Genomic DNA, 112163 nt, shown 5'->3' with positions numbered 1-112163 from the left:
CATTGATCCACGCAAATGGCCGGATGGTCTAGCGCCGTTTATTCAGCATGTGCAGGCTGCGGGCATGACTTTTGGCATCTGGTTCGAGCCTGAAATGGTGAACCCCGCCAGTGATCTGTACCGCGCGCATCCCGACTGGGTGCTGGGCGGGTTGGATCAACCGCTGGGGCGCAACCAATTGGTGCTGGATATGAGCAAGCCCGAGGTTTGCGATTATCTGTTTGCGCGGATCGACGCTGTGCTGACGGCCTATGATATCGACTATATCAAGTGGGACCATAACCGCGTTCTGCCGTTCCCCGATCATCGCCAAGCATCCGCAAACTATGCCCTGATCGACCGCCTGCGCGCCGCGCATCCGACGGTGGAGATTGAGAGCTGCTCCTCCGGCGGTGGCCGCATCGACTGGGGTATTTTGCAGCGAACGTCCCGCGTTTGGCTGAGCGACAGCAATGATGCGCTGGAGCGGATGCGCATTCAGTATATGGCCGCGCCATGGTTGCCGCCTGAAATCACCGGCAGCCATGTTGGACCGCGCGAATGCCATACCTCGCACCGGATTTTGCCGATGGAGTTGCGGGCTTGGGTCGCGGCACAGCGCAGCTTCGGGTTCGAAATGGATTTGGCGGAATTAACGCCTGACGAAACCAAAACTCTGACCCGTGTGACAGCGTGGTGGAAGGATAATCGCGACTGGCTGCATCATGGCACATTGCACCGTATCCCCACCCGCGATCCTGAGCAATTCGCAGAGATGATCGTTAGCGCCGATCGCAGCCGCTTTGCGGTTTGGGTCGGGCAACGTGGCGCGCCGGTGGATGTTCTGCCGGACAGGTTGCGCTTGTCCGGTTTGGGCGATGCGAATTACAAGGTCCGGCGTATCTCCGCCTTTGATGGCGGGTGGCTGTCGCGTGGCGAAAACGCGCTGAAAACAACTGAAATTCAACTATCTGGCACGGCTTTGATGGCATTCGGTGTGCAAACACCTGTGCTGACGCCTGCCTCCATATTCGTCCTCGAAGGAGAAGCAGTATGACTGAGAAAAAACGCCGCAGTCAGAACTGGTACGGCAAGCTGGACAAGGATGGATTTATCCATCGGTCCTGGATGAAAAATCAGGGGTTTCCTGACCACGCCTTTGATGGTCGCCCGATCATCGGCATCTGTAATACTTGGTCTGAACTGACGCCCTGCAATAGCGGCTTGCGCGTCTTGGCTGAGGCAGTGAAGCGCGGCGTGTGGGAGGCCGGTGGCTTTCCCGTCGAGTTCCCTGTGATGTCGCTGGGCGAAACCCAGATGAAGCCGACGGCGATGCTGTTCCGGAACCTGCTGGCGATGGATGTTGAGGAATCGATCCGCGCCTATGGTATCGATGGTGTTGTCCTGTTGGGCGGTTGTGACAAGACGACGCCGGGTCAATTGATGGGTGCTGCCTCGGTCGATTTGCCGACGATTGTTGTGTCCTCGGGTCCGATGCTGAACGGCAAATGGCAGGGGCGTGATATCGGGTCCGGCACAGATGTTTGGCGGTTCTCGGAGGATGTGCGTGCTGGTGATATGACGCTATCCGACTTTATGGCCGCTGAATCGGGGATGAGCCGCTCGGCGGGCGTGTGCATGACGATGGGCACGGCGTCCACCATGGCCAGCTTGGTTGAGGCGATGGGCATGTGCCTGCCCACCAATGCGGCATTGCCTGCCGTGGATGCCCGCCGCACCGCGCTAGCCCATCTGACCGGTAAGCGCATTGTGGAGATGGTGGACGAGGATCTGACCATGTCCAAAGTCGTGACCAAGGCGAATTTCGAGAACGCTATTCTGGCCAATGCGGCTGTTGGCGGGTCCACCAATGCGGTTGTTCACCTGCTGGCCATGGCGGGCCGGATGGAGATTGACCTGAGCCTTGAGGATTTCGAGATCGGTGGCGAAATCCCGTTGCTGGTCAACTGCATGCCGTCGGGTAAATACCTGATGGAGGATTTCTGCTACGCGGGCGGCATGCCTGTAGTACTCAAGGAACTGGGCGCCCATATCCGCCCTGCAAATACCGTGCTGGGCAAGGATATTTCGGCCTTCAGCGAAGGTGCCGAATGTTTCAACCGCGATGTGATCTACGCCTATGACACGCCACTGAAACCGGCGGCGGGTCTGCGGGTGCTGCGCGGGAACCTCGCGCCGGACGGGGCGATTATCAAGCCGTCCGCCGCCTCGGACCACCTGTTGGCGCATGAGGGCGTCGCCCATGTTTTCGAGACGATCGAGGATATGAAGGCCACCATCGACGATCCTGATCTGCCCGTAGATGCAAACACAATGCTGGTGCTAAAGGGCGCAGGGCCAAAGGGGTATCCCGGCATGCCCGAGGTTGGAAACATGCCGATCCCTGGTAAGCTGGTTAAGGAAGGCGTGCGCGACATGGTCCGCATTTCTGACGGCCGGATGAGCGGCACCGCCTTCGGCACCGTTGTTCTGCATGTCAGCCCTGAAAGCACGGCGGGTGGCAATCTGGCCTTGGTCCAAACCGGTGATCGCATTCGCTTAGATGCAAAAGCAGGCGCGCTGGAACTGTTGGTAGATGATGCCATTCTGGCCGAGCGTCGCGCCGCACGGGTAGAGCCCGCGCCGCATTACACGCGCGGCTATGCCAAGCTCTATATCGACCATGTATTGCAGGCGCATCAGGGCGCCGATCTCGATTTTCTAGTGGGGCGTGATACCCGCCTCGTCACGCGGGAGAGCCACTAATGACCCAATTTGCGACGTTCCACGATCTGGCCGGTAAATCTGTTTTCATCACGGGCGGTGGTGCCGGCATCGGTGCCAGCCTGACGGATGGATTTATGGCGGCTGGTGCCTCGGTCAGCTTTGTCCAACGCTCGGACGCGACCGGTTTTTGTGATGAGATGGAGGCAAAGCACGGCACGCGCCCCCATTTCATGAAATGCGATATCACCGATGTGGACCTGCTAAAGGCGTGCATGGATGAGGGCGCCGCGAAATTCGGCCCCATCACCGTGCTGGTCAACAATGCGGCCAACGATACCCGTCACGATACGCTGGGCTATTCGGTCGAGGATTGGGACTGGAACCACGCGGTAAACCTGCGGCCCCATTTCTTTACCGCGCAACATGCGGTGCCTGGAATGCGCGCGGCGGGGGGCGGTGCGATCATCAACTTCTCGTCCGCCTCCTATGGCATGGGGAATGCGGGCTATCCCGCCTATGTCGCGTCCAAGGCGGCGATCCTTGGCCTGACCCGCGCCCATGCGCGTGAATTCGGGCCGGATAAAATCCGCGTTAATGCGCTGGTTCCCGGTTGGGTTCTGACCGAACGGCAGATGGAGTTATGGGCGACCGAGGACGGCCTGCGCGAACATCTGGCGGGCCAATGCCTGAAGGAACATCTGGTGCCACAGGATATCGTTGATGCGACGCTGTTCCTCGCGTCCAATGCCAGCCGTATGATGACGGCACAGGCAATGGTCGTTGATGGGGGCGTGGTGTTCACAGGATGATCCGGGCCGATTGGATAGCAGCCGATTGGGGCACGTCTAACCTGCGGGTCTGGGCGATGCAGGGCCGTGAAATTCTGGCCGAGGCATCCTCGGATGCGGGTATGAACACGCTGGCCCGTGATGAGTTCGAGGGCGCGCTGCTGGCGTTGATCTCTGACTGGATCGACGGGCCGACAGATGTGATCGCCTGCGGTATGGTCGGGTCACGACAGGGTTGGACCGAGGCGAAATATCAGCCCGTTCCGTGCAAACCGGCGGGCCACATGGTGGCTGCGCCAACGCAGGACTCGCGCCTGAACGTGCGAATTTTGTCGGGCGTATCACAGGCGACGCCAGCCGATGTCATGCGGGGCGAGGAAACGCAAATTGCCGGTTTCCTTGTGCAAAATCCCGATTTCGACGGGGTTCTGTGCATGCCCGGCACGCATACCAAATGGGCGCGGATCAGCGCGGGTGAGTTGTGCCACTTCGCAACCGCCATGACGGGTGAGATGTTCCAATTGCTGTCGGAACGCTCTGTCTTGCGACATTCCATGGGGGACGGCTGGGATGATGCGGCCTTCCTTGCCGGACTGGATGAAACGCTGTCGCGTCCTGAACGGATTGCGACATCGCTGTTCAGCCTGCGCGCATCCGGCCTGCTGAATGGTGAGGACGGTGCCGCCGCACGCGCCCGCCTCTCCGGTCTGTTGCTGGGGGCCGAACTGGCCGCGATGAAGCCCTATTGGCTGGGGCAGGAGGTCGCGCTGATCGGCGCGACGAAGTTGAACGAAATCTATCAGTCGGCACTGGCAACGGTCGGGTTGACCGTACGTGCATTTGACGGAACAGAGATGGTCCTTGCCGGATTGGCAGGGGCACGGGAGGCATTATGAGACATCTGATCGCTATTCTGCGTGGCGTAGAACCACATGAGGCCGCGGCCATGGCCGAGGTCTTGGTCGATGCGGGGATCACACGGATCGAGGTGCCGTTGAACTCACCCGATCCGCTGACCTCCATCCGCAATATGATTGCGGCCGTTGGCGATCGCGCGGAACTGGGTGCCGGAACCGTTCTGACGACCAAGGACGTGGCGGCGGTCAAGGAAACCGGTGCCACCTTTGTCGTGTCGCCCAATTGCGATGTGCAGGTGATCCGCTGCACGAAAACACTGGGCATGGCGTCCTATCCGGGTGTGTTCACGCCCAGCGAGTGCTTCGATGCCCTGAAAACCGGCGCTGATGCGTTGAAGCTGTTTCCGGCAGGCATGGCGGGCACGGACGGGCTAAAGGCGATGCGGGCGATCCTGCCTGCGGGCACCTTGGTATATGCTGTTGGCGGTGCTGATGCCTCGAATTTCGCGGAGTGGGCTGCGGCCAGCGCTGATGGATTTGGCCTCGGTTCCTCTCTGTTCAAACCGGGGATGGGCGTCGCAGATGTGGCAGAGCGGGCCGCGATAACCGTTGCCGCCTATGACGAGGTCTATAATGGCTGAACTGTTCGACCCACGGCTGTGCCAGTTGGGCGAGGGGCCGCTATGGCATCCGGCGCGGGATGAGCTGTTCTGGTTCGATATTCTGAGCAACCGGCTTTACACCCCATCGCGTGAATGGAGCTTTGATCGTGCCCATTCCGCGGCGGGCTGGATTGATGCGGATACCATGCTGATTGCGTCCGATACGGCGCTGTGGAGTTTTGACATTGAGAGCGGCACCCGCACGCATGTTGCGCCACTGGAGGCGGAAAACCCGCTGACGCGCTCCAATGACGGTCGTGCGGATATGCAGGGCGGATTCTGGATCGGCACAATGGGATGGAACGCAGAGCAGGGCGCAGGCGCGATCTATCGCTACTATCGCGGTGAGCTGCGCCAATTATTTGGCGGCATCACCATCAGTAACTCGATCTGCTTTTCGCCGGATGGAACCCGCGCCTATTTCGCGGATACCGCCGCTGATACGATCTGGACCTGTGCGCTAGACGCGCAGGGCTGGCCCATTGGTGAACGGCAGGTTTTCGTTGGCGATGTGCCGGGCTGTGATGGCGCGATTTGCGATGGTGATGGCTATATCTGGTCGGCCCGTTGGGGCATCGGGCAGGTGGTACGCCATGCGCCTCATGGCGGTGTCGATCATATCGAGCATGTGCCCGCCCCGCAGGTGACATGCCCCGCATTGACGCCCGATGGCGTTTTATATGCGACGACGGCCTATGACGGGCTTGATCTTGCTGCGCTTGAGGCTGCTCCGTTATCAGGGGCTGTATTCCGTATTTGTGAGGGCGTGCCAGCGCGCGTCGAACCGAGGGTAATTTTGTGAAACCAGAGCTTGGCGTTTGCTACTATCCCGAACATTGGCCCGAGGCGCAGTGGGCGGACGACGCGGCCCAAATGGTCGAAACCGGCCTGTCATGGGTGCGCATCGGTGAATTCGCATGGTCGCGGATCGAACCGAATGAGGGCGATTTGCGGTGGGATTGGCTGGATCGCGCCGTTGAAACACTGGGCGCGGCGGGGCTGAAGGTCGTGATGGGAACCCCCACGGCGACCCCTCCACGGTGGGTTTGTGAAAAGCATCCGGACATGTTTGCCTTGGACGAGCAGGGGCATGTGCGTGGCTTTGGTTCGCGCCGTCACTATTGCTTTAGCCACGATGGTTATCGGGCTGAGGCTGTACGCATTACCCGTCTGATGGGCGAACGATACGGCGCTGATCCTCGTGTCGCTGCATGGCAGATCGACAATGAATATGGCTGCCACGATACTGTGGTCAGCTATTCCGATGCGGCCCGCACTGCGTTTCGCAATTGGCTGTCCGAGAAATACGGCCAGATTGATGCGCTCAACACGGCATGGGGGAATATCTTTTGGTCTATGGAATACCGCCATTATGGTGAGGTGTTCCTGCCCAATCTGACCGTGACGGAACCGAATCCCAGCCATGTTCTGGATTTCATGCGGTTCAGCTCGGATCAGGTGGTGGCCTTTAACCGCGCGCAGGCCGATGTGCTGCGCGAACTGACCGATACGCCGCTGATCCATAACTATATGGGCCGCACCGTGGAATTCGATCATTTCGCGGTAGGTGAGGATCTGGATATTGCCAGTTGGGACAGCTACCCGCTGGGCTTTCTGGAGGATCGCTCGGACCGTGGTGAGGATTGGAAACGTCGCTTCGCCCGCGCTGGCGATCCCGATTTTCAGGCCTTTCACCATGATATTTACCGCGCCGTGGGTAAGGGGCGTTGGTGGATTATGGAGCAGCAGCCCGGTCCGGTGAACTGGGCGCCGCATAATCCCGACCCCGCCGCCGGAATGCCACGGCTATGGGCGTGGGAGGCGTTTGCCCATGGGGCCGAGGCGGTTTTGTATTTCCGTTGGCGTCAGGCCCCCATGGCGCAGGAACAACTGCATGCGGGCCTGTTGCGGCCTGACAGCGTTGCCGCGCCCGCCTTGGCCGAGGCAGCGCAGGTCGCATCCGAAATGGCAGGGATGGAGATTGAAACGGGCACTGCCCCGATCGGTCTGGTCTTTGATTACGAGAGCGCATGGGCGTGGAAGGCACAGCCGCAGGGCGCGGAATTCGACTATTTCCGCCTTGTATTCGATTTCTACCGTGGCTTGCGCCGCTTGGGGTTGAGCGTGGATATCGTGCCGCGCGATTGCACCGACCTTAGCCCGTGGAAAATGGTCGTGGTCCCCGGATTGCTGCATTGGGGTGGGCTGAGCGATGCCTTGGCCACCTATGAGGGCGTTGTGGTTGCGGGGCCGCGTACAGGCTCGAAAACCGCTGATATGCAAATCCCGCTGCCCATGGGGCCAAACATGAACGGTGTTGAGGCCACAGTTGCGCGGGTCGAAAGCCTGCGCGGGGATATGTCCGTTCCGCTGGCCGAGGGCGGTGCCTATCAGTTCTGGCGCGAGGTGTTGGAGGGCGACACGCTGGAACTGTCCGAGGATGGCATCCCCGCGCGCGTCGGATCAGCGCAGCGGCAATATCTGGGCGGTTGGCCGGATGATGACGCGATGCACCGCATTCTGGGGCAGGCGGCTGAAAAAGCTGGTCTGGAGGTTCTGGACCTACCCGAAGGGCTGCGCATTCGCGACGCTGGTCAGTGGCGCTTTGCCATCAACTATGCCGATCATGACTGGAAGCTGGGCAAGCACATCACGGGCGCACCAACGGGCCGGATTGCGCCCCATGATGTCAGTTGGTGGCTGCGCTAGGGTCTATTCCTCGTCCAAGGCATATTTTTCGCGCAGCATTTCCAGCGCCTTAACCATGCCGTACTGGGTTTCGAGTTGCAGTCGCTCCTCGTCCCGCCGCCGGAACTCATCGATCAGGTCATCGCAAACTTCTGCATGACCCAATTCGTTGAGCCCGCGGCGGGCGAGGACCAGTGCGCTTTCAAATGTTTCGCGGATCACGAATTCAGCACCGGCCGCCCGCATCAGGTTTTCGGAAAACCGGTCATAGGTGTTGGCGAAGATACGCAGGTCAGGAAAGCGTTCGCGCAGTTTCTCAACCGTTTCCACCGCGCCGCTGCGATCATTGATGCAGAGAAACAGCATATCCGCATCCGCCGCGCCCGCACTTTCCAGAATGTCCAAGCGGCGTGCATCGCCGAAATAGATGCGCGTGCCAAAGGTTTCCGCGATGCGAATACGCCGTGGCGAATTGTCGATGATGGTCACTTCGATCCCGCGCATACGCAGCAGCCGCGCCACGATCTGTCCGACGCGGCCAAAACCGGCGATGATCACGCGGCTTTCCTCGGACGCCTCTGGCCCGTCCATGCCGTCGGTATCCTCCTCCGCCTCGCTGCGCGCGATGCGCCAATCGGCCAGCGCCAATGCAGCGGGGGTGACAACCATGGACAGGGTAACGATGGCGGACAGGATCGCGGGGATCGTGCCGCTCATGATGCCGGCAGCGGTGGCCAGCGATACCATGACAAAGGCAAACTCACCGCCCTGACCGATGGTGGCCGAAATGCGCAGCGCGTCGTCATGGGGCGATTTGAACAGGCGGGCGAGCGCGTAGAGGATGATACCCTTCGCGGCGAACAGGCCAAAGGCGCCGCCGATCACGATCCACCAATTGGCGATAATCAGCGACCAGTCCAGCGTCATGCCAAAGCCCATGAAGAACAGGCCCAGCAGCAACCCGCGAAACGGCTCGATATCGGTTTCTAACTGGTGTCGAAACTCGCTCTCAGCCAGCAAAACCCCAGCGATAAACGCGCCAAGCGCCATGGACAGCCCCGCAACATCCATCAGTAGCGCCGCACCGATCACCAAAAACAGCGCGGCGGAGAGGAATAGCTCATTTGAACCCGTCGCCGCGATAACGCGGAAAAACGGATGGATCAGATAGCGGATGGCAACATATAGCGCGACCACTGCGCCAATAGCGATGCCGCCCTGCGTCCACATGTTCCCCTCCATCGTCGTGGCAGGGCCAAGGAAGGCAACCAGCGTGAACAGCGGAACAATGGCGAGATCCTGCGCCAAGAGGATGGAAAACGTGCGGTCACCATAGGGGGCGGTCAGGTCCTGCTTCTCTCGCAAAATCTGCACGCCAAACGCGGTTGAGCTCAACGCAAGCGCGCCACCAGCGACAATCGCAACCGATGTGGGTAGTCCCACCAGAATGCAGAAACCGGCAATCGCCGCGCCGCTGATCACGATTTGCAGCGTTCCAAGCCCGAAAATATCGGATCGCAACCGCCATAACCGCGCGGGTTTTAGCTCGAGCCCGATAATGAACAGCAGCAGGACAACGCCAAATTCAGCGAAATGCAAAATGCCATCAACGTCACGGAACAGGCCCAACCCATAGGGGCCGATCACCGCGCCAGCCGCCAGATAGCCAAGCACAGAGCCGAGTCCCAGCCGCTTGAACAGCGGAACGGCCAGCAAGGCAGAACCTAGAAAAATTGCAGCAGACATCAGTAGCGGGTCAGAAGCAGCCTCCGTGGCCATAGGACCCTCCTGCTGATGGGGTATTGCGCCCCGTCATCGCCGGACGCGCTAGATATTAGCCTGCGCGCACCAGCCCAAGTGCACTGACAATATGGGGTGGAATGTCCGAAAACGAAATTCCTGCGTCGCGAATTGTTTGCAGAATTTCGGATCGGTTCATGCCAGCCAAGTGAAATACGGATACACCAGTCGCGTCTGAAATTTCGTTCAATACGCCCATATTGTTTCCTGAAAGGACGGTCACTGCGGCTCTGATCACTAGCTGGATGATGCTCAACGCTGATTCCTCCTCGAATGTACTATTACAATCTGTGCACTCTAATAGGCGAGTGCAACCCTGTGAGCAACACAGTGCCGTTAAACTAGGTCTTTTGGGACAGAAAAATGCGAGAAGCGGCACGATTTGAACGCTAGTTTCGACCATTTATCCACGTCCGCACTCAACACCGCGACAGCCGCCGTGGGGAAGTGTGAGAAGGCGCGCGCGCAGGTCGTGCTGATGTGCCCATCGGATAGTTTCCGGGTCAGTGCGCTGACGCCCGGCTGGTGGCCAACCAGGGCCACCGTATCTGCTGCATCATCGGTCGCGTGCAGGATGCTGAGCATCGTATCGGGGTCGGCCATGTACAGCGCCTTGTGTACTTTACCTTTTACGTCGCCGATCAGGGGCTGCATACGATCCCAGGTTTCAACGGTTCGCACGGCAGGCGATACCCATGCTGCCTGCGGAACGGCGGAAATCTCCACCAGTTGCGCGGCCATCAGGCTGGCTGAAAGGCGTCCACGTTGGTTGAGTGGACGGGCGATATCTTCCTGATCCGGGTCGGACCACGAGGATTTTGCATGGCGGATCAGTACGATTCTTTTCATGGGATAATAGCGCGTGAAATCACTGTCATAATCAAGGCTGCTGACCCAGAAATGCCGCCATATGATGGGCGCCATATGCAGGGGGTAACGCGAACTCGCGGCCAACAGGACATGCATGCCGGACCAGGCAACCGGTGCGACAGGCAATGCCATCCGGTGACGCGATATGGCGGCGACAGGCGACCACATCATATGGGCCATCACCTAATGCGCCAACGGGGCAGGCCGACTGACAGGGCTTTGTGCAGGTGGGGCAGGGTGTTTCAGCACTATCCGGCAGTTGGTGGTGCCCCCGTTGCCGCAGCGCACCGCGAAACGAGATCCACATCCCCATTTGCGCATCAATCAGCGGGCCAACGGGCGATTGCCAGATTGTGCCGGAGTCCGTCGCCCAGCGTAAAAACGGATGCCATGGTGGCCCGCCAAAGGGTAAAATAGCCTCGGCATCACATGCGGTAGCGATCTGGGGCAGAACCCGCGCAGACCAGCGGTCAACGCGATCGGGCTTACCGTCCTGCGCCTCGGGCTGTGTGGATAGGTGATCCCAAAAGCGGCGCGTATCAGGGGCGATCAACCAGATGGTGTCGCCCCCGTCATGCAGGCCTGCCGCGACCAACAGCGCGTGTTGGTCGAGCAATTTTGCTAGCGATCCAGCCATCAGGCCTTGATCAGCGTTCCTGCGCCATGCTCGGTAAACAATTCGAGCAGGCAGGCATGGGGCGCACGTCCATCGAGGATAACCACCGCGCCCACGCCACGCTCCATCGCATGTAGCGCGGTTTCGGTTTTGGGGATCATGCCACCGGCAATAACACCCTGATCGGTCAGGCGGCGTACATCGTCAGGGGTCAGCCGGGTGACGACATCGCCCTCCGCGTCCTTTACGCCCGCAACATCGGTCAGCAATAGCAGGCGATCCGCCTTCATTGCACCGGCCAGCGCACCGGCGGCGGTATCGCCGTTGATGTTAAATGTCTCACCATTCCGGCCCGTACCAATCGGGGCCACGACGGGGATGAAATCGCTGTCGGTAAAGACCTTCAGGACCTCTGGATTGACCTCAACCGGTTCCCCGACAAAGCCCAGATCGAGCACCTTCTCGATATTGCTCTCAGGATCCTTGCGCGTTTTGGTCGCCTTTTCACAGACGATCAGGTTCGCATCCTTACCGCTCAGGCCAACCGCACGACCGCCCTGATCGTTGATGGCCTGCACGATCTGTTTGTTGATCCGACCGGCCAGCACCATCTCAACCACCTCAACGGTGGCCTTGTCGGTGACGCGCTTGCCGTCGATGAACTCGGACTTGATCGAGAGACGCTCCAGCATCTGGTTGATCTGCGGGCCGCCGCCATGGACGACGACGGGATGCACGTTGCACTGCTTCATTAATACGATATCGCGGGCAAAGCGTTCCATCGCCGCATCGTCGGACATCGCGTGGCCGCCGAATTTCACGACAACGGTGGCGCCATCATAGCGTTGCAGATAGGGAAGCGCTTCGCTGAGGGTCCGTGCAGTGGCCAGCCAATCGCGTTTCATCGCAGTCGATTTTTCCATGAAATCCATCCCTATATCTCTATTTTAGATCCGCGATGATCGCGCGCAAAGTTTCCACGCCGTCACCCTTGTCCGAGGAGGTCAGGATAATCTCAGGATAGGCGGTTGGATGTTTGGCCAGCACAGTGCGGGTGCGTTCCAGCGATGCTTCCAGTTCCGCCGGACGCGGTTTGTCGATTTTGGTCAGAACCGTGTGGAACGGCACGGCGGCACGATCGAGCACGGACATAATCTCATCATCGACCTCCTTTGCACCATGGCGGCTGTCGATCAGCAGGAAAACCCGTCGCAGGGTTTGACGGCCCGCCAGATAATCCTTGAGTAGGGCCTGCCATTTGGCCACCACGGCAACAGGCGCCTTGGCAAAGCCGTAGCCCGGCAAATCGACCATGTAATGTGTTTCCGCCAGAGCGAAAAAGTTGATCTCCTGCGTGCGGCCTGGGGTGTTGGATGTACGTGCCAGTGCTTTGCGCCCTGTCAGTGCGTTGATAAGGCTGGATTTACCCACATTCGAGCGACCCGCCATGCAAAATTCCATCCGGTCCGCAGGGGGCAGGCCATCCATGGCCACCACGCCCTTTACGAAATCGCACGGCCCCAGAAACAGGGATCGCCCCGTCGCCAGTTGTGCTGCGTCGGGTGTTTCGGCCAGTGGAAAACGGATGGTCATGCCTAATCGCCTTTTAGATGTGTCGCGGCCACAGGGCTGTGTCCGGACGTTGATAGCCCGAATACTTCATGCAGCAGGCAGGAGCGAGATCAAATTGCGTTGCGCAGCGCGGTGATGTCTGCCGCGCGGATCAGGTTCACGTTGCGCGTGATCTTTTCCACCGGCCAATCCCACCACGCAATGTCTAGCAGCGCCGCAATCGTGTCGGCGTCGAAGCGTTGACGAACCTCAACCGCAGGATTGCCCGCAACGATGGAATAGGGTGGCACATCGCGTGTGACTATTGCGCCGGTTGCGATGATCGCGCCTGCGCCAACGGTAACACCCGGCATGATGGTCGCCGCCCGTCCGATCCAGACATCCGGTCCGATCACCGTGTCACCGCGCGAGGCCGCAGTCCACGTCGCCGGATCGAACCCCTCCTCCCATCCGTTGCCAAAGATGTTGAACGGGAATGTTGAAAAACCGCCGGTCGCATGCGCGCCGCCATTCATGATGAATCTCGTATTCGTCGCAATCGCACAGAACGGCCCTATGCGCAGCGTGTCGCCAATAAAATCGAAGTGATACAGGACGTTACGTTCGAAAAACGCTTCGGCCTCATCCGGATCATCGTAATAGGTGTAATCCCCGATCTCGACATTGCTGCGCCCTGCGGCCAGTGGCTTCAGGAAAACCATGCGTGGGGCAATGTTCAGCGGGTGCAGTGTATCAGGGTTCGGGCCGGTCATGGATGAATACCTCGTCGCCTACGCAAATCTCACCACCTGTGGTGCAGACCGAATATACACCGAAGTCACGATGACCCCAATTGCTATCCAGAACCCGCAGCAGATCCTGATCCTCAGCACCGGTTTGCGGGTTGGAATGGGTGGCGCGGCAGCGGGTGTTCCGCTCACGAACTTCTAGAACCGCATTGCCGATTTTCACGTATTTCCCGATCCAGTCCCACTCATCCCAAGCCTGCAATCCGTCCAACCATATGTTCCCACGGAACCTGCGCTGGTCCAAATCGGCCCCCGCCGCAGCACCAAGTTCTGTGCGGGACGCATCGGACAGGATGGAGATTGAGGGGAACGCCGCGTCGGTCATGCCGTGTTCGGTGGCCGTTACCAAACGCTCAGGTGTGGGGCGATTCGCGGGGTATATTGGCGTGATCCAGTCGATCAGCGCGTTGCCCTCTGCGGGCAGCTCGACCTGTAAATCGGGGCGGTCGGGGTGGTGAAAATTATGGGTATTGCCGTTGCGGGTCGCCGTGACCGCCATCAGCGATCCAGCTTTTGCTCCTCGGATGAAGTTGCGGCAGGGCGCCCATTCGCCCTGTGTTGTTGCACCCTCTTGCGCAATGGCGAAGGCGCGATCTCCGGGCAGGCACTCACCTGCCCGAAGCATTATTGATTGCAGCGGCTCCGCCCCAACACCTTTAACCGGATGGCGCCAGAGTGCGGAGACGCGGATCATTCCGGTGTCTTCTTCTTACGCAGACCGGAGGTCATGTTGCCCAGCAGGTCAATCTTTACGCCTTGGCTACGCATGATCAGATATTGCTGCGTGAACGTGATCGTGTTGTTGGCAACCCAGTAGATGACCAGACCAGCCGCGAACCGGCCCAGCATGAACATGAACACGAATGGCAACCACGCAAAGATCATCGCCTGCGTCTTATCAGCGGGCGCCGGATTCAGTTTTTGCTGAAGCCACATGGTGATCCCCATCAGGATCGGCCACACGCCGATGGACAGGATCGCGAGGAAGCTGGTCGCGTCAGGTGCATCGAATGGCAGTAGGCCAAACAGGTTCATCCACGATGTAGGATCGGGCGCGCTGAGATCCTGAATCCAGCCAAAGAACGGAGCCTGACGCATCTCAATCGCGACGAACAGCACCTTGTACAGCGAGAAGAAGATCGGGATCTGTAGCAGGATCGGCAGGCAGCCGGCAGCGGGGTTAACCTTTTCCTTTTTGTACAGGGCCATCATTTCCTGCTGCAATTTGGTGCGATCCTCGCCCGCCTTTTCCTTGATCTTCTCCATTTCTGGCTGAAGCATCTTCATTTTGGACATGGAGACGTAGGATTTATAGGCCAGCGGGAACAGCAGTGCCTTGATGAACAGCGTCAGCAGGATAATCGCGACGCCGAAATTGCCGAGGAACCCGTTAAAGATCGTCAGCAGCCAATGGATCGGCTTGGTCAAGAAGAAGAACCAACCCCAGTCGATCGAGTCGACGAAGCGGTCCACGCCCAGCTGCTCCTCATATTGGGTCAGCAGATCGCGTTCCTTGGCACCGGCGAAGAGCTGCGTCGTGCTGCTTTCCGTTGCGCCGGGGGCCACCTCAACCACAGGCATACGCACCTGCGTCGAATAGGATTCAGTACGGGCGGAATAGCGAACGACGGATGTGAATGGACCCGGATCAGGGATCAGCGTGGTCATCCAGTATTTATCGGTAAAGCCGATCCAGCCGGCCTCCTGCACATCAATCAGTTCAACATTCGCGTTTTCACGGGAATCGAACGTGTTGTCGGGCATGTCGTCATAGTCGATCTCAGCGATTTCGCCGTCGCTTTCACGAACCACGCCCTCATGCAGGATGTAGAAACCGATGGTTTCAGGCTCACCCACGCGGTCGATGATGCCATATGGATACATGCGAACGGCCGCATCAGCGGTGTTTTCGACCGATTGCGTGACGGAGAACATGTAGTCCTCGTCCACGGTGAATGTCTTGCGGAAGATCAGGCCAGCGTCGTTATCCCATGACAGGGTGACGGGCGTGGTCGGTGTCAGCGTGTCGCCGCTTTCAACCTGCCAGATAGTGGTGGCACCGGGAACCTGCTCCGCTGGCAAACCGCCTGCGGGGCCCCAGCCGTGCTGAACATAGTAACCGGCGGGACCGGCCGCAGGGTTCAGCAGGGTAACCGTGTCGCTGTCTGGGTCGAGCGTTTCGCGGTAATCCGTCAGGTGCAGATCGTCTAGGCGACCGCCAACCAAGGACAGCGTGCCGCTGAGGCTGGGGGTCAGAATGTCGACCCGATCCGCTTGCGTAAGGGCGGCATCGCGCGTTTCGATCCGCGCTACCTCGACTGCTGGAACGCCAACCGATCCGCTCGGGACCTCGGACGTGATATCGCCCAGTAGCTCCTGCTGTACTGCCTGTTGTTCGGCAGTTAACGGCGTTTGCTCGCTTGGCGGAAGGAAGAACGTCCAGCCAAGCATCACGGCGAGGCTGAGCCCCATTGCCAGGATCAGATTTCTGTTATCGTCTTGCATGCAAGCAACCCCTGCGCGGCAGATATGGACGGGATGCTGGCGTTCAACAGGTCACATGGCTAAAGGTCAAGGGCTTTCCCCCCTTTTGCGACATCGTGCACGCCCGGTTTAGGCCGTTTGGCGCGTGCGATTCCTGCTTTGTTTCAGCACATGTTGTTGGGATAACCACTGCAAGCTGTCGTCAAATGGCATCGGGCGCGCGATGTTATAGCCCTGCAATGCGTCGCACCCTAGCTCGATAATCGCGGCGCGTTCACTGGCGGTTTCAACCCCCTCCGCAATTGTCCCCACGCCAAGCGCGGAGGCCATTCGGACCATTGCATCGGCCATGGCGGCCAGATCCTTTCGGGTGTCGATGCCGGTGATGAAGCTTCTGTCGATCTTGATCCTGCTGACGCAAAAACGCCGGATATTGGCGATTGAGGCGTGTCCAGTGCCGAAATCATCCAGTTCAATCGCAATACCCGCCGCGGCGAGATTGCGGATTGTGCGCACGGCCAACGCCTCATCGCTGTCCACGTCCACCGTTTCGACGACCTCCAGCGCCAGACAATCGGGCGATAGGTCGCGCCGATCCAGCGCCCATTTGATCCGATCGGCCAGCAATGCATCGGCTAATTGCGCGGAGGAATAGTTTACGGCCACATGCGGCACATCAAAGCCCGCCGCCGCCCATCCCTGCCATGCGTCCAGCGCCTGATCCAATACCTGTGCGCCAATTTGATCTGCAAATCCCATTTCCTCAGCAATGCGCAGAAAAGCACCTGGGGCGAGCAAGCCACGCGTCGGGTGTTGCCACCGGATCAGGGCTTCAAACCCAGCGACCGCCGCTGTTCGTGCGCAAATTTGCGGTTGGAAATAAACAACCAGCTGGCCCGTGCCTAACGCTGTGCGCAATTCGCGGCCAAGGGCGTCACGCTGGCTGACCTCCTCCTGCATTGCGGGGGTGAACAGGCGCATCGGCCCGTCCTCCCCCGTTTCGGCAGCGTGCAGGGCAATGTCCGCGCGAACATTTAGGGAGGCCGCATCCGTCATGCCATTTGGCGACCAGACAGCGCCGATCATGCAATCCACCTGTCGTGATCCGGTGGGAAGCTGGATTTCCTCACGGACGATTTGACGGATTTCCTGTGCGCGGACCTCTAGCTGATCGGCGGATGCCACATCGTCTGTCAAAATCAGAAACTCATCACCACCAATACGGGCGACGAATTCTCGTTCCGACGTGAGGGAGGATAGCCGCTGAGCGGTTTGGATCAGTACTTGATCACCGATCTCATGTCCTAGCTCCTCATTAATCGCACGAAACTGGTACAGATCCAGATGCAACAATCCAACGCTGGCCTTTCGTCGGCGTGACAGGTGGCGATCCATCAGATCGGCGGCATGTTTGCGGTTAGGCAATCCGGTTAACCTGTCGTGAATCGTGTTGTGTTGCAGGGCATCCTCAAGCGCGCGAGTGTGTTTTGTGCCGTCCTGCACCGTTCTGGACAGGGGCCTTAGGACAAACCGCCAAAGCAAAATCGCGGCGAGCAATACAGATCCCGCAAACAAGGCTAGGATCAGCTTCACCCGGTTTCGCGTGGTGTGCGCATCGTCGATCAGGTCACCCTGCCAATTATGCATCGAATCGGGCAGGTTTACCTCGGCAATGATGCGGGCCTGATCCGCAATATCCATCGTGGGCAGGCCGGTTGGCGGGTCCCTGAGCAGTGCAGCCAAGGCCAGCAATTTGGCAAATTGATAGCCGACATTTTCCGATATCGCCTCGGGCACAACGGTGGAGAGCTGCTGATGGCGTTCCGACAGGACCACGGTTGCGCTGTCATGTTGTGCGATCAGATCGTCACGTGCCGCAGCGCCATTAGGCGTTAGCGCCAGTCGATTGGCCAGCTGGCTATACCCGCGCAGGTCTGAAAGGTGATGTTCTATCAGGATGTTCTGCGTGATGGACTGATCGATCTGGTCCAGTTGGCTAAGGGTTGAGGCCAGCTTTAGCGCCGTTAGTCCCAGAATCACCACAAATGCGACAAGGCTATATGCAATGGCCCGATCTGATGCGTGGGTGGGTAGCCACCTGTTTTTACTAGAACTATGCAACGCACACCCTCCACCTGATCTGGTGATTTTGGGGCAGGTTCGTTGCCATCAGATTAATGCGCAGGCGCAAATGCAAAAGGGCCGGAATTTGCATTCCGGCCCCGTGTCGTCATTTGCGGTCGCTTATTCGTCTTCGTCGTCATCCGTGCTGGCAGGCAGGTTGAACAGGCTGTCTGCGTCGGGCAGGGCCTCTTCACGCTCGGGCGTGTCAGATGCGGTGTCGGAGAAGGTGAATGTTTCCAGCCCCTCCATCGCCGATGGGACGCGGGATTCGGCAGACAGGCTTTGATCTGTGCTCATCAGGCGCAGCTTCTCGTCATCGGTCAGCGCCATGCCGTCCTTGGCCTTTTTCGCCACGGCCTTGGCCACGGCTGCGTCCAGCTCAATCTGCTTACACATGCCCAATGCAACCGGATCAACGGTCACGATATTCGCGATGTTCCAATGCGTCCGCTCACGGATCGACTGGATGGTTGGCTTTGTGGTGCCGACCAGTTTGGATACCTGACCGTCGCTCAGCTCGGGGTGGAATTTAACCAGCCATGCAATTGCGGAGGGGCGATCCTGCCGTTTGGACAGGGGGGTGTAGCGTGGACCCTTGCGCTTTTCCTCACCATCGGCGGCTGCGTTATATTTCAACTGCAACTTTGCGCGCGGATTTTGTTCGCAGCGTGTGATCTCGTCTTGCGTCAGCTGGTTGTTCACAAGGGGGTCGAATCCCTTGATCCCGCCGGCAACTTCGCCGTCAGCGATGCCCTGAACCTCAAGATCGTGCAGGCCGGTGAAGTCCGCAACTTGCTTGAATGTCAATGTGGTGTTGTCCACCAGCCAGACGGCGGTGGCTTTCTGCATGATAGGAAGCGCCATGTCGTGCCTTTCAGAAAACTGCAATCCTCTCCCGTGCCGAGAAATCGGTTGGCCGGGGCCGCAGTCCGTTTCCGTTTGGGGAATTACCGCAGTATATAGGCCCTGAACGTAAAAGGATAAAGAGGTTTCGTCATGCGCTGGTTTCTGGCCCTTCTGATGTTGGCACTGCCTGCGCGCGCAGACGGTGATGCAGGCGTCTTTGATTACTATGTGTTAAGCCTGAGCTGGTCGCCATCATGGTGTGCCGCAACCGGCGATGCACAGGGATCCGAGCAATGCGACCGCTCGCTGGGCTTTGTGCTGCATGGCCTGTGGCCACAATATGAAAGCGGCTGGCCTGAATATTGCGGCACCTCGCATCGCGATCCATCGCGCCGACAAACCGGTCAGATGGCAGATATTATGGGAACGGGCGGTGCCGCGTGGCATCAGTGGCAGAAGCACGGGCGATGTAGTGGCCTGTCCGCGACGGATTTCTTTGCCCTATCGCGTGAGGGATATGAGCGCGTTGAACGCCCTGCGATCCTGCGCCGCGTGCAGGAAACATTGCGTCTGGACCCCTCGGTGATCGAGGCCGCGTTTCTGGAGGTCAACGAGGATATGGAGGCTGACGGCGTAACTGTGACCTGTCGTGACAGTCGTATTCAGGAGGTTCGCATCTGCCTGACGCGCGACCTCGAACCACGTCGCTGTGGGCGCGACGTGATCCGGGATTGCTCATACACGGCCAGCTTGCCGCCCGTGCGTTAAGGAACCAGAACGATCTTCCCAACATGGGTCGAGGTTTCCAGATGCGCATGCGCCTGTGCGGCCTGCGACAATGGGAACGTCGAATCCATGACGGGGGCGATGGTTCCGGCATTGAGCAATGGCCAGACCTCACGCTCCACCGCGCGGGCGGTTTCGGCCTTTACCAGATTGCTGCGGGGACGCAGTGTTGATCCGGTCAGCATCAGACGTTTGACCATAACTTGCGCGAAGTTCACCTCCGCCATCGGTCCCCCTAGGAAGGCGATCATGGCAAGGCGGCCATCCAGTGCCAAAGCCTTGATATCACGCGGAATGTAATCGCCACCTACCATATCGAGGATCAGGTCCAGGCCGCGCCCATCGGTGAAGGTCTTGGACTCTTCAACAAAATCGGCGGTGCGATAGTTGATGGCCAGATCGGCGCCCAGCTCGCGGCAGCGCTCGCATTTCTCGTCGGAACCGGCGGTGGCCATGACGCGCGCGCCGCGTGCCTTGGCCAACTGAATCGCGGTTGTTCCGATGCCGGAGGTGCCGCCATGCACGAGGAACGTTTCCCCCGCGCGCAATCCGCCACGGTCAAACACGTTGATCCAAACGGTGAAGAAGGTTTCGCACAGCGCGGCGGCCTGCTCCCACGAATATCCCGTGGGAATCGGCAGGGCATGATCGGCCTGAGTCGTTACATATTCCGCATAGCCACCACCGGGCAGCAGGGCGGTCACGGCATCGCCAACCGACCAGCGGCTAACACCAGCACCGATTGCTGCGATTTCGCCTGCGGCCTCCAGCCCCGGTAGATCGGATGCGCCGGCAGGGGGCTTATACGCGCCGGTGCGTTGCAGGGCGTCGGGGCGGTTAACGCCTGCTGCCTTAACACGGATCAAAATCTCACCCGCGGCAGGGACTGGAATAGGACGGCGTGTTTCGACCAGCACCTCTGGTCCGCCTGGTTTGGTTACTTCAACGCAACGCATATCGGTCATACTAAAATCCTCCGATGATATAATTGGCAGGAGGGGCCTAGGCCGCGCCCGCCCATGCCCAATACAGTGCCCGCGCCCGCGCGGCCACCGGTCCGGGCTGCATTGTGCGATCCTCGAATTGACGAACGGCTGTGACCTTGGACGCATTGCCGGTCAGGAAAATCTCATCAGCTTGCGCGAAATCGTCAACCTTCAGCGAGGTTTCCTCAACCTGCATCCCGTCATCGGACAGCAACTTGATGATCCGCTGGCGCGTGATGCCGTTCAGGAATGTGCCATTGGGTACGGGGGTGCGGACCACGCCATCCTTGACCAGAAACACGTTGGCAGTCGCCGTTTCGGCCACATGATCCCAATCATCCAGGGATAATGCGTTGTTAAAGCCGCGCTTGCGCGCCTCGGTCAGCATGCGCCCGTTATTGGGATACAGGCAGGCGGCCTTTGCCTCGGTCAACGCAGTGTCAGGGCGTGGGCGGCGGAAGGGAGAGACCGTCAGCGCGATCGATCCCATAGGGGGCAGGGGCATCGCCTCGATACATAGGGCAAAGGCGCAGGGCGCGGTTTCCGGCGCGATCATCGCGGCGTCGCCTTCGACGCTCCACATCATTGGGCGGATATACAGCTCAGCATCTGCCGGATATTGCGCGATACCTTCCTGCGCCAGGGCCAGAACCTGTGCAGCATCCATTGGCGGGGTCATTCCCATCGCCACAGCCGACCGGATAATCCGCTCACAATGCAGGTCCAGATCTGGGCTAACGCCGCTAAAAGTACGCGCGCCATCAAAGACCAGCGTGCCCAGCCATGTTGCATGATCGGCCGCACCCATAATGAGCGTATTGCCCTCAAGCCACTCACCCTCGTACCATGTGCGAATATCGCTACCGATTGCCATGCGACGTTTCCCTGTTTGTGTCAGTTTTATTGACCTTAGGCAGCGCGCCGTATCGTTGCAATCCATCGACGCGCGATATAATTGACCGGAAAGAGACACTGGGGGTCGCGCCGAAATGAGCTGGATATCCAACTTCACACGTCCGATGATCAATTCGCTATTTTCCCGCCGCGAGGTGCCGGAAAACCTTTGGTCGAAATGCGATAATTGCGGAACGATGCTGTTCCACCGCGAATTGTCGGACGCGCTATATACCTGCCCGACCTGTGATCATCACATGTTCATCACCCCGCGTGAGCGGCTGAAGTCCCTGTTTGATCTGGGTATTTTCACAACGGTATCGGTTCCCGATCCCATCGTTGATCCGCTGCATTTCAAGGATCAGAAGCCCTATCCCAAGCGGCTGGCAGATGCGCGCAAAACCACATCCGAGCATGAGGCAATGTTGGTTGCCGAGGGCAATATCGGTGAGGTTAAGGCCGTGGTCGCGGTGCAGGACTTTTCCTTCATGGCGGGCTCCATGGGCATGTATGTCGGCAACGCAATCATCGCCGCTGCACAGCGCGCGGTTGAGCTGCGCGCCCCGCTGATTCTGTTCTCCGCCGCAGGTGGCGCGCGGATGCAGGAGGGTATCCTCAGCCTAATGCAAATGCCCCGCACGACAGTGGCTGTGGATATGGTGAAGGAAGCGGGACTGCCCTATATCGTCGTCCTGACCCACCCCACCACGGGTGGCGTGACGGCCAGCTATGCGATGCTGGGCGATGTGCATATCGCGGAGCCAAACGCACTGATCTGTTTCGCGGGCCCACGGGTGATCGAGCAGACCATTCGCGAAAAGCTGCCTGAGGGCTTCCAGCGTTCGGAATACCTGCTGGATCACGGCATGCTGGACCGCGTTGTTCACCGCACGCAAATGCGCGATGAGCTGGCAACCCTGCTGCGCCTGCTGTTGAACGAGCGTCCGCGCAGCCATGGCGATCTGCCTTCGCCCGAGGGTGAAGCCAGCGTTCCGGCCGAGGCAACCGGCACGGCATGAGCGGCACCAGCACCGATCTGGTTTTGCAGCGGCTAATGTCGCTGCATCCAAAGATTATCGATCTTACTCTGGACCGCATGTGGCGATTGCTGGATGCGCTGGGTAATCCGCAACGCGATCTGCCGCCGGTGATCCACATTGCGGGCACAAACGGCAAGGGCTCAACCCAGGCGATGATTCGCGCAGGGTTGCAGGCTGACGGCCATCGCGTTTGCGCCTATACCTCACCCCATCTGGCCCGTTTCCACGAACGTATCCGCCTGCCTGACGGTCTGATAACCGAGCAAGCGTTGAGCGACGTGCTGGAGGAATGCGAGCGCGCCAATGGCGGCGTTCCCGTCACCTATTTCGAGATCACAACCTGCGCCGCTCTGCTGGCCTTTGCGCGCTCGGACGCGGATTACACGATTCTGGAGGTCGGCCTAGGCGGGCGGCTGGACGCGACCAATGTGGTTGATACACCCCGCCTGACGGTGATCACGCCGGTTTCTATCGATCATCAGCAATATCTGGGCGACACTTTGCCCGAAATCGCGGGTGAGAAGGCAGGCATCCTGAAGCGTGGCGTCACAGGTATCATCGCGCGTCAGGCGGATGAGGCACGCGACGTGATCGAGGCGAGGGCCGAATCGCTATCTGCCCCGCTGTCCATCGGCGGGCAGGACTGGGACGCCTATGAGGATCACGGCCGCATGGCCTATTTTGACGAGCACGGCCTGCTGGACCTGCCGCTGCCCGCACTGATCGGTGCGCACCAGGTGCAAAATGGCGGTACTGCATTGGCTGCATTGCGTGCATTAGGCGTGTCCGATGCAGGGTGCGAGGCCGCGATCACGCAGGCAGTCTGGCCCGCGCGCGTACAGCGTTTGCGCACCGGGCCACTGGTCGAAGCGGCCGGTGATCGTGACCTGTGGCTGGATGGCGGGCATAACAGCGCTGCTGGTATCGCACTGGCCGAGGCGATTGGGCGGCTGCCCGCGCGGCCACTGCATTTGATTTGCGGCATGCTGAATACCAAGGATGTCAGCGGATTCCTACGCCCGCTCGCGGCACAGGCGGATCACCTGCATGCGGTTTCTATCCCGGGTGAGGCCGCGACGCTAACCGCCGAACAAACCGCACAGGCGGCGCAATCTGTCGGGTTGGCGGCGACACAGGCCGAAACCGTTGCTGCGGCATTGCAGGCGGTTCCAGCGGATGCGCGGGTGCTGATTTGTGGGTCGCTCTACCTTGCCGGTGCGGTTCTGCGCGAAAATGGCTGATTAGCCGGATGGCGCGTCCAGCGGGTCCAGATTGGTGCGGCCGCCATCGACAGCCAAAATCTGACCGGTGATAAAGCTCGCCTTGTCCGAGGCGAGGAACAGCACCGCCTCTGCGGCTTCCTCTGCATCACCGATCCGACCCAGCGGGGTTACGGCGGTCAGTTCCTGCCGAAGCTCCTCACGCTCCTTCAGGGCTTCCTTCAGGTGGCCAGTCATAACGCCGCCCAATGCGATTGCGTTCACGCGCACGCCCTGCGGGGCTAGCGCCACGGCGAGGCTGCGCGTCATTTGATCCAGTGCGGCACAACTGACCGAATAGGCCAACAACTCGGGCAGGGTGCGTTGCGCTGAAATCGAGGTCACATTGACGATGGAGCCGATATTGCGATCCGAGGAACCCTCGGCCTGTGCAATCATCTTTTTCGCAACTAGTTGGCTCAACCGCAGGCTGTTTTTGACGTTTTGCTGCATCAGCGTGTCGAACACATCGCCCTGCGGGTCCAGCGGGTCAGAGGAGATAACCTGCCGCGCCGCGTTGACCAGCACATCCACCCGATCAAAGCTGTCGATGGTTGTGGCCATCAGGTTTGCAATGCTGAGCTTCTCACGCAAATCGCAGGTAAAACTGCGGACCTGTTCGCCATCCTTGCAAAGTGATTTTGCCTCATGAGCGAGGCGGTCATCATCGATGTCCGCCATCATGACTTGTGCGCCCTTATCACGGAACTTGCGCGCGATGGCGAGCCCGACGCCGCTTGCCGCACCTGTGACGATTACCGATTTTCCAGCCAGCGAACTCATATCTGCTCCATGATCTGCGGACCGCGCGTATACGGTCGGTGACGGCATATAGGGTAATTGCGGCGAACTTGCGAGGGTGTGCCTATCTGCTAGAACTGATTTGACCTTAGGAAACGGAGGCTACCTTGGCGACGCTGGATGACTATAACGCGAATTTGCCCCGTATGCAGGCAAACCATCAGCCTCTAACCCCGCTGACCCTACTGGATCGCGCCGCGCGCGTGTTTCCAGATCATCCTGCAATTATTCACGGCGAACAGAAAATTTCCTATAGCGCGCTCTATGAACGGTCGCGCCGACTTGCTTCTGCCTTGGCGTCTATGGGTGTGCAGCGAGGGCAGACAGTATCCGCGCTGCTGTTGAATACCCCCCCGATGATCGAGGCGCATTACGGCGTGCCAATGACCGGCGCGGTGCTGAATGCCCTGAACACGCGGTTGGATGCAGCGGGCACGGCGTTTATCCTGCAACATTGCGAGGCAAAGGTCCTGCTGGTCGATGCGGAGCTGCTGGAATTGGCGCGCGCGGCCTGCGCGTTGATCGCCACCCCACCTGCGCTGATTGTCTATCACGACCCCACCATCTCCACCCAACCCTGTGAATATGAGGAGCTGCTGGCCGCTGGTGATCCGCATTATGCGTGGCTAACCCCGCAGGATGAATGGGATGCGATCAGCCTGAACTATACCTCCGGCACGACGGGCGACCCGAAGGGCGTGGTCTATCACCACCGTGGTGCGATGTTGTTGGCGACGGGGAATGTTGTGCATGCGGGCATGGCTAAACATCCGGTCTATCTGTGGACCTTGCCGATGTTCCACTGCAACGGCTGGTGCTTCCCATGGTCGTTGAGCGCGGTTGCAGGCACCCATGTTTGTCTGCGGCAGGTGCGGGCAAAGGCGATGTTCGATGCTATCGCAGATCACGGCGTGACCCATATGTGCGGCGCGCCGGTGGTGATGAGCACGTTGCTGGACGCTGATCCACAGGACCGGCGTGATATGCCTGCGCGCGTAGCGTTTTTTACCGCAGCGGCCCCACCGCCCGAGAATGTCTTGGCCGCGATGGGGCAGGCCGGTTTCGACGTGACGCATCTATACGGTCTGACCGAGGTATACGGCCCCGCCGTTATCAACGAATGGAACCGCGACTGGGACGCGCTGGAAACAGGCGAGCAGGCACGGTTAAAGGCACGACAGGGCGTGCGCTATGCCGCGCTTGAGGAGTTGGACGTGCTGGACGCGAACGACATGCCCGTTCCCGCCGATGGGCAAACCATGGGTGAGGTTGTGATGCGCGGCAATGTCGTGATGAAGGGGTATTTCCGTAACCCAAAGGCGACAGCGGACGCATTTCGTGGCGGTTGGTTCCGCTCCGGCGATCTGGGGGTAAAGCATCCCGACGGCTATATTCAGCTCAAGGACCGGTCCAAGGATATCATCATTTCTGGGGGCGAAAATATCTCGTCGATCGAGGTGGAGGAGGCCCTATATCGCCATCCCGCCGTTGCAACCTGTGCGGTGGTGGCCCGTCCCGATTCCAAATGGGGCGAAACCCCTTGTGCCTTTATCGAGTTGCGCCCAAATGCACAGGTAAGTGCAGACGAAATCATCGCCCATTGCCGTGCCGAATTGGCGCATTTCAAGGCGCCGCGCCATGTCATCTTTACGCAATTGCCCAAAACATCGACCGGTAAAGTGCAGAAATTCGAGCTGCGAAAACAGGCGGAACAGCTTTAGCGCGGCGCGCGCCAGCCTGCGGCCTCAGCCTCGGCGATGGAGCAGAACCAACGCTCGCTCGAATTGATCGAGGTGCGATCGTAGTGGCGGCTGCCCGGGACGTGATAGATGCGACCGCTGGCGCTGATATTGCCCTTAATATCGCAATCCGCGTCATGGGGGGGGGAGATGATTTGCGCGGCTCGCCACTCCCAGCCCGCCTGAACCGGGTTCGCCCACATACCGCGATTGTCGCGTTCGGCATGCGCGGCTAGGGCCGTGTAGTCAGGCTGATAGCGAGGTTCATCCATCGCATAGCCCGCCACAACCATCGCACCACCCAAATCAGTAACGCGCGCGGTGGAGCATGTTCCGGCAATGCGATCATAGGTCTGCCCGCCATTCAACAAACAGGTCACAACGTCATTGCCGATTAGATTGGCCAAGGTCGTGGTGGCAATAACACCGCATGCCTCGTCACCGCACATCTGGTGCCGCTCCGGCGCATCCATACCTGCCAGCCGGACCTTATCATCAGCGAAGTGGATCGTGTCGCCATCAACCACAGTGGGATAGCCGCTGACGGTGTCAGCAGCGACGGGCAGGGCGAATAGCAATGCTGCGGCGATCAGTTTGAACATGTGTTAATACATGTTAACAACCGCCGCAGGAAAGCAAGGTTTAGTTGTTAATAAAGGTTAACGCTTTCTGATCGGCCTCTCAGCCTCAAATAGTTTGAACGCGCCAGGGCCCGGAATTTCCTGCCATTTCTTGAAGGATTCGCTCAACTGCGCCTCGTAGGGTAACTGACGGTTGGCCACGAACAACGCCCGCCCGTTTGGCTTCAACAGTTTTGCTGCCGTCTGGATAAACGCTTGGCCCAAGGCGGGTTCGGCTGCGCGGCCATGGTGGAATGGCGGGTTGCTGATAACCCAGTCATGGGCTGCCGGCCCCTCCAACCGCGTCACGTCTTCCCAATGGAAGCTGGCACGATCATCGGTCACATTGCGCCGTGCCGCATCCAGAGCGTTTGCATCCGCCTCGTATAGCGAGAGGGTCGTCACGTCCGGCGCTGCGGCGAGCAATTGTGCGCTCAGCCAGCCCCAGCCCGCGCCCAGATCGGCAACGGCGCCGGAAATGCGAGGCGCGAAATGCTCCGCCAACCGGATCGACCCTGCATCTGGCGAATCCGCGCTGAACATACCGGGGGCGGTTAACCAACCGCCGTCTTTCGCGCTCAACTGTGCCTTGTCGAACCATGGCTGGGTCAGCGGGATAGCATCTTCGGCAACCTCAATCGGGAACAGCTTGCCATGTGACTTGGACAAAACCTCACCCACGGGCAGGATTTTGCGCACCTGACGCACCAGCGAATCGACGCCCGCCGTTTTCTGACCGGTGACGATCAGCGGCGCGCCCGCAGGGATCATCCGGCAAGCCCGAGCGATTCGGCCAAGATTTTCATCACGCGAACGGCCAAGTCCGACAATCATTGCATCCATTGTTGCGGGCAGGGTGGCTACAACATTCAGGCGCATATCCTGCATACGATCGAAATCGACGCGGTTTTGCTGTTCAAATGTGATGATATCTGCGAAATCATGCCATCCGGCATCCGGTTCCGCGCCGATGCAGCCAACTTGCAGACCGGACAGGTCAATACCGCTGAGGTCCAGCCGTTGTGGGTCGCTCATTCAATCAATCTCACTCTTTTTCCATGGTGCACTGCAGCGGATGCTGATTGCGCTGTGCGTAATCCATCACCTGCGTGACTTTTGTCTCTGCGATTTCGCGAGAGAACACGCCAACCACGGCCACGCCCTTTTTATGGACGGTCAGCATGATTTCGATTGATTCCGCATGTGTCACACCAAAGAAGCGTTGCAGGACATGCACCACGAATTCCATTGGAGTGTAATCGTCGTTGAGCAAAAGAACCTTATATAACGGGGGCTTCTGCGTTTTTGGACGAGTCTTGGTTGCGAGGCCGATCTCGCCCTCGCGGTCAGAATCGTCATCAATCATATTGAGGGGTTTGCGTGTCATTCCGCCCATATGTCCCTTGCCGACCTAATTCGCAATATATCCCGTCTATAAAACGAGAAAAGGGGGCGTGTGCCCCCTTTTCGTAACAGTCGCAATTTAGTCGAAATTAAGCAGTCATCGACTTCATAGCAGTCTGGGCCGCGGTCATACGCTCACCCATAGGTGCGGTTACGTCCTTAGCGGAGGAAACCATCATCTCGTTCATCTTTGTCGCCTGCTTCATCCAGCCGTCAAATACGGTCTGTGCGAATGCGGACTGCTTTTCAAACAGTTCGGTAACTGTCTTGGAGGACGCCATGTCCTTGGCGGCGGCAACGCCTTCTTCGAAGGACTTCTTGGTGAAGGTGGACACTTCGGTGCCGAAACCTTCAGCTGCCTTGGCAGCGATCTCACCGGACTTTACCATCGCGTCGAGGTTTTCCTGACCGAAGGAAGAAGCTTCCTCGAAGCCTTTGGTCATTTTCTCAACCGTCTCGGTGACGGATTTCTGTGCGTCAGCAGCGAATGCTTCCATTTGGGCGGTAGCGTCTTTTGCAGTGGTCTTGGTAGCCATGATGAAACTCCATTGAACTCTAGTGAACGAACCTATCGTCCTTGTTGATTAGAAATAGGGGCTATGTTGCACTGCGTCAAGGGGGTTATGTTGCGCTGCACAAAAAATAAAAAGTGCCACAAAATCTTGACATTACGGCAGCTCTGCGTGCGACTCAGCACGCATTTGCGGCGTATAAGAGATTTTGGGTTAATCGTTGCAATTCAATTCGATGTGCTGCTAACTGAATGTAAACCATAATGCGGGCAGATGAACTGGCCCATTACCGAGGCAGGCTTTCGTCGGAGTGACCGATGTCTATACGTTTTTTGAGTACCATGCTGGTTGCAGCATTTTGTTTTGTAACCAGTGCCGCACAGGCGGCACCATATGCGGCCATTGTTCTGGACGCTCGTGATGGGTCTGTGCTGCATTCGCGCAGCGCTGATACCCCCTTGCACCCGGCATCTTTGACCAAAATGATGACGCTATATCTGGCGTTTGAGGCGGTGGAGAGCGGCCAGCTGGGCATCGACCAGCAGATCCGGATCTCTCGCAATGCAGCCAGTGAACCACCTTCGCGCTTGGGGCTTAGCGCGGGACAGCGCATTTCGGTGCGCTATCTGATCCGTGCTGCGGCTGTACGCTCCGCCAACGATGCCGCGACCGCCTTGGGTGAGGCGATTGCCGGGTCCGAGCAAGCCTTCGCGCAGTTGATGACGGATACGGCACGTTCGCTGGGCATGACCAACACAACCTTCCGCAATGCGAACGGCCTGACTGCGACGGGGCACCTGTCCACCGCGCGGGACATGAGCATGCTGGCACGGCACCTGTTCTTCGATTATCCGCAATATTACAATATCTTCGGACGTACTTCGACCAGCGCCGGTGTTGCTACGGTGCAAAATACCAACCGGCGTCTGCTGAACGGTTACAGCGGCGCTGACGGGATCAAGACGGGCTATACCCGCGCGGCTGGCTATAACTTGGCCGCCTCGGCAGAACGTGGTGGTGAGCGGATCATCGCAGTCATCTTTGGCGGTAGCAGCTCCAATTGGCGCTATAACCGCATGGTTGAGCTGCTGGATATGGGATTTGAGCGGGCACCGTCCCGCGTTGCCACCATCCGCCCCCAGCGTGAGGAGGCCGGTGCCGTCCTCGCCTCGATTCGCCCCATGCCACGTGGTGTTAGTGAGCCGACACAACTGGTTGCTGCGGCCAGCCTGGTGGGGAATGCACTGGTATCCTCCGCCGCTGCCGCCGTTCGGGATGAGCCGACAGCATCGACCGTGCCGCTTACCATTACGGCATCCGGTTCTGGCGCGCCAATGTCAGCGCCACGCCCATTGGCCCGTCCGGGCGGGGAATGGGCCGTTCAGCTTGGTGCCTATCGTGATCCGGAATTTGCCGAATCGGTGCTGACCGATGCTCTGCTCGGCGTGACCGAACCACTGGTCGGCGCGCATCGCAGTGTGGGTTCAACTGTGGTGAATGGTGTGCCGCTATACGCTGCGACCTTTATCGGGCTGAGTGAGCAGCAGGCCAGCGCGACATGCAGCAGCCTGCACGCACAGGATCGGATCTGCCGTTTGGTTGAACCGAACGGCTGATCCGAAGCTCTAGAACTTGCCAACTTTAGAACTTGATAGATACATCTGGCAGGTTCAACGACTTCACAACCTCTCGAACCTCCTGCCGTGCAGCGAGGTTCGAGATGTTCAGGCTGATATCGCCCGTGTCCTTCAGGTCCAGCAAAGTCAGCCCTGACAGGAACATCTCGCGGAAAACCACACGCTCACCGAACCCCGGTATGACGCGAAAGCCGATCCGCTTGCTCAGCTCGGTCAGCGCACTGCCTACACGACGCTTGTTGCGGGCGTTGAGCGTGGCGATGCGATTGCGCAGGACAACCCAGTCCACAGGCTTCAGCCCCGCTGTGGCGCGCAGCTGTCGCGCTTTCCAAACCATTTCGGCGTAAACGCTGGGGCCTAGAACCTTGCCTGTTTCAGGGTTCAGTCGCGCCAACAGGTCGAAATCGATCAGGCTGTCATTCATGGGTGTGATCAGCGTGTCCGCCGCCGCATGCGCCATCTGCGCGTAGCGGGTATGCGATCCGGGGCAGTCGATCAGGATGTAGGAGCAGGTCTCATCCAACCGGTTCAGCGCGACCGAAAAACGCGCCTCCTCCTCCGCCTGTGCTGCGGCCACACTATCGAATGTGGAATATTCCAGCACGTGGCGCACGGGCATCGGCAGCTTGGTGCCGGTCCGGTTTATAAAGGCCTCACGGTTTTCCAGATAGCGAAAGAAGCTCTTCTGCCGCAAGTCCAGATCGATCACGCCAACCTGATGACCGCATCGCGCCAACGCAGCGAAGAGATGCATGGAGGTTGTCGATTTCCCCGACCCTCCCTTTTCGTTGCCAAGCACGATGATATGCGCCACTTGCGGCCTCCTATATGCAAAAAGGCGCGCCCCACACGGGAACGCGCCTTTCTTTGATACACAACGCCCTTACGGGCGAAAAGCTCGGAAAGCCTATTAGAAGCCGAGGCCGTCGTACTTCGCCTTGAACTTCGACACGCGGCCGCCAGTATCCATCAGGCGCGAGGTGCCGCCGGTCCATGCCGGGTGCACGGAGGGGTCGATGTCGAGGTTCAGCTGTGCGCCCTCTTTCTGGTAGGTGGAGCGCATCTGTACAACGGTGCCGTCAGTCATCTTCACATCGATGATATGGTAGGCTGGGTGGATATCTTTTTTCATGGTTCGGTCCTTTGGTACGACTGATCGAAGCGGACAGGCCAATCTTCGTCGCCGTGAGGGTCAATTGAAATCGTCAGCTACCCTGTATCGGGCATACGTGCAAGCCCAGAGCGATGAATCACCCTTGTTGGCGCGAACGGCGCAGCTCCCTCAGATACTGGTTCGAGGTTTCAGGCCCGCTGAGGTTTCGCTGCACAAATTCGCGGATCTCGGCCTGTTCATCCAGCAGTGCGCCATAGGACAGCGCAGCACCGGCCGCTGTGGTGGCAAAATGCAGGCTGATATAGATCGTGACCGCAGCAGGCGCGACATAGATGGCCAGATCGGTTTGCCCAACCTGAAAAATCGCCATCATCAAAATGGCGAGGATGACCACCACCACACCGTTCAGCGCCTGCGCGATGTAGTACAGCACGGTCAGCCGCCAGAAGTTATAGCCGACACCAAAGACGATATCGTGGCGCGGCTTTTTTTCCGCAGCATTCGCAGCAGTGCCGGCCATTGCGGTGCCCATCGCGCCGAATCCTGCCGCCGCAATAAACGAGAACAACCACCCTGCGGCGGTTGCGATTGCGCTGAACTCGGCGATGATTTCGTCTAGCTCACCGACCGTTCCGTTACCGATGAACTGCACTGCGATGGTTTTCGCGCTGCCGGTAATTTCAACCGATAACAGCGCGGTCACGATGAACATGGCCAGCATCTGCACGATGTTGATGGGCAACAGGTTTACATAGGCCAGCCGCATCTGTGCCTTGGTCAGGTGATCAATCGTGGGGGGCGTTGTGCGATCGACAGCAACCAATGCGGCGCGCAGCGCAGCCATGCGGACAATCGCGATGCATGGTGTCGTCAAAAGGGCGATAAAGACCAGCTTCCACAGCGGTTCCGAGGTGTTCTGGATCAACCCGAAATAGACCAGCGCCGTTAGAATCGCGACCGGTAGGGTCCGCAGGAAAACAGTGGGCATCAAGGCCACGCTGTTAAAGAGAAGAGTATACATCGCGCCGCCTGATCTGAAGTGATGCCCAGAATAGGCGCAGATCGCAGCAGGTTCAAACGAAACAGGCGTCCCCGAATGGGGACGCCTGTCGTAAATCAGCAGTGGCGCGGGGCTTATGCCTTTGGTGCGCGGTAGTTTGTCTTCTCGGTGATGCGAGCCGACTTACCACGACGATCGCGCAAGTAGTACAGCTTTGCGCGCCGAACACGGCCACGACGAACAACAGTTACGCTGTCGATGTTTGGCGAGTGGAGCGGGAATACACGCTCAACACCCTCACCGAAGGAGATCTTGCGAACGGTGAAGGATGCGCCGATCCCTGTGCCGTTATTGCGCGCAATCACAACGCCTTCGTAGTTCTGTACGCGCGAGCGGGTGCCCTCGGTCACTTTGTAGCCAACGCGAACGGTATCACCGGGTGCGAAGTCAGGAATGTCTTTGGCAAGCTGAGCAATCTGCTCGGCTTCAAGGGTCTGAAGCAGGTTCATCTCATCGTCCTTTTGATCGCCTTTTCGGCGAATGTTTGCGCGCATGATAGCTCTGGTCGCTGCTCGGGCTTCGGAGGATTTCCGGCCCGCCAGAGGTCGATACGACTTTCCTTATCTATGAACCCGTCACGTGGTGGCAGGCAGGCACCTACCCGAACGAACTCAAAAGCCGAGGATTCCCCAGCAGGCCCCGCCCATAGCCCACAGCGGGGGGAAGTTCAACCGCCCTTACGCGTGCGGGCCAGATGCGCGGCCCACAGATCGGGGCGGCGATCCTGTGTCAGGGCCTCGGATTGGGCCTGACGCCATTCTGCGATCCTACCGTGATGGCCTGAAATCAGGACCTCAGGCACGGTGCGGCCCTCCCAATCATTGGGGCGGGTGAATTGTGGATGCTCCAGCAAGCCGGAGGAAAAGCTCTCCTCCTCAATGGATTCGGCATTTCCCAGCACCTTGGGCAGCAGGCGCACTGTGGCGTCAATCATGGCCTGTGCGGCCAGTTCGCCACCGGTCAGGATGAAGTCACCCAGCGAAACCTCGATAATCTGACGTGCCTCGATGATCCGCTCGTCCACACCCTCAAACCGCCCGCACAGCAGGGTCACGCCGGGGCCCGCGGCAAGGCTGCGCGCCATTTCCTGATCAAATCGCCGCCCGCGTGGGCTAAGGTAAATCAGCGGCCCGACAACCGGACGCGATGCAATTGCCGCGTCCAGCACATCCGCGCGCAGCACCATGCCGGCGCCACCACCTGTGGGGGTGTCATCAACGGCGCGGTGCTTGCCCAAGCCGAATTGACGAATATCCGTCGTGTCCAGCTGCCACAGCTTATCCTTGAGCGCACGTCCCGTCAGCGATTGCCCCAGAATGCCCGGAAACATGTCGGGATACAGCGTCAGAACACGCGCGGTCCAGATATCGACCAGCTCGCGTTCCTCCATCAGATCACGGGGAACGGCACTGGCCGAAATGGATTTACGCCCGATCGACCGCATCATAGCGCGCCTGCAAGATTGCTCATGCGTCATCCTCGGTCAGATCGACGATTACACGGCCCGCAGTCAGATCGACGGTGGGCACCGCGTGGCGGGTAAAGGGGACCAGCGTTTCGCCCTTTGGCCCCATAATATCCAGAATATCGCCCGCGCCATGGTCATGCACAGCGCGCACACGGCCCAGCTCAACCCCGCCAGTGTCCAGCACTAGCAGGCCGATCAGGTCAGCATGATAGAATTCATCATCAGGCAGGTCAGGCATCTGCGCGCGTTCGGCAAATAGGCGCGTGCCCTTCATCGCGTCGGCTTCTTCCTTGGTCGCGATACCGGTCAAATGCGCGGCCAGCCCGTTTGCAACAGGGCGCGTGATGGTCACGTCAAAGCGGCGCTTGCCGTCCTCGGTAAACAGGGGGGCATAGTCCGCAATCGCGGTCGGGTCCGAGGTGAAGCTCTTTAGCCGCACCTCACCACGCACGCCGAATGCGCCAGAAATTGCGCCAACACAGATCAGATCGCTCATCGTAACAGAACCTCCGGTTTGGGTGCTTCGGTTTCCCAGCCCGCGCGGATCAGCTCGGGCGTTTCGGTTTCAATTTCGGGCCAGCCCATACACAGATACCCGACCAAGGCCCAGTCCTCTGGCACGTCAAGGTCGGCGCAAAGCTGTTCGGGATCAAGGATCGAAACCCAGCCCAGACCCAGCCCACGCGCACGTGCGCCCAGCCATAGGTACATAATCGCGCCAACAACGGAATAGGCCCGCATTTGCGGCATGGTGCCTGCGCCTAGGCCGGACCCCTTGACCGTGGCGTCATCGCAAAACACAGCCAGATGAACGGGAGCGTCCTGCATGCCGGATAGTTTCAGGCCCGCGTAACGTTCCGCCTGCTCACCGGAATATCCGCTAAGTGCTTGGGCGTTGGCGGCTTCGAAATTTGCAATTGCAGCAGCGCGCGCGGCGTCGCTGTGCACATTCACCAATCGCCATGGCGCGCTGAGGCCGACCGACGGCGCGTGGCGCAGCAGGTCCAGACACTCGGTCACTAATGCATCGGGAATGGGGGTTTTCTGAAAGCGGCGAACATCGCGGCGCCATCGGAATAATTCAGTCAATTCTGCCGTAAAATCAGGTGTGAAGGAACGCATTATGGCCCCCGAACAGGCTAACGGCAAAAAACCGGCCCCCCGTATCGGGGGACCGGAATGCGGGGATCACTCCTCCGCTGCGGGCTCTTCAGCAGGAGCAGCTGCGGCTGCCGCTGCGGCTTCCTCAGCTGCTGCAACCTTGGCTGCTTTCTCTTCAGCGCGATCCTGCGCCTTCTTGCCTGGCTCACCCTTTTTCAGGTTTGCGCGCTCTTTTTTCGCAATAACGCCAGCAGCTTCGAGGAAGCGGGACACACGGTCCGTAGGCTTGGCGCCTGTGCCCAGCCAGTATGCAACGCGCTCTGCGTCCATCTTGACGCGCTCTTCGTTGTCCTTGGCCAACAGCGGGTTATATGTGCCCAGCTTTTCGATGTAGCGGCCATCGCGTGCCATGCGGCTATCCGCAGCAACGATACGGTAGAAGGGGCGCTTTTTGGAACCGCCGCGTGCGAGACGAATGGTAACGGCCATGGTGTATCTCCTTGATCTGGTCGTGTTAGGTGTCTGATGTTTCAGACGTTTTCTTGAAACTGTTCGTGGTGACGGATGACTTCCTGAATAACGAAATTCAGGAATTTCCGCGTGAAATCCGGGTCGAGGCCGGCGTCATGTGACAGCCTCTCAAGCCGGGTAATCTGCTCCCCTTCCCGTGTGGGATCGGAGGGCGGAAGATCGTGTTCAGCCTTCAGCTTTCCAACGGCCTGTGTCCGCTTGAACCGTTCGGCCAGCGTGTAGACGAGGATCGCATCGAGGTTGTCGATGGAGGCGCGATGTTCGGCCAGCACGTCGCGGGCGCGGGTGATTTCATCGGTCATTCGGGCGCTCCTACAGTCGAAAAAGGGGTGGCTGCGTTATGGCTGCTCTGTGGCTGCTTTGCGGCTGGCAAAATTGCGGCTCCGTGCATCAGGGAAAGGCATGGCATGCCTGTCGCCTGTGCCGCCATGGAGGATGGGGCCGCGCGATTGCCGAAATGATATGCCGGTTCAGTGCTCACTTCTTCTTGCCGAATCCGCTGAGGCCGGGGGGCAGTGCCGCACCGCCAAGTCCGGGCATGCCGCCGGGGGCCGCGCCGGAGCCGAGGCCCGCAGGTGGGGTCATACCGGGGGGCATTCCTGCGCCGCCCTTGCCCATCAGCGCGCTGAGCCCGCCGCGCATCAGGCCCTTTTTGCCCATCTTACCCATCTTCTTCATCATGTCCGCCATTTGGCGGTGCATTTTGATTAGCTTGTTCAGGTCGGACACGTCCATGCCTGCACCCTTGGCGATCCGCTTTTTGCGGCTGGCCTGTAGCAGGGCAGGGTTGCGGCGTTCCTGTTTGGTCATCGAATCGATCAGGGCGATTTGGCGTTTGAGGACCTTATCGTCCAGTCCCGCCTCATCCATCTGCTTGGTCAGTTTGCCCATGCCCGGCATCATGCCCATGACACCCTGCATGCCGCCCATTTTTTGCATTTGCTCAAGCTGCTGCTTCAGGTCGTTCATATTGAACTGACCCTTTTGGAAGCGTTTCATCATGCGCTCGGCCTGCTCGGCCTCGATCTGTTCCTGCGCCTTTTCGACGAGGGAGACAATATCGCCCATGCCAAGGATCCGGCCCGCGATACGTTCGGGGTGGAATTCCTCGATGGCGTCCATCTTCTCGCCCAGACCGACGAATTTGATGGGCTTGCCGGTGACAGCGCGCATCGATAGGGCCGCACCACCGCGACCGTCACCGTCCATGCGGGTCAGGACCACGCCGGAAATGCCGACACGGGTGTTGAAATTCTCAGCCGTGTAGACGGCATCCTGTCCGGTCAGGCCATCGACCACCAGCAGGGTTTCGTGTGGTTTCGCCTCGTCCCGAACGGCGGCAACCTCGTCCATCAACTCGTCATCAATGGACAGACGGCCCGCCGTATCGAGCATGTAGACATCATAGCCACCCAGCGTTGCCTGCTGTTTGGCGCGCTTGGCGATCTGAACGGGGGTCTGGCCTGCGACGATCGGCAGGGTGTCCACGCCGATTTGCATGCCCAGAACGGCCAACTGCTCCATCGCGGCAGGGCGGCGTGTGTCGAGCGAGGCCATCAGGACGCGCTTTTTGTTACGATCCGTCAGGCGCTTGGCCAATTTCGCGGTGGTCGTGGTTTTACCCGAGCCCTGTAGGCCGACCATCAGAATCGGCGCGGGAGGGGAGGAGACCTTTAGCTCACCAGCATTCGCATCGTCGCCTGCCAGTGTCTGGATCAGTGCGTCGTGCACGATCTTGATAACTTGCTGGCCGGGGCTGACCGATTTGGTGACGGCCTGACCGGTCGCCTTTTCCTGCACGGATTTGACGAAGTCGCGTGCCACGGGCAGCGAGACATCGGCCTCCAGCAATGCGACGCGCACCTCGCGCAGGGCGGTTGCGACGTCTTCCTCGGTCAGCGCACCCTGACGGGTCAGCTTTTCAAGGACACCTGAGAGGCGGTCGGAAAGATTCTCAAACATGGCGTCGCTCCTGCATTAGGTCCGCAAAACGGCGAAAGCACCGGTGGGCGCAACGCGCTGACCGGTGGCGATCCCCGGCGCACGGGCCGCGGACCGGAAGACTTTGCTTCCGGGGATTTGTGGCTAATTACTCCGACATGGGCGCTGGGTCAAGCGTAGCCCCATATGCAAACGGCCCGCCGGTTAGGGCGGGCCGTGAAATCAGTACGAAACGTGGCGTTAGTGCACCAACACCGCGTAGTTTATATATTCCTGAACGCTGGGATCTGCGGGATCGGCGGCGCCCAGATATTCCACGGGGATATAGGCCAGCTCGATATCCGAGTTCCAGCAATCCATCTGATCGCTGGGATCGGTGCCGACTGTATCTGCGCAGGTTTGCACATCCACCGGACCGGTGAAGAACAGATCGACCACGGCCTCAAGCTCCGCCACATAGGCGCCGGAATAGGCGTCGCTGGTGCCGGAATAGGAGGTTGGCGTCGTCAGGGCCTGACAGTTCACCAAGGCTACATGCTGGCGGCGACGCTCCAGCGGTTGCTCGGCCGATGGGGTGTTCGAGGTGAACTGGAAATGTTCAGGCAGGCTGCGAATATCCTCACCATCATCGCCCGGGCCGTTCGATGCGGCATAGTCCAGCAGCTCGCTCGTGTGACGCTCAATCATCGTGTAGCCGTCATATAGCGTATGCGAGCCAACGATATCCCACTCAAACGAGGTGCTGGGATTATCGAGATCGAAGCCATAGGCGCTCATATACGGTGAGTGATAGGTCGAGAAATACTCGACAAAGCTGGGAACGCGGCCCTGTAGGATGTCGTACCAAGGGGTGCCGACACCGGCATAGGCCACGGTGTTATCAACCTCATCCGTGATGAGATACAGGTCCAGCTCAACCTCGCTGGTCCATGTGATAACTGCGGTGTCGTTTACCTGAACCTGATATTCACGCTCACTATTGGCGGGCAGCTCGAAGATCACGCTCTTATTATCCGTTTCAAAGCCCAAGCGGCCCGTCAGGTCGTGATCGGTATAATTGCTGATGCGCCAGCCAGTGATCGAGGAATCCGAGCCTAGCGGCCCGAGGCTGACAATATCTGTATCAGGGGCTGGTGCCTCGGTTGTTTCCGCTTCGCCCTCGGCTTCACCCTCTGCCTCAGCGATTTCGGCCTCGGATGCGACATATACTGCCTCGGTTATGGGGCCCATGCGCCAGCCGGTGGCCGTGTTTTCGGAACTGGATTCGGTAAAGGGCAGCGCCATGTACGGGTATGGCGAGCAGTTTTCAGGGTCGCTTTGCATACAATCCGCGTAAATCATCGGACCCCATGCACCGCCATAGCCGTCACCCTTCATATGGTTGCGGCGGGCGGCGGTGTTAGTGATGTTATCGGGATAGGCAGCCAGAACCGCGACCCATTCGGCGCGATTGGCGGCGGCGTTATCATAGGATTCTTGTGCGCGTGCGGCATAGCTGGCAAAGTACGGGCCGCGTGCCTCAAGCGCTGCAACTTGTGCTGCCAAGCGCGCCATATCCTCATCTGCCTCGGCGATATGACCGTTTTCGATATATTCGATATATTCCGCGCGGGTCAGGTGGCCGTGATTGGCAACATAATCCGGTGCAAAGGCACGGTCAGTGGTTACGGCCTGTGTCAGCACGCGGTCCATCGGGGCGTCCCAGATGTCGAACAGGGTGTTCAGCGCGGTTGTGATCGTATCAGGCTCAGCCGGTTTGATCAGAACCTCACCACCGATACACTGCATCTGGCTGTCGATTGTGGCCAGCAGGCAGGTATCGCGCAGACGTTCCAGATCCTCATCATTCGACGGGTAGGACCACGGGTCGGTGGAGGTTGAGATGTTCGGGTTGCCATCATAGGCCGCTGCCTGAAACGCGGTCAGGCCGACATCATCGCAAACACCAGCAATATCAGCGCCGATTTCGTGACGCGGATTTTTGAACAGGCCAACGCGGATCGCACCGTCATTGGTGCTGAGCGCGCGCGGCACGTCGAGGCCCGGCTGAAGGTCGGTGGTCAGGAACATGCGTGTTCCCTCGTTCCCTTCCATAATCTCGGCGAAGGAGCGCGAGGCGGAATCGTTTTCAAACGGGTTGCACATGACCATCGTGCTCAGCTCTCCACAATAGGAGATCTGCATCCGTGCCACCGCATAGGCGGACAGGTTGATCGAGGTGGTTTTTTCGGTGCCGTCCGCGTTCGTCGTGTCATTGTTCAGACCGACCGAGAGAAGCGCGAGGCGGATGCTGCGGGCCTCGGCTTCGACATAGACATGGGTTGCATAGGCTGCTGTGTCGGTGGTCAGCGTGCTCATGGCATCTGCGGAGAATGTGCCCGTGTCGTCAGCCGGATTGCCGACCAGAAAGGTTAACGGCGTCGCAATCGCGAATTCGCTGTCTTCCTCGGTAAAGGTGGAGGATTGCGCAATGGCAACCGCGGCGGCTGTCGCACGTTCCAGCGCATCCGCGCCACCATCCAGTTCGCCAGCGGCGGCCAATGCTGCCTTGTCTACAAAGCTTTGCATCTGGGAATGTGCGGAATAGGCGCGACCGAAATCGATGACCAATCCGGCGGATGTCAGCAACATCACCGAAAAAATTACGACCTGAATGGCCACAACAGCATCGTCATCACGCCGGAATCGGCTGAAAAACGGGCGCATCCGCGCCACGGTATTAACGATCATCTATATCTCCCCACGCCCCAATCCCTGGATTTCGCCGGATTGCGGAGCCCCCACTTCACCATCCAACGAAAGGCTGGACCAAACAACAGGACCAGCAAGAACCCGCTTATAATGCCAAAGCAATAACTTTCGCGCAATCACAAGGCTGGCATCCCGCGCGTTTTAGCGCCAAATACACGCTGAGTAACGCGCAACTGCGCGGATCAGTCTAATAGTTTTGGGGCAGTTGTAGCGATATGAACACCTTTGAGGCGAGTAAAATAGCTGCTTTGTACCGCTTTGCGCGAATCGAGGCGCCGGATTCGTTGCGAACAACACTGGAACATCAGCTGCGTGAGCTGGGCGTTCACGGTATTTTGTTGGTCGCGGCTGAAGGGATCAACGGCACATTGGCCGGTCCCGCGCAGGCCATCGATGATATGGTCGCCCTGTTGCGCACCATTCCGGGGTGCGAGGATCTGGAGCCGAAATATAGCTATGCCGACAAACAGCCCTTTCGCCGCCTGCGGGTTCGGCTAAAGCAGGAGATCGTGACCCTTGGCGCCGGAGAGGTTGATCCAAACGCCGCCGTTGGCCGTTATGTGGCGCCTGATGATTGGAACGACCTGATCGCGGACCCTGACGTTGTGCTGATCGACACCCGCAATGATTACGAGGTTGCCGTGGGCACGTTCGAGGGCGCAATCGACCCTGCGACCCGCAGCTTTGGCGAATTCCCTGAATGGTGGGCCCAGAACGCGGAAAAGTTCGAGGGCAAGAAGATCGCCATGTTCTGCACCGGCGGCATTCGCTGCGAGAAGTCCACAAGCTGGCTGATCGGGCAGGGGGTGGAGCAGGTTTATCACCTACAGGGCGGCATCCTGAAATACCTTGAGGAAGTGCCCGAGGAAAACAGCACATGGAACGGCGAGTGCTTTGTGTTTGATGAGCGTGTTTCCGTTGGTCATGGCTTGGAGCGGGGGCCATATGTGCTGTGCGCCGGATGTCGCCGCCCCGTCGCGCCCGAGGATATGGACCGCCCCGGCTATGAGCATGGCGTGAGCTGTCATCAGTGCATTGATGAGCGGACCGATGGCGACCGTGCCCGTTTCCGTGAACGCCAACGTCAAATCGATCTGGCCGCCGCGCGGGGTGAGGCGCATCTGGCAGGGCAAAAGCCGCAGGACTAGGCGGTTATTGCGGGGCCTGTAAAACCACGGGACGTGGCGATCCGTTGGTCATCAGAAAGCCGAAATCGGCCAGCCCCTGTTGGTCCGTACCGGATTGCCCCCAGTAAATTGTGGCGCGGTGGTTGCGGACCTCATGCATCACGGCGTCATAGGTCAGCGTCATGGGAAAGGGATCGCCGTTCATAGGCGTTGTAAAGGTGGCGATCAGCAGCGTGTATTGACCCACATGCGCGTTTTCGCCTGCCTGCAATGTTGCGCTGATCAGGGTCAGCGTCGCATCGTGCAGGGTGAGGTGATCTGCGAAATAGGCAGCGATCGCCTCGGTTTGCTGTGCTGATAAATCCTGCGGAACCGTGATATCCCCAAGTGGCGCAAGGGACGGTGCCGCGATCAGCAGGTCCTCCAGCGCCAGCTCAACGGATAGGTGCAATTGCTGCTGTGCCTGCCACATGCTGATCAGGCTGCCGGGCAGGGCGTGGGCCGTCGCGCCGCCGGTGCTGGCGATGAAAAGCATCAGGGCGGGTATGATAACCCGCCCCCATAGTTTACGCATCATTCAGTATTGCCGCCGTAATCATCCGTTTGATCGCGCCAGACGGAGTGGGGGTGATTGCCCACCTCGCCCGTGGATTTGTTCGATTGCAGCGAAAACTCGATCCACAGCGACGGGCCGTGGATGCGGACATAATCATCCTCGGTGTTTACCTCGGTCGTGCCGGTATAACCCAATGTGGTGTCGGACAGTTCGGCGGTGTATTTGGCCATATAGGTGGCGGCATCCGCATCGTTCAGGTCACCAACATAGGTTTCAATGGCAGCCAGTAACAGGGCTTGTTGATCTTCGCTTAGCTCGGAAACGCTCAACCCCTCCTGCGTGTCGGGGATTGCATCATCGGCCTGCGGGCCTGCGATGATGTCGCGATAGGTTCCCTCCAACAGAGCCGCGCTTTGCTGATCGTCGGAAAGCGAGCGGAGCAGCGCGGTGAAGGCCTCACGCTCCTGCATCAGGGGCATATTCTCACGCCCGTTCATCAGGAATCTGGGGAAGGGTTCAATGCCGCGGAACGAAGGGGTCGCACCGGACAGAACGCCGTCTGAATAGGTGTTGGTGAACGCGAAATGGTGCCCGCCATAGTAAATCTGCCATGTGCCGGTTTCCGCAGGCGTGCCCAGAAAGGCGAACTTGGTATTATACGAGGCATATCCGACGCCGTAATCGGTGCTGATGGAGCCGATATAATCGTCGGCATTCAGCGTTTGCTCCATCTCGTCATAGCCCTCATTCGCAGTCAGGCTGGCGACCTCCATCAAGATGGCTTTGACGATGCCGCGTTGTTCGACGCTAAGCTCACCCAGAAATACGCCGGGGCGGGCGGGAAAGGCACCTGCGGGCAGGTTGCTCCAGTTCTGGGCCTCGGCCACGGAATAATCCAACTGGATATATTCCAGAATTTCATCCGAAGCGCCGGATTTCAGCAGGTTGGCAAGGCATAGCAGGCGGGTAAAGCCCGCATCCGTGCCGCATTCACCGACAGAGGCGGGGATCTGCACCGACCCCATCAGGATGCTGGTATCGCCAAGGCGCTCCGTCGTGCCCGTCGTATCCTCTGGCGGGGGGCCGCCCGGCCCGCCGGGGGCGGGTTGCGCCACTGCGGCTAAGCTAAGGCTGAGATATGACGCAATGGTCATGCCCACAACAGTTGCCATCGTTCGATTCGGTCGTGCCATATGCATGTTTCCCCAGCATTTTTCGTTGGCTGAGCTTAAACAAGCAGCACAATGGACGCAACGTCACGTTTCCGTTGGCCGTGGTGGTGGGGTGGCCGGTCGAAACCGGCCGCCCCCCCTCAAACCTGTTCGATGCGCAGGGCAACCGGCGGCGCGAGGCTGACATCGCTGGCCGCGATTTTCGCAAGGGCCGCATCCAGATTCACCCGCAGGCAATCATGGGTCACGATCAGAACGGGGACATTGCTGCCATCATGATCGTTCTGGCGCATCCGGTCGATGGAGATACCCTGATCGGCCAGCGTTTGCGCAATCGTGGCCAAGGTGCCCGGCGCATCGGTCAGCGTGAACCGCAGGTAATGGCTGGCCGCACCGGCGCTGGCGGCACGGTTTGCGGCGACCAGTGTGTTCGCAGGCTGGCCAAATGCCGGAATACGCAGGCCACGCGCGATATCCATTACATCGCCCATGATCGCGGAGGCGGTTGGTCCCTCACCGGCGCCGGGGCCAGTATAGACGGTTTGGCCGACGAAATCGCCCTCAACCACCACCATGTTCGTTACGCCGTCCAATTGGCCGATGGTGGAACGTGCAGGAACCAGAACCGGCTGCATGCGCTGCTCCAGCCCCTCATCCGTCATGCGGGCGACGCCCAGCAGCTTTACTTTGTACCCCAGTTCGCGGGCCTGTGTGATGTCGGTCAGGGAGATATGCTCGATCCCCTCAATCGTGACGCCGGCGAAATCAACCCGTGTGCCAAAGGCGGTCGCGGCCAGCAGGGCCAGTTTATGCGCCGCGTCGATGCCGCCCACGTCAAAGGCAGGGTCCGCCTCGGCATAGCCAAGGTTCTGCGCGGCGGCGAGGACATCCTCGTAATCCGCGCCTGTCTCCTCCATCTGGGTCAGGATGTAGTTACAGGTGCCGTTCATCACGCCCATGACGCGCTGGATGCCGTTACCGGCCAGCCCCTCGGTCAGGGCCTTCATGATAGGGATGCCACCGGCGACTGCTGCCTCATACCGCAGGGCAACGCCGTGTTCCTCAGCCAACAGGGCCAATGGCTGGCCGTGCAGGGCCATCATCGCCTTGTTCGCGGTGACGACGTGTTTGCCGGAGGAAAGTGCTGCCTCGGTCAATGCTTTGGCCGGGCCGTCCTCACCGCCCATAACCTCAACCACCAGATCGACATCTGTGCGGCGGGCCAGCGCGACGGGGTCGTCCTCCCATGCGTAGGCATCCAGGTTTACACCACGATCCTTACCCTTTGACCGTGCGGAAACGGCGACGATCTGAACCTCGCGTCCGGCGCGGGCCAGCATTTTGTCGCCATGGGTTTGTACCATGCGCACAACTCCGGTGCCGACTGTGCCGAGTCCGGCAATGGCGATTCGAAGAGGGTGGGTCATGGTGTCGTCCTTCATACGGGATATGTCGCGCATGTGTAGGCGAGGGGTCAGTGCCGTGCAACGGGGCTTAACACTCAGCATGAGCTATCGTGATGATCCGTGCCGTGGTTGCGACGATTAGGCCATGTTGCAAGCGTGGTAATCGCGGGCAGAATTGCTAGGCTCGCGCCGAAGGCCAACGCGTGAGGGTGAAATGCTGACGATCACTGATTTGCACAAATCCTTTGAAACGGCGGATGCGCCCATGCCGGTTCTGCGCGGCGTGGATATGGAAATCGCAACCGGCGAATGTGTGGCGCTGACGGGTGAGTCAGGCTCCGGCAAATCCACGTTGCTGCATCTGGTGGCGGCGCTGGATACGTTCGATCGTGGATCGATCACGCTGGACGGGCAGGAATTTTCCGGCATGGGCGATACGGCTCGCGCGAATTTGCGGCGCACGCGGATTGGCGTGATTTTTCAGCAATTCAACCTGATTCCCAGTTTGAGCGTGGGCGACAACCTCAGCTTTCATGCGCGACTATCTGATCGCTATGACGCGGCGTGGCAGGCGGAATTGACGGAACGTTTGGGGTTGAGCGAGCTGGTCCATCGCTGGCCCGAGCAACTGTCCGGCGGGCAGCAGCAGCGTGTTGCCGTTGGGCGGGCGATTGCGGCGCGCCCAGCCCTGGTGCTGGCGGATGAGCCGACGGGCAATCTGGATGAGGCAACAGGCAGCGCGGTAATGGACTTGTTGCTGGATCTGGTGGCCGAAACGCAGGCGACCCTGCTGATGGTCACGCATTCCGGTGCGCTGGCGGCCCGACTCAACCGGCGGATACATTTGCGGCACGGGCGCGTGGCAGAGGTTGCAGCGGCATGACCGGCCTGATCCTGCGCACGTTGCTGTCGCATTGGCGCAGCCGTCCGTTTCAGATCGTGACCCTGCTGTTGGGCCTGATCGTGGCGACCGCGCTATGGTCAGGTGTGCAGGCCATCAATGCTGAGGCACGGGCGAGCTATGCGCAGGCGGCGGCGACCCTGGGCACGGACCGGTTTGACAGCCTGCGCCCGCGTGGGGCGCAGCGGTTTGATCAGCGCGCCTATGTTGCGTTGCGCCGTGCGGGGTGGCTGGTTTCCCCGATTGTCGAGGGGGATTTGCGGCTGGACGGGGCGCGGTTTCGTGTGTTGGGGATTGATCCTGTCACCGCCCCTGCGGACTTGCCTGCGCGGCCTGATTTGCAGGGGGATGCGCTGACCGGATTTCTGGGGCAGGCGGGTCTGATCCTGACCGGCGCGCAGACGGCGGGGCGCTTGCCTGCGGATGCGGATCTGCCGCCGGTGCGTGTGATGGACGGCATCGCGCCCCGTACCTTGGTCATGGATATCGGCACGGCGCAGCGTTTGCTTGGTATGTCTGGGCAACTATCGCGCCTGATCGTGCTGCCCGAGGCGCAGGACGGCATTCCCCCGCTAGCTGTGGCGGGGATCGAGTGGAACCGCATCGCGCCGCGTGGGGCGGATGGGGGTATTGCCGCGCTAACCGATAGTTTTCACCTGAACCTGACGGCGTTCGGCTTTCTGGCCTTCGCTGTGGGGCTGTTCATTGTGTATTCATCCATCGGGTTGGCGTTCGAGCAGCGCAAGCCGATGTTGCGTACCCTGCGTGCGTTGGGTGTGCCGTTGCGATTGCTGATGTTGGTCATGGTGGTGGAGCTGACGGCGCTGGCCCTGCTGGCGGGGATCGCCGGTGTTGCGTTGGGCTATCTGATCGCGGCCAGTTTGCTGCCGGATGTGGCTGCAACATTGCAGGGGCTATACGGCGCGCAGGTATCCGGCACGTTGTCGCTGCGACCCGCTTGGTGGTTAACCGGATTGGCCATCGCGATGGGAGGTGCGGGTTTGGCGGCGGCGGATACATTATGGCGCACCGCACGGATGCCGCTGCTATCTGCCGCGTTGCCCGAGGCATGGCACGGCGCACAGCGGCGCGCGCAGCGGGTGCAGGGGATTGCGGCGCTGGGCTGTTTTGCCTTGGCCGCTGTGCTGTCCCAAACGGCCAGCAGTTTGACGGCGGGTTTCGTGCTGATGGGCGCGCTGCTGATCGGTGCGGCGCTGTCCCTGCCGGTGATGCTGTCGGTGATATTGGGCCTAGGCGCACGGCGGGCACGCGGTCCGCTGGCGCAATGGGGCTGGGCGGATGCGCGGCAGCAGATGTCGCGGCTGTCGCTGGCGCTAATGGCGCTGCTGCTGGCGCTGTCCGCAAATATCGGAGTGGGCACGATGGTGATGAGCTTTCGCGATACCTTCACCGGATGGCTGGATCAACGGCTGGTGGCCGAGGTGTATGTCACCGCCTCGGATGCCGCGCAGGGGCAGGAAATCCAGCGCTGGGCGCAGGGGCGGGTGGATGCGGTTCTGCCGATCTGGTCCACGGAAACACGTCTGGGGGATATGCCCGCCTCGATCTATGGCGTGGCGCAGCATGCGACCTATTCCGATCATTGGCCCCTGATCGAGGAGCTGCCCGATGCGTGGCAATCGCTGGCCAGCGGTCAGGCGGCGATGATTAACGAGCAGATGGCGGGGCGGCGCGACCTTTCGCCGGGGGACCGGATTACTGTGCCGCTGCCGGATGGTGGCGAATGGCCGATGATTGTTGCTGCGATCTATTCCGATTACGGCAATCCCACGGATCAGGTGATGGTGGATGTGGACCTGCTATCCGAACGCTTTCCTGATATTGAGCGTCTACGCTTTGCCCTGCGCACAGATCAAACGGCTGAAATTATCGCGGAGGCGCGAGACAGGTTCGCCCTGCCGTCCGATCAGATCACCGATCAAGCCGCGATCAAGGCACTGTCGCTGGCCATATTTGAACGCACATTCACCGTCACAGGAGCGCTGAACGTGTTGACGCTGGCCGTGGCGGCGCTGGCATTGCTGACGGCGATGCTGACCCTGCAATTAATGCGGTTGCCCTGGCTGGCGCCGCTATGGGCGATGGGGCTGACGCGGGCGGCCTTGGCCCGCGCGGAACTGCTCAAGGTGATGGCGCTGGCGCTGCTGACGGCAATTCTGGCGATTCCGGTAGGGCTGGGCGTGGCGTGGGTGCTGACCAATGTAATCAACGTCACTGCCTTTGGCTGGCGCTTGCCGATGAATGTGTATCCGGCGGATTGGCTGCGTCTGATCGGGTTGTCCCTGTTGACGGCGGCGATTGCGGCGGGGCTGCCGGTGTTGCGGTTGGCGCGCACGGCTCCGCGTACCCTGCTGGGTGTTTTCGCGAGCGAGAGGTAGGCCATGCGGTTTCTATGGATATTGATGCTGCTGCCCGGCCTAGCATTTGCGCAAGGGTTCGCGGGACTGGGCAATGCGCCACAGGACGGATTCGCCACGCCGGAACGGGGTGTGTCGCTGAGCTTTCCCGCCGATCACGGATCGCATCCCGATTACCGGATTGAGTGGTGGTATCTGACCGCCAACATGACCGGTCCCGATGGCACACAATATGGCGCGCAGTGGACTTTGTTCCGATCTGCGCTGGATGTGGGGGAACGGCCCGATTGGGACAGCCCGCAAATCTGGATGGCTCATGCCGCGTTGACCAGTGCCGACCAGCATTTCGTGGCAGAGAAATTCGCCCGTGGTGGTATCGGGCAGGCGGGCGTTGTCGCGCAGCCGTTCGAGGCATGGATCGATGATTGGCAGATGTCCGGCCCGACGCTGAACAACGTGACGGTTCAGGCCAGCGGGCAGGGGTTTTCCTATGCTCTGGACCTGCGGGCGGATGCGCCGTTCACCTTGCAAGGCGATGCGGGATATAGCGTGAAATCAGCGGCGGGGCAGGCATCCTATTATTACTCGCAACCCTTCTATGACCTATCCGGCGTGATCGAGGTCGAGGGCGTGCAGGTTCCCGTCACAGGGCAGGCTTGGCTGGATCGGGAGTGGTCCTCCCAGCCCTTGGCCGAGACGCAGACCGGATGGGACTGGTTTTCGTTGCAACTGGATGGGGGCGAGCGTGTCATGGCATTCCGCCTGCGCGATGAGGCGGGGCAGCCGTTTCACTCCGGCACCTGGATCGCGGCGGATGGCACGGTTCAGCCGCTGGCCAATGATGCGCTGTTGCTGACACCGCTGGCCATAGGGCAAAGCGTGGGGCCGGAACTGCCTGTGGAATGGCGGGTTCAGGTGCCATCGCGCGGGCTGGATGTTACCACTACGGCGCTAAACGTGGATTCGTGGATGGGTACGCTGTTCCCCTATTGGGAGGGGCCAATCCGGATCGAGGGCTCGCATAGTGGTGTCGGCTATCTGGAGATGACCGGCTACGACTGAGCCTTCAATGCGGTGATTAGCGGCGACAGGCAATCCAGCGGCACGATCAGCAAAACGGCCTCGCCCACCATCTCAACCTCTACCGGTCCTGTTGCCTCGTTCGAGGTGCCGATCCGTGCGGCGGGGGCCATTTCCAGACCGTCAACCGACCAGCGCAAACCACGGCTGTGCACGCCCGTCGTCTGTCCCATTGGAAACAGCGACACCCGCGTGCCTGCGCCAATGTCCAGCGCGATACGGCCCTGAAGGCGGCAGCACAGATCGCCACCCCCCGCCAGAACCACCGTGGCAGGTGATTGCGCCACGGTTGAGAATGCGGCCAGCCCATGATCCAGACGTGCGCCGTTAAACCCCACGGCAAACAGGATCGGCGCATCGACGCGCGACACGCATTTATCGAAATCGGTGCTGTCCTGTTCCGCGATATGATGCACGGGAATGTCGCCCCAGCTATCGGGCGCGTGCAGCGAATCCAGATCGCCGATGATCGCATCAGGGCGCAGGTCGTGTTGCGCCAGTTGATCCGCGCCACCATCTGCCGCCACGATATGCGAATAATGTCCGTGTAGCGCGGCCAGCGTTTCGCCCTCCAGCGGGGCGCCGCCGACCAATAGGACAGGGCGGGGCGAGGTCAGAACGGGTTTCATGGCGGGTCCTGTTCACAAGAGGGATCTGCGGCAGGACTTGCCCTGCCGGATACACACAGCAATAGTCATGGCGACAAAACTCGGGCGCTTCAATGACACAGACACCTCGCATCTCTCTTAGCTTTGGCGCATTCGCCTGTGAATTGGAGGGGGTCGCCGATCCGCTGCCGCTGCTACAGCGCCTCGTCACGTTTTGTGAGGAGGTCGAGCAGCGCAATCCGGACTTCGGCAAAACCGTGGTTCCCTTGGCCGAGGTGCAGGCCGCGCTGTCCACCACCGGCCCTGTGCAGGCGGAGGTAAAATTGGGCCGTCTGGTCCTGACCCAGCCCGTTACCGAGGTGCAGGCCGACAAGGGTATTAGCAGCGTTGAGGAAATTGAGAATCAGGCGGTTGATCTGCCCGATGATGCGCTGTCATCCGCGCTGGACCGTGCGATGCAACAGACCGCGCAGCGCGATACGGGGGCGGCGCGCCCTATCCTCAGCCTCAGCGAATATGCCCGCGCGCGCAGGCCGCGCCGGATACAGGATGCGCTGGAAATCACCGCCGCCTATGCCCATCACATGTTGAATCTGGAACATTTCGACGGCGTGACGGTGCTGTCCGATGTCGATCAGGTCGATATTGGCAGGGCCTGCACGATGGATGAGAAGATCGAAGCCTTTGGTGAGATGTTGGAGCGGGGCACGTTCAAAACCGCGCCCGCTGAAAACATGTTCATCTTGGCCCGCGCTGTCTCACTGCGCTACCGCTAGGCGTTACCAGTCGCGGATCACCACGGCTGAGATCGCGTTTTTCGGGCTGCCCTCGATCAAGCGGTCCGAATAGGTCAGGTAGACCATGGTTGCGCGTGCCTCGTCATAGAACCGCACGACCTGTACCCGTTTGAACAGCAGCGATGTGCGCTGGCCAAAGACCTCCTCGCCTTCCTCCAACGTATCAGGGTCAAAGCTGATCGGCCCCACCTGACGGCAGGCGATGGAGGCGTCCGAGGTATCCTCGGCCAGACCCAGCGATCCGGAAATACCGCCGGTGCGCGCGCGTGAGACGAAGCAGGAAATGCCCTCAACCTCGGGATCATCAAAGGCCTCAACCACAATGCGGTGATTCGCGCCCAGCAATCGCCATGCCGTTGTGACCTCACCAATTTCTTCGGCGCGTAGGGGCAGGGCGGCCAGCATTAGGCATAGCGCGAGGCGGTACATCACGGAATCTCCTTTGGGTTCGGCCTAAAATAAGCGCGCTGTGGCGTATATCCAAGAGGGGAGGGCGCCTAGACGAATTGTTCGCGGATCAGGCGTTCCTCTAACCCATGGCCCGGATCGAATAGCAACCGGTGGGTCACGCTGGGCTCGGACCGGATGACAACACGCACCACGTCGCGGACCTCCTGCGAATCTGCGGTGGCGGCAATGGCGCGCTTTTCCGGTTCCAGCACGTCAAAGATGACCTCGGTTTTTGCGGGCAGCAGCGCACCGCGCCAGCGACGTGGGCGATAGGCGGATATCGGGGTCAGTGCCAGAATATCCGCTCCAATCGGCAGGATCGGGCCGTGGGCGGAATAGTTATAGGCGGTGGACCCGGCGGGCGTGGAAATCAGTGCACCGTCGCCGATCATTTCGGCCATACGTTCACGCCCATCGACACTGATGCTCAGCTTTGCGGCCTGTGGTCCCATACGCAACAGGGAAACCTCGTTAATGGCCAGCGCGCTATGGGTTTCGCCCTGCTTATCCGTGGCAATCATCCGCAGGGGGTGGATCGTGGCCATTTCGGCGGCGGCAATCCGGTCGAGCAGGTCATCCTCGCAATAGGCATTCATCAGGAACCCGACAGTGCCGCGATTCATTCCGTAAACCGGCGCGTCCAGCCCCTCCGTCGCGTGCAGGGTAGACAGCATGAACCCGTCCCCGCCCAAGGCGACGATCACATCCGCCTCATGCGCGCTGGTAGAGCCGTAGATATGTTCCAACTGCTCAACCGCCCGCCGCGCAATCGCGGTAGGCGAGGAAACAAAGCAGATGCGGGGGGACGGATCAGCACGCATTCTGGGCGCTCCTCAACGGCAATGGGGCGTGCAGCATGACCGCGCAGGCAGGCGCGATCAACCCGTTAGACGGCTGTGATTACGATACACGGGCGGCATCGTCGATGCGCAGCTTCACCTTGCGCCGTCCGCCCCATTCGTCGATCTCCAGCTTTCCAGCCACGTGGAACGCGCCGCCGCCATGTTCGCTGAGAGCGGGGCCAAGGTCGCTGTCAAAGGCGCGGAAGGCGATACCGTCGATCCGCCCGCCGCCCTGACCGGTTAATGTGACGCGCAGGTGGTTTTCACCGGCCCGCTTAGCAAAGGCGATGCGCTGCGCCGATAGGGCAAAGCGGGGCGCGGGGGCACCGGCGCCAAAGGGGCCGGTTGCCTCGATACTTTCGATCAATTCGGGGGTCGCACTGCCCGCCGCGATCAGCCCCTCGATCCGCAGATCGGCAGGGCCAGCGGTGCCCGCACCCTGTCGCGCCAGCAGGGCGGACAGGCGTTCCATCGCGCTGTCCAATGCGGTTTCCGCGACGGTCAGGCCGGCCGCCATTGCGTGGCCGCCGCCCTTTAGCAAATGCCCCTCATGCGTGGCCATTGCGACAGCGCCGCCCAGATCAACGCCGGATACGGAGCGGGCAGACCCCTTGCCGATGCCACCCTCCAGCCCGATGACCACGGCGGGGCGGTTGAATGCTTCCTTTAGGCGGGCGGCGACGATGCCAACAACGCCGGGGTGCCAGCCCTCTCCTGCGGCCCAGACCAGCGGGCCGTCAGTGCCGCGTGCCTCGGCCTGTTCGGTCGCCTGGACCAGTACCTGCGCCTCGATCTCTCGCCTATCGCGGTTCAGGCCGTCCAGACGTTCGGCAAGGGCAGCAGCCTCGTTCGGGTCATGCGTCGCCAGCAGGCGCGCGCCCAGATCGGCCGCTCCGATCCGGCCACCGGCATTGACCCGTGGCCCCAGCAGGAAGCCCAGATGATAGGCGCTGGGCCGTGTGTTCAACCCCGCCACATCGCCCAGTGCCACTAGGCCGGGTCGCGCCCGGCGTGCCATCACGGCCAGACCCTGCCGGACGAGGGCGCGGTTAAACCCGACCAGCGGTGCCACATCGGCCACTGTGGCCAGCGCGACCAGATCGAGCATTGCCATCAGGTCAGGCACAGCCCCATCGGCGCGCATCGCACGGTTCGCACCGGCCAGCATCAGGAAGACCACACCGGCGGCGCAGAGATAGGTGCAGGCGACATCCTCGTCCTGCCGGTTGGGGTTCACGACCGCATCGGCGGGGGGCAGGGTTTCGCCACCCTGATGGTGGTCCAGCACCACGACATCCACGCCGCGCTCCTTGGCCGCGGCGATGGGTTCATGGCTGAGCGTGCCGCAATCGACGCAGATAATCAGCTCATGCGCCTCGGCCAGTTGCCGCATTGCGGGGACGTTGGGGCCATAGCCCTCATCAATCCGGTCGGGGATATACAGCGTGGCGTTCAACCCCATCGTGCGCAGCCAGTCGATCAGCAAGGCGGCAGAGGATCCCCCATCGACATCATAATCAGCAAAGATCGCAATCGGTGATTTGCGCCGCACATGGTCGCAAAATATCGAAACGGCGCGGTCCATATCCTTGAGCGAGGAGGGGTCCGGCATCAGATCGCGCAAAGTCGGGGCGAGAAATGCCGGAACATCCTGTGCGCTGATGCCGCGTCGGGCAAGGACTCGCGATACAGGGTCCGAGACGGAGCAGACCTGTGCCAGATGCGCCGCCTCTCGTGCCTCATCCGCGGACATCCCGACCCAGCGACGACCGGTTAGGGAATGTTCGACATCAAGAAAGGCAGGGGCAGTTTCATGCGGCATGGATACACATCATCTTGGGGCTGTGGGATGCGCGCACACTAGCCTGCATCCTGCGCGACGCAATGCGAAACCGGTCATGGGCAGGGACAGGCAAGCCCCCACGTCACGCGATCGTTGCATTTCTGTCGTATCGGGACAGGCCGTTCCATTCCCGTAAAGGTCGCCCCATGCCGAGCAGCAATACAACTGCGCGCCTGTCATTCCTGCTGCTGCTGTTTTGCGGAACGGTTTGCAGTGCGATGATCGTGCCGTTCATGGGCTATTTTCTGGTGCAGGGGCTTGGCTATCAACCATGGATCATCAGCGTCTATTCGGTCATGGCCGTTTGCCTGACCTTGCTGGCAAACCGGCAATTCGCGCAGCGGATCGATAATGGTGCGCGGGCATTCCCCCTCGTCGGGATTGCGGCGGCGGGGTTTATGATGGCAACGATTGCGCTGTCCCTGTTCCCGACGCTGTGGACCGTGCTGAGCGTGGGTGTCATCGGTTTCGGCATTAGCTCCAGCGCGATTTCCACGATGTTCAGCCTGGGCGGGGGGATGGCCGAGCAGCACGGGATCGCGCGTAGCCGGTTCAACGCCTATATGCGGGCGACAACCTCTACCGGTTGGATGATCGGTCCGGCGGCGACCTTCCTGATTGCGGATCAGATCGGCCTGCGCGCCGTGTTTGTCGTGGCTTTGTCGGTCGCACTGCTATGGGTGGCGCTGTGGTGGTGGACCTTGCCCCGTGATGTCACGGCGCAGGCAAAACCGGCTAAGGGCAGTGTGGCGGGGGCATCACGCGATCTATGGTTGGCGGCGTCATTCGTGTTCTGTCTGTCGCTGGCGCATTCGCTGACATTCTCATCCCTGCCGCTGTTTTACGTGCAGGAGGTTGGCCTGCCCGGATATGCGCCCGGCGTGGCATTCAGCATCAAAACCTTTGTCGAGGTGATCGCTATCTTTGCAACGCCGATGATTATCGCGCGGTTCGGGATGCGGCGTGCGCTGCTGGCTACGACGTTGCTGGCGGTGGTGACGATCCAGGTGCTCGCTTCGGTCGAGACATTCGCCCAGATGTTTGTCGGCGCGGCGATGGAGGGGCTGTATTACGGTTTCTATGCCAGTCTAGGGATCAGCTATGTGCAATCCTTTGCGCAGGATCGCCCCGCACAGGCGACGGCGATCTATTGGAACACCCTGATGGTCAGCGGATTGCTGGCGGGGCCTGCCGTTGGCTTTATCGCGCAGAGCTATGATTTTCAGATGGTCGTGCGTGTGGCATCCGGCGTGGCATTATTTGCGGCGATTGTTTTGCTGATCAGTCGGAAAAAGGTGCCGCAGGTCGAATAATTTTGGATCGGTGCTGTGCTGGCCTGAATCCGAGTCGGGTGCTTTGCAGGGCGCCGTCAGATTCTGCGCCGGAATAAGGCATTTCGCAGCGAAAAATCACGCAAAACCATTAGAATTCAGTGTTTTTAGCGATGGAAAATAATGGCGCGCCGAGGAGGATTCGAACCCCCGACCCCCAGATTCGTAGTCTGGTGCTCTATCCAGCTGAGCTATCGGCGCGTTGTGTGGGCTACCTATCGCCGCCCATTCGGGTTTGCAAGCGGGAAATATCAGTATCTGTCACAACTCTTAAATCTCTTGCCGGTAGGACGATGCGAAACGTGGTGCCGGCGGTGGTTGTTTCATGCAATTCCAGCCGCCCGCCATGGCCGCGAACCAGCTCGGCCGAGATGGCAAGGCCCAGGCCGCTGCCGCCGCGCCGCTGTCCGCCCTGAAACGGCTTGAACAGATGCTCAATCGCCTTGGTCGGCAATCCGGGGCCGGTATCGGTGATGGTGATGCAGGTTTCGCCGGTGCTGGCCTGACAGCCGATGGTGATCTTGCTGTTATCGGGCTGCGCCTCCATCGCCTGTCGGGCGTTGCGCACCAAATTCAGCAGGATGCGGTACAGCTGCTCCGGATCAGCCTCGATCCGCGTTTTCTGAATGACGGCATTTGTATATTCGACGAAGCAATCCTCACGCTCCAGCAATTCGGCATCGAACACGTCGCTGACCAGCGAATGCAGGTCCACAATGCGGGGCTCGGGGCTTGCTTCCTCCGCCTTGCCAAAACTGAGCGTGCTTTCACAAAGGTTCACGGCACGGTCCAGCGAGTTTATCAGCTTGGGCGCGGTGCGGCGTACGGTCGGGTCAGCGGAACCCTCCAACCGGTCCGCCATCAGGGTCGCGGTGGTCAGCATATTGCGCAGATCGTGGCTGATCTTGGCCACGGCCTCACCCAAGGCGGCAAGGCGGTCCTTTTCCTTGATCGCGGCCATCAGGTGGGTTTGCATTTCGGACATGGCCTGCTCGGCGCTGCGGAACTCTCGCAATGTGGATTCGGGGCGGATGACACGTTCGGGGTTTTGGAAATCATCGCGGAATGCAGCCATATTCGCGACAACCCGCGTGATTGGTCCACCGATGAAGCGTTTGACTGTAATCAGCAGCAATGACGCCGTGATGATCGAGATCAGCAGCGACAGGCCCAAAATGCGGATGCCATAGCGGATCAGCGCCTCACGCATCGGGGTTTCGGGCAGGGTAATCTCGATCGCGGTGCCGCCGCCCTGTACGGGCAAGCCGATGGTTCGAATCATCCTGTCACCGCCAGTAACCAACAGATCCAGCGCGTCACGGATCAGCATGATCGGCCCTGCATCGCGCAGGTCATAGGTTTCCGAAATCATGCTTTGCATCGGGGCGGACAGGACCAGTTCGCGCATGAAATCCCTGCGCAGCACAATGTTAGTCACACCGGCATTGGCCAGCAGCTCCTGCTCCAGCTCTGGATGGATCATGTCATTGGGTGTTGCGAGGATTGACAGCGAGGCGATCTGCGCACGCTCCAGCCGTTCCTGTAGGTAATCCACGCGAAAGCGCGCCACGGTGGGCACAAAGATCAGGATCTCTGCGACCATGACGAAGATCACGGTCAGCGCGAGGACTCGTCCTGCCAGTGAGTTGAACATTGTTCGGGTTCCGGTCCGGTTTCTGTACGGCAGTATATACCGTGCAGCCCGTTTGCGTAAGTCTGCTGCTAGAGTGCGACGAAACGCATCAGATGCGTGTCCTCATCCCCCATAATCTGTCCGATCATGGTCAGCCGTTTTGCGGCATGGGCGATGTCATATTCCCATGTCATCGCGATACCGCCATGCAGCTGGATTGCCTCCTGCGCGACCAGCTTTCCCGTAACAGCCGCGGTGTATTTTGCCGCTGCGGCATATTTCGCGCCCTTTGCCGTGCCCAGATGATGCCCCGCATTGATGACGGAGGATCGCGTCTGCTCGATTTCCGTCACCATATCGACGGCGCGATGTTGCAGGGCCTGAAATTTGGACAGGGGCACGCCGAATTGCCGACGGGTTTTCAGGTATTCGACGGTGGCGTCCTTGCACCGCTCCATCAGGCCCAATGCTTCGGCCGACAGGGCCAGCAGCGTTGTGTCCAGCAGATCGGCCACCGGCATGTCCAGCCGCGTTGCAGCCGCGTTGTCGAAGCGGATATCCGCGCCGCGTCCGCCATCCATCAGGGGATAGGGGGTTAGCTGCGCATCTGTCGCGGCGACCGCGAACAGTGCAGAGGTGCCGTCCTGCATTGCGGACACGACGAAGATATCGGCCGCCTCAGCATTGGCGACGGCCACCTTGGTCCCCGTCAGTTTGCCATCTGTCACGGTGGCGTTCAGGCGGGCGGGGTCCACGGACACGCCAGCCTCGGAATGCGCGAAAATGGAAACCAGCGTGCCGACAATAACCTCATCCCGCTGATCTTGTGTTAGGGCCGCAGCGGCCAGTGCACCGATAAAGGGTTCGACGACCAATGCGCGGCCCAGACGTTCGAAGATCAGTGCGATGTCCGCGCCTGCGCCGCCAAATCCGCCTTGATCCTCGGTAAATAGCGCGCCGATCAGGCCCAGCTCGGCCATTTGCGTCCACATTTCGCGGGACCAACCGGCATCACTGCCCGCGATTTTCATCCGGGTGGGGTGATAGTAGCGTTCCGCCAAAAACCGGTCGAGCGTGTCGCCCAGCATGCGGCGATCATCTGTTGGTGAGAAATCCATGTCGGCCCCTCAGAATCCGAGCATCGCCTTTGAGACGATGTTCTTTTGAATTTCGTTCGAGCCGCCAAAGATCGACAGCTTGCGATTGTTGAAATAATCCTTGGCCGCCCATGCCGCGCCCTCTGGCCCGATCCGGGGGCCGTTATAGCCTTCATCCAAGGCTTCGGGGATAAAGGGCTGCGCCTGCGGACCCATCGCGGCCATGAACAGGGCGTTGATTTCCTGACGGATTTCCGTGCCCTTGATTTTCAGCAGCGAGCTTTCGGCCCCCGGTGCCGCACCCCCCGCTGCGGCGGCCAGCACGCGCATATTGGTGGTTTTCATGTTTTCCAGCGCGATTTCCACACGGGCAACGCGCGCGGCGAATAGAGGATCATCGGCCTTTTCCGTTTTGGCGATAACCGATTTCAGCTCGGCCAGAGCGGAGGTGGAGAAGCCGACGCCCGCAATGCCCGTCCGCTCATATGTCAGCAGGTATTTCGCGATGGTCCAGCCGGAATTTTCCACGCCGACCAGATTGGCGGCAGGCACGCGCACATCGGTGAACCAGACCTCGTTTACCTCATGATCGCCATCCAGCAGGTAAATCGGGCGCACCTCGATCCCCGGTGTTTTCATGTCGATCAGTAGGAAGGAAATGCCCTCCTGCGGTTTGCCTTCCTTGGCTGTGCGCACAAGGCAGAAGATCCAATCTGCGTGCTGACCCAGTGTTGTCCACGTTTTCTGGCCGTTGACGATGTAGTCATCGCCATCTTTGACCGCTGTGGTTTTCAGGCTGGCCAGATCGGACCCCGCACCTGGTTCCGAATAGCCCTGACACCACCAATCGGTGCCATCCAGAATACGCGGCAAGTAGTGCGATTTCTGCTGCTCTGACCCGAATTTCAGCAGCACAGGCCCCAGCATACTGACGCCGAAGGGCACGATGCGCGGGGCGTGGGCCATTGCGCATTCATCCTCGAAGATGAATTTTTCAACAGCGCCCCAACCGGGGCCGCCATGTTCCACAGGCCAGTGATTTGCCAGCCAGCCGCGCGAATGCAGGGCGGCGTGCCATTCCTCCATGTCCTGCTTGGTCAGATGCTTGGACGTGCGCACCTTGTCCGCCAAGCGTGAGGGCAGGTTTTGCGCCAGCCACTCGCGGATTTCGGCGCGAAAGGCGTCTTGCTCAGGTGTGAAGTCGAGGTTCATGCGCTCTCTCCAAATTTGTAATGGGACAACATCAGTGGATTTCCAGCAGGCCAGCGGCCCCTTGGCCCCCGCCGATGCACATCGTCACGACGGCCCATTTGGCACCGGTGCGCTGCCCCTCGCGGATGATGTGGCCAACCTGACGGGCGCCGGTCATGCCGAACGGATGGCCAATCGCGATAGAGCCGCCATTCACGTTCAGCTTGGCGTCCTCGATTTCCAAGCGGTCCTGAATATACAGCACCTGCGAGGCAAAGGCCTCGTTCAGTTCCCACAGGTCGATATCGCTGATCTTTAGTCCCGCCCGTTCCAGCAGGCGCGGCACGGCAAAAACAGGGCCGATGCCCATTTCGTCCGGCTCACACCCCGCCACGGCAAACCCGCGGAAGGTGGCCAGAGCGGCTTTCCCCTCGGCCCGTGCTGCATCGGCGGACATCAGCATCACGCCCGCTGCACCATCGGCCAATTGCGAGGCATTACCCGCCGTGATGAATTTGCCCGCGCCGCGCACAGGCTCCAGCGAGGACAACCCCTGCAACGTGGTTTGCGGGCGGTTGCAGGTGTCGTGGTCCACGGTGACGGTATGCTCGCTGATCTCCTTGGTCGCGCGGTCCTGCACGGCCATGACGGTTTCAATCGCCATGATCTCCTCGGCGTATTTCCCTGCCTCGACCGCTGCGGCATAGCGTTCCTGCGAGCGTAATCCGTAGGCGTCCTGACGTTCGCGGCTGATGCCATAGCGTTCGGCGACGATGTCGGCGGTGTCGATCATGGGTAGGAAGATTTCGGGCTTATGTTTCAGCAGCCACGGATCTTGCTCCATCGGGCCGACCTTACCGGAGATTTGGCTGACGCATTCCACCCCGCCCGCAACGATTGCCTCTGCGCCCTCGTTCACGATGGAGTTCGCGGCCATGGCAACCGTTTGCAGGCCGGAGGAGCAGAACCGGTTCACCGTCGCCCCCGCCACGCTGACCGGCAATCCGGCACGAATCGCGATCTGGCGGGCGATGTTGCCGCCGGTGGTGCCCGATGGATAGGCGCAACCGATCAGGCAATCCTCGACCATGGCGGGGTCAATGCCCGCGCGGCGCACTGTTTCGGCGATGACATCCCCGCCCAGTTTTGCCCCATGGGTGCGGTTAAACTCACCCCGATGGGCCTTGGTCAGGCCGGAACGGGCGGATGAAACGATGACGGCTTCGCGCATGGCGGGGCTCCCCTATGGTATCTTTTTTCCCAGCGTAGCGTGCTTCTGGCGGCGCGCCTGTCTGACGTCGCGTCGCGATACACCTTGAACTGAACGCATCCCTGTTCCCATATTGAGGGGGTGAGGTTGCCGCTGATCGGGACCGCCACGGATTGTCGCTTTGTAACGAGGACATCGCCATGACACGACACACGCTGACGTCGCATCCCTTTCTGCTGGGGTTTGAGGAGCTCGACCGACTGGTTGAGCGGACTGCCAAATCCGGTGAGGGGTATCCGCCCTATAATATCGAACAGGTGGGTGAACGCGCCTATCGTATAACCTTGGCCGTTGCCGGTTTCGCCGAGGACGATCTGTCCATCACCGTCGAGGATCGCCAGCTAATGGTCCGTGGCCGTCAGGCAGAGCCGGAGCAGGAGCGCGTTTTCCTGCATCGTGGGATCGCCGCTCGCCAGTTCAGCCGCTCGTTCGTGTTGGCCGAGGGTGTGGAAATCACCGGCGCTGCACTGGAGCACGGCCTTTTGAATATTCTTCTGGAACGTAAATCCCCGGATCGGGTCATCCAGACCATTGAAATTACACGGACATAGGAAGGGAATAGCCATGAGCACGAATGAAATTCAAACCCCCGATGGCGTGCAGGATCGCACGGTTTATGTTCGTCAGGTCGCAACCGCTGATCTGCCGCAGGAGGTCCGCGATCAGACCAAGAGCGAGATGATCTACGCGATCCATGACGGCAACGGCGCCCGTATTGCGCTGGTTGCGGATCGCCAAACGGCCTTTATCGTTGCACGTCAGAATGAGATGGCGCCGGTCAGCGTTCACTGATCCACGCATGGTGGTGACTGGCAAGTATCGGGCGATCAGCATAGGCTGACGCCCGATCCAACCAGAGGTTCCGATGTCACGACCACCGATCTCCGTTTTCCTGATTACCCTGAATGAGGAAGCCCGTCTGGCCCGCACGCTGGACGCTGTGCAGGGTTGGGCCGATCAGATTGTGGTTGTTGATTCCGGCAGCACCGACGCCACCGTTGCCATTGCGCAGGCCGCAGGTGCGCAGGTTTTCCAGAATAAATTCACCGGATACGGTCCCCAAAAACGCTTTGCCGAGGGTCAGTGCATCCATGACTGGCTGCTGAATATCGATGCGGATGAGGTGGTGCAGCCTGATCTGCGTGACCAAATCGACGTGGCGCTAACCGATGCGCCACCATCGCTGTTTCGCACGCGCATCCTGAACGTGTATCCCGGTGATGATCGCCCGCGCCCCTTTGCCGATGATTACAATGTGGTGCGGCTGTATCACCGCGCCGCAGGGCGGTATCGCGACCATCCGCTATTTGATCGGGTGGAGCCGGACGGAAATCCGCCGGTGCAGCAACTGGCCGCGCCGATCTATCATTATCCGTTCGTGGATTGGAGCAGCCTGCTGGCCAAGCTGGATCGCCTCGCCACGTTGCAGGCGCGTGAGGCAAAGCCAAAGCCGCGCTGGCAATTGCTGATCCGTTTGGTGACGGAGGCACCGGTGCAGTTTCTAAAATTCTGGCTGGCCCGTCGTCATGTTTTCGGCGGGTGGAAGGGCTTTGCCTTTGCCGGCATCGCAGCATTCGGCCGGTGGCTGCGCATCGTAAAGATGCTGTCAAAAACCACCGACCGATAGCGTTTAGTCGTTTTCGGCCAGGAAACGCTCTGCTTCCAATGCTGCCATGCAACCCATTCCGGCAGATGTAACCGCCTGACGGTAGATGTGATCGGTCAGATCGCCCGCAGCAAACACACCGGGGATGGATGTCGCCGTGGAATCAGGTGCGGTTTTGACATAGCCGCCCATATGCGTTTCCAGCGTGTCCACGACCAGCTCGGATGCAGGGGCGTGACCGATGGCGACAAAGACGCCCGCGCAGTCGATCTCGTGGGTTTCTCCGGTGCGCGTATCCTTGACCCGCACGCCGGTAACGCCCAGCGGCATGGTGTCGCCCAGAACCTCGTCCAGTTCGTGAAACCACAGGGGCACGATCTTTTCGTTCTTCATCAAACGATCGACGAGGATCTTTTCCGCGCGCAACTCATCCCGACGGTGGATCAATGTGACCTTGGACGCGAAGTTGGTCAGGAACAGGGCCTCCTCAACCGCGGTGTTGCCGCCGCCGATGACCACGATTTCCTTGCCACGATAGAAAAATCCGTCACAGGTCGCACAGGCCGATACGCCAAAGCCCTTGAATTTATCCTCGGATGGCAGACCAATCCATTTCGCCTGTGCACCCGTGGCCAGCACCAGCGCATCGGCGGTGTAGGTGGTGCCGCTATCGGCAAATGCCTTGAACGGGCGCTCGGACAGATCCAGCGAGGTGATGTAGTCGGAGATAATCTCCGTTCCCATCGCGCGGGCATGGGCCTCCATATTGACCATCAGGTCGGGGCCCTGAATTTCGGTGTTGCCGGGCCAGTTCTCGACCTCGGTCGTGGTGGTCAACTGACCGCCGGGCTGGATGCCCTGAATCAGCAGCGGTTCTAGCATCGCGCGCGCGCCGTAGACGCCGGCGGTATAGCCTGCGGGGCCGGAGCCGATGATCAGCAGGCGGGTGTGGCGGGTCTCGGACATGGTGTGGCTCCTTCGGACTGGTGCCCCGATATAGCCATGCGCAGCGCGGTGTTAAAGGCCGAGGCGTTCCAGAACCACGGGCGCGATGCGGTCCGCCTCATGCAGGGGGGTATATTCCCAATGATCCGGCCCATTACTGGCCGGTCGCGTGATGCCCCGCGCCTGCAATGTTGCGTGAAACCGCGTGAATTTTTCGGCCACACGCCCCGTGCCACTGACATAAAGCGGTATGCCGGTCGCCGCTGCTTCGCTCAACATATTGACGCTGTCGCGGGTGACCATGATCGCCTGGGCCAGATGCAGCCAGCCGGGATAGGGATTGGGCGCCGCACCGTCCCAAATCACCATCCGGGGAAAGCTGGCGCGCAACATATCAATCGCCGCATCAGGCGTGCGGCGCGACGGTGTGGCGAACAGGTGATAGCCTGCCCCGGCGAATGGAGTGATGTCCGCGATCAGTTCCTGCACATTGAAATCCGCGCTTTTAGACGGCCCGCCAATCAGGATGGTCAGCGCGGGGGCGGGCAGCGGGGTAAATCCCTGCGCCGCCTCGGCAATGCGTTGTTGCGACATGGTGTTCATCGACCCCAGCGCGGTCAGCACGTTGTCGCCACGCAGGCCGTCATGTTCGGGCGTGATGACCAAATCAAACCAGCGCAACGGCACCGCAGGATTCAGGATGGCAATCGCCTTGGCCCCTGCGCGCCGGGCCTGCGCCGCAATCAGGTTGCCACGTCGCCCTGCACCGATCACAATGTCAGCATCCGGTGCTGTGCCAAGCCCGCGGCCCGTTAAACGCAGCGACAGTGTTTGCCAAAATGGGTTGACGTCTACGTCATGAATGCGCATATCCGCCGCTTGCAGTCGCGCAATGGCCTGTGCCAACCCTTCGGCCTGTACCCGATTTCCGGGGCGCCCATCGGTGACGACCGCAAGATTAAGACTTTTGCGTGACAATTGTTGCGTGTTCCTGAAATATTATTGCGTTTCTATTGCCTGTTGGATAACGTGCAGCGCAGCTAGCGTGGCGTGCCGCGCAATTAACTTAAAGGCCCCCATGCCCAGCATCAAGCTTGACCCGATCGACCGTAAGATCCTTGCCGAATTACAGGCCGATGGACGCATGACCAATGTGGAGCTGTCGCGCCGGGTTGGCATTTCCGCGCCACCCTGCCTGCGCCGCGTACGCGCGTTGGAGGAAACCGGCTATATCAACGACTACCATGCCCGCGTGAATGCACGTGAGCTGGGGTTCGAGGTACAGGTTTTTGCCATGGTGTCCCTGCGCTCACAGGCGGAAAAGGACCTCAGCGCGTTCGAGGCCGAGTGCCGCTCATGGCCGCTGGTCCGCGAGTGCCACATGCTGAACGGTGAGATCGATTTCATCCTGAAATGCGTGGCGCCGGACCTGTCCAGCTTCCAGACCTTCCTGACGGAGGAACTGACCTCGGCCGAAAACGTGGCCAGCGTCAAAACCTCCCTTGTGATCCGCAACGCAAAGAACGAGCCGGGTGTGCCGTTTGATGTGCTTGAGGCACGTGTCGCGGATGGCGCGCTGTAATCACTGCGCGCGACGGCTGCGGATGATCTCGCGCAATTGCGTCTGCTGCGTCAGTTTTTCCGCGCTGTAAAAGGCCACGCCCCGTGCATCCCGATCACTGATACCACCGGTTAGCGTGGGCTGTGACAGGATCGCCACCCGGAACAGCGCAATGCTGGTGCCACCCTGATCGCGCACATCCCAATCCATCACCAATGTCGGCGCGCCGTCCTGCGTGCCCCGCGTGGTGCGTCCTGTCATATTCAGGATCAGTTCATGGCCGGTCATTTGCGACATCTGAAATGCTGGGCCCAGCAGGGTCGCAGTTTCAGCGGCTATACTGTCGGCGGTTGCCGGATCGCCGCCAAAATCAACGCGAATATTCATCACCACATCCGTTGCCAACAGGGCAGGGCGCGGCGCAAAACTTGCCCCTGTCGGCGCGCAAGCAGCAAGCACCAGCACCATCAGTAACGCGCGGATCACTTTACGAACATTTCCAGCGGCAGGCGCGACAGTGGCTGCGCCCCCTCCGCCGTGGTTAGCGAGGTCCGCCCCAGCGTCATCGCCGTGCCGGTTTCGCTGTCCATCAGGATCATATGCAGGAAAAACACCATGCCCGGCGCGATGACCGTTTCCGCACCGGCGTGGAACATCTGCGGGTCCATCCAACTGGGCGCATAACGCGCACCCAGCGAATAGCCGCAGGCGTTCAGGCGGTGCGCGCCCAGTCCCACACGGTCCAACACGTCGGCATGGGCAGCGAAAACATCGCGCATCTGCGCGCCGGTGACCATTGCCGCCTCGCAGGCCAGCAGGGCCTCACGCGCGGCGCTGTGCAGTTCGGCATGGCGCGGGCGTGGATCACCGACCACAACCGTTTGCATGGCGGCAACGTGGTACTGGCTGGATACTCCGGCCCATTCCAACGTCAACTGATCGCGCGCATCCAGCGTTCTGCGGCCCGAGGCATAGCGGCACAGCAGCGCCCGTTCCCCCGAGCCGATAATGAACGAGTTGCCCGCATAATCGCCGCCCCCTGCAAAAACCGCACCCTGCATCGCGGCGAGGATGTCGCCCTCATCCGCACCCGGTTTTATCAGGGGTAGGGCCGCTTCGAACGCATCATCGCATAGGGTGGCGGCGCGGCGAACGCAGGTAATCTCCGCCTCGGATTTGATCAGGCGCAGGGCGGGAACCATATCGGAGGCTTCGACCAAATCAGGCAAGCGGGCAAAAACGCGCATACCACTGGCCGCGGTCAGGCCATGGGTTTCCGTCTCAACCCCGATGGAGCCGGTCAGGCCCAGCTCCGCCACCCAATCAGCCAGCATCGTGGCCGGATCGTCCTTACCATCGGTCCAGATGCGAATATCCGTAATGTCCGAGGTCAATTGCGCCTGTCGCAAATCAGCCGAGCGGGTCAGCAGATGCGTTTGGCCGTTTGCATAGATCAAGCATTGGAAGAAGCAGAACCCGAACGTGTCATAGCCGGTCAACCATAGCTGGCTGTCAGGTGCGAACAGTAGAACCGCGTCCAGCCCGCGCGCCTGCATTGCCGCATCCAGACGGGCGCGGCGTGCGCTATATTCCGAAGCTTCAAAGATCATAGCTTTATGCACCCAATCTGACGCCCGTAATCTGCCTCACCTAAATGGGTGGTGCGCCGATACGAGAAAAATCTATCCGGTTCCGCATAGGTGCAATGGCCCGTCCATTCCGCCTGAACCCCCGCCATGCGCAATTGCGCAACGGCATAGGCGGGCAGGTCGAATTGTACTTTGTCCGAGGCACGACCAGCGGCAAAGAAACGGTCATTTCCCGTATCGTGACCCAACACGGCGTCCATGAAATCCAGACCAACCTCGTAATTGCGCTGGCTGATTGTGGGGCCGACTGTGGCGTGGATGCCCTCGCGGGTGGCGCCCAGGGCCAGCATCGCCTCGATCGTGGCTTGCAGTACACCGCCGACGGCGCCCTTCCATCCGGCATGGGCGGCACCGATAACGCCTGCCTGCGCATCCGCGAACAAAACCGGGGCGCAATCTGCGGTCAGAATGCCAAGGATCAGGCCCGGCTGGCACGTGACCATTCCGTCTGCCTTTGGCCGTTCAGTCGGGATGGTATCCAGCGTGACAACATCGGCGCTGTGGATCTGATGCAGCGATATCAGGCTATCTGGTGTGCCGCCCATTGCGGCGGCAACGCGGGTGCGGTTGATGCGGACTGCCTCTGCCTGATCGCTGGAGCCGGGGCCGCAATTCAATCCCGCAAAAATACCCGAGGACGCGCCCCCACGGCGCGTGAAAAAGCCGTGGCGAAGGTCGGACAACCCGTCAGAGGCGAGGATTTCCAGCGTCATCAGATTTTACGTCCCTTTCAGGGTGAAGTTTCGAAATGCGGGCAGGGGCTGCGAACCTGCGCTGATCCCCAGTACCTTAAAGAGCGTTCCCATTTCCTGCGGATGCGTCAACCTTCGATGCGCGGCAACGACGGATGGATCGCGGGCGGAGAGTTGTTGCGCGCGCGCGGTAATGCCCAGCAATTCCAGAAACGCGCCCTGATCCTCGATCCCGTGGCGCAAACCGGCGGCCCGTGCCAGATGGCCGAAATTCACATGCGCGGTCAGGTCAGCATCGCCCGGAATGGTCAACGGATCGACTGTTGTCTGCGCGCTCAACGCCTGCAACGTATCGCCGGTGCCGTCATAGGAGCCGTAATCGATGATCAGCGCGGCCCCGCCATGGCGCAACCTGTTGGCAACTTCACCCATGATCGGAGCGGCGGCGGGGCACCATTCCACCAGTGTATCGGGGGCGACATCCGCGAATAGATCATCCAGCACAGGCTGCGCCGTGGCGGGTTTCAGCCCGAAACTCAGCTCACCCTCAACCAAGCCGACGCACCGCTCGGCCCAGCCGCGACCCTGCCGGACAAATTGGCGGATCGGTAGAGCGTCAAAAAACTCGTTGGCGATGAACAACATCGGTCCGTCGGGCAGGTCGGCAACGCTGTCATGCCATGTGACCGGATGCGTCCCTAATGCCTCACGCTGTCGTGCGCGCAGCACCGGTGATGTCTCAACCAAATGCACGGATGCAGCATCGTGAAACCCCGGAACCCGCGCTGTGCTGCGCAGGATATCGGCCATCAGGGTGCCGCGCCCCGGTCCCGCTTCAACCAGAGACACAGGGCCAGCGCCCTGATCCAGCCAGATTTGCGCCAGTGCCAGACCGAACATCTCACCAAACATCTGACTGATTTCCGGCGCGGTCGTGAAATCACCCGCCGCACCGAACGGGTCGCGGGTGATGTAATAACCGTGCTGCGGATGTTGCAGGCACAGGGTCATATATTCCGCCACGCTTAGCGGTCCGGACAGAGCGATTTGCCGCTTTAGAATATCGCCAAGCGCGCTCATTTTGCGCGACGCGACCACAGCAGGAACCCGATGCCGATGGCGATCATGGGCAAGGACAGGATTTGCCCCATGCTCAATCCGGCCCATGCGCTGTCGCCAAAGCGGATGACTTGGCCAAAGGGATTGCCCTCACTGACATACTGAACATCGCCCTGCCGGAAAAACTCAACAAATGTGCGCGCCAATCCGTAGCCGATAAAAAACATGCCGGTCACAACACCGGGGCGGCGCAAAATACGCAGGACCCATACGGCGAATAGTAGAACGGCGAACAGGACCAGCCCCTCTAGCGCGGCCTCATATAGCTGCGAGGGGTGGCGGATACAGGCATCGCTAGGCCCGATAGGCCAGAACTCAGGGCAGATTTGCGCCCGCGATCCGGGGAAGGAAACGCCCCACGGCACCGTCGTCGGGCGGCCCCACAGCTCGGCATTCACGAAATTCGCAATCCGCCCCAGCAGCAGCCCGATTGGCGCCACCACGGCGATCAGATCGGCAAGGTTCAGTAGTGGAATACCGTTGCGCCACGCATAGACGATGATCGCAACCACAACGCCCAGGAAACCACCGTGAAAGCTCATCCCGCCATCCCAGACGCGGATGATCTCAGCCGGATTGCTCAGGAAATATGCGGGTTGATAGAAAATCACATAGCCCAGCCGCCCGCCAACAATGATGCCCAGAATGGCCCAGGTGACAAAATCTTCTAGGTGTTTCGGGGTGATCGGTGACACCTTGCCCCACAGGGCATCACGGCGCACGATCCGTCCGGCCAGCCACCATCCGCCGATGATGCCAACAATATAGGCCAGCGCATACCAGCGCAGTGCTAAGGTAAAACCGAGAACGGTAAACTGAAACGCGATGGGATCGATGTCGGGAAAGGGCATAGCCTACCTCGTTTTGGGTGCACCACCCTATCCCCATGACAGGGCTGCGAAGTCAAGTCACGCTTGCCACAGGGCCGATGCCCTCCCATATCAGATACAACCCGCCAGAGGAGGCCGAATCCATGCAGACCAGAAACCGCATCCTAGACGATATGAGCCAGCTGATGACCAACGCGATGGGCGTTGCACAGGGCGCCCGCACCGAGGCCGAGAACACGATGAAGGGCCTGATGGACCGCTGGCTGGCTGATCGCGACTTTGTAACGCGTGAGGAATTCGACGCCGTGCGCGCCATGGCGCAAAAGGCACGCGAGGAAAACGCGACCCTGTCCGCGCGCCTTGACGCGCTAGAGGCGAAAGTCGGCGAGTAATCGCGATATGCATCAGGCGGTTCGACTGCCCGATGCACATTACACAAATTGATGCCCGCACGTAATCGCGCGGGCATCGGATAAATGCCTAGGTGCGCACGTCAGGCGCATCGCGGCCTGTGGTTTCGCGGATGGATGCAATCGCCTCCGCCGCTGCGATAACATCGGACAGTGCATCCTGCGGATCGCGATCAAAGCGGCTGGGATCCTCCTCAACCTGCTCCAGATACACGCGCAGGGTCGCACCCACGGTGCCAGTGCCCGATAGGCGCATCACGATGCGTGCGCCCTGTGTCAGGATAATCCGAATGCCCTGATGTTCCGATACGGACCCATCAACAGGATCGGTATAGGCGAAATCATCCGCCTCAATCACGCTGAGCGGGCCATAGGCCGTGCCGGGCAGGGTGGACAAACGCTCGCGCAGGTCCGTAATCATGCGTTCCGCCGCACCGGCATTGACACCCTCGTAATCGTGGCGGGAATAGTAGTTCCGGCCATAGGTCGCCCAATGCTCATTCAGCATGTCCGACACGCTTTGCTTGCGGACGGCCAGAATGTTCAGCCAGAGCAGAACCGCCCACAAGCCGTCCTTTTCGCGCACATGGTCCGATCCGGTCCCGGCACTTTCCTCACCACACAGGGTGGCCTGTCCGTCATCCAGCAGGTTGCCAAAGAATTTCCAGCCGGTTGGCGTTTCAAAGGCGGGGATGCCCAGCTTTTCCGCCACACGGTCCGCCGCGCGGCTGGTCGGCATGGAGCGTGCAATCCCCATCAGCCCGTCGGTATATCCCGGGGCCAGATGAGCATTTGCGGCCAGCACGGCAAGGCTATCCGAGGGGGTCACGTAAATCCCGCGCCCGACGATCATATTGCGATCCCCGTCCCCGTCCGATGCCGCGCCGAAATCGGGCGCATCCGGTCCCATCATCAGGGTCATCAGACCGGAGGCCCAAACAGGGTTCGGGTCAGGGTGCCCGCCACCAAAATCGGGCGAGGGCACGCCGTTGACCACGGTTCCCGGGGCCGCCCCTAACTGTTCCTCCAGAATGGCATGGGCATAGGGGCCGGTCACGGCATGCATGGCGTCAAAGCGCATGGTAAAGCCGGATGCGAACAGCGCTCTGATCGCGTTGAAATCGAACAGGAATGACATCAGCGCGGCGTAATCGGTCACGGGGTGCACGATCTCGACCACCATGTCGCCCAGCGTCGCCTCGCCCAAGGCGTTCAGATCAACGTCCTGTTTCTCGATGATGTTATAGCGGGACAGGGTCTTGGTGCGGTTAAAGATTGCCTCGGTCACGGATTCCGGTGCGGGGCCGCCATTGGCGGTGTTATACTTGATCCCGAAATCCTCATCTATTCCGCCCGGATTGTGTGATGCGGACAGGATCAACCCGCCATCAGCCTCGCGCACGCGGATCAGGTTCGACGCGGCGGGGGTGGATAGCAGCCCGCCCATGCCCACGATGCAGCGCGCCGCGCCATTGGCCGCAGCCATGCGCAGGATCACCTGAATGGCCTGCGCGTTAAAGTAACGCCCGTCCCCGCCGATGACGAATGTTTTGCCGCGCGCACCGCCAATGGCGTCAAAGGTCGCTTGTATGAAGTTCTCAACGTAATGCGGTGTCATAAAGACCTTGGTCTTTTTACGCAGGCCGGACGTGCCGGGCTTTTGCCCACCAATTGGCCGCGTTGGGTGTGTTACTACATACATCGCACTCTCCCGCTATTGAGGGGCAACTTTGCTGGAAATGGTGTGCAATCACAAGATCATCCAATCATCTTATTTCACAGATCGCCGCATCGGCCGGCGGAGTCATGGAACTGTCACGGCCCTTGGATACGCGTGACGTAAATGCGGTTAAGTAGCGATGAGTGGCGTGGGAGACGTGATATGCGGATGGGTCTGACGGGACTTGGCCGGATCGGTAAGCTGGTTCTGCGACGCATGGTGGATATGGGCCATGGCGGTGATCTGGTCTGGGTGAATGATCTGGTAGGCGATGCGGCGGCACATGCCCATATGCTGGAATTTGACAGCGTTCAGCGCCGCTGGGGCGTTCCGGTCAGCGGGCAGGACGATACGCTGACCCTGGATGGCCACGACGTGCGGATGCTGAACATCGCAAACCCTGCCGACCTGCCGCTGGGCGATGTTGATCTGGTGATCGATTGCACCGGAAAACACAAAACCGCGGTCAAGCTGCAAGCGTACCGCGATGCCGGAGTACGCATTCTGGTCTCCGCTCCGGTCAAGGATGGTGATGCGCTGAACCTCGTCTACGGTGTGAACCACGATCTGTACGATCCCGCGCAGCACGATCTGGTCACAGCGGCCAGTTGCACGACCAACTGTCTGGCGCCGGTGGTCAAGGTGATGTTGCAGGAGTTCGGCATCCGTCATGGGTCCATCACCACGATCCATGATGTGACCAATACGCAGGTAGTGATTGATAAACCGATGAAGGATTTGCGCCGCGCGCGGTCCTCGCTGACCAACCTGATCCCCACAACGACCGGTTCCGCCACGGCGATCACGCTGATCTATCCGCAACTGACGGGAAAGCTGAACGGCCACGCGGTGCGGGTGCCGATGCTCAATGCCTCACTAACCGATTGCGTGTTCGAGCTGGAACGCGAAACCACCGCCGAGGAACTCAACGAGGCTTTTGCCCGTGCTGCATCCGGCGAACTGGATGGCATTCTAGGGGTAGAACATCGTCCGCTGGTTTCCAGCGATTATCAGGGTGATGCGCGATCCGCGATCATCGACGCGCCCTCGACCATGGTGGTCAACGGCACGCAGGCCAAGATGTTTGCGTGGTACGACAATGAGTGGGCCTATTCCTGCCGCGTCGTCGATATTGCCCGCATGATTGCCGCTGGATAGGGGCCAAACTGATGAGAGCCTATATCGCCGTCACCGCCGCCTATTGGGCCTTTATGCTGACCGATGGTGCGCTGCGTATGTTGGTGCTGCTGCATTTCCACACGCTGGGGTTCAGCCCGTTCCAATTGGCATGGTTGTTCGTGGTGTACGAGGCGATGGGCGTTGTTACCAACCTGTCCGCGGGGTGGATCGCGGCACGGTTCGGGCTTGCCTCGACGCTATATGCCGGTCTGGCGGTGCAGGTCGCCGCGCTGATCGGGTTGGCGCAACTGGACCCGACATGGAGGATCGGCGCCTCGGTCATCTTTGTCGCCGCCGTTCAGGGTGCGTCCGGCGTGGCCAAGGATTTGTCCAAGATGTCCGCCAAAAGCGCGGTTCGTCTGCTGGCCCCCGATACAGGCAACACGCTGTTCCGCTGGGTTGCCCTGCTGACCGGATCGAAAAACGCGGTAAAGGGCGCGGGCTTTGCGCTGGGCGCGATTTTGCTGGCGACGCTGGGCTTTACCCCGTCACTATGGGTGATGGCGGCGGGCCTGACGATGATCCTGATCGCGGTTGCGCTGTTTCTGCCACCCGGATTGCCACGCGGGCTAAAGGGCGTGAAATTCGCGCAGGTCTGGTCACGCGATCCGGCGATCAACGCGCTCAGCCTTGCACGGCTATTCCTGTTTGGCGCACGCGATACGTGGTTCGTTGTCGGCATTCCGGTGTTTTTCTACGCCGTGCTGTCCGATGGGACCGAGGCAGGGAACCGTAATACTTTCTTCCTGATCGGCAGCTTCATGGCCGCGTGGATTGTGCTCTATGGCATCGTTCAAGCGACCGCACCGCGCCTGTTGCGTGCCCAAGGGCAGGAGCTGTCGCATATCGTGATGCTGACGCGGCGCTGGGTCTGGGTGCTCAGCGCGGTGATCGGGGCGCTGGCGGGGATCGCCCTGATCGCGCCTGCCGGCTTGGCTGTTATCATTGCGATTGGCTTGCTGATCTTTGGCGCGGTGTTTGCGCTGAACTCCGCATTGCACTCCTACCTGATCCTTGCCTTGGGACAGGCGGAGCGTGTGACCATGGATGTCGGGTTTTACTACATGGCCAATGCAGCGGGGCGTCTGATCGGGACGATCCTGTCGGGGGTCAGCTATCAATATGGCGGCTTGCCCCTATGCCTGGGCACAGCGGCGCTGATGGCGGTGGCCAGTGCGTTGTCATTGCGAGGGCTGAAAACCGGCTGACCTTGCCCTTCGCCTCACGTCCCTTTAATCCTGAGCGCGCAAGTCGGGATTGAGGGCAGCGTGGGCGAAAACGGCATAATCAGATTTGGCTGGGTTATCGCGCTGTTGTGCATCCTGCCGATGTGCGCGGCGGGCATTGCGGCGCTGTTGGGTGATCTGGAAACATGGGGGCTGCTGGCGCAGACGGTGCTGCCCCGCTATATCGGCACAACGCTGATCCTCGTGGCCTGTGTCGCGGTGGGAACTGCGGTGCTGGGCACGGGCTCGGCATGGCTGGTGACGCTGTATAACTTTCCCGGAAAACGGTTGGTTGAGGTGGCGCTGGCGCTGCCGCTGGCCTTTCCGGCCTATGTGCTGGCCTATGCCTATACGACGCTGCTGGATTTCCCCGGACCCGTGCAAACAGGGCTGAGAGAGATTTTCGACTGGGGCCGCCGCGATTACTGGTTCCCCGAGGTGCGATCCACCGGCGGTGCCGCCGCGATGTTGATCCTGTGCCTGTATCCCTATGTTTACCTGCTGGCGCGATCCGCCTTTCGCCAGCAATCGGCCAGTGCCTATCTGGCGGCGCGTACCTTGGGGCAGAGCCCGTGGCAGGCCTTTCGCCGCGTCTGCCTGCCGATTGCGCGGCCCGCCATTGCCGGTGGCGTCGCCCTAACCGTGATGGAAACGATCGCCGATTACGGCACCGTCAGCTATTTCGGCGTACAGACCTTCTCGACGGGCATCTACCAAGCGTGGTTTTCCATGGGCGACCGTGCCGCCGCCGCGCAACTAGCGCTGTGCCTGCTGGGCTTTGCGCTGCTGCTGGCCACGTTGGAGCGTATCCAGCGGGGCCGCGCACGGGCGCATATGCGCGGGCTGGCCGGGCAATTATCGGGGATGGAGGCAACGCAACTGCGCGGCGTGCGTGCGGCCATTGCCTTCGGCGCCTGCGCGATCCCGATTCTGGTCGGATTCATCATTCCGGTTATCATGCTGGGCCTGATGGCGTTAAAGGCGGATCAAAGCCTGTTTGAGCCACGCTATCGCGCCTTTATGGCCAATTCGCTGACATTGGCGGGGATTGCGGCGGTGGTCACGGTCTGTGCGGCAATGCTGATGGCCTTTGCCGCGCGCCTGCGGGGCGGGCGCTGGTCCACCACGATGCTGCTGCTCGCCGGTCTGGGCTATGCCGTGCCGGGTGGGGTGATCGCAGTCGGCCTGCTGGTTCCCTTTGCCAAGTTGGACAACGCCATTGATGCTGTGATGGAGGCGCAGTTCGGTATCGATACCGGTCTGCTGTTCACCGGTTCCATCTGGCTGCTGGTGATTGCCTATATGTCCCGCTTTATGGCGGCGGCCCTGTCGGCGGTGGATTCGGGTATGGGCACGGTTGCGCCGAATGTGGACGCTGTGGCGCGGACCTTGGGCCGCACACCGGGTCGGGTGCTGCTGGGCGTACACTTCCCGATTTTGCGCGGCACGGTGATGACCGCCCTGCTGATCGTGTTCGTTGACGTGATGAAGGAACTGCCCGCCACCCTGATCATGCGCCCGTTCAACTACGACACGCTGGCCGTGCAGGCGCATCGTCTCGCCGCGGATGAGCGTTTGACGCAGGCGGCGGTGCCCAGCCTTGTCATTGTGGCATTCGGGCTGCTGCCGGTGATCCTCGTGTGCCGTTCTATCGGGCATCGGCAAACCGCCCGGCCCCGATTGCGCCCAGATGCGGCCGTCGCGGCCAAGTGACCCGCGTTCGGACCGCATGGACCGCCAGCTATCCCGACCCGATCCGCGTTGCAGCGGACGATCCCGTCACTCTGACGGGGCGCGAAGATTTCTGGCACGGGTATCGCTGGTTATGGGCCATTGCGCCGGATGGGCGGCAGGGCTGGGTGCCCGATGATCTTATTGTTGAGGGCCGCGCCACCCGCAACTATTCAGCGGCGGAACTGACCTGCACCATGGGCGAGGCCCTGATCCGGATCGAAACCCGCCACGGCTGGGCGCTATGCCAGAACGCGGCGGGGCAGGTTGGTTGGGTGCCGCTGCAAAACCTCAGTAATGTGGCGGACGTTGATCCGCGATAGGCAGGCCGCTCATCTGATCTGCCTCCTGTTCGGCGGCGCGGCTCATCAACATGGCGACGCGGCGCTCCAACAGCTCAATCCGGTTCGCTTGGTCGGTGACGACCTCGTTCAGCTCCTCAACCACGCGGACCGCATCGGCGAGGGCCTCCTGCACCTGGATCAGATCGCTCATACCGGATTCGGCACGTCATGCCCCCCGATAAAGGCTTCGATATTGTCCAAGGCCATATCCCCCATCGCCTCACGCACCTTCAACGTGGCGGAGCCTAAATGCGGCAGCAAAACCACGTTATCCAGCGCGCGCAACGCGGCAGGAACCACGGGTTCCTCCTCGTACACATCCAGACCAGCGCCGAAAATCGCACCCGCCTGCAATGCATCGATCAGGGCCGCCTCATCCAGCACATCACCACGGGCGGTGTTGATCAGGATGCCCGTCGGCTTCATCGCGGCAATGGCTGTGGCGTCAAACAAGTGTTTGGTTTCCGCCCCACCTGGCGCATGGATCGCCACAATATCGGCTGCACTGGCGACATCGGCCACGGTGGCCAATTGCGTCGCGGGAAAGTCCAGCTCCTTGGCCGAGCGGTTGTAGAACACGATTTCCATGCCGAAACCGTAATGCGCCTTACGCGCCATGGCCTGACCGATCCGGCCCATACCGATAATGCCCAGCGTGCGTCCGGTGACGTTCTGGCCCAGCATTTGCGTTGGCGTCCAACCGGCCCAAGCATCAGCACGAACCATCCGCTCGCCCTCCGCCGCGCGGCGCAGGGCCATCAGCATCAGCGTCATGGCCAAATCGGCGGTGGCATCGGTCAACACGCCGGGCGTGTTGGTGACGGTGATGCCCGCCCCCTTGGCCGCATCCGCGTCGATATGGTTATAGCCCACGCCGAAATTCGCGATGATCTTGCATCGCAAATCACCCGCGAACATATCGGCACTAAACCGGTCGCCCAGCGTGCATAGAATCGCGTCATAATCGTGCAGCAGCGCGGCGCGGGCACCATCGCCGAGCACCTCGTCACTATCATGCAATTCAGCACCCAGCGCCCGTGCGCGCGCCATGATGCTGTCCGGCAAACGCCGGGTCACAAAAATCTTCATCAGTGCATCCGCCCGCCTAGGGGAACAGGCCCATCCGGCCCGATCAGGCGAATCTCGCCGGTTTCATCTGGCAGGCCCAGCACCAGCACCTCTGACATGAACGGCCCGATTTGGCGTGGGGGGAAGTTCACAACCGCCATGACCTGCTTGCCGATCAGCGTGGTGGGATCGTAATGCGCGGTGATCTGGGCCGAGCTTTTACGCTCCCCGATTTCACCGCCAAAATCGATCCACAGCTTGATCGCAGGCTTGCGTGCCTCAGGAAAGATTTCCGCGCGGAGGATTTCCCCCACGCGGACATCGACTTTTTGAAAGTCGTCGAAGCTTATCGTATCGCTCACTTTGGCTTTGCCATCTCTTCTAGTTCGGAAATTGAGTCGCGCATGCGGGCGGAAACGATTTCCCACGCACGGGCATTTGCCTTTTGTGCCTCACCGGCCAATTCCGTGCTGAGGTCCATTGCCTTTTGCACGCCAGCGGTCATGACCTCCTGCGCCTTGGCAGGATCGCGCGCGGCATCTGCGTTGGCTTTTGCCTCGCTCATCATGGTTTTCATCAGCTCGACCTGCTTTGCGAACAGGTCCTTATAGGCGGCGGATGCGGCGGAGTTTGCTGCCTGAAACGCCTCCATATTGCGGCTTTGCATATCGTTCAGCGCGGCAGGATCGAAACCCGGCATTTTGGGCATCATGTCCGCAAAGGGCATCTGCTGCATCATCTTCATCATCGCTTCGGGGTCGAAAGGGTTGAAGCTCTTGTCCATCGTCATTCTCCCAGTTCGCGCGAGCGGTCTGCCGCGGCTTTGACGGCCCGGCGCATTAGCGGCGCCAAACCAGTTGCGTCATTCATCAAAACATCCAATGCGGCGGCTGTCGTGCCCCCCTTGGACGTGACATTCACCCGCAGGGCATCGGGCATTTCGGTCGCTTCCTCAGCCAACGCGCCAGCGCCGCCCACGGTTGCCTTGGCCAATTGCATGGCCAAATCCGCTGGCAGCCCCTCGGCCACACCTGCGGCGGCCAGTGCCTCGATCATATGGAACACATAGGCAGGGCCGGAGCCGGAAACGGCAGTCACCGCATCCATCTGATCCTCACCTTGCAGGCGAACCGTTTGACCGACAGCCTGAAGCAGCTCATCCGCCAGATCCAGCGCATCCGCTCCCGCCGCGCCATTGCCGACAATCGCGGTGATACCACGACCAACCGCGGCCGGAGTATTCGGCATCGCCCGCACGATCGCTGCCTTGCGGCCCAGAACACTCTCGAAATAACCAATGGAGGTGCCCGCCGCGATCGACAGGAAAATCGTGCCACCGCGTGCGATATCGCTGATCTGGGGCAGGGCGTCCTGCATCATCTGGGGTTTGACCGCCAGAATGCAGATCGCCGGATTGTCCGGCAACGCCGCGTTTAGCTGCAATCCCTGTTCGGCCAGCGATTCGAGCCGCGCAGACGGGTAGGGATCAATGATGGAAACGGATGAGGGCGCAACGCCGCGCGCCAGCCATCCCTCCAGCATAGCGGAACCCATCTTGCCGCATCCCAGCAAAACAAGGCCGCGTTGATTGATGATGTCCAAGGACATGGAACCTCCGCAAACGTCTTCGATCAGGCGCGACCATACGCCTGCGACATAGCGATGCCTAGGGCCTGTTGCGCACAGGCGCCATCTTCGAGGCATAGTTGGAAGGCGGGGTAGTATTGTTCACATGCCCCGACAGCTGTGGCGATCATGTCATTGATTTGCGTACCACTGGCCGATGCGCCACCAGCCAGGTTCAGGCCATAGCGGAACACGATCAGCCCCTGTTCAGACCACGTCGTGAAATTCCCCAACCAAATGCGATCATTCGCGCCGTCGATCAGCTCCAGAACCTGCTCTCTGCGCGTCGCGTCCACATCTAGATCAAAGGTGCAAACCAGTCGCAGCGTTTCGTCATGGGCAGACCATGCCAGCGACAGGGAATAGGTGTGCCAAGCCCCCTCGATCTCCATCGCAATCTGGTTGTCCGTGATCCGATCGAATTCCCACGCCTTATGCGCGGCAAGTGTTTCGACGATATCAATCGGGTCTGCGTCCTCGGAGGTGAGATAGTGTTCCAGCGTATCCATGCCGCGCTCCTATTGGTGCGCCCCGGCAGGTATGCCCGCTAGGGCTGGTCATCTATGCGAGATAGGCCGCTGCAATGCGCCGCTCTCACAAGATATCGTGCTGCCTGTTTGCTCGTTAGTAAAGGGTGAAGTGGTGACGGGTATATTACAGTCGCCCGTTACAGGGATTGTTTCCGATTATTCAGTGGCTTCAACCTTGCGCCATATGCAGGTGCCACGGCATCGCGGTTTATCGCGGAAATAGTCACGCAGACCAACGCGATCTTGCTCAGGCAGGGTGCTCCAATCCATCCACTCGCAACGATAGCCCAGAACATCGGCCATGGCCTCCATGCCCGACGTGCTGGGAATCCCCTTGATGGTCACGGCCTGCCCCGGCAAATCGGCGGTCGCGTTCAGGACATTATCCGTACGTTCGCGGATCAACCGGATCGAAGGGCTCTTGCTGGTGATGAATTCGCTGTCGATGATAATCAGGCGCGGGTTCAGGCGGGCAACGCGGACCAGAAACCCGTAATGGTCCATCACATGATATAGAATCCCCAGCATCGACACGATGTCGAATGTCTCACCCCGCGTGCCACGTTGCTCCAGATCGCTATAGATATCGTCGTGGATCAGCGTCACACGATCCTTTGCGTCTGTTTGAGGGTATTGGGCAAATTGCGAGGCCAGATCCAGCACGCGCGCACCGGTTATATCCTGAACAAAGGGCGCCACGACAAAGCGATGCCGCTGATTCAGCCGTCCAGTGGTGTAATTGTTGTAGTTTCCGATGCCATTCAGAAAATCAAAGAACGCCATGCCCACCGCCCGCTGGTTTATTCGCCAGTTTTCGCACGATGCGGGTGTCGGCACGTCACATGTGTCAGCATCGCACCGACTGCACAGTGGGTATAGCCTGCATTTGGCGCATACCGAACGGTATCCCCGGAGGGGTGTATTTCTGCGTGTCGATGGGGAAGTAAATGGTACGCCCTACGGGACTCGAACCCGTGTTTTCGCCGTGAAAGGGCGACGTCCTAGACCACTAGACGAAGGGCGCATCTGGTAGCGAGTAGTCTGTCTCGCCGCGCTGTGTGGGGTTATTAGGAGAATCGTTCGGGGGCCGCAAGAGGTAAAAACCCGCTTTTTGCACTCAGAGCGAAATTTGTTTGTTTTGCGCCATACGCGCGCCGTGCGCTGTATCGGAAACGGCGTTTCTTCACATCTATGGCCAAGCTGCGTGATCATTGCGGGTTAAGGCTTCCACCGCGACGCGCCTCGGCATAGGACAATGGCGAGAATTGCTTCGCTCCTGTACGCGCCTGTGTCGCATCAGGGCGCGGCAGCCGCCGACGAAGCCGCATACTGCGCGCAGTGATATCGAGGAGATGACCATGACCAATTCTGTACGTGATGAGGGTTTTTTCACCCAAAGCCTTGCTGAGCGCGACCCCGAGCTGTTCGGCTCCATGACGGATGAGCTGACACGTCAGCGCGACGAGATCGAATTGATCGCGTCCGAAAACATCGTCAGCCGCGCCGTAATGCAGGCGCAGGGATCCGTCCTGACCAATAAATACGCCGAGGGCTATCCGGGCCGCCGCTATTACGGCGGGTGTCAGCACGTTGATGTCGCCGAAAACCTGGCCATCGACCGCGCAAAGCAGCTTTTCGTCTGTGACTTTGTAAACGTTCAGCCAAATTCCGGCTCGCAGGCAAACCAGGGCGTGTTCACGGCGCTGTTGAAGCCCGGCGACACCATTCTGGGCATGAGCCTGGACGCAGGCGGCCACCTGACCCACGGCGCGAAGCCGAACCAGTCGGGCAAGTGGTTCAACGCTGTGCATTACGGTGTGCGCCGTCAGGACAGCCTGCTGGATTATGACGAGGTTCAGCGCCTCGCGACTGAGCATCAGCCAAAGATGATCATCGCAGGCGGTTCAGCGATTCCGCGTCAGGTCGATTTTGCCAAGATGCGCGAAATTGCTGATTCTGTCGGTGCGCTTCTGCTGGTCGATATGGCGCACTTCGCCGGTCTGGTTGCAGCGGGCCACCACCCGTCGCCGTTCCCCCACGCCCATGTTGCCACCACAACCACGCATAAAACCCTGCGCGGCCCACGTGGCGGCATGATCCTGACCAATGACGAGGCTATCGCGAAGAAAGTAAACTCCGCGATCTTCCCCGGCATTCAGGGCGGCCCCCTGATGCACGTGATCGCTGCCAAGGCTGTGGCCTTTGGTGAGGCGCTGCGCCCCGAATTCAAATCCTATCAGGCTCAGGTCATCCGCAACGCGCAGAAACTGGCCGAATCGCTGATGAAGGGCGGCTTGGACATCGTGACCGGTGGCACCGACACGCACCTGATGCTGGTCGATCTGCGTCCCAAGGGCGTAAAGGGCAACGCGACCGAGGAGGCACTGGGCCGCGCGCACATCACCTGCAACAAAAACGGCATCCCGTTCGATCCGGAAAAGCCGATGGTCACCTCCGGCATCCGTCTGGGCACACCCGCAGGCACAACCCGCGGCTTTGGTGAGGCGGAATTCGAGGAAATCGGCAACCTGATCGTCGAAGTCGTAGACGGCCTCGCCGCAAACGGCCCCGATGGCAACGCCGAGGTCGAAGCCTCCGTCCGCGCCAAGGTCAAGGCAATGTGCGACCGCTTCCCGATCTACCCCGAGATGTGATCAACGACGCAGGTGCCGATTTCGGTCGGCACCTGCACCCCTAGATACTACCGCGAAGCCTCAGGCCGACGGGCTCAGTCAAGCGCCTCACGAATGTAGTTCTTGTTGAATTCTGCATACCCATCCTCACTGACCATTAAATGCGGCTTGGCCAGCACATGCAGCTCCGGCAGCTTATGAAACGGCACCGATGGATAGGTGTGATGCTCTGTATGAAAGGGCATGTTCCACGCAATGGCCCGCACCAACCTGTTGGTGAAGGTGGTTCGCGTGTTTTCAAACATATTTGCAACGGTCGGACAGCGCCCATGTTCCGCCAGCAAATACAGACGCAGAAACGGCTGACCCAGTAATATCGGCAATAGCCAGATGTAGATCAGCACCGTTGAGTCCAGCCAAATACTCAGCCCCAACAACAGGGTATATCCGGCCAGATATAGCCGCGCCTCAGTCTTGATTTTGCCGCGCCGCGCCGTCGGGATATAGTCAGCGTGCTGCGCGCCTACCGCGTTACCGATCAGCGTTTTAAAATGACTGATCCAAACCGGAATGCCTGAGACATGCCGGATATATTCCCCCCGGCTTTGCGGTTTCGGGGCCTCCATCTCAGGATCCTTGTCCGGTATCTGCGTGAACCGGTGGTGCGCAAAGTGAAAGTAGCGGAACCAGTTTGACGGCAAAAACAGAACGAATCCGCAGATATGCCCCACCACATCATTGATCCAGCCGCTTGCAAAGGGCGTCTTGTGGCTCGTCTCATGCAGCAGCGTGAACAGAAAAACCAGCAGGACGCCCTGCACAACCATGATCGCCTGCCATAGCGGGACTTTGAACAGGATCAGGTTCAGGCACAGCGCGATCGCGCCCCAATGCCCTACCAAGTGCCGCAAGCCCTTGGCATCACTGCGCGTCGTCAGATCATCGCGCTGGGCTGCACTCAAAGAGGTTAGAAATGCTTTGTGATCCATGGCTGTGCCTCCATCAGAGATGGATAAACTAAAGTCGGCAGCGCCCAATGGGAAGCGTTCGGTGCATTAACACGAAGAGGTGCACTGCCGCGTTTACAGCGGCAGCGTAAAAAATTCAGCGCTTCTTGCGCAGACTTCGGGATGGGTCTGCGGCAGGGGGCGCGCGGCGGGCGCGTTGCACGGCCTGCGGTTCTGCCTTGATGCCCAGTTGATCGCGCATGATCTTGCCGCGAATCTCCTCGACCTCACCGTCCTTTAGCTCGCTCAACTGGAACGGGCCGTAGCTGACGCGGATCAGGCGGTTCACGTCTAGTCCAACCTCGTTCAAAGCACGGCGAATCTCGCGATTCTTGCCCTCCTTCAAACCGATGGTCAGCCAGCAATTCGCGCCCTGCACACGGTCAATGGTGACGGTCATCGGGCGGAATTTCTCACCGTCGATGACGATGCCACGCTCCAGCGGCTTTAGCGTTGCCTCGGTCGGATTTCCCTTGGCCCGCACGCGGTATTTGCGCGTCCAGCCCGTGGAGGGCAGCTCCAACCGGCGCTTCAGCTCACCATCATTGGTCAGCAGCAGTAGGCCCTCGGAGTTCAGATCCAGCCGCCCGACGCTCATCACGCGGGGCAATTCAGGGGGCAGGCGGTCGAATACGGTGGGGCGGCCCTTTTCGTCACGCTCGGATGTGACCAGCCCGACAGGCTTGTAATAGCGCCACATGCGCGGTGCCTCTGCCGCGGCCAAGGGGATACCGTCCACCTCGATCTTGTCGGCGGCGGTCACGTTCAGCGCGGGGCTGTCGATTGTCTTGCCGTTTACGCGCACGCGACCCTCGCCGATCAGGCGCTCGGCCTCTCTGCGGGAGGCGCGTCCGGCGCGCGCCATGCGTTTGGCGATCCGCTCGCCGTCTGGTGTGGTGTTCGTCATAAGCACCGCATACGCGGGGCGGGCGATCCGTGCAATCATACATTGCGGTGCACGTCGCAACGTAGCTGCCTTCGGCGAGGATATTTCGGGAATGCGATGCGCGCGGTTGCGCCCTGTCACGGGGGCGGGCAAACAGGGATATGACCCGTTTTACCTCCTATATGCATGCCGCGATGAAGCAGGCAGAGGACGCCGCCGCATTGGGCGAGGTGCCCGTTGGCGCGGTTATTGTCATGGGGGGCGAGATTATTGCGGCGGCCGGCAATCGCACCCGTACGTTAAATGATCCCACGGCCCATGCGGAAATGCTGGCCATTCGGGCGGCCTGTCAGGTTTTGGGGCAGGAGCGTCTGACCGGTGCCGACCTGCATGTAACGCTGGAACCATGCCCGATGTGCGCGGGCGCAATTGCCGCTGCGCGCATTGGCCGATTGTATTACGCCGCATCTGATCCGAAATCCGGCGGGGTCGAACAGGGGCCCTGTGTTCTGTCGCATCCGCAGTGCCATCACCGGCCCGAAATCTATCCGGGCATCGGGGAAAGGGCCGCCAGCGCGCTGTTGACGCGGTTTTTCGCGACACGTCGTTGAGCACGCTCCCTTGACTTCGCACGATAGGCAAGGTGTATCGGCTCGGACCGTCCGCATCCAGTGGACGCCCATCCGGGAGAGATATTATGCACGCCTATCGTAGCCACACTTGCGCCGACCTTCGTTCCGATAATGTGGGCGACGATATCCGGCTGTCCGGTTGGGTCCACCGCGTCCGTGACCATGGCGGCGTGTTGTTTATCGACCTGCGCGACCATTACGGCATGACACAGGTTCTGGCCGACAGCGACAGCCCCGTTTTTGCCGAGCTTGAGAAGGTCCGCTCCGAGTGGGTGATCCGCATCGACGGCACGGTCAAGGCCCGCTCGGCCGATCTGGTAAACCCCAACATCCCGACAGGTGAGGTTGAGGTCTATGTGCGCGGGCTGGAGGTTCTGGGCAAATCCGACGAACTGCCCCTGCCAGTGTTCGGCGATCAGGACTACCCCGAGGAAACGCGCCTGAAATACCGCTTCCTCGATTTGCGCCGCCAGTCGCTGCACGACAACATTATCCTGCGCTCGGACGTGGTGAAGTCCATTCGTAAGCGGATGTGGGATATCGACTTCAACGAATTTCAGACGCCGATCATCACCGCGTCCAGCCCCGAGGGCGCGCGCGACTTCCTCGTGCCATCGCGCCTGCACCCGGGCAAATTCTACGCGCTGCCGCAGGCCCCACAGCAGTTCAAGCAGCTGATCATGGTTGGCGGCTTCGACAAATACTTCCAGATCGCCCCATGTTTCCGTGACGAGGATCCTCGCGCCGACCGCTCGCCCACCGACTTCTACCAGTTGGACGTGGAGATGAGCTTCGTTGAGCAGGAGGACGTGTTCAACACTGTCCAGCCCGTGATCCAGGGTATCTTCGAGGAATTCGGCGGCGGTCGTAAGGTTGACACCGAATGGGTCAAAATCCCCTACGCCGAGGCGCTGGAGAAATACGGTTCGGACAAACCTGACCTGCGCAACCCGATCATCATGCAGGACGTGTCCGAGCATTTCGCCGGTTCCGGCTTCGCGATCTTCGCCAAACTGCTGGAGCAGGAGGGCACGCAGGTTCGCGCCATTCCGGCCCCGACCGGTGGCAGCCGCAAGTTCTGTGACCGCATGAATAAATTCGCGCAGGAACAGGGTCTGCCCGGCATGGGCTACATCTTCTGGCGCGATCAGGGCGAAGGCATGGAGGCCGCAGGCCCTCTCGCCAAAAACATCGGGCCTGAGCGGACAGAGGCGATCCGCCAGCAGCTCGGTCTTGAGGTTGGCGACGCCGCATTCTTCCTTGGCGGTAAGCCTGAGGCGTTTGAGGGCGTCGCAGGCCGCGCGCGCAACGTCATCGGCACGGAACTGAACATCAGCGAGACGGACACCTTCCGCTTCGCATGGATCGTTGATTTCCCGATGTACGAGAAAACCGAGGACGGCAAGATCGACTTCTCGCACAACCCGTTCTCGATGCCGCAGGGCGGGATGGAGGCGCTGAACGGCGATCCTCTCAAGGCGCTGGGCTACCAGTACGATCTGGCCTGTAACGGCTACGAACTGATCTCAGGCGCGATCCGGAACCACAAGCCCGAGATCATGTACAAGGCGTTCGAGATCGCCGGCTACCCGAACTCCGAGGTGGACAAGCGTTTCGGCGGCATGGTCAACGCCTTCAAATACGGCGCTCCACCCCACGGCGGTTGTGCGGCAGGTATCGACCGTATCGTGATGCTATTGGCGGACGAGGCGAACATCCGCGAGGTCATCATGTTCCCGATGAACCAGCGCGCAGAGGACCTGATGCTGGGCGGACCATCCGACCCAACGAACGAGCAGTTGCGCGAATTGCATCTGCGCGTGGTCAAGGAAGACTAAGCATACCGTTTCGGGGGCGCATCATTCCGTGCCCCCGAAACCCACCTATCGGCAGTTGCTTTCGGGCAGATTCGCCAACCACCCCGTCACATCACCAAAGCTGGGCGCACCCCGCCGCAGATAGCCATAGCGTGAAAACGCGCTGATGATGTCGATATGGCTCACCCCGTCATATAGCCGCGCATCCACCTGATTGCCTGCTGCCTCCAATGCCGCGCTCATCAACTCGGTATCCTCGGCGTGGACGGTGGTATCGGCAAACCCGTGCAGCAACAGCGATGGCGGCTTTGGCCCCTCGGCGAAGTTATAGGGCTGGCTTTGATCGCGGGTTTCCTCGGGAAAGGTTTCCATGTGCTTGGGGTCGGTCAGGGGCAAAAACTCATAGGGTCCGGCCAAGCCGATAAACCCCGCAAAATCGCAATTGCTGCGCCCTAGCGTCTGCATATAGCGCGGATCATAGGCCAGCAGCGATGCAATGTGCGCGCCCGCCGAATGACCCATCACGACAACAGGGCGGTCCCCGTCCAGAAAATGATCCGCCGCCAGCGCCGCATCCTCAACAAAACCGGGGAACACCGTTTCGGGGCTTAGGCGGTAATTCATAACCGCAACAGGATACCCCGCATCCCCCAGCGCCGTGCCGAGGAAGCGGTAGATATCCTTGGACCCCTCACGCCACGACCCGCCATGAACGTATAGGATCAGGGGCACATCAGGTGCCGCGGCCACCGGTTCGTACAGGTCGTAACTGTGACGTTCCAGCGGGCCGTAGCTCAGGTTCTTCGTCTCGCGCACATTATCCGAACCCGAAACCGCGTTCAGCAGATCGGCGGGCGAACATCCTGCGGTGATAAGGGCAAAGACGAAGCTTAGGGTGCGGCGCATGGAACTCTCCCGTGTTTCCAATGACGATAGGTGCGTCACGCGAAACGTCCAGTGCGCGCGGTTAGGTTCAGGCGGTACGCGCCAGTTTGCGAACCATCTTCTCCAGCCCGTTTTGCATCTTTGGGCCCATCAGTTTCAGGCCCTGCATCAGCATCTTGCCCTTCATCGACGCGCCCGCAAAGTCGAGCGAGACCTCCAGATCCGTTTCGCATTCCACCTCGGTCATGGCGAAGGAAACGGTGATCAGCAGACCCTGCGCCGATGCCTCGTAAACAACATTTCCGTCGGCATCGCAGGTGGTGCGCACCAGATCGGCGGCAACTTCGGAGCCGTTCATATCGGCGGTCAGCGTCCATGCATCGGGTCCGGCAGGGGCCACGTTGATGCTGTCATTCAGCGCGGCAAAGCTGGCCGGATCGCTGACCCGTTCGAAAACTGCGGATTTGGGCTGCTCGATGCGGGTGCTGGTGGTCAGATGCATGTCTTACGTCCTGTCTTGTAGCCACATGTCGATCAAGTGGCGGGCAATAGCGCCCGGTCGTGCGGGGCGGATTTCGGGATCATGACCGCTCATCGCGCTCATACAGCGCTCACGGCTGATCCACATCGCGTCCTCCAACTCGACCGGATCAATTGTGATCTCGGTGTCCAGTGCCTCCCCCGCGCAACCAATCATCAGCGAGGCAGGGAACGGCCATGGCTGCGACGCCAGATAGCGCACAGGACCGACGGTGACTGCTGTTTCTTCCATAACCTCACGTCGCACGGCGGCCTCGATGGTTTCGCCGGGCTCCATAAACCCGGCCAGCAGCGAATACATGCCCTGTGGCCAACCGGGCGAACGGCCAACCAGCACGTCATTGCCGTGGGTGATCAGCATGATGACAACGGGGTCCGTGCGCGGAAAATGCGGTGTCCCGCAGGATGGGCACTTGCGGCTCCACCCCCCCTTGATCGGTTCCGAGGGCTGGCCGCAGCGCGCACAAAACCGGTGGCTGCGATGCCATTCCAGAATGCCCCGCGCCATTGCTGCATTGCCCGCATCCGCATGGCTCAACACACCCATATTGGCGCGCATATCGGCAAAGGACGTGCCGCTGGGCAAACAGGCCGCCCCATTGCGCGACGGGTCCAGAAAACCGGCCATGGCATTGCTCTCATCCGCGGGCTCGGCCCATGCGGACAGATCAATTGCGAAGCGAGGCTCACTGGTTTTGGTCAGGCCCAGAAAGATCGGCTTTTCCACACCATGCGACAGGGCAGGGTGGTCGCTGGGCAGCCAGATCAAATCCGGCTCAGGCCCGTCGCTCATCAGGGGTTTGCCGCGCCAAACGGCCATGACGCCGACCTTGGGGTGGGACCACGCGGCGGACAGGCCGATCGCGTCCTCACGAATATGCGCCGCACGGTCCAGATCCGCGCCCCCGAATGTTACCTGCTCGTCCATCGTGCCCAGCCCTGCAAATACGTTGTTCAGCGCAGGTAGCATGCCGACCCCGCCGGGGCAAAGGCAACGCCCGCGAATAATATTATACGGGTAATATTGATTCCTGGTTTTATCGGGGTAAAAGGAGCGCAGGAGAGCACCATGACCCAAACCACCACATTCACCGCCTTTCGCGACGGGCGCATCGTTGCCTCAGGCGCATTGCCCGACGTGGCCGTTGCTGTGTCGGAAATGCAGGCACCCGCGCTGATCTTCTGCGACGTGACGGGGCAGGTTGTTGATCTGGACTTGCGCGGAACGCAGGACGAAATCCGCACCCGCCACGCCGCCGCACCACGCGCACCGGGCCGTCCGAAATTGGGCGTCACGGCCAAGGAGGTCACGCTGCTGCCCCGCCACTGGGACTGGCTGGCGCAGCAAAAGGGCGGCGCCTCGGCCACCTTGCGCCGCTTGGTTGAGGAGGCCCGCCGCGCCGATACCGACCCGCAACCGGCGCGCATCGACGCAGCCTATCGCGTTATGTCGCACCTCGCCGGTGATCTGCCCCGTTTCGAGGAGGCCAGCCGCGCCCTCTACGCCCATGATCGCCCGACCATGATTGCCGCCATGCAGGACTGGCCCCCCGCCATTGCCGACCATGTCGAATGGATGCTGGACCTGCGCCCGAACTAGCCCACGCCTCAGCCAGATTGCCAAGCAACACCCCCTACGCCAAGCTCCGTCACGGAGGCACCCATGAACACAGCACTGATCGTCGGCGGCGGCATTAACGGCCTGTGCACAGCGCGGGCCCTAACCCTGCGCGGTTGGCAAGTCACGGTGGTGGAACGTGAACCGCTGCCCAATCCGCTATCCGCCAGTTGGGACCACCATCGCCTGATCCGCAGCCACTATGCGGGGCAGCCCCATTACGCGGGCCGTATGGCGCAGGCCTATGCCGCATGGGACCGCCTGTTCACCGATATCGATGCCCGTCCCTATGTGGCGCGGGGCGTCTTTGCGCTCAGCCGTAACGCAGGCGACTGGACCGATATCGCGCGGGCCGAACTAGCCTCGGCAAACATGCAGCACCAGATCATCCCGCCCGAGGATTTGCCCAAGACCCTGCCAATGGTTGAATCGGAGGGCGTGCGCTACGCCCTCGTCACGCAGGATGGCGGGGCATTGCTGTCGGACCGCATTGTTGAGGGCTTGCTGCGCTGGCTAACCGCACGCGGCGTAACCCTGATCCCCGATTGCCCAGTAACGCAGGTGGATGCCGATACCGCCATGATCCAAACGGCGCGCGGTTCAATGCAGGCCGACCGGCTGATCGTTGCGGCGGGGGTGGGCCTGCCCGCGCTGAACCCGTGGTTTGCGCAAAACACCCATGCCCGCCGCGCCACCGTGGTTTATGCCGACCCGCCAGCGGCCTATTGCGCCGCATGGCAGAACGCCCCCGCATGGGTGGATATGGGCGGGCAGGACGACCTGTGGGGCATTCCACCCGTTGCGGGCCTGCCGCTAAAGCTCGGCTACGGGCTGCACACCCAACCGGGCGATCCCGAAACACAGCGGGACGTGACGCCGGATGATACGGCAACGATCCTCAACGCTTATCGCGGGCGATTGCGCGATCTGGACCAATACACACCCATCAAAACTGTGGCGAATTTCTACCTGATGGCGCCGAGCCAGGATTTCGTGCTGCGCGGGCAGGGTCGCACCCTGTGGCTTAGCGCTGATTCGGGGCATGGGTTCAAGTTCGGGGCGCTGACGGGCGAGGATGCAGCCGATGCGATAACAGGGGATTGGCGCATCGTGGCCACGCGGCTCAGCGGAAATCCGCCATAGCGCGCCGCGCCCCTTTCAACCGCCCCCGCGACGGTTTAGATATCGGGCAACACGAAAGGTCCGCCTATGTCATTCTTCGGTAAGCTCAAAAATCGCTTGCTAAAGTCCTCCTCGAAACTTGAGGAAGGGCTGGACGCTATCGTTGAGGAGGCCCCCGCACCCGAGCCCCTGCCAGCGCCCACACCGGACCCACAGCCCGCACCGACGCTGACCACGGCGCCTGCACCCAAACCGGGCTTTATCGCCCGCGCGCTGGGCCGCACGGATGCGCCGCGCCGTATCCTTGACGATGCGATGCTCGAAAGCCTTGAGGAGCTGCTGATCCAGTCCGATATGGGCGTGGAAACCTCGATCAACGTCACTGCCGCCTTGGCCGAGGGGCGTTTCGGCAAACGTCTTTCCACGGCGGAAATCAAGGACGCGCTGGCGCAGGAAATCTCGAAAATAATCGAGCCTGTGGCCCGCCCCATGCCGCTCTACCCGAAAAAACCGCAGGTCGTGCTGGTGGTCGGGGTGAACGGCTCGGGCAAAACCACAACCATCGGCAAATTGGCCAGCCAGTTCCGTGATGCTGGCAAATCCGTGGTGATCGCGGCGGGCGATACATTCCGCGCCGCCGCTGTTGAGCAGTTGCAGGTCTGGGGTGATCGCGCCGGCGTTCCTGTGATGACGGCGGCGCAGGGCTCCGACCCCGCATCGCTGGCCTATGACGCGATGGTCAAGGCGGAGGCAGATGGCGCAGACCTGCTGATGATCGACACGGCGGGTCGCCTGCAAAACCGTGCCGATCTGATGGAGGAACTGGCCAAGATCGTCCGCGTGATCCGTAAGAAAGACCCGGACGCACCGCACAATACGCTGCTGGTTCTGGATGCCTCCACTGGCCAAAACGCGGTGGGGCAGGTTGAAACCTTCCGAAAGATTGCCGACGTATCCGGCCTTGTCATGACCAAGCTGGACGGCACGGCCAAGGGCGGTGTCCTCGTCGCACTGGCCGACCGTTTCGGCCTGCCGATCCATGCGATTGGAGTGGGCGAAAGCATCGAGGACCTGCAACCCTTCGATCCCGACGAATTCGCCCGAGCCCTAACCGGCGCTGATGCGGATTGATCACTGCGACGCGGTTCGCCCCCACAAATTCCGGGGGCGAATACCCGACCGAGTTTACTGCGCAGCCAAAGAGCAGCCGCTTTCCAGCCATATAGCAGCCTGCCAATTTCAAAGGGCTGAACCCCGATGACCGACTGGATCACCAGCATCGAGGGCACCGCCGCAGGGCACCAGCTCGCGATGATCCTCGCGCTAACCTCGGCGCTGGCCCACGCGATGTTCGGCGCGCTGCAAAAGGGCCGCCATGATCCATGGATGACCCGCGGCGCGATCGATATCTGCTATGGAATCATGGCCTTACCCGTCGCGCTATTCGTGTTTCCACTGCCTACACCACGTCTATGGCTGATCCTGCTGGGCGTTTTTGTCATCCACGCAGCCTATAAATGGTTAATGGCGATGGCCTATACGCGTGGCGCCTATACCGTCGTCTATCCCGTGGTGCGCGGCACCGCGCCCGTGGTCACGGTTCTGGCGGCAGGTGCGGTGTTTCATGAGCATTTCACGCCCTTTCAATGGGCGGGTACGGCATTGGTATCATTTGCAATTTTGGGGTTGGCTGCGGTGAACCTGCGTGCCGAAACGGTTGCCCGCAGCGCCCTGATCACGGCGCTAATCCTCGCCGCACTTACCGGTGTTCTGACCTCACTCTACACGATCTACGATGCGTATGGCATTCGCTTTGCCGAAAATGCGTTTACCTTTCTTGCATGGTTTTTCGTTATAGATGGTCTGGGCCTGTTCCCGTGGGTGGCACTAGCACGCTGGAAACGCATGGAAAACCGGCCCGATCCGGCGCCGCTGATGCTGCGCGGCCTTGCCGGTGGTCTGTTGGGATTTATAAGCTTTGGTGCGGTTATGTTGGCCACGCGCCTTGATAAAGTGGGAGAGGCCGCAGTTTTGCGCGAAACATCAACTGTCTTTGCCGCCGCAATCGGCTGGCTATTCCTGCGGGAACATGTAGGACCAACACGCGCCATCCTGATGGCCCTCATCGCCGCCGGTGCGGTCCTCGTCGAATTTGGAGGCTGACATGGCCGAAGCGAAAAAACTCAATCCTATCCTGAAGTTGGTGCTGGAGGTCGGACCGGTCGGGGCCTATTTCTTTGCTTACCAACGCTTCTCGGATCAGGGCGTAACCTATGGCGGAGTGGAATATTCCGGCGTTGTGGCCGCCACGGCGATCTTTGTGCCACTGATCCTGATCTCGCTGGTCATCAGCTGGGCGCTAACCCGCACATTGCCGCGCATGGCGGTGTTTACGGCAATTATCGTAGTCGTTTTTGGCGGGCTGACGATCTGGCTGAATGATGATGTCTTTACCAAAATGCGCCCGACGGTGGTGTATAGCCTGTTCGCCTTTATCCTGGGATTCGGCGTTTGGGTGCAGGGGCGTAGTTATTTACGCTACCTGATGGGTGAGGTAATGCCGTTGAGCGATGAGGGTTGGATGATCTTCACGCGCAACTGGGCGATATTCTTTGCCGCGATGGCGCTGTTTAACGAATTTACATGGCGCGTATTGGGTGAGGAAGCGTGGATTTGGCTGGATACATTCGGCCAGATGATTCTGACCTTTATCTTCATCGCAACCCAATTTCCCCTGTTGCAGCGGCACAGTACTGAGGATGACGAATAACCGCCCGCCCGTACTATTTTAGCAGGGCTGATATGCGTAAATAGAGGGGAGACAGCCGTCATACAGGCTGTAGCCTGCGCAAATGATCTTTTTGCGTGGCATCTTCCTCAAAATCGCATCTGTGGCCACCTTCGTGTGTATGGCCGCAATCGTGAAATCTGTGTCGGATACCATTCCGGCAGGCCAAACCGTGTTTTTTCGGTCCATCTTTGCCGTTCCGGTGATCTTGGCGTGGATCGCATTGCAGGGCGTCGGGTTGCGCGCGGGCATCGCCACGGCGAACCCGATGTCGCATTTGTGGCGCGGTATTGTTGGCACCACGGCGATGGCGTTGACCTTTGCCGGTTTGGGCCTGTTGCCGCTGCCTGAGGTGACCGCGATTGGATATGCCGCACCGCTATTTGCCGTTATCCTGGCCGCGATGTTTCTGGGGGAGCAGGTCCGCCTCGTCCGTTTAACGGCGGTCGGCATGGGCTTGGTCGGCGTTGGGATCGTCCTGTCGCCACGGCTGACGACGCTAAGCTCGGACGGGTTGACTGATACCGAAACCCTAGGCGCGGTGATCGTCCTCGTCTCGGCTGTTTTTGTGGCCATGGCCCATGTTTTCATCCGCAAGCTGGTCGCGACGGAGAAGACCTCCTCGATCACGTTCTGGTTCTCGATTACGGCCAGTGTCCTTGCCTTGGCGACCATTCCCTTCGGTTGGGTGATGCCCGATCCGGCCACGTTTGGCATGTTGGTCGCGGCGGGGTTGATCGGTGGCGTCGGGCAAATCCTGCTGACCTCGGCTTATCGCTATGCGCCGACAGCGGTGATTGCGCCGTTTGACTATGCCTCGATGATTTTCGCACTTATCTTGGGCTATGGCCTGTTTGGAGAGGTGCCCACAGGACGCACGCTGATCGGTGCCGCTATCGTTGTGGCCGCCGGTTTGCTGATCATCTGGCGCGAGCAAGCACTGGGGCTGGAGCGTAAGGGCCAGCGAAAGTCGTCAACACCGCAGGGATAGCACACTTGCCCGCGCGCGCCGCGCCCGCTACCCCTGCCGCCGCAGGAGGACGCTATGCTGATCTACAAGATTTTCCGACAGAACGAATGGGCCGATCTGGTCGCACAGGGCCAAACCGCCGGTGCGCCAATTGATTTGATCGACGGATATATCCACTTTTCCACCGCGGAAACGCTGCGGGAAACGGCGGCGAAACACTTTGCCGGTGCGCAGGGATTGATCCTCGCTATCGTCGAATCGGATAACCTGACCGCTGACCTGAAATGGGAGGTCAGCCGCGGCGGTGCATTATTCCCGCATCTTTACCGTGACCTGAAACTGGACGAGGTCGTCAGCCATAGCGAGCTGGAATTGCGCGATGGCGCCCATGTTTTTGCCGAGGGTATCGCATGATTGACCGCCTCGCCCTTGGCCTGTTGCGCCGGATAGATCCGGAGCAAGCACACCATGTCGCGATCAATGCGTTGCGCTTGGGGTTGGTGCCGAAACCGGGTCCGGTCACGTCGCCGCGCTTGGCCACCAGTATTGCGGGTCTCGATCTGCCAAATCCGCTGGGCATCGCCGCCGGTTTTGACAAGAATGCCGAGGCCGTGGACCCCTTGCTGGTCAGCGGTCTGGGCTTTGTTGAGGTTGGCGCGGCAACGCCCCGCCCGCAGCCCGGCAATCCACGCCCCCGCCTGTTTCGTTTGACCGAGGATAAGGCCGTCATCAACCGGTTCGGGTTCAATAATGACGGGATGGAGGCGATTGCGACCCGTCTAGCGGCCCGCCGCCGCCCCGGAGTGGTTGGCCTGAACCTTGGCGCGAACAAGGACAGCACCGATCGCGCCGATGATTTCGCGCGTGTGCTGGCCCATGCTGGTCCCTTTATTGATTTTGCGACGGTGAATGTGTCCTCGCCCAATACGGAGAAACTGCGCGATTTGCAGGGGGCGGAGGCCCTGTCCAGCCTGCTGGCAGGCGTCATGCAGGCGCGCAAGGGGTTGGAGCGTCCGATCCCCGTGCTGCTGAAAATCGCACCTGATATGGACGAAACCGCGCTGGCGGAGCTGTGCGATGTTGCCTTGCAGTCCAAGGTGGACGCGATTATCGCCACCAACACCACCCTGCGGCGCGAGGGGTTGAGCAGCCCCCATGCGGGCGAAGCCGGTGGTCTGTCTGGCGCGCCTCTGCGTGATCTGGCACAGCAAGTCTTGGCCGATGTGTACCGCCTGACCAATGGCGCGATCCCCTTGGTCGGCGTTGGCGGGATTTCATCCGGTGCCGATGCCTATGCGCGGATTCGGGCCGGTGCATCGGCACTGCAAATTTATAGCGCGCTGGTCTATGGCGGTATGGCGCTGGTCGGTACGATCCTGCGCGATCTGGAGGGGCTGCTGGCCCGCGACGGATTCGCCAATGTGGCCGATGCGGTGGGTGTGGATGCGACGTGACGCACCTGTGACATCCGTGCGCTTGCGCGTGTGCAAGCGCGCCGATACATCGGGGCTATGAGCATTTGGGAATTCGCCAACCCCGCGCGGTTTACGCGCATCGTGTCCCGCTTCCTGCCTTGGATTTCCGGGGCGGCGGCGTTGTGTCTTAGCATTGGTTTGATCTGGGGCTTTTTCTATACGCCCGATGATTTTCGGCAGGGGTCCACGGTCAAGATTATCTACATCCATGTTCCGGCTGCATTTATTGCGATCAATGCGTGGTTCATGATGTTTGTCACCTCGCTGATCTGGCTGATCCGGCGGCACCATGTCAGCGCACTGGCAGCGCGGGCGGCTGCACCAATCGGGGCCGTGATGACCTTGGTCGCGCTGCTGACCGGCGCGATCTGGGGGCAGCCGATGTGGGGGACGTGGTGGGAATGGGACCCGCGGCTGACCTCGTTCCTGATCCTGTTCGTGTTCTATCTGGGCTATATCGCCCTGTGGCAGGCGGTGGATGAGCCGGATACGGCGGCGGATTTAACCTCAATCCTGTGCCTCGTCGGATCGGTTTTCGCGCTGCTATCCCGCTATGCCGTGCTGATCTGGAATCAGGGTCTGCATCAGGGGGCCTCGCTGAGCATGGATGCCGAGGAAAACGTGGCAGATGTGTTTTATCAACCGCTGCTGTTTTCCATTGCCGGATTTGTGCTGCTGTTTGTGGCGCTGGTTCTGCTGCGCACCCGCACAGAAATCCGCGCCCGTCGGTTGCGCGCGCTGATGTTGCGGCAGGTAGCGTGATGCTGGGACAGTACGCTCATTTCGTTTTAGCGGCTTACGGCGTGACGATCCTGTTGGTGGGTGGTCTGGTCGGACTATCGATCTGGCGCTCGGCCAAGGTGCGCGCCGCGTTGCAGAAGGTGGAACGCCAGAATGGCAAAACGTAAACTCTCACCCATCCTGATTGTGCCGGTCATTGCGGCCTCTATCCTCGGCACGTTTTTATGGGCGATGCTGCGGGACAATCCGGACGAGCTGCAATCGCAGTTCATCGCGCAGCCCGCGCCACCGCTGAGCGTGGAGCCGTTTGGCGGCCCGCTGCCCGAACTGGGTGGTGAGGTGATGCTGGTGAATTTCTGGGCCAGCTGGTGCGGCCCGTGCCGTGTAGAACACCCTGTCCTGATGCAGTTGGCGGAGGAGGGGATTCCCATCGTCGGCGTGAACTACAAGGATGATCCGGAGGATGCCCGCGCCTTTCTGGCCGAGCTGGGCGACCCCTATACGGCGGTTGGTGCGGATGAAACTGGCCGCACGGGCATCGATTGGGGCCTGTACGGCGTGCCTGAAACCTTTGTGATTGATAGCGAGGGGCGCGTTGTTTTGCGCTTTCCCGGCCCTGTGACCCCCGGTGCGTTGGAGGCGCGTGTGCGCCCTGCGATCGAGGCTGCCCGTTAATCTCGGGGCGCACCCAAATCCGGTTCCAGCCAGCTAAGCTGCCGCCGCATGGCGGTGCGGGCGATTTTTAGCGTCATCGCCTTGCGCCGCGCGGCGGCCATCTTGTCCAATGGCGCATCGCGCACGATGGCGGCGTCGAATCTGTCGGCCAGAATCAGGCCGGTTTCATCGGGCAGAACCTCCACCGGAAAATCATTCGGCACGGCCCAAAAGAAACGGTCGCACCATTCCAGATAGTTTTGCCATTTCGTGTCGGACCTGAAATCCGCGAGCGAGCTTTTGCACTCGATAATCCAGACCTCGCCCTTATCGGTCAGGGCGACCAGATCGACACGCAGGCCCCGTGCGGGCACATATTCGGTTAGGGCGGTCATGTTCAGCGTGGACAGGTGGCGCCACACGCCGCGTGCAATCTCGAATCCGGGGGCCATTTGTTCTGTCATGGCGCTATTGGAACGTAGCGGGAACGGCGCGTCAATACTCGACTCCATTCCCCTTGCATCCGGCGCATATCATCCTAGTTTATGCGGTGGCGGGTGCTGTTCCTCTCGACAGGGCTCTACATTCACGAGGCCTTACTTTTTCTTGAGGGAACTGGCTCTGCGACCGGTCCTGGCCTATCGCACCTGGTGCCCACCTGGTTTTCCAGGTCCCGAGAATAAGTTGCCCACCGGTTGCTACGGGCCCGCCACCTCATTTCCTCTGGTCTGCACTGTTTCGCACGGATAGCGTTCGGGCATGAATGCTGAGATCAAATCCGAATTGCGCAAACGTGCCTTTGCCGCACGTAAGGTCGCCCACGCGGCGGGGCAGGGCGATGCCACCGCACATCTGCTGGCCGAGGTTTTGCGCCAACCCGCCGGTATTGTCGCCGCCTATATGGCGATCAGGACCGAGATAGACCCCATGCCCGCCATGCACACGCTGTCGCAACAGGGGCACCGGATTTGCGTGCCGGTGATCGTGGCCGAGGGACAGCCGCTGGAATTTCACGAATGGACCCCCGATAGCGTTATGATTGCGGGGCCGTTCGGGGCGAAAATCCCTGAAAATGCCGAGGTATTGCAGCCTGATACCGTGATCGTACCATTGGTGGCATTTGATCTGGCGGGCAATAGGCTGGGCTATGGCGGTGGGTTCTATGACCGGACCTTGCAGCGGCTGCGGGCGGTCAAACCTGTGCGCGCAATCGGCTATGCCTATGCGGCGCAGCAATTGCCGTTAACGCCCGAACCAACGGACGAGGTGCTGGATATGATCGTGACGGAACGTGGCTCTCTTGCACCGCAGCAAATCACGGGATAAGCCCCGAGCATGCGTATACTCTTTCTAGGCGATGTCATGGGCCGTTCAGGCCGTCGCGCGATTACCGAGGGCCTCGCCGACCTTCGCGCGCGCCTGCGTACCGATTTTGTCGTTGTGAACGGCGAAAACTCATCGGGGGGGATGGGCCTGACCGGTGCCCATGCGAATGTGCTGTTCGAGGCGGGCGCCGATTGCGTCACGCTGGGCGATCATGCCTTTGATCAAAAGGACATGCTGACCCATATCGGCAATGATGACCGGATTATCCGCCCGCTGAATTTTGCCAAGGACGCACCTGGCCGTGGCGCACGTGTGTTCGAGGTCAGCCGTGGCCGTACCATCCTTGTGGTGCAGGCGCTGGGTCAGGTCTTCATGAAGCGTCCCTTTGCCGACCCGTTTTCCGCGGTAGAGGCAGAGCTGAAGCGTGTGCCGCTGGGCGCGCGGGTGAACGCCACGCTGGTTGATTTCCACGCCGAGGCGACGAGCGAGAAGATGGCAATGGGTCATTGGTGCGACGGACGCGCCAGCATGGTTGTTGGCACCCATACCCATGTGCCAACCGGCGACGCGCAAATCCTGACTAAGGGCACGGCGTTTATGTCCGATGCAGGCATGTGCGGCGATTATGACAGCGTGATCGGCATGGAAAAGGCGGAGCCGATGCGCCGCTTTATCACCGGTATGCAGAAAACTCGCTTTACCCCCGCTGAGGGGCCCGCAACCCTGTCCGGCTTTTTCGTGGAAACGGATGACCGCACGGGTAAGGCGAAAAGCTGTCACGCGATCCGCGTTGGTGGCCGATTGGCGCAAAGCTGCCCTGAATGAACCGTCGCGCAGCGCTAGGGGCCTTGCTGGCCATTGGCGTTACATGGGGCATGACTGTTCCCGCAGCGAAGGTCGCCGTCTCCACCGGATATCAGCCATTTGGCTTGATTTTCTGGCAATTGTTGATTGCGACGCTGCTGCTCGGTGCGCTGATGCTGCGTCGAGGAATGTGGCCACCGCTGCACGGCTGGCCGATCTTTGTTATGGTTGCGGTGTTGGGAACGATATTCCCAAACAGCTTTTCCTATCGCGCGGCGGCGGAATTGCCTGCGGGCGTCATGTCGATTGTGATCGCGGTTGTTCCGATGTTTGCTCTGCCCGTGGCGCTGGCGCTAGGGTTGGAGCGGTTGCGGTTGATCCGGCTGGTGGGCCTTGCACTGGGCGCAGTTGCTATTGCGATGATCGCGGGGCCTGAAACCAGCCTGCCTGATCCCGGCGCCGCACCGTGGCTGCTGGTCGCGCTGATTGCACCGCTATGCTACGCGTTCGAGGGGAACCTGCTGGCCAAATTCGGCACACGCGGTTTGGACCCGCTATCGGTGTTGTTCGGCGCATCCGTGGTTGGTTTGATCTTTGCCACGCCGCTGATGCTGGCCACAGATCAATGGATCAATCCGGTTACCGTCTGGCATGCGCCGGAATACGCCATTTTGGCCAGCGGGATACTGCATGTTGCGGCCTATTCCGGCTATATCTGGCTGGTAGGTTGGGCCGGACCGGTTTTCGCGGCGCAAGTTGCGTATCTGGTGACGGGCAGCGGCGTTGTCTGGTCGATGCTGCTATTGGGAGAACGGTATTCCCCATGGGTGTGGGCCGCGCTGCTACTTATGCTTGTGGGCGTCGCACTGGTACAACCCCGTGGGGGCGCGCGCGACTAGGCGCGGCCCGAACACATCCCCTATATACGCCGATCACCACTTGCGGTGGTGCGTGGCGCTGCGCCATTGTGCTTCGAATGTGCTGATAGGGCGGAAACCATGATTGAAGTGATGTCATTCGAAATTGCCGGGGCCGTGGCCGGATTGGCAATTGTGCTTGGCATGTTCGCGCTGTTTCTGATGGAACGGTGGCCGGTTGAGGTTGTGGCCATGGTCGCGGCCAGCACGATGGTTGTGACAGGGCTGGTCGGGCAGGAGGCGGTGCTCGACTCGATCTCGAACCCGGCACCATGGACGATTGCGGCGATGTTCATCCTCAGCGGGGCGATGGTGCGCACGGGGGCACTGGCCGCGTTGACGGCACAGATCGCATCGCAGGCGGATAAACGGCCGGTGATGGTTATCGCCGGATTGGGCCTGCTGACCGTGGCTGCGTCGGCCTTTATGAACAATACGCCGGTTGTGGTGATGCTGATCCCCGTTGTGGTCGGGCTGGCACAACAATTGGGCGTCACCCCGTCCAAGCTGCTGATCCCGTTGAGTTATGCGGCCATTCTGGGCGGTATTCTGACGCTGATCGGCACCTCGACCAACCTGCTGGTTGACGGTGTGGCCCGAGAGGCAGGATTGGCCCCCTTTACCCTGTTTGAGATTACACCGCTGGGTCTGGTTCTGGTCGTGGTTGGGGCGGTTTACATGCGGATTTTTGGCCCGATCCTGCTGCCAGAACGGCAATCTATGGCCGGTTTTTTGACGGAACGCAAAACGCAGAAGTTCTTTACCGAGGTGGCTGTTCCCATCGGCTCCCGCCTGGTTGGGCGCAAAGTGATGGAGATCGAGCTGTTCCGCCGCGACGGCATGCGGGTCATCGACGTGCTGCGGGGGGATGCGTCGCTGCGGCGGAACTTCCCCGATGTGGAGCTGCTGGACGGTGATCGCGTGGTTTTGCGCACCGCGGTGAATGAGCTGTTGGGCCTGAAGGAAAGCCCCGATGTGGTAATGGTGGACAGTGCCGATGGCCGTGCCATGGTCACGGTTGAGGCGCTGATTTCACCCGGATGCCGTCTGGTCGGGCGCACGCTGGGCGGGCTACGCCTGCGGCGGCGATACGGTGTTTATCCATTGGCGATCCACCGGCGGAACCAGAATCTGGGCCGCCAAATGGACGACGTGATCGTGCGCGTTGGCGACACCCTGCTGATGGAGGGCGATCCCGAGGATATTCAGCGTCTGGCGCGCGATGTTGATCTGGTGAATTTGGCTGAGCCTGTGGACCGCCCCTATCGGCGCACCCATTCCCCCATCGTGCTGGCCGTTTTGGCAGGCGTGGTGATCCTGTCCGCGTTTGGCATGGCACCGATCCATATCCTCGGGCTGTTGGGGGTCGCGATTGTGCTGGCCACCCGCTCGATTGATAGTGATGAGGCGATGGGCTTTGTCGATGGTCGATTGCTGGCGCTGATCTTCTCCATGCTGATCATCGGAAAGGGTTTGCAGGATGCGGGCTCCGTCGATCTGATCGCCAATGCGGTGGCCCCGTATCTGGGTATGTTGCCGCCGCCGCTGATGGTTTGGGCGATTATCCTGATGACATCCCTGTTGACCGAGCTGGTCAGCAACAACGCCGTAGCTGTGGTCGTAACGCCGGTTGCTATCGGCTTGGCGCAGGTGCTGGGGGTTGATCCACGGCCGCTGGTTGTGGGGGTGATGGTTGCGGCCTCGGCCAGCTTTGCCACGCCAATCGGCTATCAAACCAACACCTTGGTTTATGGTCCGGGCGGCTATCAATTCACCGATTTCCTGCGGATCGGTACGCCGCTGAACCTGCTGATCGGGGCAGTATCCGCGGTAATTATTCCGGTGCTGTGGCCACTGTGACGGGATGCGGCACCTGAAAAACGCGCGCTAGCTTGAACAGAGGCGCGTGCCTGACCTATAAGGCGCGCAGCATTTCATCACTTGTAAGACGGAGGCCCATCATGGCCGGCCATTCCAAATGGGCAAATATCCAGCATCGCAAGGGTCGTCAGGACGCTGTGCGCTCCAAGATGTTCTCCAAATTCTCCAAGGAGATCACAGTCGCGGCCAAAATGGGCGACCCCGATCCTGAGAAGAACCCGCGCCTGCGCCTCGCGGTCAAAGAGGCAAAATCGCAGTCCATGCCCAAGGATAACATCGACCGCGCCATTAAAAAGGCCATCGGTGGCGACGCTGAAAACTACGACGAGATCCGCTACGAGGGTTACGGCCCCAATGGCGTGGCGATCATTGTTGAGGCGATGACCGACAATAAAAACCGCACCGCGTCCAATGTTCGTTCCACCTTCTCCAAGAACGGCGGAAACTTGGGCGAGACCGGCTCGGTCGGGTTCATGTTCGATCGTAAGGGCGAAATCGTCTACACCTCGGCCGTTGGCGATGCCGATACCGTGATGATGGCCGCGATTGAGGCAGGCGCCGAGGACGTGGAAAGCTCGGATGAGGGTCACACCATCTACACCGACGGCACGGACCTGAACGCGGTTTCCACCGCGCTGGAGGCCGAGCTGGGCGAGAGTGAGAGCACCAAGCTGATCTGGAAGCCACAGACAACAACCGAGCTGGGCCTGGAGGACGCGCAAAAACTGATGCGTCTGATCGAGGCGCTGGAGGATGATGACGACGTTCAGACCGTCACCGCCAACTTCGATATCTCTGACGAGATTATGGAACAGCTCTAAGCTATTCTTGGCCCTGCGCCGCCGTGTGCAGGGCCAGCAGCTCACTGACGGGAATGCCGTTAATCGTCATCCCCTCCATATCCGCATCGATGATGCTGGCATGGCGCAGGCTAACGCCGGAAATGCGCAGCCCCTCCAGATTGGCATTGCTGATCTGCGCGCCCGACAGGTTTACATCGTGAAACCGCATCGCGGCCATATTCGCATTCTGAACCACGCAATCGGACATGTTGACGTCGTTCCACGATGCCTCGACCAAATTACAGTCGGTGAAACTGGCGCGGCACATCACGGCGTAAAACCGCGCGCCCTCCAGGTTTACACCGTCAAAATTGGTGTTCTTCATGCTGGCGCGGGGCAGGTGAACCCCGTCCATTTGCTGACCGTCAAAGGGGCTGGGCATTGCGCTCTCCTCGCGTTACGCGATTTGCCGCGTTAGGTGGCGGAACCGCAGGGACATCAGGGTGACGCTGACGACGCTGGCCAGAACGATACCTTGGTAAATGCCGCTGACGCCAGCCTCCATGCGGATGCCGAACCAGTATCCGGCGGGCACCATGACCATCCAATAGCTGACCAAGTGCATCGCTGTGGGCACCCATGTGTCGCCACGACCACGGCAAGCATGGCTCATCACCGACTGGTTGCAGTCAAAGATCAGGGCCAGCGTCATCCACACCATGACCGGCGCCGCAGCTGCCAGCAAAACAGGATCGGTAGTGAATACACGCAGGGCCTGCACCGGAAACAGCACGTAGACGATGGCGAACATGCCTGAGACGACCGTTACCAGCCCCATACCTGTCCATCCGGCCAGTGCCATGCCGCGCATGTCGCCACGCCCCCATGCATTGCCCACGCGCACCTGAGTCGCCGTGGCAACGCCAAGCGCCATCATGAATGTCACAGCAAGGTATTGGAAAACCACCGCCTGTACGGCCAGCGCGATTGTGCCCAGCCACCCGACGAACAGGGTCATCATGACGAAGGCACCCGCCTCGAACGTATAGGACAGGCCCGCGCCATAGCCGATGCGCCGCTGCTCGGACGCGGAGGGGGCCTCAACCGCCACTTCTCCGATTCCATAGCGGGTGCGTTCCTTTAGGCGGTACCGGGTGTAGTACCACAGCATGAATGCCAGCAGGGCGGAGTTGATGACCGTGGCCAGCGCGGCGCCCTCCGCCCCCATCTCGGGGAAGGGACCGATGCCGAAAACCAGCACCACGTTCAGGCCCAGATTGCTGATATTGGCCACTGCAACCGCAAACATGCCCACCATCGGGTGGTGCAGCGATTCCAGGAACGAGGCCGTGGCGAGGTATATCGCGACAAAGGGCAGGGCCAGCGCCACCACCCGCGTCACCGATCCGGCACTTGCCGCACGCTCGGGCGATTGACCGAGTAGGGCAAAGAGCTGCGGCGCGAATTGCAGCAGGGCCGCCATCAGGCACCCGAGCAGCGCGCCATAAATCACGCCCCGCGACCAGATGGTCCCGACAACGCGGTCCAGCCCCGCACCTGTGCTGCGCGCCGTCAAAACACCGATGCCCATGGTCAAGCCGGCCATGGTCGCCAGCAAGCTGTCGTAAATCGATAAGCCCAGCGTGTAATCCGCCAGCTCCTCGGTTCCCGCACGGCCCAGAACCAGCACATCCACAGTGGACAGCCCGACAAGGCCCATACGCGCCATGACCACCGGCCAAGCAAGGGTCAGAGTGCGCCGGATGTGATCGGCAATCGTGTGATTTGGTAATGTCGTATCGGTCATGCGCCCCGCCTACACCGCCCCGCAGAATGGGCCAAGCGTCGCATTGTACCCTGACGCGGTTTGCCGTTGCAAAACAGAGGCGGGGGCGGAACAGTTGCGCCTATGACAAAGGATAAGCCAGACCTGCTGAACCGCACAGAAGACGTCGATATCGTCGAACGTTTTCTGAAATCGCAAGTGAACGGGCAGGACGGCTGCGTTCTGAACGTCGACGCCGGATGGGGTCTGGGCAAGACGTTCTTTATGAACATGCTCAACGATCGGCTGGGCGACCACGCCGTCTATGTGAATGCATGGGAAACGGATCATGCCGACGATGCGCTGCTGCCTGTATTGGCTGCTGTGACCCAAGGGCTTGCCGCGCTGAACCCTGATCGACCATCGGGACGGCTTAAAAAGGTGGGTAAGTCGGTTGCCTTGAGCCTCGCCATGGGCGGCATTCGTGGCGGTGCTGGCATTCTTACAGCGGGGGCCTCAGAGGGTCTTTTGCGAATGGGCAGCGCGGCTGCGGAGCGTTTGATGTCAGATCAAGCGGACGCCCTGTTCTCACGCTTTGAAGACGCCGAGAAAAGCATCAAAGCCTTCAAAGATGAGGTTAAGGAGGCAGTCAAAGACCTAGAGGAAAAACCTTTCACTATCCTAATCGACGAGCTAGACCGCTGTCGCCCGACCTATGCGATTGAGATGTTGGAGCGCATCAAGCACCTTTTCGACATCCCCAACGTCGCCTTTGTCGTGGCAACCGATACCGAGCAACTGCAACATGCGATCAAGGCTGTTTACGGCGAAGGCTTCGATGCAAAGGCATACCTGCGCCGGTTCTTTGGTCGGACCTATCGGTTCGATACACCGAGCATAGCTCAGTTTGTTGCGGAGGGGCTGCGTACGCGGAATATAACGGATGCATCTTTTGCTGAGGAATTGGTAATTCCTCCCTCAGCTTTGATCACACAATACTTTGAATCGACGCAAAGCGAGATGTCTTTGCGTGACATGGGGCAAATACTGGACACCCTCGAAACATGTACCCACTTTTGGCAAAGTGAGAAACTTCTCAATTTAATTGTTCTGCTGCCGCTAATCGCAATCAATCAGGCGGGATTATGGGAAGTGTTCGATCGTCTCGAGCAAAGAGGAGAGATTGGCGGGCGTAGCGATGATATGATTACGTCAGCGGCCGATCTGAGTAGCAGTATCCGTGATATTGTGATTCCAGATGGAAGCAGCAGCGTTGGATGGGGCGTACTATTTAAGGAAATCTGCCAGCAGGCATACGGCCACGGGCCCAGCTCGACTGATATGCGAAATCCCACTGTCTCAAACGCCAGCCAACTGGTTAGTAACGCCACTGAAGAACAGTCCAGTGGCATTACGCATTGCACCTTTCGGGATTACCCAAAGCTGGTGCGTCGTGTTGGTTCTAACGCAGGCCCTCAGGCCTCCCCCGAACCCTCCACCTGAGTCTTGAAGTCCTCGAAAAACTTGTCTGCCATCTTCTTCGCAAAGCCGTCCACGATGCGCGATCCTAGCTGGGCCAATTTGCCGCCGATCTTGGCGTCTACGGTGTAGGACAGTTCGGTGCCGTCCTCGACCTCGGCCAAGGTTACGGCCGCGTCGCCCTTGGCGAAACCGGCGGCGCCACCTTTGCCCTCACCCACGATGCGATAGCTGGTGGGGGCGTTCACGTCCTGCAATGTTACCGCGCCCTTGAACGTCGCCTTTACCGGCCCGACCTTTTGCACGACGGTTGCCTCGAACCCATCCTCGGGTGATCCGCTCAGCTCCTGGCAGCCGGGGATGCAGGCCTTTAGAACTTCCGGATCGTTCAATGCTGCCCAAACGGTTGCGCGATCAGCGGCGATAATGCGTGTGCCGGTAAGTTCCATGACGTTTCTCCCTTGAATGCTTTTCCTATCAATTGAATGTCCGCGCCGTGCAGTCAATCCAATGCGTAGGGCAGCGCGCCCCGTTTATCGGGATCAATTCGCACCGCGCGCTCCAATGGCGGCACTGCGCGTTGGTGGCAAGCGGTGCGTGCACAGATGCGACAGGACACGCCGATCGGCTCGAATTGGGGCGTGCCCTCAACCATGCCATCGGCGTAAACCAGTTCCGGCGCGTGGCTAATTTCACAGCCCAGCCCGATGGCCTGCCGCCGCACGGGGGCGTTGAAATGCCCACCCCGCTTGGACACATCCCGCGACAGGCTGAAATAGCGCATGCCGTCCGGCGTTTCGGCCAGTTGGCGCAGGAACTCGTTCGGTTGCTCAAAGGCGCGATGCACGTTCCACAGGGGACAGGCACCGCCGAACCGCGCGAATTGCAGGCGGGTGGCGGAATGGCGCTTGGTGATTGTGCCCGATGGATCAACGCGCACGAAAAAGAACGGGACCCCCCGCGCGCCGGGGCGTTGCAGGGTTGAGAGGCGATGCGCCACCTGTTCCACCGATGCGCCAAATCGGGTGGCGAGCAGCTCCAGATCATGGCGCAAATCGCGCGCACCCTCGGCAAAGCGGGAATAGGGCATCTGTGCCGCACCCGCGAAATAGTTTGCCAAGCCGACCCGCGCAATGCCTCGCGCCTCGTCCGAGGTAAATCGGGCAAGGTCCAGTGTCGCGTCGATCAGCTCCCCATGTGCGATCAGGCCGATTTGGTGTAGCGCCTGAAAGGTCTGGGTTTGGGCATTGGCCGTGGCGGACAGGGTCAGCGTGGTGCCGTCAAAGTGCCGGATCGGGCCGTTGCTGTGCAGGGCCAGACGCATGCCGCCCCCCTGTAGCCATGCTGACAGATCGGCCATCACGTCTGGTCCCGTCAGGTGACGGGTTGCGAACCCCTCCGCCGCGCGGTCAATCGCGTCGATATAGTTGTCGCAATAGTGAAAGAAATCGCGGACCTCCTCCCACGGTTGGGGGACCAATCCGGTATGGGCCAGCTTTTCGTCCAGAGTCGCCAACCGCTCGGTCGTTTCCTTGTGCTGGCGGTGCAGCGTCAGGAAGGCACGGGCAAGGGCAGGGGCGTTGCTGGCGACAAGGGACAGGTCCGCCTGCGGCACGTCCTCTAGCCCCGGATCGGCCAGCGCCTCACGCATGTCGGTGGCGATGCGGTCTGCCTCGCCTGCCTCCAGCGTGGTGATGTCGTATGCAAATTCACGGGCCAGCGCCAAGAGGACGGAGGACGCAACCGGCCTGTGATTGTTCTCCATCTGGTTGAGATAGCTGAGCGATACACCCAGCCGCGCCGCGAATGCCTTTTGAGTCAGGTCGTGGCCGCGACGCAGTTCGCGCAGCTTTACCCCAGCATATAATTTGGTTCGCGCCATGTATCCGCCCCGCTTTGCAAACCTGATGATGGTCTTTGCAAAGCGGAGCGGCAAGGGGTTAGCTCTTGGCGTCGGTGACGAAGTCGGTCAGCAGCTTATCATCGCGTGCGGCTTCCAGCTGTCTGATCCGGTCCGCCTGAATGCGGTCATCAATGCGGTATTTCACCAGATTAACCAGACTGAGCGTCAGCAGGAACACACCCATGCCCCAGAACCCCTTGGTGGACAGATCAACGGGGGCCATCCAGATGGACAGGGCCAACATGCCGTAAGCCGTGGCGACGCCCAGCATGTTAAACAGTGTGTAGATCGAGTTGCTGTTTTCGTTTTTCATAATCTTATCCTTTGGCCTGTGTTGGGGCAGCTTGTGTTAGAGTCGCGTTCCGGTTGGCCCTTAGCCTTGCCAGCACATCATCGGCGCGAATGCGGGTGGGTGCGCCATATCCGGCCGCGCCCAGGCGCGTGGTGACGTCGGAACCATTCAGCCCCGCATCGATTTCCTGAACGATCTGGTCATGCTCGAACGGATCATCGGCGCCCATGACGCGGGCGATCAACTCCTCCGCCTCGGCCATATGGGGCGTTGCGGCGCTGGCGCCCAGTGATGCCTGTGCGCGGCGTTCACGATCAACGGCCCGTGCGCCGATTGCGCCTTGCCTCAGATCAATGATCCGGCGGTTTGTCCGGTCCAGATTGTGCTGCAATCGCGCGCATTTTGCCTGTAACCGGTCCAGCGTGTCACGGCGTACCTGCCGCTCGTTCTCCAGATCCGCGAGGGAGGTCGCCGCGTCCTGTGCCAGATATTCACGCCCATCGCGCAGTGCCATTTCGGCGCGGGTGGTCAGGTCGGTGATGCGGGCATCCAATGTTTCTAGCGCGCGTGCCTCGACCCGCTCACGCTGTATCAGGGTGGCCAGTGTGCCCTTGGCCGCGCGAAATGCGGTTTGTGCATCGCGGATTTTCTGCTCGATCAGCTCAACGGCATAACGGTCGGTGGCGGCATCATGCATGCGGGCCTGATTGCCGCGCCACAGGGTCTCTATCAGTTTTAACATCATATCTCCCTTCACGAAGTGCTTGTGAACATCGTTCATGAAGTTGATATGGGGATTTCGTGAACGTCGTTCAACTCATTTGTGAACGTTGTTCAGGCTGACGTGACGTCAGATGCTGCGTGGATGATAAAGCTGATCATCTCCTCCAACCCCTCACGGGGGACGGCGGAGATGCGGTTTTCGACACCCAGCAGGACAATCCCGTGGATCGAGGAAAACAGCCCCCGCGTCATCATGTCGATCCGCTGCTCGCTGGCATCGGGGGACAGATCGCGCAGCGGGGTGGAGATAAGCTCGAACAATTGCCCGACCGCCGCGACGTACCAAGAGGGCACACCGGAATCGACGCTCATCTCGATATCGAACAGGGCTTTCCACCGGCGGGGATTGGCAATCGCGAAGGACAGATAGGTTCGCGCCATGGCAATCAGCCGCTCGGGCGGGGTCCCATCCTGAACGGCGGCAACGGCGGCGGAAATCTCGACGCCCATGGCGGAAAATGTCCGGCCATTCACGGCTAATATCAGCGTGTGCAGGTCGGGAAATACGGTGTAGATCGCGCCGACCGAGCATCCCACCTGCGTGGCCAGCGTGCGCGCCTTGATCGCGCTGAGTCCGGCATCGGTGATTTGCACCTGTGCGGCGTCGATCAGCCGTTCGCGCAGGGCGGCGTGGCGTTCTTGGGTCGAGGTCATTGTGCGTGTATGGGGATCATGCCGGTTCTCCTTGTGCGTGTGATAGCGAGGATGGGCGCGGTTGCCAATCAGCTTTGCAACTTCGCAATTCGCAGATTTGATTGGTGCGCATATTTGCAAAGCCACCTGTTTTTTGTTCCCCCCGCGATGCAGTGCCGTTACCGTATCTATGAACCACACATTCGGAGGACGCCGTGAGGGACATTCTCGATCAGCTCGAACAACGCCGCGCTCAGGCCCGCCTTGGCGGTGGACAGGCCCGCATTGACCGTCAGCATAAAAACGGAAAGCTCACCGCGCGTGAGCGTCTGGACGTGCTGCTCGATCCGGATAGCTTCGAGGAATACGACATGTTCGTCGCGCACCGTGCGGTCGATTTCGGGATGGAGAAACAGAAATATCCCGGGGATGGCGTCATTACCGGCTGGGGCACGATCAATGGGCGTCAGGTCTATGTGTTCTCGCAGGATTTCACGGTTTTGGGTGGGTCGCTCTCCGAAACCCATGCACAGAAAATCTGTAAGATCATGGACATGGCGATGCAAAACGGCGCCCCAGTGATCGGCCTGAACGATTCCGGCGGCGCGCGTATTCAGGAGGGAGTCGCCTCCCTCGCCGGCTATGCCGAGGTGTTCCAGCGCAATATTGAGGCATCGGGCGTGATCCCGCAAATCTCCGTCATTATGGGGCCATGTGCAGGTGGCGCGGTCTATTCGCCGGCCATGACGGACTTCATCTTTATGGTCCGCGATTCGTCCTACATGTTCGTCACCGGCCCTGACGTTGTGAAAACCGTGACGAATGAAACGGTCACGGCAGAGGAGCTGGGCGGTGCATCCACGCATACGGCCAAATCGTCCGTCGCGGATGCAGCTTACGAAAACGATGTTGAGACCTTGGCCGAGGTCCGCCGCCTGGTCGATCTGCTGCCGCTGTCCAACCGTGAAAAGCCACCTGTGCGCCCGTCCTTTGACGACGCGAACCGCATTGATGACAGCCTTGATACGCTGATCCCCGACAATGCGAACACGCCCTACGACATGAAGGAACTGATCACCAAGCTGGCGGATGAGGGCGATTTCTTCGAGATTCAGGAGGCCTATGCCAAGAATATCCTGACCGGCTTTATCCGGCTTGAGGGACGGACCGTTGGCGTTGTCGCAAACCAGCCGCTGGTGCTGGCCGGTTGTCTGGACATCGCCGCCAGTCGCAAGGCCGCACGCTTCGTCCGCTTCTGCGATTGCTTCGGAATCCCGCTGCTGACGCTGGTGGATGTTCCGGGATTCCTGCCCGGCACGTCGCAGGAATGGAACGGCGTGATCAAGCACGGCGCGAAACTGCTGTTCGCTTACGGCGAGGCAACAGTGCCCAAGGTGACAGTCATCACGCGCAAGGCTTACGGCGGCGCCTACGATGTTATGGCCTCCAAGCATATCAAGGCGGATGTGAATTACGCATGGCCAACGGCAGAAATCGCCGTGATGGGGGCCAAGGGCGCGGTGGAGATTATCTATCGCAACGAACTGGGCGATCCCGATAAGATCGCGGAGCGCACGGCGGATTACGAGGAAGCCTTCGCGAACCCGTTCAAGGCGGCCGAGAAGGGCTTCATCGACGAGGTCATCCTACCCCACTCCACCCGCCGCCGCGTCAGCCGCGCCTTCGCCTCGCTGCGCAATAAAAAGCAGGCGCTGCCGTGGAAAAAGCACGACAACATTCCACTCTGATAGAAACCGACGTTTCAGAAGGAGAGCAGGATATGACCAAGGATCACGGGAACTCCATCAAGGACGATGAGAAATACGAGGCGCTGCGCGATGAGGGCTATTCCAAGTCCAAATCCGCGGCCATCGCCAATGCGGGTGATAGTGCTTCGGCAAAGGGCGGCTCTAATCCTGCCTATGAGGAGTGGACCAAACAGGAGCTGTACAGCCGAGCGCAGGAGCTCGATATCGAGGGCCGCTCGGACATGAGCAAGGATGAGTTGATTGAGGCCCTGCGCAAGTGAGCCGATCCAGCTGGCATATGAACCGAACCGACACCGTTCTAACGCTGTCGCGGCAGTTGCCTGCGCGATTTGATGTGGACGCAACGGCCAGCTTTCCGGCGTTGCGCCGTGGCCGACTCGCGCATCTGATCCGGCAGGATTTGTGGCGGGCGTTGCAATCGCTGCGGGGGTACTCGCCGGTGGTTGAGGTCACGAATACGCCGGACGGTGTGGTGGTGCGGGCCGGCGGTCGTGTTGCCGGACCCGTAACGCAGGCCACGCAGGCGCGGATTGCTGCTGTGCTGGCCGATCCTGATAACCGTGCGCGCTGGATTGCCAATGCGCGCCTGCCTGTGACGGCCCGCTAAGGGCATTCGTGCCATTTGGCGTCTTGAATAAGTAAGGGGATGTAAGATGAAAACACTGGTCGCTTTTCTAATGCTGATGGCCCCTGTCGCCGTATCTGCACAAACTATTCCGCTCAGCGGTGGGCGCATGACGCAGGTTGTCGGCTTCACGATTGAGCGGGATGGCATGACCGGTATCAACACGCTGCAATTGGCCCTTACCCCTGATTTCAATCCGGAGCCACACGGCCCCGTCCCGCCAACTGATGTCGCGCGGGATCACCGGTCGATTTGTCAGCGGGTCGCCCCGATGAATGCGGGCCTGATGGCGGAACATAACGCCACGCGCTTTGCCGTACGGTGGGATTGGACGCCTGAGCAACAGGATCAGGACTTCACCGTGTCCCGATTCCACACCAATGCATTTACCGTGACCGCGCAGGGCGATTGTGAGCTGGCCGTCGGGGTTGGTGTGCAACATCCAACGCTGCTTTCCGGCACTGCCCCGCGCCTGATCGGGTCCGAGACGATAACGGATCGCCGCCTGTCCGGTTTGGGGCTGGAGATGCTCTACGACCTTGGCCAACCCATGACCGAGGAGGACCGTCCCGCCCGTTCCCGTGCAGCGATCGAACTGTGCTTGACGGTGGTTGAGGACGAGATGCGCCGCCGTGAGGATAATTATCACGAGCTGGATTACGACTTCCTCGCCGTCGGATTTGTCGAGGAGCTAGCCCCCGGTGACATTCTACGCGACAGCTATGTTTTTGCGCTGGATGACGGGCATTGCGTGACCGATCTGCCTAAATCCGTCATCGCCGATATTCGGGCCGCGGCGCAATGAGGGCGCTAACCCGATATGATTTGCGCGGAATTCCGCCGTGGAACGCATCTGCGCGGCAGGCGTTTTCCTCTGACAAAGATATTTTTCAGAGGATCAAATCATGTTTTCAATTCGTATTGCTGCCTTTTCAGCCCTTCTCATCGGTGCGGCTGCGTGCTCGCCGGAACAAACCAATGGTGCGCTTAATGGCGCGGCTGTTGGCGCTGGTGTTGGTGCTGCTACGGCGGCCGCAACAGGCCGTGACGTGTCCGACGGTGCCGTCGGCGGT

At 60.3% G+C, this 112163-nt stretch carries 120 protein-coding genes, 2 tRNA genes and 1 other RNA gene (2 of these 123 only partly in view); 53 read left to right on the top strand and 70 right to left on the bottom strand.

The features are described from left to right. The 7 genes in view from CR254_RS10445 to CR254_RS10415 are tightly spaced (each overlapping or abutting the next) and all read left to right on the top strand, a layout consistent with a single transcriptional unit that may run on beyond the window. A protein-coding gene (locus CR254_RS10445; RefSeq protein ID WP_097929795.1) for an alpha-galactosidase crosses the window boundary here: on the top strand, nt 1–1036 show its 3' portion. It extends 983 nt beyond the left edge of the window; 1036 of the gene's 2019 nt are visible here — the last part of the coding sequence; its start codon lies off the left edge, out of view; the stop codon is at nt 1034–1036. Then, on the top strand, nt 1033–2745 hold the full coding sequence (locus CR254_RS10440; RefSeq protein WP_097929794.1) for an IlvD/Edd family dehydratase: 1713 nt from the start codon (nt 1033–1035) through the stop codon (nt 2743–2745). Before CR254_RS10445 ends, CR254_RS10440 begins: the two co-directional genes overlap by 4 nt. Further along, the gene (locus CR254_RS10435) at nt 2745–3515 is read left to right on the top strand and encodes an SDR family NAD(P)-dependent oxidoreductase (protein WP_097929793.1); all 771 of its coding nucleotides are present in this window, start codon (nt 2745–2747) and stop codon (nt 3513–3515) included. The genes CR254_RS10440 and CR254_RS10435 overlap by 1 nt, the downstream gene beginning before the upstream one ends. Beyond that, complete coding sequence (locus CR254_RS10430) at nt 3512–4390, top strand: 2-dehydro-3-deoxygalactonokinase (RefSeq protein WP_097929792.1); 879 nt, start codon at nt 3512–3514, stop codon at nt 4388–4390. The genes CR254_RS10435 and CR254_RS10430 overlap by 4 nt, the downstream gene beginning before the upstream one ends. Next, nucleotides 4384–4992, top strand: a complete 609-nt coding sequence (locus CR254_RS10425) for a 2-dehydro-3-deoxy-6-phosphogalactonate aldolase (RefSeq protein WP_180955969.1) — start codon at nt 4384–4386, stop codon at nt 4990–4992. The genes CR254_RS10430 and CR254_RS10425 overlap by 7 nt, the downstream gene beginning before the upstream one ends. After that, nucleotides 4985–5815 carry an SMP-30/gluconolactonase/LRE family protein gene (locus tag CR254_RS10420; protein ID WP_245851558.1) on the top strand — a complete coding sequence of 277 codons (831 nt, stop codon included), beginning with the start codon at nt 4985–4987 and terminating at the stop codon, nt 5813–5815. Before CR254_RS10425 ends, CR254_RS10420 begins: the two co-directional genes overlap by 8 nt. Next, entirely contained in the window at nt 5812–7722 is a 1911-nt protein-coding gene (locus CR254_RS10415; RefSeq protein WP_097929789.1) for a beta-galactosidase, read from the top strand. Before CR254_RS10420 ends, CR254_RS10415 begins: the two co-directional genes overlap by 4 nt. Nucleotides 7723–7725: 3 nt before the next feature. Here the strand turns inward: CR254_RS10415 and CR254_RS10410 are convergent, their stop codons facing one another. From CR254_RS10410 to CR254_RS10370, 11 genes are all read right to left on the bottom strand, one after another. After that, nucleotides 7726–9480 (bottom strand): monovalent cation:proton antiporter-2 (CPA2) family protein, encoded by a 1755-nt coding sequence (locus tag CR254_RS10410; RefSeq protein ID WP_097929788.1) that lies wholly within the window; start codon nt 9478–9480, stop codon nt 7726–7728. Nucleotides 9481–9535: 55 nt separating this feature from the next. Beyond that, complete coding sequence (locus CR254_RS17900) at nt 9536–9757, bottom strand: hypothetical protein (protein WP_145996737.1); 222 nt, start codon at nt 9755–9757, stop codon at nt 9536–9538. Between the two features lie 80 nt (nt 9758–9837). Then, nucleotides 9838–10350 carry a SixA phosphatase family protein gene (locus tag CR254_RS10405; RefSeq protein ID WP_180955966.1) on the bottom strand — a complete coding sequence of 171 codons (513 nt, stop codon included), beginning with the start codon at nt 10348–10350 and terminating at the stop codon, nt 9838–9840. A gap of 31 nt (nt 10351–10381) precedes the next feature. Further along, complete coding sequence (locus CR254_RS18065) at nt 10382–11008, bottom strand: ferredoxin (RefSeq protein WP_180955965.1); 627 nt, start codon at nt 11006–11008, stop codon at nt 10382–10384. Further along, the gene (argB, locus tag CR254_RS10400) at nt 11008–11910 is read right to left on the bottom strand and encodes an acetylglutamate kinase (protein ID WP_097929864.1); all 903 of its coding nucleotides are present in this window, start codon (nt 11908–11910) and stop codon (nt 11008–11010) included. Before argB ends, CR254_RS18065 begins: the two co-directional genes overlap by 1 nt. A 19-nt stretch (nt 11911–11929) precedes the next feature. Next, nucleotides 11930–12580 carry a ribosome biogenesis GTP-binding protein YihA/YsxC gene (yihA, locus tag CR254_RS10395; protein ID WP_097929786.1) on the bottom strand — a complete coding sequence of 217 codons (651 nt, stop codon included), beginning with the start codon at nt 12578–12580 and terminating at the stop codon, nt 11930–11932. An 89-nt stretch (nt 12581–12669) separates the two neighbouring features. Beyond that, nucleotides 12670–13311, bottom strand: coding sequence for a CatB-related O-acetyltransferase (locus tag CR254_RS10390; RefSeq protein ID WP_097929785.1), 642 nt, complete (start codon nt 13309–13311; stop codon nt 12670–12672). Further along, nucleotides 13292–14041, bottom strand: coding sequence for an MOSC domain-containing protein (locus CR254_RS10385; protein ID WP_097929784.1), 750 nt, complete (start codon nt 14039–14041; stop codon nt 13292–13294). Before CR254_RS10385 ends, CR254_RS10390 begins: the two co-directional genes overlap by 20 nt. After that, on the bottom strand, nt 14038–15852 hold the full coding sequence (gene yidC / locus CR254_RS10380) for a membrane protein insertase YidC (RefSeq protein WP_097929783.1): 1815 nt from the start codon (nt 15850–15852) through the stop codon (nt 14038–14040). The genes CR254_RS10385 and yidC overlap by 4 nt, the downstream gene beginning before the upstream one ends. A gap of 108 nt (nt 15853–15960) precedes the next feature. Beyond that, complete coding sequence (locus CR254_RS10375; RefSeq protein ID WP_097929782.1) at nt 15961–17871, bottom strand: putative bifunctional diguanylate cyclase/phosphodiesterase; 1911 nt, start codon at nt 17869–17871, stop codon at nt 15961–15963. A gap of 204 nt (nt 17872–18075) precedes the next feature. Then, nucleotides 18076–18819, bottom strand: coding sequence for a DUF1013 domain-containing protein (locus CR254_RS10370; RefSeq protein WP_097929781.1), 744 nt, complete (start codon nt 18817–18819; stop codon nt 18076–18078). A gap of 132 nt (nt 18820–18951) precedes the next feature. On the opposite strand from CR254_RS10370, the gene CR254_RS10365 reads away from it, so the two are divergent. After that, on the top strand, nt 18952–19569 hold the full coding sequence (locus tag CR254_RS10365; RefSeq protein WP_097929780.1) for a ribonuclease T2 family protein: 618 nt from the start codon (nt 18952–18954) through the stop codon (nt 19567–19569). On the opposite strand, the gene CR254_RS10360 is transcribed toward CR254_RS10365, so the two are convergent. Beyond that, nucleotides 19566–20552, bottom strand: coding sequence for an NAD(P)H-quinone oxidoreductase (locus CR254_RS10360; RefSeq protein ID WP_097929779.1), 987 nt, complete (start codon nt 20550–20552; stop codon nt 19566–19568). The genes CR254_RS10365 and CR254_RS10360 overlap by 4 nt on opposite strands. A 37-nt stretch (nt 20553–20589) precedes the next feature. Further along, nucleotides 20590–21447 (bottom strand): branched-chain amino acid aminotransferase, encoded by an 858-nt coding sequence (locus tag CR254_RS10355; protein WP_097929778.1) that lies wholly within the window; start codon nt 21445–21447, stop codon nt 20590–20592. Nucleotides 21448–21562: 115 nt separating this feature from the next. Here CR254_RS10355 and accD point away from each other — a divergent pair, with 115 nt between their 5' ends. Together accD and CR254_RS10345 are read left to right on the top strand one after the other, a co-directional pair. Continuing rightward, a complete protein-coding gene (gene accD, locus CR254_RS10350; RefSeq protein WP_097929777.1) occupies nt 21563–22486 on the top strand; it encodes an acetyl-CoA carboxylase, carboxyltransferase subunit beta in 924 nt (307 codons plus the stop codon). Next, entirely contained in the window at nt 22483–23748 is a 1266-nt protein-coding gene (locus tag CR254_RS10345; RefSeq protein WP_097929776.1) for a bifunctional folylpolyglutamate synthase/dihydrofolate synthase, read from the top strand. Before accD ends, CR254_RS10345 begins: the two co-directional genes overlap by 4 nt. On the opposite strand, the gene CR254_RS10340 is transcribed toward CR254_RS10345, so the two are convergent. Beyond that, nucleotides 23749–24549 (bottom strand): SDR family NAD(P)-dependent oxidoreductase, encoded by an 801-nt coding sequence (locus CR254_RS10340; RefSeq protein ID WP_097929775.1) that lies wholly within the window; start codon nt 24547–24549, stop codon nt 23749–23751. Between the two features lie 125 nt (nt 24550–24674). Between CR254_RS10340 and CR254_RS10335 the strand changes: the two genes are divergently transcribed. Then, nucleotides 24675–26288: an acyl-CoA synthetase gene (locus CR254_RS10335; protein ID WP_281252993.1), complete on the top strand. Its 1614-nt coding sequence runs from the start codon at nt 24675–24677 to the stop codon at nt 26286–26288. Here CR254_RS10335 and CR254_RS10330 read toward each other — a convergent pair. From CR254_RS10330 to CR254_RS10315, 4 genes are all read right to left on the bottom strand, one after another. Beyond that, nucleotides 26285–26908 carry a thermonuclease family protein gene (locus tag CR254_RS10330; RefSeq protein ID WP_097929774.1) on the bottom strand — a complete coding sequence of 208 codons (624 nt, stop codon included), beginning with the start codon at nt 26906–26908 and terminating at the stop codon, nt 26285–26287. The two genes, CR254_RS10335 and CR254_RS10330, sit on opposite strands and share 4 nt — an antisense overlap. Before the next feature lie 57 nt (nt 26909–26965). Next, the gene (locus CR254_RS10325) at nt 26966–27961 is read right to left on the bottom strand and encodes a class I SAM-dependent methyltransferase (RefSeq protein WP_097929773.1); all 996 of its coding nucleotides are present in this window, start codon (nt 27959–27961) and stop codon (nt 26966–26968) included. A 10-nt stretch (nt 27962–27971) separates the two neighbouring features. Beyond that, nucleotides 27972–28313 carry an ATP-dependent Clp protease adapter ClpS gene (gene clpS, locus CR254_RS10320; protein ID WP_097929862.1) on the bottom strand — a complete coding sequence of 114 codons (342 nt, stop codon included), beginning with the start codon at nt 28311–28313 and terminating at the stop codon, nt 27972–27974. Nucleotides 28314–28419: 106 nt separating this feature from the next. Continuing rightward, nucleotides 28420–28866, bottom strand: coding sequence for a phasin family protein (locus CR254_RS10315; protein ID WP_097929772.1), 447 nt, complete (start codon nt 28864–28866; stop codon nt 28420–28422). A gap of 293 nt (nt 28867–29159) precedes the next feature. Here CR254_RS10315 and CR254_RS10310 point away from each other — a divergent pair, with 293 nt between their 5' ends. Continuing rightward, nucleotides 29160–30458: a D-alanyl-D-alanine carboxypeptidase family protein gene (locus tag CR254_RS10310; protein WP_245851556.1), complete on the top strand. Its 1299-nt coding sequence runs from the start codon at nt 29160–29162 to the stop codon at nt 30456–30458. Nucleotides 30459–30483: 25 nt separating this feature from the next. Here the strand turns inward: CR254_RS10310 and CR254_RS10305 are convergent, their stop codons facing one another. The 11 genes from CR254_RS10305 to CR254_RS10255 form a co-directional block, all read right to left on the bottom strand. Then, nucleotides 30484–31293, bottom strand: coding sequence for a division plane positioning ATPase MipZ (locus CR254_RS10305; RefSeq protein WP_097929770.1), 810 nt, complete (start codon nt 31291–31293; stop codon nt 30484–30486). A gap of 96 nt (nt 31294–31389) precedes the next feature. Further along, complete coding sequence (gene rpmE / locus CR254_RS10300) at nt 31390–31611, bottom strand: 50S ribosomal protein L31 (protein WP_097929769.1); 222 nt, start codon at nt 31609–31611, stop codon at nt 31390–31392. A 118-nt stretch (nt 31612–31729) separates the two neighbouring features. Continuing rightward, nucleotides 31730–32614 (bottom strand): hypothetical protein, encoded by an 885-nt coding sequence (locus CR254_RS10295; protein WP_097929768.1) that lies wholly within the window; start codon nt 32612–32614, stop codon nt 31730–31732. 113 nt (nt 32615–32727) lie between these two features. Continuing rightward, nucleotides 32728–33102 (bottom strand): 50S ribosomal protein L19, encoded by a 375-nt coding sequence (gene rplS / locus CR254_RS10290; RefSeq protein WP_097929861.1) that lies wholly within the window; start codon nt 33100–33102, stop codon nt 32728–32730. A gap of 218 nt (nt 33103–33320) precedes the next feature. Next, entirely contained in the window at nt 33321–34100 is a 780-nt protein-coding gene (gene trmD / locus CR254_RS10285) for a tRNA (guanosine(37)-N1)-methyltransferase TrmD (RefSeq protein WP_097929767.1), read from the bottom strand. Nucleotides 34101–34119: 19 nt separating this feature from the next. Beyond that, nucleotides 34120–34617, bottom strand: a complete 498-nt coding sequence (gene rimM, locus CR254_RS10280; protein ID WP_097929766.1) for a ribosome maturation factor RimM — start codon at nt 34615–34617, stop codon at nt 34120–34122. Beyond that, complete coding sequence (bluB, locus tag CR254_RS10275) at nt 34614–35243, bottom strand: 5,6-dimethylbenzimidazole synthase (protein WP_097929765.1); 630 nt, start codon at nt 35241–35243, stop codon at nt 34614–34616. The genes rimM and bluB overlap by 4 nt, the downstream gene beginning before the upstream one ends. Before the next feature lie 66 nt (nt 35244–35309). Beyond that, nucleotides 35310–35711 carry a 30S ribosomal protein S16 gene (rpsP, locus tag CR254_RS10270; RefSeq protein ID WP_097929764.1) on the bottom strand — a complete coding sequence of 134 codons (402 nt, stop codon included), beginning with the start codon at nt 35709–35711 and terminating at the stop codon, nt 35310–35312. A 41-nt stretch (nt 35712–35752) separates the two neighbouring features. Continuing rightward, nucleotides 35753–36055, bottom strand: coding sequence for a chorismate mutase (locus CR254_RS10265; protein ID WP_097929763.1), 303 nt, complete (start codon nt 36053–36055; stop codon nt 35753–35755). A gap of 175 nt (nt 36056–36230) precedes the next feature. After that, a complete protein-coding gene (ffh, locus tag CR254_RS10260; protein WP_097929762.1) occupies nt 36231–37715 on the bottom strand; it encodes a signal recognition particle protein in 1485 nt (494 codons plus the stop codon). 219 nt (nt 37716–37934) lie between these two features. Then, nucleotides 37935–40424 carry a pilus assembly protein TadG-related protein gene (locus CR254_RS10255; protein ID WP_097929761.1) on the bottom strand — a complete coding sequence of 830 codons (2490 nt, stop codon included), beginning with the start codon at nt 40422–40424 and terminating at the stop codon, nt 37935–37937. Between the two features lie 236 nt (nt 40425–40660). Here CR254_RS10255 and trhO point away from each other — a divergent pair, with 236 nt between their 5' ends. Further along, the gene (trhO, locus tag CR254_RS10250; RefSeq protein ID WP_097929760.1) at nt 40661–41593 is read left to right on the top strand and encodes an oxygen-dependent tRNA uridine(34) hydroxylase TrhO; all 933 of its coding nucleotides are present in this window, start codon (nt 40661–40663) and stop codon (nt 41591–41593) included. A gap of 4 nt (nt 41594–41597) precedes the next feature. Here trhO and CR254_RS10245 read toward each other — a convergent pair whose 3' ends face one another. From CR254_RS10245 to CR254_RS10235, 3 genes are all read right to left on the bottom strand, one after another. Further along, nucleotides 41598–42149 carry a hypothetical protein gene (locus CR254_RS10245; protein ID WP_097929759.1) on the bottom strand — a complete coding sequence of 184 codons (552 nt, stop codon included), beginning with the start codon at nt 42147–42149 and terminating at the stop codon, nt 41598–41600. Beyond that, on the bottom strand, nt 42146–43321 hold the full coding sequence (locus tag CR254_RS10240; protein ID WP_245851555.1) for a DUF3500 domain-containing protein: 1176 nt from the start codon (nt 43319–43321) through the stop codon (nt 42146–42148). The genes CR254_RS10245 and CR254_RS10240 overlap by 4 nt, the downstream gene beginning before the upstream one ends. Nucleotides 43322–43440: 119 nt before the next feature. Next, nucleotides 43441–44727, bottom strand: coding sequence for a homoserine dehydrogenase (locus CR254_RS10235; protein WP_097929758.1), 1287 nt, complete (start codon nt 44725–44727; stop codon nt 43441–43443). A 193-nt stretch (nt 44728–44920) separates the two neighbouring features. Here CR254_RS10235 and CR254_RS10230 point away from each other — a divergent pair, with 193 nt between their 5' ends. From CR254_RS10230 to CR254_RS18060, 3 genes are read left to right on the top strand one after another with little or no spacing between them, the layout of a single operon-like run. Next, nucleotides 44921–45589 carry an ABC transporter ATP-binding protein gene (locus tag CR254_RS10230; protein WP_097929757.1) on the top strand — a complete coding sequence of 223 codons (669 nt, stop codon included), beginning with the start codon at nt 44921–44923 and terminating at the stop codon, nt 45587–45589. Further along, a complete protein-coding gene (locus CR254_RS10225) occupies nt 45586–48006 on the top strand; it encodes an FtsX-like permease family protein (protein WP_180955964.1) in 2421 nt (806 codons plus the stop codon). Before CR254_RS10230 ends, CR254_RS10225 begins: the two co-directional genes overlap by 4 nt. Nucleotides 48007–48009: 3 nt before the next feature. After that, entirely contained in the window at nt 48010–49047 is a 1038-nt protein-coding gene (locus tag CR254_RS18060; protein WP_180955963.1) for a lipocalin-like domain-containing protein, read from the top strand. Here the strand turns inward: CR254_RS18060 and CR254_RS10220 are convergent. Then, entirely contained in the window at nt 49038–49694 is a 657-nt protein-coding gene (locus CR254_RS10220) for a thiamine diphosphokinase (protein WP_097929756.1), read from the bottom strand. The genes CR254_RS18060 and CR254_RS10220 overlap by 10 nt on opposite strands. Nucleotides 49695–49786: 92 nt before the next feature. Between CR254_RS10220 and CR254_RS10215 the strand changes: the two genes are divergently transcribed. Beyond that, nucleotides 49787–50449, top strand: coding sequence for a hypothetical protein (locus CR254_RS10215; protein ID WP_097929755.1), 663 nt, complete (start codon nt 49787–49789; stop codon nt 50447–50449). Between the two features lie 3 nt (nt 50450–50452). Here CR254_RS10215 and CR254_RS10210 read toward each other — a convergent pair whose 3' ends face one another. The 3 genes from CR254_RS10210 to recJ all read right to left on the bottom strand — a co-directional run bounded on the left by CR254_RS10210 (nt 50453) and on the right by recJ (nt 53584). Continuing rightward, nucleotides 50453–50899 (bottom strand): CreA family protein, encoded by a 447-nt coding sequence (locus CR254_RS10210; protein WP_097929754.1) that lies wholly within the window; start codon nt 50897–50899, stop codon nt 50453–50455. Nucleotides 50900–50967: 68 nt separating this feature from the next. Next, nucleotides 50968–51741 (bottom strand): NAD kinase, encoded by a 774-nt coding sequence (locus CR254_RS10205; protein WP_097929753.1) that lies wholly within the window; start codon nt 51739–51741, stop codon nt 50968–50970. Between the two features lie 79 nt (nt 51742–51820). Further along, on the bottom strand, nt 51821–53584 hold the full coding sequence (gene recJ, locus CR254_RS10200; protein ID WP_097929752.1) for a single-stranded-DNA-specific exonuclease RecJ: 1764 nt from the start codon (nt 53582–53584) through the stop codon (nt 51821–51823). 167 nt (nt 53585–53751) lie between these two features. On the opposite strand from recJ, the gene CR254_RS10195 reads away from it, so the two are divergent. Next, the gene (locus CR254_RS10195) at nt 53752–54918 is read left to right on the top strand and encodes an MFS transporter (RefSeq protein ID WP_097929751.1); all 1167 of its coding nucleotides are present in this window, start codon (nt 53752–53754) and stop codon (nt 54916–54918) included. Between the two features lie 142 nt (nt 54919–55060). On the opposite strand, the gene CR254_RS10190 is transcribed toward CR254_RS10195, so the two are convergent. The 5 genes from CR254_RS10190 to CR254_RS10170 all read right to left on the bottom strand — a co-directional run bounded on the left by CR254_RS10190 (nt 55061) and on the right by CR254_RS10170 (nt 60088). Next, nucleotides 55061–55137, bottom strand: a tRNA-Arg gene (locus CR254_RS10190). A 10-nt stretch (nt 55138–55147) separates the two neighbouring features. Further along, a complete protein-coding gene (locus CR254_RS10185) occupies nt 55148–56590 on the bottom strand; it encodes a sensor histidine kinase (RefSeq protein WP_097929750.1) in 1443 nt (480 codons plus the stop codon). Nucleotides 56591–56658: 68 nt separating this feature from the next. Further along, the gene (locus CR254_RS10180; protein ID WP_097929749.1) at nt 56659–57687 is read right to left on the bottom strand and encodes an acyl-CoA dehydrogenase family protein; all 1029 of its coding nucleotides are present in this window, start codon (nt 57685–57687) and stop codon (nt 56659–56661) included. A gap of 9 nt (nt 57688–57696) precedes the next feature. Beyond that, the gene (locus tag CR254_RS10175) at nt 57697–58878 is read right to left on the bottom strand and encodes an acyl-CoA dehydrogenase family protein (RefSeq protein ID WP_097929748.1); all 1182 of its coding nucleotides are present in this window, start codon (nt 58876–58878) and stop codon (nt 57697–57699) included. 31 nt (nt 58879–58909) lie between these two features. Further along, entirely contained in the window at nt 58910–60088 is a 1179-nt protein-coding gene (locus tag CR254_RS10170) for an acetyl-CoA C-acyltransferase (RefSeq protein ID WP_097929747.1), read from the bottom strand. A gap of 179 nt (nt 60089–60267) precedes the next feature. Between CR254_RS10170 and CR254_RS10165 the strand changes: the two genes are divergently transcribed. The 3 genes from CR254_RS10165 (at nt 60268) to CR254_RS10155 (ending at nt 61754) form a co-directional block, all read left to right on the top strand. Further along, nucleotides 60268–60678 carry an Hsp20 family protein gene (locus CR254_RS10165; protein WP_097929746.1) on the top strand — a complete coding sequence of 137 codons (411 nt, stop codon included), beginning with the start codon at nt 60268–60270 and terminating at the stop codon, nt 60676–60678. Between the two features lie 13 nt (nt 60679–60691). Then, entirely contained in the window at nt 60692–60919 is a 228-nt protein-coding gene (locus CR254_RS10160; protein ID WP_097929745.1) for a DUF1150 family protein, read from the top strand. A gap of 73 nt (nt 60920–60992) precedes the next feature. Further along, nucleotides 60993–61754: a glycosyltransferase family 2 protein gene (locus CR254_RS10155; RefSeq protein ID WP_097929744.1), complete on the top strand. Its 762-nt coding sequence runs from the start codon at nt 60993–60995 to the stop codon at nt 61752–61754. 3 nt (nt 61755–61757) lie between these two features. Here the strand turns inward: CR254_RS10155 and trxB are convergent, their stop codons facing one another. Next, on the bottom strand, nt 61758–62699 hold the full coding sequence (gene trxB, locus CR254_RS10150) for a thioredoxin-disulfide reductase (protein WP_097929743.1): 942 nt from the start codon (nt 62697–62699) through the stop codon (nt 61758–61760). 51 nt (nt 62700–62750) lie between these two features. Further along, entirely contained in the window at nt 62751–63656 is a 906-nt protein-coding gene (locus CR254_RS10145; protein ID WP_097929742.1) for a mitochondrial fission ELM1 family protein, read from the bottom strand. A 100-nt stretch (nt 63657–63756) separates the two neighbouring features. Here CR254_RS10145 and CR254_RS10140 point away from each other — a divergent pair, with 100 nt between their 5' ends. After that, complete coding sequence (locus CR254_RS10140) at nt 63757–64260, top strand: Lrp/AsnC family transcriptional regulator (RefSeq protein ID WP_097929741.1); 504 nt, start codon at nt 63757–63759, stop codon at nt 64258–64260. On the opposite strand, the gene CR254_RS10135 is transcribed toward CR254_RS10140, so the two are convergent. From CR254_RS10135 to lgt, 5 genes are read right to left on the bottom strand one after another with little or no spacing between them, the layout of a single operon-like run. Beyond that, nucleotides 64261–64725 (bottom strand): hypothetical protein, encoded by a 465-nt coding sequence (locus CR254_RS10135; RefSeq protein ID WP_097929740.1) that lies wholly within the window; start codon nt 64723–64725, stop codon nt 64261–64263. It abuts the gene before it with no gap. Beyond that, complete coding sequence (locus CR254_RS10130; protein ID WP_097929739.1) at nt 64722–65849, bottom strand: M24 family metallopeptidase; 1128 nt, start codon at nt 65847–65849, stop codon at nt 64722–64724. Before CR254_RS10130 ends, CR254_RS10135 begins: the two co-directional genes overlap by 4 nt. Further along, entirely contained in the window at nt 65846–66601 is a 756-nt protein-coding gene (pgeF, locus tag CR254_RS10125; protein ID WP_097929738.1) for a peptidoglycan editing factor PgeF, read from the bottom strand. The genes CR254_RS10130 and pgeF overlap by 4 nt, the downstream gene beginning before the upstream one ends. 6 nt (nt 66602–66607) lie before the next feature. Further along, on the bottom strand, nt 66608–67660 hold the full coding sequence (locus tag CR254_RS10120) for a class I SAM-dependent methyltransferase (RefSeq protein ID WP_097929737.1): 1053 nt from the start codon (nt 67658–67660) through the stop codon (nt 66608–66610). Continuing rightward, entirely contained in the window at nt 67657–68550 is an 894-nt protein-coding gene (lgt, locus tag CR254_RS10115) for a prolipoprotein diacylglyceryl transferase (RefSeq protein ID WP_097929736.1), read from the bottom strand. Before lgt ends, CR254_RS10120 begins: the two co-directional genes overlap by 4 nt. A gap of 122 nt (nt 68551–68672) precedes the next feature. Between lgt and CR254_RS10110 the strand changes: the two genes are divergently transcribed. Beyond that, complete coding sequence (locus CR254_RS10110; RefSeq protein WP_097929735.1) at nt 68673–68921, top strand: accessory factor UbiK family protein; 249 nt, start codon at nt 68673–68675, stop codon at nt 68919–68921. 88 nt (nt 68922–69009) lie between these two features. On the opposite strand, the gene CR254_RS10105 is transcribed toward CR254_RS10110, so the two are convergent. Then, the gene (locus CR254_RS10105) at nt 69010–70641 is read right to left on the bottom strand and encodes an alpha-D-glucose phosphate-specific phosphoglucomutase (RefSeq protein ID WP_097929734.1); all 1632 of its coding nucleotides are present in this window, start codon (nt 70639–70641) and stop codon (nt 69010–69012) included. A 180-nt stretch (nt 70642–70821) separates the two neighbouring features. On the opposite strand from CR254_RS10105, the gene CR254_RS10100 reads away from it, so the two are divergent. The 4 genes from CR254_RS10100 to CR254_RS10085 all read left to right on the top strand — a co-directional run bounded on the left by CR254_RS10100 (nt 70822) and on the right by CR254_RS10085 (nt 75118). After that, entirely contained in the window at nt 70822–71817 is a 996-nt protein-coding gene (locus tag CR254_RS10100; RefSeq protein ID WP_097929733.1) for an ArsJ-associated glyceraldehyde-3-phosphate dehydrogenase, read from the top strand. An 11-nt stretch (nt 71818–71828) separates the two neighbouring features. Then, on the top strand, nt 71829–73046 hold the full coding sequence (gene arsJ / locus CR254_RS10095; RefSeq protein WP_097929732.1) for an organoarsenical effux MFS transporter ArsJ: 1218 nt from the start codon (nt 71829–71831) through the stop codon (nt 73044–73046). A gap of 120 nt (nt 73047–73166) precedes the next feature. Next, nucleotides 73167–74777, top strand: coding sequence for an ABC transporter permease (locus CR254_RS10090; RefSeq protein WP_097929859.1), 1611 nt, complete (start codon nt 73167–73169; stop codon nt 74775–74777). Further along, nucleotides 74774–75118 carry an SH3 domain-containing protein gene (locus CR254_RS10085; RefSeq protein ID WP_097929731.1) on the top strand — a complete coding sequence of 115 codons (345 nt, stop codon included), beginning with the start codon at nt 74774–74776 and terminating at the stop codon, nt 75116–75118. The genes CR254_RS10090 and CR254_RS10085 overlap by 4 nt, the downstream gene beginning before the upstream one ends. Here the strand turns inward: CR254_RS10085 and CR254_RS10080 are convergent. From CR254_RS10080 to CR254_RS10045, 8 genes are all read right to left on the bottom strand, one after another. After that, entirely contained in the window at nt 75087–75290 is a 204-nt protein-coding gene (locus CR254_RS10080; RefSeq protein ID WP_097929730.1) for a SlyX family protein, read from the bottom strand. The genes CR254_RS10085 and CR254_RS10080 overlap by 32 nt on opposite strands. Then, the gene (locus CR254_RS10075) at nt 75287–76228 is read right to left on the bottom strand and encodes a 2-hydroxyacid dehydrogenase (RefSeq protein WP_097929729.1); all 942 of its coding nucleotides are present in this window, start codon (nt 76226–76228) and stop codon (nt 75287–75289) included. Before CR254_RS10075 ends, CR254_RS10080 begins: the two co-directional genes overlap by 4 nt. Beyond that, nucleotides 76228–76569 carry a tRNA-binding protein gene (locus tag CR254_RS10070; protein ID WP_180955962.1) on the bottom strand — a complete coding sequence of 114 codons (342 nt, stop codon included), beginning with the start codon at nt 76567–76569 and terminating at the stop codon, nt 76228–76230. The genes CR254_RS10075 and CR254_RS10070 overlap by 1 nt, the downstream gene beginning before the upstream one ends. Further along, nucleotides 76566–76991, bottom strand: a complete 426-nt coding sequence (locus CR254_RS10065) for a phasin family protein (protein ID WP_180955961.1) — start codon at nt 76989–76991, stop codon at nt 76566–76568. The genes CR254_RS10070 and CR254_RS10065 overlap by 4 nt, the downstream gene beginning before the upstream one ends. 2 nt (nt 76992–76993) lie before the next feature. Further along, nucleotides 76994–77815 carry a pyrroline-5-carboxylate reductase gene (gene proC / locus CR254_RS10060; RefSeq protein ID WP_097929727.1) on the bottom strand — a complete coding sequence of 274 codons (822 nt, stop codon included), beginning with the start codon at nt 77813–77815 and terminating at the stop codon, nt 76994–76996. A gap of 23 nt (nt 77816–77838) precedes the next feature. Next, the gene (locus CR254_RS10055) at nt 77839–78342 is read right to left on the bottom strand and encodes a type III secretion system chaperone family protein (RefSeq protein WP_097929726.1); all 504 of its coding nucleotides are present in this window, start codon (nt 78340–78342) and stop codon (nt 77839–77841) included. 177 nt (nt 78343–78519) lie between these two features. Then, entirely contained in the window at nt 78520–79146 is a 627-nt protein-coding gene (locus CR254_RS10050) for a class I SAM-dependent methyltransferase (RefSeq protein WP_097929725.1), read from the bottom strand. Nucleotides 79147–79311: 165 nt separating this feature from the next. Then, nucleotides 79312–79387, bottom strand: a tRNA-Glu gene (locus CR254_RS10045). Nucleotides 79388–79721: 334 nt separating this feature from the next. On the opposite strand from CR254_RS10045, the gene glyA reads away from it, so the two are divergent. Further along, the gene (gene glyA, locus CR254_RS10040) at nt 79722–81017 is read left to right on the top strand and encodes a serine hydroxymethyltransferase (RefSeq protein WP_097929724.1); all 1296 of its coding nucleotides are present in this window, start codon (nt 79722–79724) and stop codon (nt 81015–81017) included. A 74-nt stretch (nt 81018–81091) separates the two neighbouring features. On the opposite strand, the gene CR254_RS10035 is transcribed toward glyA, so the two are convergent. Then, complete coding sequence (locus tag CR254_RS10035) at nt 81092–81985, bottom strand: fatty acid desaturase (protein ID WP_097929723.1); 894 nt, start codon at nt 81983–81985, stop codon at nt 81092–81094. A 115-nt stretch (nt 81986–82100) separates the two neighbouring features. Continuing rightward, nucleotides 82101–82910 (bottom strand): pseudouridine synthase, encoded by an 810-nt coding sequence (locus CR254_RS10030; protein WP_097929857.1) that lies wholly within the window; start codon nt 82908–82910, stop codon nt 82101–82103. Nucleotides 82911–83050: 140 nt separating this feature from the next. Between CR254_RS10030 and CR254_RS10025 the strand changes: the two genes are divergently transcribed. Together CR254_RS10025 and aspS are read left to right on the top strand one after the other, a co-directional pair. Then, a complete protein-coding gene (locus CR254_RS10025; protein ID WP_097929722.1) occupies nt 83051–83500 on the top strand; it encodes a nucleoside deaminase in 450 nt (149 codons plus the stop codon). An 86-nt stretch (nt 83501–83586) separates the two neighbouring features. Further along, a complete protein-coding gene (gene aspS / locus CR254_RS10020) occupies nt 83587–85359 on the top strand; it encodes an aspartate--tRNA ligase (protein ID WP_097929721.1) in 1773 nt (590 codons plus the stop codon). A 45-nt stretch (nt 85360–85404) separates the two neighbouring features. On the opposite strand, the gene CR254_RS10015 is transcribed toward aspS, so the two are convergent. From CR254_RS10015 to nudC, 3 genes are all read right to left on the bottom strand, one after another. Then, complete coding sequence (locus CR254_RS10015; RefSeq protein ID WP_097929720.1) at nt 85405–86244, bottom strand: alpha/beta hydrolase; 840 nt, start codon at nt 86242–86244, stop codon at nt 85405–85407. A 67-nt stretch (nt 86245–86311) separates the two neighbouring features. Further along, entirely contained in the window at nt 86312–86725 is a 414-nt protein-coding gene (locus tag CR254_RS10010) for a hypothetical protein (protein ID WP_097929719.1), read from the bottom strand. Between the two features lie 3 nt (nt 86726–86728). After that, complete coding sequence (gene nudC / locus CR254_RS10005; RefSeq protein ID WP_245851553.1) at nt 86729–87733, bottom strand: NAD(+) diphosphatase; 1005 nt, start codon at nt 87731–87733, stop codon at nt 86729–86731. Nucleotides 87734–87832: 99 nt separating this feature from the next. Here nudC and CR254_RS10000 point away from each other — a divergent pair, with 99 nt between their 5' ends. From CR254_RS10000 to CR254_RS09950, 11 genes are all read left to right on the top strand, one after another. Then, complete coding sequence (locus tag CR254_RS10000) at nt 87833–88363, top strand: DUF2239 family protein (protein ID WP_097929718.1); 531 nt, start codon at nt 87833–87835, stop codon at nt 88361–88363. Between the two features lie 63 nt (nt 88364–88426). Then, a complete protein-coding gene (locus CR254_RS09995; RefSeq protein ID WP_097929717.1) occupies nt 88427–89524 on the top strand; it encodes an NAD(P)/FAD-dependent oxidoreductase in 1098 nt (365 codons plus the stop codon). 66 nt (nt 89525–89590) lie between these two features. Beyond that, nucleotides 89591–90634, top strand: coding sequence for a signal recognition particle-docking protein FtsY (gene ftsY / locus CR254_RS09990; RefSeq protein ID WP_097929716.1), 1044 nt, complete (start codon nt 89591–89593; stop codon nt 90632–90634). Between the two features lie 126 nt (nt 90635–90760). Then, a complete protein-coding gene (locus tag CR254_RS09985; RefSeq protein ID WP_097929715.1) occupies nt 90761–91666 on the top strand; it encodes an EamA family transporter in 906 nt (301 codons plus the stop codon). 1 nt (nt 91667) lies between these two features. Then, the gene (locus tag CR254_RS09980) at nt 91668–92273 is read left to right on the top strand and encodes an inner membrane-spanning protein YciB (protein ID WP_097929714.1); all 606 of its coding nucleotides are present in this window, start codon (nt 91668–91670) and stop codon (nt 92271–92273) included. A gap of 82 nt (nt 92274–92355) precedes the next feature. Beyond that, entirely contained in the window at nt 92356–93282 is a 927-nt protein-coding gene (locus CR254_RS09975) for a DMT family transporter (RefSeq protein WP_097929713.1), read from the top strand. Nucleotides 93283–93336: 54 nt separating this feature from the next. Continuing rightward, nucleotides 93337–93675: a DUF952 domain-containing protein gene (locus tag CR254_RS09970; protein ID WP_097929712.1), complete on the top strand. Its 339-nt coding sequence runs from the start codon at nt 93337–93339 to the stop codon at nt 93673–93675. Next, on the top strand, nt 93672–94715 hold the full coding sequence (locus CR254_RS09965; protein ID WP_097929711.1) for a quinone-dependent dihydroorotate dehydrogenase: 1044 nt from the start codon (nt 93672–93674) through the stop codon (nt 94713–94715). The genes CR254_RS09970 and CR254_RS09965 overlap by 4 nt, the downstream gene beginning before the upstream one ends. Nucleotides 94716–94772: 57 nt before the next feature. Further along, a complete protein-coding gene (locus tag CR254_RS09960; RefSeq protein ID WP_097929710.1) occupies nt 94773–95498 on the top strand; it encodes a heme ABC transporter permease in 726 nt (241 codons plus the stop codon). Beyond that, nucleotides 95498–95644, top strand: a complete 147-nt coding sequence (ccmD, locus tag CR254_RS09955; RefSeq protein ID WP_097929709.1) for a heme exporter protein CcmD — start codon at nt 95498–95500, stop codon at nt 95642–95644. Before CR254_RS09960 ends, ccmD begins: the two co-directional genes overlap by 1 nt. Beyond that, nucleotides 95631–96152, top strand: coding sequence for a DsbE family thiol:disulfide interchange protein (locus tag CR254_RS09950; protein ID WP_097929708.1), 522 nt, complete (start codon nt 95631–95633; stop codon nt 96150–96152). Before ccmD ends, CR254_RS09950 begins: the two co-directional genes overlap by 14 nt. Here CR254_RS09950 and CR254_RS09945 read toward each other — a convergent pair. After that, nucleotides 96149–96595, bottom strand: coding sequence for an MmcB family DNA repair protein (locus CR254_RS09945; protein WP_097929855.1), 447 nt, complete (start codon nt 96593–96595; stop codon nt 96149–96151). The genes CR254_RS09950 and CR254_RS09945 overlap by 4 nt on opposite strands. 90 nt (nt 96596–96685) lie before the next feature. On the opposite strand from CR254_RS09945, the gene ssrS reads away from it, so the two are divergent. The 6 genes from ssrS to CR254_RS09920 all read left to right on the top strand — a co-directional run bounded on the left by ssrS (nt 96686) and on the right by CR254_RS09920 (nt 101880). Then, nucleotides 96686–96842, top strand: a non-coding RNA gene (gene ssrS / locus CR254_RS18355) — 6S RNA. Between the two features lie 48 nt (nt 96843–96890). After that, entirely contained in the window at nt 96891–97457 is a 567-nt protein-coding gene (locus tag CR254_RS09940) for a 5-formyltetrahydrofolate cyclo-ligase (protein ID WP_097929707.1), read from the top strand. Nucleotides 97458–97466: 9 nt separating this feature from the next. Continuing rightward, a complete protein-coding gene (locus tag CR254_RS09935) occupies nt 97467–98282 on the top strand; it encodes a TIGR00282 family metallophosphoesterase (RefSeq protein ID WP_097929706.1) in 816 nt (271 codons plus the stop codon). Continuing rightward, nucleotides 98279–99160: a DMT family transporter gene (locus CR254_RS09930; RefSeq protein ID WP_097929705.1), complete on the top strand. Its 882-nt coding sequence runs from the start codon at nt 98279–98281 to the stop codon at nt 99158–99160. The genes CR254_RS09935 and CR254_RS09930 overlap by 4 nt, the downstream gene beginning before the upstream one ends. Nucleotides 99161–99259: 99 nt before the next feature. Beyond that, on the top strand, nt 99260–101038 hold the full coding sequence (locus CR254_RS09925) for an SLC13 family permease (RefSeq protein WP_097929704.1): 1779 nt from the start codon (nt 99260–99262) through the stop codon (nt 101036–101038). Between the two features lie 101 nt (nt 101039–101139). After that, entirely contained in the window at nt 101140–101880 is a 741-nt protein-coding gene (locus CR254_RS09920) for a YebC/PmpR family DNA-binding transcriptional regulator (protein WP_097929703.1), read from the top strand. Nucleotide 101881: 1 nt separating this feature from the next. Here CR254_RS09920 and CR254_RS09915 read toward each other — a convergent pair whose 3' ends face one another. Both CR254_RS09915 and CR254_RS09910 read right to left on the bottom strand, forming a co-directional pair. Further along, entirely contained in the window at nt 101882–102283 is a 402-nt protein-coding gene (locus tag CR254_RS09915; RefSeq protein WP_097929702.1) for a pentapeptide repeat-containing protein, read from the bottom strand. Between the two features lie 15 nt (nt 102284–102298). Next, nucleotides 102299–103648: an MATE family efflux transporter gene (locus CR254_RS09910; RefSeq protein ID WP_097929701.1), complete on the bottom strand. Its 1350-nt coding sequence runs from the start codon at nt 103646–103648 to the stop codon at nt 102299–102301. 102 nt (nt 103649–103750) lie between these two features. On the opposite strand from CR254_RS09910, the gene CR254_RS09905 reads away from it, so the two are divergent. Continuing rightward, a complete protein-coding gene (locus CR254_RS09905; protein WP_097929700.1) occupies nt 103751–105109 on the top strand; it encodes a KAP family P-loop NTPase fold protein in 1359 nt (452 codons plus the stop codon). Here the strand turns inward: CR254_RS09905 and CR254_RS09900 are convergent. The 5 genes from CR254_RS09900 to CR254_RS09880 form a co-directional block, all read right to left on the bottom strand. Next, a complete protein-coding gene (locus tag CR254_RS09900) occupies nt 105082–105534 on the bottom strand; it encodes an SRPBCC family protein (protein WP_097929699.1) in 453 nt (150 codons plus the stop codon). The genes CR254_RS09905 and CR254_RS09900 overlap by 28 nt on opposite strands. Nucleotides 105535–105587: 53 nt before the next feature. Beyond that, nucleotides 105588–106967 (bottom strand): helix-turn-helix domain-containing protein, encoded by a 1380-nt coding sequence (locus tag CR254_RS09895; RefSeq protein ID WP_097929698.1) that lies wholly within the window; start codon nt 106965–106967, stop codon nt 105588–105590. A gap of 58 nt (nt 106968–107025) precedes the next feature. Continuing rightward, a complete protein-coding gene (locus CR254_RS09890; protein WP_097929697.1) occupies nt 107026–107301 on the bottom strand; it encodes a YiaA/YiaB family inner membrane protein in 276 nt (91 codons plus the stop codon). Nucleotides 107302–107305: 4 nt separating this feature from the next. Further along, on the bottom strand, nt 107306–108022 hold the full coding sequence (locus tag CR254_RS09885) for a PspA/IM30 family protein (protein WP_097929696.1): 717 nt from the start codon (nt 108020–108022) through the stop codon (nt 107306–107308). Nucleotides 108023–108114: 92 nt separating this feature from the next. Beyond that, complete coding sequence (locus CR254_RS09880) at nt 108115–108717, bottom strand: TetR/AcrR family transcriptional regulator (protein WP_097929695.1); 603 nt, start codon at nt 108715–108717, stop codon at nt 108115–108117. A gap of 194 nt (nt 108718–108911) precedes the next feature. Here CR254_RS09880 and CR254_RS09875 point away from each other — a divergent pair, with 194 nt between their 5' ends. The 5 genes from CR254_RS09875 to CR254_RS09855 all read left to right on the top strand — a co-directional run. Continuing rightward, entirely contained in the window at nt 108912–110444 is a 1533-nt protein-coding gene (locus CR254_RS09875) for an acyl-CoA carboxylase subunit beta (protein ID WP_097929694.1), read from the top strand. A gap of 32 nt (nt 110445–110476) precedes the next feature. Next, entirely contained in the window at nt 110477–110725 is a 249-nt protein-coding gene (locus CR254_RS09870; RefSeq protein WP_097929693.1) for a DUF7218 family protein, read from the top strand. Nucleotides 110726–110742: 17 nt separating this feature from the next. After that, nucleotides 110743–111072 (top strand): hypothetical protein, encoded by a 330-nt coding sequence (locus tag CR254_RS09865; protein WP_097929692.1) that lies wholly within the window; start codon nt 110743–110745, stop codon nt 111070–111072. A gap of 46 nt (nt 111073–111118) precedes the next feature. Continuing rightward, nucleotides 111119–111895, top strand: coding sequence for a hypothetical protein (locus CR254_RS09860; protein ID WP_097929691.1), 777 nt, complete (start codon nt 111119–111121; stop codon nt 111893–111895). A gap of 100 nt (nt 111896–111995) precedes the next feature. Further along, nucleotides 111996–112163 carry the 5' portion of a YMGG-like glycine zipper-containing protein gene (locus CR254_RS09855; RefSeq protein WP_219618001.1) on the top strand. It continues 39 nt past the right edge of the window, so only the first 168 of its 207 coding nucleotides appear in the window; its start codon is at nt 111996–111998; the stop codon falls past the right edge of the window.

Source organism: Pontivivens marinum (assembly GCF_900231835.1).
GTDB classification, from domain to species: Bacteria; Pseudomonadota; Alphaproteobacteria; order Rhodobacterales; family Rhodobacteraceae; genus Pontivivens; species Pontivivens marinum.
This window is presented reverse-complemented; position numbering and strand designations above follow the sequence as displayed.

Coding starts and splice junctions, on each gene's coding strand:
- CR254_RS10440 (WP_097929794.1), top strand. CDS start 1,033: ATGACTGAGAAAAAACGCCGCAGTCAGAACTGGTACGGCAAGCTGGAC.
- CR254_RS10435 (WP_097929793.1), top strand. CDS start 2,745: ATGACCCAATTTGCGACGTTCCACGATCTGGCCGGTAAATCTGTTTTC.
- CR254_RS10430 (WP_097929792.1), top strand. CDS start 3,512: ATGATCCGGGCCGATTGGATAGCAGCCGATTGGGGCACGTCTAACCTG.
- CR254_RS10420 (WP_245851558.1), top strand. CDS start 4,985: ATGGCTGAACTGTTCGACCCACGGCTGTGCCAGTTGGGCGAGGGGCCG.
- CR254_RS10410 (WP_097929788.1), bottom strand. CDS start 9,480: ATGGCCACGGAGGCTGCTTCTGACCCGCTACTGATGTCTGCTGCAATT.
- CR254_RS10405 (WP_180955966.1), bottom strand. CDS start 10,350: ATGAAAAGAATCGTACTGATCCGCCATGCAAAATCCTCGTGGTCCGAC.
- CR254_RS18065 (WP_180955965.1), bottom strand. CDS start 11,008: ATGGCTGGATCGCTAGCAAAATTGCTCGACCAACACGCGCTGTTGGTC.
- argB (WP_097929864.1), bottom strand. CDS start 11,910: ATGGAAAAATCGACTGCGATGAAACGCGATTGGCTGGCCACTGCACGG.
- yihA (WP_097929786.1), bottom strand. CDS start 12,580: ATGACCATCCGTTTTCCACTGGCCGAAACACCCGACGCAGCACAACTG.
- CR254_RS10390 (WP_097929785.1), bottom strand. CDS start 13,311: ATGACCGGCCCGAACCCTGATACACTGCACCCGCTGAACATTGCCCCA.
- CR254_RS10385 (WP_097929784.1), bottom strand. CDS start 14,041: ATGATCCGCGTCTCCGCACTCTGGCGCCATCCGGTTAAAGGTGTTGGG.
- yidC (WP_097929783.1), bottom strand. CDS start 15,852: ATGCAAGACGATAACAGAAATCTGATCCTGGCAATGGGGCTCAGCCTC.
- CR254_RS10370 (WP_097929781.1), bottom strand. CDS start 18,819: ATGGCGCTTCCTATCATGCAGAAAGCCACCGCCGTCTGGCTGGTGGAC.
- CR254_RS10365 (WP_097929780.1), top strand. CDS start 18,952: ATGCGCTGGTTTCTGGCCCTTCTGATGTTGGCACTGCCTGCGCGCGCA.
- CR254_RS10360 (WP_097929779.1), bottom strand. CDS start 20,552: ATGACCGATATGCGTTGCGTTGAAGTAACCAAACCAGGCGGACCAGAG.
- CR254_RS10355 (WP_097929778.1), bottom strand. CDS start 21,447: ATGGCAATCGGTAGCGATATTCGCACATGGTACGAGGGTGAGTGGCTT.
- accD (WP_097929777.1), top strand. CDS start 21,563: ATGAGCTGGATATCCAACTTCACACGTCCGATGATCAATTCGCTATTT.
- CR254_RS10345 (WP_097929776.1), top strand. CDS start 22,483: ATGAGCGGCACCAGCACCGATCTGGTTTTGCAGCGGCTAATGTCGCTG.
- CR254_RS10340 (WP_097929775.1), bottom strand. CDS start 24,549: ATGAGTTCGCTGGCTGGAAAATCGGTAATCGTCACAGGTGCGGCAAGC.
- CR254_RS10330 (WP_097929774.1), bottom strand. CDS start 26,908: ATGTTCAAACTGATCGCCGCAGCATTGCTATTCGCCCTGCCCGTCGCT.
- CR254_RS10325 (WP_097929773.1), bottom strand. CDS start 27,961: ATGAGCGACCCACAACGGCTGGACCTCAGCGGTATTGACCTGTCCGGT.
- clpS (WP_097929862.1), bottom strand. CDS start 28,313: ATGACACGCAAACCCCTCAATATGATTGATGACGATTCTGACCGCGAG.
- CR254_RS10315 (WP_097929772.1), bottom strand. CDS start 28,866: ATGGCTACCAAGACCACTGCAAAAGACGCTACCGCCCAAATGGAAGCA.
- CR254_RS10310 (WP_245851556.1), top strand. CDS start 29,160: ATGTCTATACGTTTTTTGAGTACCATGCTGGTTGCAGCATTTTGTTTT.
- rpmE (WP_097929769.1), bottom strand. CDS start 31,611: ATGAAAAAAGATATCCACCCAGCCTACCATATCATCGATGTGAAGATG.
- CR254_RS10295 (WP_097929768.1), bottom strand. CDS start 32,614: ATGTATACTCTTCTCTTTAACAGCGTGGCCTTGATGCCCACTGTTTTC.
- rplS (WP_097929861.1), bottom strand. CDS start 33,102: ATGAACCTGCTTCAGACCCTTGAAGCCGAGCAGATTGCTCAGCTTGCC.
- trmD (WP_097929767.1), bottom strand. CDS start 34,100: ATGATGCGGTCGATCGGGCGTAAATCCATTTCGGCCAGTGCCGTTCCC.
- rimM (WP_097929766.1), bottom strand. CDS start 34,617: ATGAGCGATCTGATCTGTGTTGGCGCAATTTCTGGCGCATTCGGCGTG.
- bluB (WP_097929765.1), bottom strand. CDS start 35,243: ATGCGTTCCTTCACACCTGATTTTACGGCAGAATTGACTGAATTATTC.
- rpsP (WP_097929764.1), bottom strand. CDS start 35,711: ATGGCCGTTACCATTCGTCTCGCACGCGGCGGTTCCAAAAAGCGCCCC.
- CR254_RS10265 (WP_097929763.1), bottom strand. CDS start 36,055: ATGACCGATGAAATCACCCGCGCCCGCGACGTGCTGGCCGAACATCGC.
- ffh (WP_097929762.1), bottom strand. CDS start 37,715: ATGTTTGAGAATCTTTCCGACCGCCTCTCAGGTGTCCTTGAAAAGCTG.
- CR254_RS10255 (WP_097929761.1), bottom strand. CDS start 40,424: ATGATCGTTAATACCGTGGCGCGGATGCGCCCGTTTTTCAGCCGATTC.
- trhO (WP_097929760.1), top strand. CDS start 40,661: ATGAACACCTTTGAGGCGAGTAAAATAGCTGCTTTGTACCGCTTTGCG.
- CR254_RS10245 (WP_097929759.1), bottom strand. CDS start 42,149: ATGATGCGTAAACTATGGGGGCGGGTTATCATACCCGCCCTGATGCTT.
- CR254_RS10240 (WP_245851555.1), bottom strand. CDS start 43,321: ATGGCACGACCGAATCGAACGATGGCAACTGTTGTGGGCATGACCATT.
- CR254_RS10235 (WP_097929758.1), bottom strand. CDS start 44,727: ATGACCCACCCTCTTCGAATCGCCATTGCCGGACTCGGCACAGTCGGC.
- CR254_RS10230 (WP_097929757.1), top strand. CDS start 44,921: ATGCTGACGATCACTGATTTGCACAAATCCTTTGAAACGGCGGATGCG.
- CR254_RS10225 (WP_180955964.1), top strand. CDS start 45,586: ATGACCGGCCTGATCCTGCGCACGTTGCTGTCGCATTGGCGCAGCCGT.
- CR254_RS18060 (WP_180955963.1), top strand. CDS start 48,010: ATGCGGTTTCTATGGATATTGATGCTGCTGCCCGGCCTAGCATTTGCG.
- CR254_RS10220 (WP_097929756.1), bottom strand. CDS start 49,694: ATGAAACCCGTTCTGACCTCGCCCCGCCCTGTCCTATTGGTCGGCGGC.
- CR254_RS10215 (WP_097929755.1), top strand. CDS start 49,787: ATGACACAGACACCTCGCATCTCTCTTAGCTTTGGCGCATTCGCCTGT.
- CR254_RS10210 (WP_097929754.1), bottom strand. CDS start 50,899: ATGTACCGCCTCGCGCTATGCCTAATGCTGGCCGCCCTGCCCCTACGC.
- CR254_RS10205 (WP_097929753.1), bottom strand. CDS start 51,741: ATGCGTGCTGATCCGTCCCCCCGCATCTGCTTTGTTTCCTCGCCTACC.
- recJ (WP_097929752.1), bottom strand. CDS start 53,584: ATGCCGCATGAAACTGCCCCTGCCTTTCTTGATGTCGAACATTCCCTA.
- CR254_RS10195 (WP_097929751.1), top strand. CDS start 53,752: ATGCCGAGCAGCAATACAACTGCGCGCCTGTCATTCCTGCTGCTGCTG.
- CR254_RS10185 (WP_097929750.1), bottom strand. CDS start 56,590: ATGTTCAACTCACTGGCAGGACGAGTCCTCGCGCTGACCGTGATCTTC.
- CR254_RS10180 (WP_097929749.1), bottom strand. CDS start 57,687: ATGGATTTCTCACCAACAGATGATCGCCGCATGCTGGGCGACACGCTC.
- CR254_RS10175 (WP_097929748.1), bottom strand. CDS start 58,878: ATGAACCTCGACTTCACACCTGAGCAAGACGCCTTTCGCGCCGAAATC.
- CR254_RS10170 (WP_097929747.1), bottom strand. CDS start 60,088: ATGCGCGAAGCCGTCATCGTTTCATCCGCCCGTTCCGGCCTGACCAAG.
- CR254_RS10165 (WP_097929746.1), top strand. CDS start 60,268: ATGACACGACACACGCTGACGTCGCATCCCTTTCTGCTGGGGTTTGAG.
- CR254_RS10160 (WP_097929745.1), top strand. CDS start 60,692: ATGAGCACGAATGAAATTCAAACCCCCGATGGCGTGCAGGATCGCACG.
- CR254_RS10155 (WP_097929744.1), top strand. CDS start 60,993: ATGTCACGACCACCGATCTCCGTTTTCCTGATTACCCTGAATGAGGAA.
- trxB (WP_097929743.1), bottom strand. CDS start 62,699: ATGTCCGAGACCCGCCACACCCGCCTGCTGATCATCGGCTCCGGCCCC.
- CR254_RS10140 (WP_097929741.1), top strand. CDS start 63,757: ATGCCCAGCATCAAGCTTGACCCGATCGACCGTAAGATCCTTGCCGAA.
- CR254_RS10130 (WP_097929739.1), bottom strand. CDS start 65,849: ATGATCTTTGAAGCTTCGGAATATAGCGCACGCCGCGCCCGTCTGGAT.
- pgeF (WP_097929738.1), bottom strand. CDS start 66,601: ATGACGCTGGAAATCCTCGCCTCTGACGGGTTGTCCGACCTTCGCCAC.
- CR254_RS10120 (WP_097929737.1), bottom strand. CDS start 67,660: ATGAGCGCGCTTGGCGATATTCTAAAGCGGCAAATCGCTCTGTCCGGA.
- lgt (WP_097929736.1), bottom strand. CDS start 68,550: ATGCCCTTTCCCGACATCGATCCCATCGCGTTTCAGTTTACCGTTCTC.
- CR254_RS10110 (WP_097929735.1), top strand. CDS start 68,673: ATGCAGACCAGAAACCGCATCCTAGACGATATGAGCCAGCTGATGACC.
- CR254_RS10105 (WP_097929734.1), bottom strand. CDS start 70,641: ATGTATGTAGTAACACACCCAACGCGGCCAATTGGTGGGCAAAAGCCC.
- CR254_RS10100 (WP_097929733.1), top strand. CDS start 70,822: ATGCGGATGGGTCTGACGGGACTTGGCCGGATCGGTAAGCTGGTTCTG.
- arsJ (WP_097929732.1), top strand. CDS start 71,829: ATGAGAGCCTATATCGCCGTCACCGCCGCCTATTGGGCCTTTATGCTG.
- CR254_RS10090 (WP_097929859.1), top strand. CDS start 73,167: ATGTGCGCGGCGGGCATTGCGGCGCTGTTGGGTGATCTGGAAACATGG.
- CR254_RS10080 (WP_097929730.1), bottom strand. CDS start 75,290: ATGAGCGATCTGATCCAGGTGCAGGAGGCCCTCGCCGATGCGGTCCGC.
- CR254_RS10075 (WP_097929729.1), bottom strand. CDS start 76,228: ATGAAGATTTTTGTGACCCGGCGTTTGCCGGACAGCATCATGGCGCGC.
- CR254_RS10065 (WP_180955961.1), bottom strand. CDS start 76,991: ATGGACAAGAGCTTCAACCCTTTCGACCCCGAAGCGATGATGAAGATG.
- proC (WP_097929727.1), bottom strand. CDS start 77,815: ATGTCCTTGGACATCATCAATCAACGCGGCCTTGTTTTGCTGGGATGC.
- CR254_RS10055 (WP_097929726.1), bottom strand. CDS start 78,342: ATGGATACGCTGGAACACTATCTCACCTCCGAGGACGCAGACCCGATT.
- CR254_RS10050 (WP_097929725.1), bottom strand. CDS start 79,146: ATGGCGTTCTTTGATTTTCTGAATGGCATCGGAAACTACAACAATTAC.
- glyA (WP_097929724.1), top strand. CDS start 79,722: ATGACCAATTCTGTACGTGATGAGGGTTTTTTCACCCAAAGCCTTGCT.
- CR254_RS10035 (WP_097929723.1), bottom strand. CDS start 81,985: ATGGATCACAAAGCATTTCTAACCTCTTTGAGTGCAGCCCAGCGCGAT.
- CR254_RS10030 (WP_097929857.1), bottom strand. CDS start 82,910: ATGACGAACACCACACCAGACGGCGAGCGGATCGCCAAACGCATGGCG.
- CR254_RS10025 (WP_097929722.1), top strand. CDS start 83,051: ATGACCCGTTTTACCTCCTATATGCATGCCGCGATGAAGCAGGCAGAG.
- aspS (WP_097929721.1), top strand. CDS start 83,587: ATGCACGCCTATCGTAGCCACACTTGCGCCGACCTTCGTTCCGATAAT.
- CR254_RS10015 (WP_097929720.1), bottom strand. CDS start 86,244: ATGCGCCGCACCCTAAGCTTCGTCTTTGCCCTTATCACCGCAGGATGT.
- CR254_RS10010 (WP_097929719.1), bottom strand. CDS start 86,725: ATGCATCTGACCACCAGCACCCGCATCGAGCAGCCCAAATCCGCAGTT.
- nudC (WP_245851553.1), bottom strand. CDS start 87,733: ATGCTACCTGCGCTGAACAACGTATTTGCAGGGCTGGGCACGATGGAC.
- CR254_RS10000 (WP_097929718.1), top strand. CDS start 87,833: ATGACCCAAACCACCACATTCACCGCCTTTCGCGACGGGCGCATCGTT.
- CR254_RS09995 (WP_097929717.1), top strand. CDS start 88,427: ATGAACACAGCACTGATCGTCGGCGGCGGCATTAACGGCCTGTGCACA.
- ftsY (WP_097929716.1), top strand. CDS start 89,591: ATGTCATTCTTCGGTAAGCTCAAAAATCGCTTGCTAAAGTCCTCCTCG.
- CR254_RS09985 (WP_097929715.1), top strand. CDS start 90,761: ATGACCGACTGGATCACCAGCATCGAGGGCACCGCCGCAGGGCACCAG.
- CR254_RS09980 (WP_097929714.1), top strand. CDS start 91,668: ATGGCCGAAGCGAAAAAACTCAATCCTATCCTGAAGTTGGTGCTGGAG.
- CR254_RS09975 (WP_097929713.1), top strand. CDS start 92,356: ATGATCTTTTTGCGTGGCATCTTCCTCAAAATCGCATCTGTGGCCACC.
- CR254_RS09970 (WP_097929712.1), top strand. CDS start 93,337: ATGCTGATCTACAAGATTTTCCGACAGAACGAATGGGCCGATCTGGTC.
- CR254_RS09965 (WP_097929711.1), top strand. CDS start 93,672: ATGATTGACCGCCTCGCCCTTGGCCTGTTGCGCCGGATAGATCCGGAG.
- CR254_RS09960 (WP_097929710.1), top strand. CDS start 94,773: ATGAGCATTTGGGAATTCGCCAACCCCGCGCGGTTTACGCGCATCGTG.
- ccmD (WP_097929709.1), top strand. CDS start 95,498: ATGCTGGGACAGTACGCTCATTTCGTTTTAGCGGCTTACGGCGTGACG.
- CR254_RS09950 (WP_097929708.1), top strand. CDS start 95,631: ATGGCAAAACGTAAACTCTCACCCATCCTGATTGTGCCGGTCATTGCG.
- CR254_RS09945 (WP_097929855.1), bottom strand. CDS start 96,595: ATGACAGAACAAATGGCCCCCGGATTCGAGATTGCACGCGGCGTGTGG.
- CR254_RS09940 (WP_097929707.1), top strand. CDS start 96,891: ATGAATGCTGAGATCAAATCCGAATTGCGCAAACGTGCCTTTGCCGCA.
- CR254_RS09935 (WP_097929706.1), top strand. CDS start 97,467: ATGCGTATACTCTTTCTAGGCGATGTCATGGGCCGTTCAGGCCGTCGC.
- CR254_RS09930 (WP_097929705.1), top strand. CDS start 98,279: ATGAACCGTCGCGCAGCGCTAGGGGCCTTGCTGGCCATTGGCGTTACA.
- CR254_RS09925 (WP_097929704.1), top strand. CDS start 99,260: ATGATTGAAGTGATGTCATTCGAAATTGCCGGGGCCGTGGCCGGATTG.
- CR254_RS09920 (WP_097929703.1), top strand. CDS start 101,140: ATGGCCGGCCATTCCAAATGGGCAAATATCCAGCATCGCAAGGGTCGT.
- CR254_RS09915 (WP_097929702.1), bottom strand. CDS start 102,283: ATGCCCAGCCCCTTTGACGGTCAGCAAATGGACGGGGTTCACCTGCCC.
- CR254_RS09910 (WP_097929701.1), bottom strand. CDS start 103,648: ATGACCGATACGACATTACCAAATCACACGATTGCCGATCACATCCGG.
- CR254_RS09905 (WP_097929700.1), top strand. CDS start 103,751: ATGACAAAGGATAAGCCAGACCTGCTGAACCGCACAGAAGACGTCGAT.
- CR254_RS09900 (WP_097929699.1), bottom strand. CDS start 105,534: ATGGAACTTACCGGCACACGCATTATCGCCGCTGATCGCGCAACCGTT.
- CR254_RS09895 (WP_097929698.1), bottom strand. CDS start 106,967: ATGGCGCGAACCAAATTATATGCTGGGGTAAAGCTGCGCGAACTGCGT.
- CR254_RS09890 (WP_097929697.1), bottom strand. CDS start 107,301: ATGAAAAACGAAAACAGCAACTCGATCTACACACTGTTTAACATGCTG.
- CR254_RS09885 (WP_097929696.1), bottom strand. CDS start 108,022: ATGTTAAAACTGATAGAGACCCTGTGGCGCGGCAATCAGGCCCGCATG.
- CR254_RS09880 (WP_097929695.1), bottom strand. CDS start 108,717: ATGACCTCGACCCAAGAACGCCACGCCGCCCTGCGCGAACGGCTGATC.
- CR254_RS09870 (WP_097929693.1), top strand. CDS start 110,477: ATGACCAAGGATCACGGGAACTCCATCAAGGACGATGAGAAATACGAG.
- CR254_RS09865 (WP_097929692.1), top strand. CDS start 110,743: ATGAACCGAACCGACACCGTTCTAACGCTGTCGCGGCAGTTGCCTGCG.
- CR254_RS09860 (WP_097929691.1), top strand. CDS start 111,119: ATGAAAACACTGGTCGCTTTTCTAATGCTGATGGCCCCTGTCGCCGTA.